The following is a 115,343-nucleotide window of genomic DNA, read 5'->3' as shown; positions in this document are numbered from 1 at the left end:
GCTCCGTCGTCTCCGATTTCTATCTCTCTCATACCTGTTAATGAATCGTGATTCTGGTAGGGATTGTATAACTCAAAGTAGGTACGTTGTATCCAGGTGGATTGGGCGAAAGCCAGTTCATTAATACTTAGTAAAAGAAGAAATGAATAGAAAAATTTCATGTCAGAATCTTGAATTGTATGAACGACCCCTACATCAATGCTTTGAAGAATTGATGGCCTGAATAAAAATCATTTAAACTTATATAAAAATTTCAGACACTATTCCATGAAATGGTGAATATTCTCTAATCATAGGTGAGGCTTCAATTATCAATGATTGGTGTTGAAATCCAACTATATCATACTGGCTCATCTCAATTCTTTCCTTAAATTTGAAGCAATCCAGACTATGAAGGAAAACTCAGAAATTGTATTCGTACAGGACGGAAAGATTCAAAAAATAAGGCTCGGTGAAAAGGGTGTTTCACCCACCACAACTGTGCTGAATTATCTCCGCAATTCACCTGAACACAAAGGCAGTAAGGAAGGTTGCGCGGAAGGCGATTGCGGGGCCTGCACCGTAGTGGTCGCGGAATTGGGAGCGAATGAAAAGTTAAAATATACTGCTATCGACTCCTGTCTTGTTTTCATGCCCATGTTGCATGGAAAGCAACTGCTAACCGTAGAAAACCTGCAGACCGGCGAACAGCTTCATCCGGTTCAGGAAGAAATGGTTCAGAAAAACGGGAGCCAGTGCGGTTATTGTACACCCGGATTTATCATGTCCATGCTGGCGCTCTACAAAGAATCCAAACAGCCCGGACCGGAGGAAATCCGTGATGCACTTACCGGAAACCTTTGCCGTTGTACCGGCTATCGACCAATAGTGGAAGCGGCCGCTTCAGCCTGTGCGCACAATGGTGTGGATCATTTCACTGCCTCTGAAAAGGATGTAATAGCGAAATTATCATCCATACAAAAAGATCAAAGTGCGCTTTACCACATCTCCGGTGAACAAAAATACTTCCAGCCCCAAAAGCTCGCGGATGCTTTGCAATTGTTGTCTGAACACCCGGATGCACTGCTTCTCCAGGGGGCTACGGATATCGCATTGCGTGTGACAAAAAAACACGAACTGCTTTCAAAAATTCTCGATTTATCCCATGTGACTGAATTAAAAAGCTTCTCCGAAAAAGGGAAAGAAGTTACGTTCGGTTCCGGAATGAGTCTGGAAGAAGTAAAAAGGAAAAGCGAATCCATTTTCCCTCCGCTGTACAAAATGCTGGCGGTATTCGGTTCCCGACAAATCCGTTCTCTCGCGACTTTCGGTGGCAATCTGGGAAGCGCTTCTCCCATAGGAGATACACTCCCCGTATTGATGGCGCTCGAAGCCAGAATCGTGCTGCAAAACCTGAAAGGCAAACGCGAAATCCCGATGTCCGAATTTGTGACCGGCTACCGCAAAACACAGAGAATGCCGGATGAAATCATTGCAGCCGTGATCATTCCTAAAATGAATATAAATTCATTAATATCTTCCTATAAAGTATCCAAACGAAAAGACCTTGACATCTCTACAGTAAGCAGTGGATTCAATCTGACTTTTAACGGAGAAAATATTTCCTCAGCCATTCTAGCCTATGGTGGCATGGCTGAAAAAACAAAAAGAGCGGCCGGAGCAGAGGAGTTTCTTTTGGGTAAAAAATGGACCAGAGAAAACGCGGAAAAGGCCGGTGAGTTGGTCTATACTGAATACACTCCCCTTTCGGATGCCCGATCAGGCGCAGAATTCCGGAGACTGGCAGCAAAAAATCTGATGCTCAAATTCTGGGATGAAACCCAAAAACACTGAGGCAAATTAATTCATGAACAACATCCCCCACGATAGCGCCATCAAACACGTCAGCGGAAAATCGATTTACATCGACGATATTCCGGTGAACAGTCAATTGCTGCACGGACATGTACTCTATAGCCCTCATGCTCATGCAAGGATAAAATCCATTGACATTACTGAAGCGAAAGGCCTGAAAGGCGTCCACGCCATCCTTCGCGCTCAGGATATTCCCGGCCAGAATCAAATGGGCCCGGTGATCCATGATGAACCTTGTCTGGCTGATCAGACCGTGAATTGTGTAGGACAAGCCATCCTGCTCATCGCCGCGGATGATGAAGAGACCGCACGAAAAGCTGCACAACTCATCCATATCGAATACGAAGTTCTGGAACCGATTCTCAACCTGGATACAGCCATTGAAAAAGGAACTTTGCTCGCGCCGCCGCGAACCATGCAAAGAGGTGACGCGGATGCCGCGCTCGCGAAAGCTCCGCACACCTTCAAAGGAGAAATCCGTACCGGTGCCCAGGAACACTGGTACCTTGAAACACAGTCCTGTCTGGCCATTCCCGGTGAAGGTTTAGAAATGAATATTTATTCATCCACGCAGCACCCATCCGAAACACAAGCCATTGTAGCGGAAGTTCTTGGTCTGAATAAAAACGAAGTTGTCGTGGAAACACGCCGGATGGGTGGCGCTTTCGGAGGAAAAGAAACACAAGCCAATCATACCGCCGCCTGGACCGCTTTGCTGGCCAATGCAACCAAACGTCCGGTTAAGATTCGGCTTTTCAGAGATGATGATCAGAAAATCACGGGAAAAAGACATCCTTATCTTATCCGTTATGAAGTTGGTTTTGATGCTCAGGGAAGAATTCTCGCTTTGAAATTTGAACAAAACGCTGACGGTGGATGCGCCACAGATCTAAGTATCGCCATCCTCGAACGTGCCATGTTGCATGCTGATAATGCTTACTTCATTCCCAACATGACCGTGGTTGGAAAAGCTTATCGTACAAATCTTCCTTCCAATACCGCATTTCGTGGTTTCGGAGGACCTCAGGGAGTAGCAGGCATTGAAACGGTGATCGATCGTATTGCAAGATTTCTGAAACTTGATGCCGCAGAAGTAAGAAGAATAAATTTTTACGGCACGGATAAAAACAATATTACTCATTATGGTCAGGAAGTTGAACTCAACCGTCTTTTCCTGATCTATGACCAGCTCATTTCCACTTCCGATTATTTTAAAAGAAGAAAAGAAGTGGACGCGTTTAATGCCAACCATGAATTCTATAAAAAAGGATTAGCGCTCACGCCTGTGAAATTCGGGATCTCTTTTACCACGACATTCCTCAATCAGGCCGGGGCTTTGGTGAACATTTACAAAGACGGCACTATCCTCGTGAATCACGGAGGAACCGAAATGGGACAGGGCCTCAACACCAAAATAGCTCAGATCGCGGCGGCGGAATTGGGTGTCAGCCTTGACAGTATCAAGGTGAATGCGACAAACACCTCCAAAGTCCCCAATACCTCCGCTACAGCAGCTTCTGCCGGGACTGACCTGAACGGAATGGCTGTAAAAAATGCCATCGACAAACTTCGATCACGCATTGTGAAACTGATGTCGGCTGAATTCAGTAAAAGCAATCCTCAAAATCCAAGCAGAGAAGAAAATATCATTATTCAAAACAACCTGATTTCTGATTCAAAAAATCCGGAGCGGAAAATGCAATTTGCTGACGCGATGCTGCTGGCGAATTTGCAACAGGTGAGTCTCAGCGCTACAGGATTTTACGCCACACCAAATGTCGGTTGGGACAAACAAAGAGGCTGGGGAAAACCATTTAATTACTACGCTTTTGGAATGGCTGTGAGTGAAGTGATGGTGGATACGCTGACCGGTTATGTAAAAAATATACGTACAGACATTCTGCATGATGTCGGCGATTCGATTAACCCGGGAATAGATATTGGTCAGGTTGAAGGCGGGTTTATTCAGGGCCTTGGCTGGTGTACGACAGAAGAGATCAAATGGGACGCGAAAGGAAATCAGTTGAACCATTCACCTGATACCTATAAAATTCCTTCCATACAGGATATTCCTGAAGATTTCAGAGTGAAGCTGTTGCAGAATGCTCCAAATCCGAATGCAATTCGCAAAAGCAAAGCGGTTGCAGAACCTCCCTTTATGCTTTGTTTCAGCTCCTGGCTTGCCATTAAAGATGCCATTTCAGCCGTTGGCAATCATCAGTTTGAACCGGCTTTCAGTCTGCCCGCTACCAATGAAGTCATTCTTCTTTCCATTGAAGAGATTCGAAATAAAGGGCACCTCTAAAAACCTCTTTCGGGTGCTGTTAATATAATTCATTATTTCAATTAAGAACTTTCAATGCTTGATCTTTTTTTGCAATACTTCGTTGTTCGTCAGTCTGATACTTAGTTCCAGTATCCTCCTTCCTCACGTCTCGTATTGCAAAAAAATCTCTGCGCACATCACCCAAAATAGGTTTTTAGAAGTGCCCTTAATTGAAACAAGCCTAAACTTCTTTTCAAATCTTATATTCGCTTCCCGATTTATCTTATGAATCAATCCGATATTGAAGAAATAAAAGAAAGCATCCAGGAACTTACTCTGATCAGAAAAGTAATTACCTGGGGTATCGTATGCATTTTTCTTGCCTATGGTATTTATCTTCTGGTGGATCATTACGGAATCGGAGCACATGTGATGGACTGGATCCACCTGATTTTCCGATGGGCTCATGTGATTCTGGGAATATCGTGGATCGGAGCTTCATTCTATTTTATTTTTCTGGAGAACAGTTTAAACCGGACGGAAAATCTTCGAGATGAACTGGCAGGGAATTTATGGGCCATTCATGGAGGCGGTTTTTATTATGTAGAAAAATATAAGATTGCTCCGGGAGAGTTGCCAAAGAAATTGCATTGGTTCAAATACGAAGCCTATTTCACCTGGCTCACCGGAATCATTCTGCTGACTTTGGTCTATTATTTTAATGCCAAAACATTCATGATAGATCCTGATGTAGCAAAAATTTCTCCTGCCGCATCGATTCTGATTGGAATTGGCACTCTGATTTTCGGCTGGCTCGTGTATGATTTTCTTTGCCGTACTCCTTTGATTCAGCAAAAGAAAACATTCGCCATCATTGGGTTTTTAATCATTACCCTCATCTCCTTTTTTCTCAGTCATTTTCTGAGCGGACGTGCAGCCTTTATCCATGTTGGAGCTCTCATCGGAACCATTATGGCGGGCAATGTTTTTTTTGTGATCATCCCCGCACAAAAAGCAATGGTGAAAGCCGCGAAACATGGTCAACCACTCGATCCGAATCTTGGAAAATACGCCGGTCTTCGTTCACTGCACAACAATTACATGACACTGCCGGTCATCTTTGTAATGATCAGTAATCACTTCCCTGCTACGTTTGGCAATGCATTTAATTGGGCGGTACTTGCAGGACTCACGCTCGCAAGTGTAGCCGTTAGACATTATATCAATCTGCATGAAAAAGGTCAGCATGCTGCATGGATGATTCCTTTCGCCGTGATCGCATTGATTGCCCTTGTTATAGTAACAGCACCTACACCCTCTTCCCGAAAATCTTCAGCGCCTGTCGCCTTCAGTCAGGTTCAGCCTATTTTTAAGGCACGTTGTCAAAATTGTCATTCCGCTAATCCTACTGATGACGTTCAAAAAGTCGCTCCCGGAGGTGTGATGTTTGACACTCCTGAGCAAATTCAGAAGATGTCGGCAAGGATTCTTGTTCGGGCAGTACAAACGAAAACAATGCCTCAGGCAAATAAAACAGGCATCACTGAAGAAGAACGTGAACTCATCGGACTTTGGATTGACCAGGGTGCGAAAATTGAAAACTGATTATTCCGCTTATAACCTTATCTTGTGAACGGACCGGGGGTTTTCCCGGTTGTATTCTGAATTTTATTTTAAAAAATGTCGATCCCAGATCTTGCCATACACAGTAAACGAGTTCTTCTGGATGGAGAATTGAAAGATGCAACCATTTACATCCACGAGGGAAAAATCCTTGAAATCAAAGAAGGTAAAGGCGATCTCAAATCCGCCAAAATATTTGACGATGTAAAAGATTCGGTTGTCATGCCCGGACTGATTGATTGTCATGTACACATCAATGAACCGGGACGTACCGACTGGGAAGGATTCGAAACAGCAACACGGGCCGCGGCTTCGGGTGGAATTACCACTCTGGTAGACATGCCTTTAAATTCCACTCCGGTTACAACAACAGTAAAAAATCTCAAGGAAAAATTAGCCGCTGCGGAAGGAAAACTGTTTGTGGATTGCGGCTTCTGGGGAGGTATTGTTTCAGGAGATGTATCTGAAATCGAACCCTTGATAAAAGCAGGAGTGCTGGGCTTTAAAGCATTTCTGACACATTCCGGTATTGATGATTTTCCGAATGCGAGCTTGAAAGATCTGGAAAAAGCGGCACCGATTCTTAAAAAATATAATTTGCCTTTACTTGCGCATGCTGAACTGGATTCAAAACACAAAGGACAAAAAGCTTTTGAAGACGATCCGGAATCATATCAGGCTTTTTTAGGCTCGAGACCACGCTCCTGGGAAAACGAAGCGATCAAAGAACTGATTGCCCTATGCAAGAAGACCGGCGCACGAGTACACATTGTGCATTTATCTTCTTCAGATTCAATTGAGCAGATCAGGGAAGCACGTTCAAACAATTTACCACTTACTGTAGAAACCTGTCCGCATTACCTCTTCTTTGATTCTGAAACCATCAAGGATGGAGATACACGTTTCAAATGCACGCCCCCGATCCGTGAAAAAGAAAACAATGAAAAACTCTGGCAAGCACTAAAAGACGGTACACTGGATTTCATTGTATCAGATCACTCCCCTGCTCCACCTGAAATCAAGGAGATTGAAAGCGGAAACCTGAAGGAAGCATGGGGTGGAATTTCATCTTTACAATTTACATTGGCTATCATCTGGACTGTTGCATTGCGTGATAAAACAGGAATTTCGGAAATCTCTAACCTGATGAGCAGAAATGTGGCTGATTTTCTCGGTCTTAAAAACAAAGGCCGTCTCGAACCCGGCGCTGACGCGGATATCGTTGTCTGGAGCCCTGAGAAAAAACTAAAAGTGTCCCGCAGCAATATTCGATTCCGTCATCCGATCACTCCTTATGAAGGACAAATGCTCAGCGGGTTGGTTGAATTAACCTATGTCCGGGGTAACAAGGTTTACGATAAAGGATCCTTAGTATCTTCGCCGACAGGACAAGTGATTTTAAATACGCTATGATAAAAGAAGTTTCTGAGGCTCCTGCATTCACACAGCTGTTGAATCTGGCTGCGGATAAGCTGGGAGCAAAAGCCATTGCCTGTACGGATGATTTCTTTGCTGAAAAAGAAAATCTCATTAAACCCGGACGTGGAATTTTCATTGCCGATAAATATACGGATCGCGGTAAGTGGATGGATGGTTGGGAATCGCGCAGAAAGCGTGTCCCCGGGCATGACTGGTGCATTGTGCAACTTGGAGTTCCCGGCGTCTTGCACGGTTTCGATATCGACACCAATTTTTTCCTGGGTAATCATCCGCCTTTTGCTTCAATAGAAGCTTGTTTATTGCCAGTCGGAAAAAATCCGGAAGATGCCGATATTGAATGGAAAGAAATTCTTCCCAAATCACCTTTGAATCCCGGAAGTCAGAATTTTTACGCTTGTACAGATAGAAATCTATACTCGCATATTAAATTACACATCTATCCTGACGGCGGTGTTGCACGATTGAAAGTCTACGGAGAAGTTCAGAAAGACTGGACAAAAGTAAAGAAGGACGATGTGATTGACCTAGCCTCCGCTTTAAATGGAGCAAAGGCAATTCTTTGCAACGATATGTTTTTTTCCCACATGGATAATTTAATCATGCCAGGAAGAGGTGTGAATATGGGCGATGGATGGGAAACAAAAAGAAACCGCACACCGAATAACCGCGACTGGGTGATCGTACGACTCGCGCATCCGGGAAAAATAAAAAGCCTGCTTGTGGATACTTGTCATTTTAAAGGCAATTATCCTGACACCTGCTCGATTGAAGCCTGTTCCATTTCTAAGGAAGAAGAAAAAAATATTTCTTCCGAAAAAATTTCCTGGAAAGAAATTCTTCCAAAACAAAAATTACAAGCGGATCATGAGCATGAATATGAAAAGGAAATTCTTCCTCATGATTCCATTACCCATATCCGTTTGAATATATTTCCGGATGGTGGCATCAGCAGACTCAGGTGTTTTGGAAACATTATTTGATTATTCAAATGACGCTCACTGAACTCAATAATCTCGGATCCTCACAACTTCGCGAAGAATTCATGAAATGCTGCGGATGTACATCCTGGGCTGAAAAGATGGTTGCGTCCGCGCCATTTCAAAATCGCGAAGAAGTATTTGAAAAATCCGATCTCTTCTGGGATCAAACCAACGCTACTGATTGGCTGGAAGCATTTTTACATCACCCAAAAATTGGTGACCTGAAAAGTTTAGAAAAAAAATTCGCTTCGACCAGTAAACTTGCGGGCAGTGAACAAGCTTCTGTACATTCCGCTTCACAAAAAACACTGGAAGATCTGGCTGCCGGGAATGATGCATATGAAACTAAATTTGGTTTTATTTTCATCGTTTGTGCAACTGGAAAAAGTGCGGGAGAGATGTTGGAATTACTGAACAGCCGGATCCACAACGATAAAGAAACCGAATTGAGAATCGCTGCCACGGAGCAGAACAAAATAACACGTTTACGTTTAGAAAAATTATTGTCATGAGTCAGATTACGACACACATTCTGGACACATCCAAAGGAATTCCAGCGCAAGGTATTCATCTTGCACTGGAAGCATTTTCGGTAGACAACAAATGGCTCCCATTGGCAGAAGGAATTACAAATGCGGATGGTCGTGTAGCTGATTTGCTCAAAGCGGATGTCTTACTTTCTCCCGGAATTTACAGGATCACTTTTGAGACTTCAGAATATTTTACCAAACAGGGAATGAAAAGTTTTTATCCTTACGTACAAATCACTTTTGAAGTAAGCGACCCCAGACATTACCATATTCCACTGTTGTTAAGTCCGTATGGTTTCACGACTTATCGTGGCAGCTGAGCGCTGAAATCTCTCCTGATTAAGCATGAATTCCGCCTACGATTCGAGATTAAGCCGTATTTAATTGAACAACAACCACTTTCGACAGTATTTAAGGCTGCAATTTCTTCCCGGCCTCCGAAACAATGCCCTTTTTTGAACGTATTGCAGGGATATGAATCGTCCTCTGGAGGAAATCCTTCGCAATATTCTGGTAGCAAGGGATCAACCGGCTTTTTGTGTTGCAGGAACACATTATACGTATGCTGAATTCGGAGCATGCGTCGCGAACATTCAACACCAGATTCAAAGCAAAGGTCTTGAAGGAAATTGCAACATCGGTATTTTGACTTACGATGATTTGCAAACTTATGCTTCTGTTTTTGCCATTTTATTCAGCGGCCATGCTTTTGTTCCGATCAATCCTTTGCATCCGAAGACAAGGAATGAATCCATCATCGAACAGGCAGAAATAAGTGTATTGCTCAGTAGCAAGCTGGAAGAAGAAGCGATGGCTTTTTCATCCACATCTACCATGGTACTGAAAACAAATTTGCCTCAAGATATCAGTTCTGTTCCTTCCTTTATAGAACCGGAGCCTGACAGACTCGCTTACATTCTGTTCACATCAGGAAGTACGGGTGTTCCAAAGGGTGTTCCACTTACAATTCAAAATCTGGAATCATTTCTGAGAGCATTTTTTGCCCTCGGCTTTGATATCGATAGCTCCGACAGATTCATTCAAATGTTTGATATGACATTTGATTTATCCATTATGAGCTATATGGCTCCCTTGTGTATTGGAGCCTGTGTGTATACTGTTCCCTTCGATGGAATAAAATACATGCAGGTTTATCGTCTGCTTGAAGAGCACCACATCACATTTGCTTTATTGGTTCCATCCATCATCACACATCTGAGACCATATTTTGAAGAAATATTTTTAGAGAAAATGAAGTACTCGCTTTTCTGTGGTGAGGCTTTGTATGAAGATGTAACGTTGGAATGGGCAAAGTGCATTCCGCATGCGCAATTGTTAAATGTCTATGGGCCAACGGAAGCGACGATCTTCTGTACTACTTATCCGATCCACCGTAAAGGAGGAAATAAATGTCTCAACGGAATATTGTGCATCGGTCAGGCTATGGATTCCATGGAAGCAACTATCTTCACAGAAGATGGAAAGCCTGCAGTAGCAATGGAAAAAGGAGAGCTTTGTCTTCATGGAGCGCAAGTCACTCCGGGATATTGGAAAAATGAACAAAAAAACAAGGAAGCCTTTTTCAATTATAACAACAAACGCTATTACAGAACCGGAGATTTGTGTTTTACGGATTCAGAAGGAGACACTAGCTATAGTGGAAGAATAGATTTCCAGGTAAAGATTCAGGGCTTTCGTGTGGAATTGGGTGAAATTGAAATGCAGGCCCGAGATTTCCTGAAAACACACAATGTCGTTGCCATTGCAAAGCAGAACGAAGAAACAGTCTGGCAAATTTATCTGTTCATTGAAAACTTCACTGAATCCACAGCTTCATTGTTGAAACATCTGAAAGAATCCATCCCTTCATACATGCTTCCCGCTAAAATCATCGGGACAGGATTGTTTCCACTGAATTCAAATGGAAAAACAGATCGAAAAGCATTGATGGCACAGGCAGGATTATAATCGGTAAACAAAAATATTCACACGAATTGTGATCGATAATTGAGAGGGAACAAAATGGAAAAACACGAAATATTAAATCAACTTACGGGGATTTTCAAAAGAATCTTTGAAAACGAAACTGTCATTTTACAGATGGATACGACCGCGAACGATGTGGATGGATGGGATTCATTGACGCATACTTCCATGATTGTTGAAGTTGAAAAGCATTTCATGGTTAAATTCAAACTAAAAGAAGTACTGGGATTTAAAAATGTCGGTGATATGGTAAACATGATCCATTCCAAACTTGCCGCTGCCTAAAGGAAATTGATGGTATTTAATTCGTTCACATTCCTGATTTTCTTTTTCCTTTTTGCCATCCTTTATTTCAGGATGAGAGGAAAGGTGCAATTACTCTGGCTGCTTACCGGCTCGGTAATATTTTGCGCATTCTACAGTTTGAAAGGACTTGGAATCCTGTCAGGACTGATCGTCGTTAATTACTTTTCAGGAATTCTCATTGAAAAATCATCAAGAAAAGAACTGATACTATTTCTCAGTTGCCTCGTGAATTTGGGCGCTTTGTTTTTATTTAAGTATTATAATTTCTTCAATCTTGAACTGACTTCGTTATTGCATTCAATCCATATTGACAACCCATTGCCGGTTGTGAATTTTTTAATTCCGGTCGGGTTATCCTATTTCACTTTGCAGGCTATCGGATACAATGTGGATATTCAACGTGAGATGGAAGTTCCAGAGAAAAACTTTCTCGTATTTGTTACTTACTTCCTCTACTTCCCTAAACTCATCCAGGGACCGGTTGATCGACCCAGGAATCTCCTGCCACAATTGCATCACGAACAAAAATTTGATTACAACAGAGTTGTTGGCGGATTAAAACTTATCGCCTGGGGTTTGATAAAAAAACTGGTCATTGCTGACCGGCTTTCGATTTTCGTGAGTCAGGTGTATGATCATACCGGTAGTTACAGCGGGATTGTGCTTTTGCTTGCCGGATTATTCTACATGGTTCAATTGTATGCGGATTTCTCCGGTTACATGGATATGGCACTCGGTATTTCATCCATACTCGGGTTTGAAATCATGCAAAACTTCAACAGGCCATTTGCCGCTACCTCTGTTACAGATTTCTGGAAACGATGGCACATTTCACTTTCTACATGGCTGTATGAATATGTATATAATCCTATTTCACTTCAATGGAGAAATCTCGGAAACTGGGGAATGGTTTTCGCCATCTTCATTACATTTTTCCTGAGCGGTTTGTGGCATGGAGTCGGCTGGACATTTATGACCTGGGGATTGATTAATGGTCTCGCGATGGGCTATGAATTGCGCACGGCAAAATGGAGAAAAAAAACATTTAAAAAATTATCTCCGGCAACTGCAAAATATCTTTCCGTCTCGATCACATTTATCTTCACCTTACTAAGCTTCACATTTGTGCGTGCCAACACAGTGAGCGAAGGATGGTACGTACTCACTCATCTTTTTGATACTTCAAAAGTGGTTTCACTTTTTTCTCTTGGTCTGGATCCGTTGAATTTCATGCTTGCTTGCTTGGGAGTAATTCTTCTTCTTGTTCTGCAATTTTATCAACCTAAAATAAGTTTCAGCGAAGCACTTTCATCTAAACCCTTGGCTGTACGCTGGTCGGTATATGGTCTTATTGCCCTTGTTATTTTAAACCTCGGAATCCTTGGAGGAAAAGGTTTTATCTACGCTCAATTCTAAACAATGGCAAAGCTGATCCTCAAATTATTTCTTTTTGGTTTGCTTGCCATCGTACTGAGCATTCCGGTGAGAAAATATTTACGTGCTCCGGAACGTGAATTGCCATGGTCCTACAGCTTTGATGCTTTGCATTTAAAAAGAGAATATCTGCGTACGTACCCGAATCGTTTCAACCTCTTATTTATTGGTTCCAGTTCCACACGAAGAGGTTTTGTGCCACAGGTTTTCAATGAATCCGCAGACTCATCCTTGCATATCAATTCCTTTAATTACGGTGTTGACTGGATGGGCTTCCCGGAAGTGTATTATATGCTTGATCATGTCGTAAAAGAAAACAAAGAAGGTACACGTTACTTATTCATCGAGTTATCGAAAATAAAAATCATAGATTACCAGAACATGCATACTGCACGTGCAATTTACTGGTACAACTGGTCTGATTTTACTTTTACACTTCGATCCATTGTCTCTTCCCCTTCTCCCCCATTGGTCAAAGCTGCCGCACTTTCCTCTCATCTGGTTGGCTACATGGATCATTTACTCAATGTAGGATCCATTAGCGACCGGAATGATTATCACAAAAGACAAGCGATGGTGACAGATTCCATCGCTGATATGGGTGAAGTATACAACGGTTATAGCGGCAAAGAAATCCATGAAGATGCGGGTCGGGAACATTTCCTAAAAGATACCAGTGGTTTAGCGGCACGAAAACTAAATTCCGCACAGGCATTTGAAGATCTTGAGAAAAATCCGGCTTTGATTAAAAAATACAATCATGTTTATCTTGACCGGATCAATTCCACCATACAAAAGTTGAAAGACAATGGAATTTACCCTGTCTTCGTGATGAATCCGCGTGCCGACCCTCGACAATACAAGGAAATTCTGACAGTATTTTATAACATTGATCCCCGTTATCGGATAGAAATTGCTGATAGTAGAAAGTATCCTGATTTGTATCTCTCGCAATACGCTTCTGACGAAACACATTTAAATGAAGAAGGTGCTGTCTTGTACACAAAATATCTGGCGAGGGAATTCAATAAATTAGTAACCGTATCAACAGATACATCGCGCATCCAACAATGACGAGAATACTTATCATCGCCGACGATCTGGGGATTGATTCGCTCACCAATCAGCGAATCACCGATTGTTATGAAAAGGGATTGATCTCCTCCACTTCTGTCATGGTTACAATGCCCGGTTTTGAGGAAGCTGTTGAGTGGTATAAAAAACAAACACCGGAACCAAAACTCGGCATTCATCTGGATCTGGATGGAGGAAAACCGGTTTCGGAAGTTTTCAAAAGTGCTTACGGTGAAAAGAAATTATTTTATCCGGGTGGCCGGCTTTCCGCAGATCAAAAATATCTGGACATCCTGGAACAGGAGCTCGACGCGCAGATTCAAAAATTAATCAAAGCCGGAATATCACTTCATCATATCGATTCACATCATCACAAACATACCAATTGGCCTGTTGCAAAAATTGTAGTTCGACTTGCAAAAAAATACGGTGGAGTCCGCATTCGTGTTGCAGGAAATGTACTCTATCCAAGCGCTTTTCATAAACAAATTTATCGATCACTTTTAAACCGTTATTTCAAGAAACACAGCAATCCCCAAAATCACATTCCAAATTTTGCCCGTCTCGAAAAATTTATGGCAGCAAGACCAACAATACAAGGGAACAGCATTGAATTGATGACTCATCCCGGCATGGATCAGGACTACCAGCTGCTGAACAGTCCTGCTTTTTCTGAGTTTCTCAAAAACTATTCCCTGATCCGGTAAAAAGTATTTGCTTAGATTTGGCAAATAAAATAGTACATAAAAATCCTGGTACTTTGTACCTCTGAAAATTACCCTCAATCCCCAATCCACCTCCAATTCAATAAGCACGAATAAGTCTGTATGAAAACATCCATTTCACCTGTTGCTAAAGAGAAAATTCTGAGTGATTTACAGAAAGCGAATTTAGTCTTTCAAAAAGTTTATCCGGGTGATAAGCCCGACAGACAACCGGTACATACAGTGTATGGTGGCGCGAATTTGTTTCGTTCTGATTCCACAAAAAAGATGGGAGAGATTGCTTTACGCAGTCTCACCTCCTATGCACCTGATTTTACTGTGCTGGCAAGGGTTCTCGAACTCAGCGGTCACGAAACACTTCCAACCGAAAAATCAAAGATTGCGGAACTTACTTCCACCCTGGATAAAATGACTGCGGATGAACGAAAAAAACATCCGGCATGGCTATCCTATACCGTTTATAAAAAAATAATCGCGAAGCTTGAAAGAGAAGCAGTAGAAGACTTTCGTATTGATTTTGAAGATGGTTTTGGTAATCGTCCGGATGATGAAGAAGACGCGACTGCTGTGAATGCGGCTAAAGAATTGGCCAAAGGAATGAAAGAAAAAACAATCTCACCATTCATTGGCATTCGAATCAAACCGTTCACAGAAGATTTAAAACAACGTGGTATCCGTACCCTTGATATTTTCCTGACAACGCTGCTTTCTGAAACAGGAGGAAAATTGCCCGACAATTTCGTAGTCATGCTTCCGAAAGTAACAATACCGGAACAAATGCAGGCGCTGGTTCAGTTGTTTGAAATTATTGAAAAAGAAAATAACATTCCTGAAGGCACATTGAAAATGGAAATGATGGTGGAAGCGACGCAAGCCATCATGGATAAAAACGGAGTGAATCCTTTGCGTGGCCTCATCATGGCAGCAGGAGGAAGATGCATTGCTGCTCACTTCGGAACATATGATTATACAGCTTCCTGCAACATCACCGCTAAATATCAAACCATGGATCATCCGGTTTGTGATTTCGCGCATCACATGACGAAAGTGGCTTTAGCAGGAACAGGAATTTTTCTTTCGGATGGAGCAACCAATGTCATGCCGATTGGTCCGCACAAAGGAGACAATCTCACAGATCAACAAAAACAGGAAAACACAATGGTAGTACACCGTGCCTGGAAATTGTGTTATGGTCATTCCATGCATTCTCTTCGCAATGGTTTTTATCAGGGCTGGGACCTTAATCCCGCGCAATTACCCATGCGTTATGCAGCTGTGTATACTTTCTTTCTTGAGAGTTATGAAGACGCCGCGGCTCGCCTGTTTCACTTTGTAAACAAAGCGGCACAGGCAACACTTTCAGGAGATATTTTTGATGATGCTGCAACCGGACAAGGACTTCTGAATTATTTCCTCCGCGCAATGAATTCCGGAGCTATTACTGAAGAAGAAGCGTTGGTAACCGGATTGACCCTGGAAGAAATTCACAGCAGGTCGTTTTATCGGATACTCCGTGGCCGGAGGAAGTAGTTTTTTGAGTTTCGCGTTAGAGGTTAGTGGTTAGTGGTTAGTGGTTAGTGGTTAGTGGTTAGTGGTTAGTGGTTTAAAAAACTAACAACTAATAACTAATAACTAATAACTAACAACTAAACCAAAAGGGTCTACTCCCGAGTTACAGTATTCTTCACAGCAATCATTTTGGCAAGGATGCTGATGGCGATTTCTTCGGGTGATTCGGCGTTGATGTCGATGCCCATGGGCATATCGACTGTTTCAAGTTCATTCAGACTGGCTATTTTCCCCTCTTCAAACATTTTCTTTGTCATCTCTACTTTGCGCTGACTTCCTATCATGCCCAGATACGCATGAGGTTTCTTTAGACAGAATGCAAGAATGTCACGGTCATAAGGGTGACTGTAAGTCATGATTGCAACAAAAGTTTGATCATCGAATGGCAATAAAGGAAGTGCTTGTGCGTAGTGCAGATTCATTTTACTCAAACCTTCGATGTTGATCTGATCAAGATATTCTTTCCTGTCATCGATTATGTAAATTTCAAAATCAAGTCCTACGGCAAGTTTGGCCAATGCATGTCCGGTATGACCGGCACCAAAAATATAGAGTCGTTTCTTTTTCATAATCGGTTCTATATAAACATCCACACTTCCTCCACAACACATGTTGTGCTGATGTAATAAATCATGACGGAAAAAGGCAGGCTTTCCTGATTTTAACACTTTGAGTGCCTGTTCAATCACACTTTTTTCGAGCTCGCCTCCACCAATTGTTCCGGAAATTCGGCCATCCGGGAATACCAACATTTTGGCTCCGGTTTCTCTTGGAGTGGAGCCATGTGTTTTGACAATAATACACAGAGCAAGATCGGTCTGATGTTTACCTGCTTCTGATATGGTTTCAAAAATGTTCGGCAAGTGATAATCTTATCAATCAAAAATACAGATAATATTTATAAGCAACATTCAGCGAGATTCAGCTTCATCCTTGGCAAAAAATATTAATTTTACATCCCGCTCAGCAAAATTGAAATTGTTCGTCCATGAAAAATAATCCAACTGAATTTATAAAAGTCGCCGTTGATCTGTCAAGGGAAGGCTCTCAATCAAACAAGGGAGGACCATTTGGCTGTGTTGTCGTGAAAGATGGAAAAATAATCGGAAAAGGTTCCAACCAGGTTACATCCTCCAACGACCCTACTGCCCATGCTGAAGTCGTCGCCATTCGTGATGCATGTCGCAACCTGAATAGCTTTCAGTTGACTGATTGCGAGATTTATACCTCCTGCGAACCTTGTCCCATGTGTCTGGGTGCCATTTATTGGGCCCGACCTAGCAAAGTGTATTTTGCTAATACCCGTCACGAGGCCGCGGAAGCGGGTTTTGACGACGCTTTTATATATGAAGAAATCAATGTCTCCCCCGACAAACGAAAAATTGAAATGATCCATGTTCCGGATGCTGCTGCGTTACAAATCTTTAAAGACTGGATCAACAAACCGGATAAAATTGATTATTGATCTCAAAAAGCTCTTTACCCATTATTGGGCCTTGATTTTATACACATTTTTCATTTTCATCGTTTTTTTCCTGATTCGGGCAATTACAGGAATTACTTGGTAAATTACACTCTATCAATTTGCTGAACGAAGGAATTCCTGCAAACCTGAGAAAAACAGTTAAAAGAAGCACTTTTTTATTGCGGAATTGTGTAAATAATTTATCTTGCATGAGCATTCATCATGCATTTCTTTGCTGCGTGCAAAGATTATAAGATTTTATCATTTCGTTTATCTATGACTCATTCCGACTCCACGCTAATCACGTGCAGCCTGTTTCACAATCTTGACCAAGTAGTACTCGCGGAAATTCTTTCTCATTCAGAAATGAATGAATATCCGAAAGGTGCTGTTTTGGTAAATAAAGGCTCTGTGCCCAGTGCACTTTATATTGTAAAAAACGGAACAGTAGAAATTTACAATGAAGATGTACTGCTGGCAACACTTGGCTCGCTTTCTATACTGGGAGAAAGTTTCCTTGCTGATGCCGTTGCAACTGCAACGATTGTGGCGGGATCAGACCTCACGATGGTGGAAATTAAAAAAGATGTTTTTTATTCTCTTGCGGTGAAATATCCGCAGTTGATCCTGAACATTTTTAAAATTAATTTTCAACGATTACGAAATTCAAATGACGCGGCTTTAAAAGAAGCACGGGAACGGGAAGAAAGATTAAATCAACTCGTCAATGAACGTACTCACGCTTTGAATGAAACAATGCTCGAGTTGCGTAAGACCAATGATGAATTGTCAATCACCCGTGATAACCTGATCGAAACTCAAAAATTCCGCCAGCAGTTTCTGGCCAATATGAGCCATGAAATCCGCACTCCCATGAATGCTATCGTGGGATTGACAAACCTGCTGATCAAATCGCCGCTCAACGAACAGCAGGAAAAATATTTGAATGTCATCAAGAAAAGCGGGGCCAACCTGCTGGTCATCATTAACGATATTCTGGATCTCGCTAAAATTGAATCCGGCAAAATGGAACTGGAAGCAGTACCATTCCCGTTCATTTCGGCGATTCACAACATTCACACTATTCTCGGTCTCAAGGCTGAAGAAAAGGGAATAAAAATGGAACAGATCATAGGAGAAGGTGTTCCTGAATATGTCGTTGGCGATGAAACAAGAATTACCCAGGTCATTATGAACCTTGCCGGTAATGCCATTAAATTCACTGAAAAGGGTGCTGTTACGATATCCGTTATTCCAGAAAATAAAAATGACAAAGAAGTCGTTGTCAGAGTAGGTATCCGGGATACAGGTATTGGAATTCCTGCTGACAAAATCGACAAGATCTTCGAAAGTTTTGGACAAGCTTCCTCAGATACTACGAGAAAATTTGGTGGTACCGGACTGGGATTAACCATCTCCAAACAATTGGTGGAAATGCATGGCGGAGACCTGAAAGTTCAAAGCGAGCCGGGCAAGGGATCTGAGTTTTATTTTTCCATTAAATACACCATTACTTCAAAACCACAAGAAGATAATATTGACGATCTCGCGACTTCACATGATTTGTCTACCGTAAAAATTCTATTGGTTGAAGACAACGAATTCAATCAAATGGTAGCAGTGGATACATTGAATGATATTTTCCCTGAGGTAAAAGTAGATGTCGCGAATGACGGACAAGAGGCTCTTGATAAACTCAATGCCGATAATTACAGTTTTGTATTTATGGATATCCAAATGCCGGGAATGGATGGTTATGAAACTACCCGTCGTATCCGGAAATTGGAAGACACATTAAAGAAGAATATCAGAATTTGTGCAATGACCGCTAATGTTACCCGGGAAGAAATCGATGAATGCCTTGCATCAGGAATGAATGATTACATGATGAAACCATTCAGCACCGAAACTCTCCGGGAAAAAGTAATCCGTAACGCCTTTCCCAACGAATCGTGAATCAAACAACTTATTCCAAAAGCACGAGGAATTATTCTTCGTCAACACCATCCACGGTCATGAACCGATACGAACAAACAAAGCAATTTATACTCGGAAAGCTGAATACCGGATTACCGGACAACCTCACGTATCATGGCTATCACCATGTTCTCGATGTATTGAACGCGGCAGAAATGTTGTGCGAAAGGGAGAAAATTCCCGCTGAAGATGTCGAGCTTGTGAAAGTAGCAGCTCTGCTTCACGATTCCGGTTTCCTGCTAAACGCTGTAAACCACGAACAAATTGGCAGTGATATGGCCAGAAAATTATTACCTGAATTTGGCTACAGTAAAACTGAAATAGAAACCATCTGTGGAATGATTCTCGCGACAAAATTTCCACAGCAACCAAAAAATCATCTGGAAGAAATTCTCTGTGATGCCGATTTGGACTACCTCGGCCGCCCTGATTTTTTCAGCATCGGAAATACATTGTTTGAAGAACTAAAAAACAGTGGGAATATTTCTACTCTGAGAGAATGGAACCAACTACAGGTTACTTTTCTCCTCACCCATAAATATTTTACCCGTTCTGCTAAAGAACTCCGCGATTTTCAAAAAGAAGTTCATCTTCAGCAGGTGAAAAATTTACTCGCAAAACCCTGAATTGCTCTTTCTACAGTCTCCTGAGACTAGTTAAAATTTTCAGCTTTTAATTTACTCCGGCTTAATTTCTGTCCGGGGAAACCAGATCTTAACAATTTTTTTCTGCTATTTGCGTTTCTTTTTCGGATTCTGCATTAAATCAAGAATAACACGGATTGTTAAAAAATCACATCCGTAAGCCCCGCAAGGAAAAATATTATTGATAGATTTACCAAATCATGAGACTTCTAACTGTTCTCTTATGCGTTTTGGCTCTGGCATCCTGTAAAAAGGAGGCGTTGGTTACAGTTGACAATAATATTCCACCGGAAGATTATACGATTGAACCTGTAGTAGTGGAGAATTATATCAACCGAACATATATTCTCACCCTTGGCAGAGAACCTGATGAAACAGAATTCAGTACCGCACGACAGGCACTCTTGAATAGTGGAGTTGATAGCGCCTCCCGCCAAAACTTCCTCGAGTCCGTTTTTTCAGACCCTTCCTATCTTCCTGCTGTTTACAATCAGAATAAAATTGATTTGCTAAACAATGTTGACACCGCCGAATTTACCAACTGGATCAACATCTTTGAATTTTTACTGCAGGACTCAACAAATATTACTTCATGGCCTGCTCTTCAACAACAACAAGACAGGCTGATCGAATTGCGAAACGCATTCCCTGCATTTATCAATGGGACAATTGGAGTAGATGAATTGCAACGCAGAATGTGTAACAATTACCTCTACGACCAGATCAATATGGGTGCCGCGAATTTTGTAATCTCCACCTTTCAACATTTGATTAACCGAAACCCGACAATTTCAGAACAACAAAACGGGATCAACATGGTAGGAGGAATCAACGCGGTTTTGTTTCTCCAGGCCGGTTCAAATCAAAATGATTACCTGAACATTCTCACACATTCCAGTAATTATTTTGAAAGTCAGGTTGTATTGCTTTATCACAAATTCCTGAATCGTGAACCAATTACAGAAGAAATGCTCAGTGGCACACAAAAATATAGCAGCACCGGGGACTATACCGCTGTACAAAGAGATATTTTAGCTACAAACGAATTCATCGGGATCCAATGAAAAAATTGATTTTTATTTTTTTGTGTTTGACTATTTTATTTTCCTGTAGCCGGGAAAATAAATACGAGTATGAAGTCAATCCTGTTAATGTTTCTCAAAACGGCGGAGTAAAAAACTCTCAGAAGACAACTGCAGAATTTATTTCCATCGCTTATGCAGATCTGTTCGGAATCCAAATTCCTCAGTCCAGACTGGTGAATCTCAGCATTGCTTACAGTTCATTTGGTGATCAAAAAGTAATCGAAGACCGTATCATCCGGAATTTCATCAATGATACACTGGCAATTATTCCTGATTCAGTTGTTGTTAATGGAGATACTTCGGCATTCATTGTAAAAGCCTATAAAAAATTCTTCAACCGCGAACCTTCTGAATTCGAAAAATACACCTGGAAGAATACGATTCATCAGGATGCTTCGATAAATCCTTTAATGGTATATTATACATTGATGACATCTGATGAATACAGGTTTTATTAATCACACAGCATGATGAAACGAAGGGAATTTATAAAAAAATCAGCACTGGCTACTGCCGGAGTGATTGCATCACCCTACCTGCTTCCATCCGGCAGTTTGTTCGCCGCGACGGGTATGCGTCGTGTCAACCATGTTGTATTTTGTTTGTATGCTGGTGGTGTGCGAAATCTGGAATCTGTTCACATGAATGACGGGAACCTCATGCCGAATTTGCTTTCAGGCGGTGGTTCTGTTTCATCCGATATTGCCGGAGCAATGGAAGCCCTGCCTCCTGCTCCTCTTCCATTTCCATTGCAAAACTACGGTACACTTTTCAAAGAATTCCGTTATTACAATGGTCCGACCGGTCATTACAATGGTCATACAGTCGCGCTAACCGGAAATTATGTAGATGTAGATTTGAATTTGCGCGAACATCCGAGAAAACCTACCATTTTTGAATATTACCGCAAACACAATTCTCCTCAGCAAAGTGCATTGAAATGCTGGTGGGTGGCGAATACTCTCGGACCTTATCCGGCACTGAATTATTCTTCCGCTTCGGCTTACGGTGCTTCTTATGGCGCTAATTTCATTTCACCAACTTCGCTCATCAGTCCACAGGGATTTGATGTACTCGGAAATCCGCGTGTATTCAGCAGTCAGGAGGAAGCTGCGGTTAACAATATCCGTGGTTTTGTGAATGGAATGTTTAATCATTCTTATTCCGATGGTTCAGCCGGGGTAGTAAATACAGATACTGACAGAATTCAACTTCAGCAATTCATCACAGATTTATATACCAAAGCGCAAAGTTCAGCATTCCTTAATTCCTGGAACGCAGGTAGCGCGATGAATAATGATATGTACAACATTCTCTTCGCTGAAGAAATCATCCGCACCTTCACACCGGAATTACTGGTGGTGAATATGCAGGATGTGGATGTTTGTCATTTTCAATATACCCAATACGCGAACAACCTTCGCAAAGCGGATTTTGCAGTCGCTCAATTGTGGAAGACCATACAATCAACTCCGGGAATGGCCGATGATACGGTACTCATCATTGCACCTGAACATGGAAGAAATTTTTATCCGAATACTTCTGTGGATGCTTATGGCCGTCGTGCGCTGGATCACACCGCTCCTACCGATCCAAATTTTACAGGTGATCCGAACATGCAAATGGCCAGAGAAATTTTCTGTCTCGTTGTCGGACCTCCAAATGTAGTTGTACAGAACCAGGTGATCTCTACCATTATGGGAGAAAGCACAGAAATTGTTCCGGCTATCGCGAACTTACTCGGATTCGATCAGGACATGCCCGGAACGTATGGAGTTAAACCCTGGTCTACATGCCAGCTTCAAGCCGCCTTTGTATGATCAAACTACAGAAAATAATCCTGCTGATGATTACGGCTATGCTGGTTGCTATGGTCTGGTCTTGTAAAAACGACACAGAGCCGGTGAATCCTTACGACGCGCTGGATCACTCATCGAACACCAACAATCCCACTCCTCCGGATCCGAATTCAATTGCCGGCTTGTACAAAAATATTTTCAGTGTACGCTGTGCAAACCCGGGATGTCATGACGGAACATTCGAACCGGATTTCAGAACCATTGAATCCTCCTATGCAACTCTTGTTTACCAAGCTGTAAACAAACTCACTCTTGATTCGGCAAAATTTTATTCCTACAGAGCAATACCAAATAATGTCAATGATTCCTGGATAATTGAACGACTTACCACTCCGACTACTGAATACATGCCCTCCAACAGTATTCGTTTGTCCACTGAGGATATTGACCATGTAAAAAATTGGATCAATGCCGGTTGTCCTGATATGAACGGAGTTGTTGCCGTGAAGCCTGATCTTCCACCGAATGTTACCGGTTTCGCCGCTTTTGATGTAAACGGAAATCAGATTGATACAAATCGTTTGAACGGTGATCCGATCAGTCCTTTTCTGGTGAACGCAGGAAGTGCATTAACTATAGGCTTTGTAGCGACGGATACAAGCGATGGAACTTCCGCGACAGATCCCGGACAATTCACGGTAAAGGAAATCCATTTCTCTACAGATAAAAATGATTTCAGTAATTCGACTGTACTTGTAGCAAGCACATACATTGCAGGATATTCAGCCTGGCTGGCAACTTTGCCTGCAGTTTCATGGCCTGTTGGAACCACGGTTTATTTCCGAATTTATGTGAATGATGGTCATCATACCAACAACACTGAATTTCCAAGGTTCGATTCGCCTGATTATTATAAAACTTATTTCTCTTTTTATGTACAGTAAAGGGATATTGCTTTGGGCCGCACTCTTTCTTTGTTTCTCCTGCAACAAAGACAAGATTGAATTTGATTCAACTCCTTCGATTGAAGTGACTGCAATTAGTCCGGGTTCGGTTCAGGAATTTACAGAACCGGTAACAATTACTATTAAATACAAGGATGGTGATGGTGATCTGGGTGAAAATAGTAGTGGAGTAAAAAACTGTTTTGTTACTGACAACCGGATTGGAATTATTTCTTCTTTTCGTATTCAGCAACTCGGACCAGAGGGCTCCAACATTCCAATCACTGGATCTCTGAATATTGATCTTGGCGGACAAGGGATCACAGATACTTCTCTCAGCAATCAGAATGTTAGTTTCTCTGTTTACGTCATTGACAGAGCAGGACATATTAGCAATACTGCTACTACTGCTGCAATTTCTATCCGCAAATAATTTTACCCGGCAGGGTCTTTACTAAATTTCATCCGCTTTTGTTTAGCTGGTCAAAAATTCTGGTGACCTCCACGAATGTTCAAATTGTTCCTAATTTTCAATCTGATAACTTTAACTAAAATAAATTCCTCAACTGCCTCTTTACAAAAGCAGTATTAACATAAGCCTCGTATAAGTATTCTTTCGACAATAATATTATTCTGCCATTACATATATATTTGAAGTGCCATACGTAATACTTAGATGGCCTGAAAAGATCTTCACCCGGAAATTAGAATTTACACCCCTTGCTGAATAGTATCAAAGAAAAATTAAAATCCGGGATACTCCGGAATATGCTCATCTATAGTTTAGGGGCACTTTTTCTGAAAGGAATTTCCTTTTTTCTGATTCCGCTTTACACGAGGATGTTACATCCAAGTGATTACGGCAATCTTGAATTACTTAATACGTTTACGTCCATTCTGGAAATTGTCTGTTCACTTGGACTGGTCCAATTCCTCTATATGGATTATTTCCATCATGAAAAAGAAGGACGGGTCAAACTGATGAATACAATCTTGTCAATTTACATTGGCTTGTCTACTTTATTGTACGTGATCACAGCAATATTTATTTACTTCTATCACGAACGTGCGCTTGGATCATTATCACTCTACCTTATTTATTTTGGAATTCTTACCACGTATTTGAACTTCTTTCAGGGGATTTACATTCTTGTTCTCAAATTTTCAGAACGAGCAAAAGCGGTCACAATTCTACAAATAGCCATCGGCCTGTTATCAATGGCAATGAATATTTATTTTGTGTATTACCTGCGAACAGGCATTTCCGGAATTATTTGGGCAAATCTGATCAGCATGATGATTTCGCTAATTATCATTGGGAACTCTCTAGGAAGTAAAATCAAGCTCTTCAATTTTACCTGGGATAAAGAACAAATCAAGGACATTTTAAAACTAAGCCTGCCATTTGTACCGGGAGCATTATCCTATTGGTTTTTGAACAGCGCCAATCGCTGGATCCTGCTGCATTATGGAACTCTTGTTGATGTAGGTCTATTTTCACTGGCGATTAAATTCACATCCATTTTTGACCCTATCTTAATACAACCCTTTCTGAATTCAAACAACCCCAGGACCCTGAGACAATTTTCTGAAGGGAACTATGTCCAAAATTTCCGTTATCTGTATCCCGGACTCATCATCTTTTTTGTCCTTATGGGATTCGTCATCCGACAAATTGCAGAATGGATGATTGATCCATCGTATTTCCCTGCATTGCCATTAATCCCGGTACTGGTATCCGGTATCTCCCTTAGTATACTGGCGCAAGTGACTGCGCTCCTGTTGATGTTCAGAAAGAAAGTCCGGCAAACATTTACAAGTATTGTTGCCGGCAGTTTCATGAGTGTGCTTGCAAGTTTTCTCCTGGTGCCAAGATATGGTTCAATGGGCGCGGCCATTGGAATTGTTATGGGTAATTTTTTCTGGTGCGGTTTCATTTACCTTTTCTATACTCAGGAAAAAAAGAAAGTACTTTCCAACCAAAAATAAGTCAGCATTCTCTTAGCCCACTTTTTTAAAAATGATTGGAGTGAAAAGCACCTTGTTATCCGGGCATTGATAAAAATTTCCGAATCCTTCTTTTTCCCGGATTTCCTGATTAAATACAAGCTTTCAGATCAGAATTCGAAAAATAACCCGAATTGGCTTAAAATAATCCAAACCTTTTAAACACATTATTTAATCATTTGTTTAAATTATTTGTTTAATAATATTACCTGACATACTTTTGTCTCCTTCGAGCACCAGATCATGGCCAAACAGAAAAACAAAGAAGTCGATCCTTCCACAGAAGAAAAGATTAAAATCGCCGCCCGGAAATTATTTACACAAAAAGGATTTTCAGCTGTAAAGACTCGTGATATCGCTGAAGAAGCCGGAATCAATCTGGCACTTCTCAATTACTACTTCCGAAGCAAAGAAAAACTCTTCAACCTTATTATGGAGGAGAGCTTACTTCGTTTTGTAGAAGGGATCGCTGAAAAGTTTAACGATGAAACAACAACCATTGATGTAAAGATTCAACGATTGGTATCGAGTTATATTGATCTTTTCTCTCAATATCCCGATTTGCCTCTATTTATATTAAGCGAAATAAGACAGCATCCCGATAAGTTACCAGCCAAATTAGATATGATTGCCGGAATTGCTCGCTCTTCATTCGTGAAACAAATCCGCGAAGCAATGAAAGACGGGAAATTCCCGGAAATGCATGTGTTCCATTTTATGGCAAACATGATGAGTCTGATCGTGTTTCCATTTGTAGCCTCACCCATGCTCATGAAAATTTCAGGGGTTTCGACAAAACAATACAATGAAATGATGCAGGAGAGAAAAGAAATGATCCCTCTCTGGATAAATTCAATGCTCAAATCAAAAGCGGTAAAAAAGTCACGTTAACCCATGTAAATTTTCAAACATGTTGAAACATTCAATCGTTAACCAAATTTTCCCTCTCACCCGTACCACCGGTTTATGGATTGTTCTCGCATTCCTCCCACTGCAATTATTTTCACAATCTCTGAACCTGGATTCCTGTCAGCATTTGGCAAGCGTCAATTATCCACTTTCAAAACAAGCGGAACTACTTTCCAAAAGCAGGGAGTATTCTCTTGATAATCTTAACAAAGGATATTGGCCGCAACTGAATATCGGCGGACAAGCCACCTATCAATCCGATGTTACAGAAATTCCTGTGCGTTTACCGGGACTCTCTATACCCGCTGTACCAAAAGATCAGTTTAAAATTTACGGTGAGCTCAACCAGCCTATCACTGATCTGATCACCGTAGGAAAGCAGAAGGAAGTTCAGCGCGCTCAGTCAGACGTCCAAACTGCCAATCTTGAAGTTGAATTGTACAAGCTGAGAGATCGTGTGAATCAGCTCTATTTTGGCATTCTGATGATCGATGCACAACTCAAACAAAACGAACTTCTGAAAAATGATATTCAAACCGGTCTCAATAAAATAAATGCAGCACTTGCCAATGGAACGGAATACAAAAGTAATGCCGATAAACTGAAAGCAGAACTCTTACGAGCCAATCAAAAGACTATAGAACTCAATGCTGCACGAAAAGCATATCTTGAAATGCTTTCACAATTCACTCACACTTCAATGCCGGATAACACAGTTCTTGAAACTCCGACACAACAAACCATCGTTGCCGGTATTAACCGTCCGGAAATAAGTTATTTTTCCAGTCGGGACAAAAGTTTCGATGCTCAGAAAAAATTATTAACCGCACGCAATCTGCCTAAGTTCGGTTTGTTTTTCCAGGGTGGATGGGGACAACCATCACCTGTAAATCTTCTCTCCAAAGATCTTTCCTCCTATTATATCGCCGGAATCCGATTGAACTGGTCAGTCAGCGGTTTGTATACACTGCATAAAGAAAAAGCCTTAGTTGAACTCGATCGAAAAATGAATGATTCACAAAAAGAAATTTTTCTCTTTAATACAAACTCAACGAACACCCAGATCAATGCTGAAATCAATAAATTGAAATCACTGCTGAATACTGATGATGAAATCGTTCAATTGAGAACATCAATTAAATCGAGAGCGCAGGTCCAGCTCGAAAACGGTGTCATCACCACAAATGACTATCTGAAAGAAATTTCAGCAGAAGATCAGGCCAGGCAAAATAAAATTCTACATGAAATACAGCTTCTTCTCGCACTCTACACACAACAATATACTACAGGCAATTAATTCACATTATCCTTCCAGCACTATGAAATCCATTTCATTCCTATCCCTCCTGAGTCTTTTGCTTTTCTCCTGTAACCGGAACCAGATTAATTTTGATGCGTCCGGATCCTTTGAAACGGAAGAAACAATTATTTCTTCTGAAGTAACCGGAGCTTTGCTTCAATTCAACATTGAAGAAGGAAAGACTCTAAAAGCCGGAGATGTAGTTGGATACATCGACAGCACACAACTGTATCTGAAAAGAAAACAATTGGAATCACAAATTCGCTCAACCCTCAGTCAGCGTCCTGATATATCCACACAGATCGCTTCCCTGCAAATACAACTTGCCACAGCTGAACGAGAGCAAAAACGCCTGAGTAATCTTGTAAAAGCCGAAGCAGCCACACAAAAACAACTGGACGACGCGACAGCACAGGTTGATGTGATCAAAAAACAACTTGCCGCCCAGCAGTCGGCTCTGACGATTACTTCCGAAAGTATTACACAACAAACGAATCCACTAGAAGTTCAAATCGAACAAATCAATGATCAACTTTCCAAATGCAAACTGGTAAACCCAGTTAATGGAACAGTTCTTACAAAATATGCAGAGGAGAAAGAAATGACCCAGGCAGGAAAAGCATTGTATAAGATCGCTGATCTTTCTGAATTGTATCTGAGAGCCTATGTGAGCGGAGCGCAACTCAGCCAAATCAAACTAAACCAAAATGTAAAAGTGTTTACTGATGATGGTGCGAAAAACCTGAAAGAGTATGCGGGTACCATCGTTTGGATCAGTGATAAAGCGGAATTCACACCCAAAACAATCCAGACAAAGGAAGAAAGATCCAATATGGTGTATGCTCTAAAAGTAAAAGTAAAAAATGACGGTTTGCTCAAGATCGGCATGTATGGTGAGATCAAACTTTGAGGCTCCAAATCTTAAAACAAACCAATGGTTGCTGTTGAGCACATAATCAAAACGTATAATAAAGGTCTCGTCAAAGCGGTAAATGATGTTTCATTTACTGTTGACAAGGGAGAAATTTTCGGATTGATTGGACCTGACGGAGCCGGAAAAACCAGCTTGTTCCGAATGCTCACGACTTTACTCCTGCCCGACGGAGGCAAAGGAACCGTATCCGGATTTGACATTGTGAAAGATTACAAAAAGATCCGTGAGAGTGTCGGCTATATGCCCGGGAAATTTTCATTGTACCAGGATCTGACCGTTGAAGAGAATCTTTCTTTTTTCGCGACGATATTTGACACTACCATCGAGGAAAATTACGATTTGATCAAAGATATATATGTTCAAATAGAACCTTTCAAAAAAAGAAAGGCCGGACAACTTTCCGGAGGAATGAAACAGAAGCTGGCATTGAGTTGTGCATTGATACACAAACCTTCGGTGTTGTTTCTCGATGAGCCTACCACCGGTGTCGATGCTGTTTCCAGAACAGAATTCTGGGAAATGCTGAAACGACTGAAACAACAAGGTATCACCATTCTTGTTTCCACTCCTTACATGGACGAAGCCTCACTGTGTGATCGCATTGCGCTCATCCAGTCGGGGAAAATTCTTTCCATCAATAAGCCGACGAATATTATAGCAGCATACGGTGAAAAAATCTATGGAATTAAATCAGATCGTATGTACGATCTTTTAAAAGATCTGAGAAAATCACCTCTGATCGACAGTTGCAATGCTTTTGGCGAATTCCTGCACATTACGTTCAAATCGAAACAGGATAGAAGAAAAGATTTGCTTGATGAATTAAAAAATCTCGGACACCTGAATATTGAATTCATCGAAACAGAACCAAAGATCGAGGATTGCTTTATCAAATTGATGACACATCCTTCTGATTCAGAAATATTAGCCTCCTGATGTCGCAACCGGTTATTTATACAAATAAACTCACTAAGAAATTCGGAGACTTTGTCGCCGCGAATGAACTGAGTTTTGAAGTTCAGCCAGGGGAAATATTTGGTTTCCTTGGCGCGAATGGAGCAGGCAAAACCACAGCAATGCGAATGTTGTGTGGATTGCTTGTCCCATCTTCCGGAGAAGCCCATGTAGCCGGCTTTGATGTGTACAAACAGAGAGAGAAAATCAAACAGAATATCGGGTACATGAGTCAGAAGTTTTCTCTGTATGAAGATCTCACTGTTTCCGAAAATATTAAATTCTACGCCGGTATTTATGGCCTTAGTAACTCTGAAATTAAAGTAAAGACCGACAAACTACTGAAACAACTGGATCTTGTAAGTGAAGCGAATCAACTGGTAAGTAGTTTGCCACTTGGCTGGAGACAAAAACTCTCGTTCTCTGTTGCCATCATTCACGAACCCCGGATTGTATTTCTTGATGAACCAACAGGCGGAGTTGACCCCGTAACACGCCGACAATTCTGGGATCTCATCTACGATGCTTCAAGCCGTGGCATCACCGCGTTTGTGACTACACATTATATGGACGAAGCCGAATACTGTAATCGTATTTCAATCATGGTAGACGGAGTTATCGAAGCACTGGACAGTCCGGTGAACCTGAAGAAAAAGTTTAATGCAGTTTCAATGGACGATGTCTTCCGCCAGTTAGCACGAAGAGCAAAAAGAAGTGAATAAGGATGAAACATAAATTACTCCACCATTTATCATGAAGCAACTTTTATCTTTTGTAAAAAAAGAATTCTACCACGTTTTCCGAGACAGGAAAACATTGCTCATGCTGTTCGGTCTGCCCATCGCGCAGATTATTCTTTTTGGATTCGCGCTTACAAATGAAATAAAAAACGCGAAAATAATTGTTGTGGATTATGCCAAGGATCTGAAAAGTCGCGAGATCATCGACAAACTGGAAGCCAGCAGGTATTTTGATATTGAAAAATCACTGGCAAGTCAGAGGGACATTGAGGAGTCATTCAAAGAAGGGAAAATCAAAATGGCAGTCATTTTCCCATTGAATTTTTCAGCAGACCTGGCACGGACAAATAAGGCCAGCATCCAGGTGATTGCCGATGCTTCCGATATCAACACTGCCACGACGCTGACGAATTACATCAGCGCTATTGTAACGGATTACCAATCGCAAATAAATAAAGGAAGTAAAATTCCCTATCGCATTCTTCCTGAGATCCGGATGTTATACAATCCGCAACTGAAAGGCGAGCATACTTTTATTCCCGGGATGATGGCCATGATCATGATGCTGATCTGTGTAATGATGACAGCTATTGCAATTGTACGGGAAAAAGAACTGGGGACTATGGAAATTCTATTGGTTTCTCCATTCAAACCAATGATGGTGATTGTTTCAAAATTTGTTCCTTATCTGTTGATATCACTCGTAAACATCACCTCCATCCTCTTACTGAGTACTTTCTTTCTCAATTTACCGGTACAGGGAAGTATCCTGTTATTGTACGCCATCAGTCTGGTGTTCATTATTACTTCACTGTGTCTGGGACTCTTGATTTCCATCAAATCAGAATCCCAGCAGACAGCCATGTTCATTTCATTGATGGCAACCCTGCTGCCTACATTGTTGTTGAGCGGATTTCTTTTCCCTATTGAAAATATGCCGCTTCCCCTTCGAACCATTTCCAATGTGGTTCCTTCAAAATGGTTTTACATCATCGTAAAATCGATCATGATCAAGGGTTCCGGTTTTCAATCTGTATGGAAAGAAACGCTGATTCTCTCAGGAATGGCGGTTGCACTACTGATGATTAGCATACGTAGTTTTAAAATCCGACTGGCATGAGAACTATTCGATTTCTCCTTCAAAAAGAGTTCCGTCAGATCTTCCGTAACAAAACTTTGTTGCGTGCAATTCTTATAGCCCCATTGATGCAGCTGATGGTTTTACCCTGGGCGGCAAATTACGAAGTAAAAAATATATCCTTATCGATTGTCGATAATGACCATTCAATGGAATCGCAACGGTTGATTTCCAAAATCAGGTCTTCCGGTTACTTTATTCTATCTTCCTACAATTCAAGTTTCAAAGAAGCCTATCAACTCATCGAACAAGACAAGGCGGATATTGTACTCGAGATTCCTTCTCATTTTGAAAGAAACCTGATTCGCGAAGGTGAGCAGAAACTCTACATTGCTGCCAATGCTATCAACGGACCAAAGGCATTAGTCGGAAGCGGTTACCTGAGTGGAATTGTCGCAGCTTACAATGCTGAAGTAAGAATGCAATGGATCCAACCGACGAAATTGAACCCGCTCCCTTCATTTGAAATTGTTTCCTCAAACTGGTACAATCCGCTGATGAATTATAAAATATTTATGGTTCCGGGAATTCTTGTACTTCTGGTTACCATGGTTGGTAGTATGATGTGCGCGATGAACATCGTTAAGGAAAAAGAAATAGGAACCATCGAACAAATCAATGTTACACCAATACGCAAACTGCATTTTATCCTGGGCAAACTCATCCCGTTCTGGGTGCTTGGAATTGTCGTTTTCACAATGGGAATGATCATTGCCCGACTGGTCTATGGCATCAATCCCGTAGGTAATATTTTATTGGTGTACGCTTTTCTATCGATTTACCTCGTGGCTATTCTGGGACTCGGTTTATTGATTTCAACCTATTCCTCTACTCAGCAACAGGCCATGTCGGTTTCATTTTTCTTCATCATGATTTTTAACCTGCTGAGTGGTCTATTTACTCCGATCGAAAGTATGCCGGGATGGGCTCAGGTGATTGCCAAACTGAACCCTGTAACCTATTTCATTGAAGTGATGAGAATGGTTGTACTCAAGGGAAGTACCTTTCACAACATCACGCATCACATCCTGGTCATCCTCTTATTCGCTCTTGTCTTCAATGGCTGGGCAATCCTGAACTATAGAAAAACATCCTAAAATTGCCAGTTGGGACAGGGCATCATTACCCGGATCCTGACTCTTTTAACAATCCGATTCTTAGTAAATATCGGAAAGCAGGTTATTTGGCCATAGTGAATTTTCTATTTTTACCTTTAAACACACTTGTCGTCTGTGGCCGGCAAATGACCTTGGTAAGAATGCGAAACTATTACATCAGGAAAATTCTTTATTTCATCCCTTCAGTATTCCTGCTGTTGTTTTGCGCGTTTCTATTGATACACCTGTGCCCGGGAGATCCGGTTGAAAGAATGCTTCAATCCGGAAATAATGAAGATGAGTCTTCTGCTGCTTCTATTGTTCATGAAAAAGAAAAAGCATACTGGACGCATCGTCTTGGATTGGATCAACCCTTGTTTTATTTCAGTTTGCACACCAAAGCAGAACCGGACACACTGTACAAATTAGTATCCGGGAAGGAACGTAAGTCTTTGACTTGTCTCCTGAGAGAAAATGGAAATACCGAAGCCATCATGAACTATTACCAGCTTTGGAAAGAAATGTCTGATGGCAGAGACCTGAGCAATCCTGAATTTACATCTTCTATTCGTTCACTTTTTAACTATGCTTCCTTTGATGAACAAAAGAATTACCTGCAAAATCTTCAGTTGTCAAATAAAAATGATTCATCTGGCCTAGCTACAATCTCTTTCCTTCAAAATACTCTACAGGAAATTCAATCGCACCCTGCTCATTTGCGTACATGGGTCCCATGCATCAGCTTCAATTCGAGAAATCAGTTTCATTCCTATTTGTTTGGTGATAATTCCGGCAACAAAGGAGTGTTGCGTGGGGATTGGGGAATTTCCTATGTAAGCAAACAGCCAGTATTATCTCTCATTGGTGACCGTATAGGCTGGACCTTATTTTTTACACTCACATCAGTGCTACTCAGTTTTCTGATTAGCATACCTGTTGCTCTAAAATCCGCTGCAAAACCGGGAAAAAGATTTGACAAAAACACATCCTTATTGTTTACTATTCTGTATTCTCTACCTGCATTTTGGCTGGCTACTTTACTCATGATGTTTTTTTGCAATCCGGATATGCTTAATCTGCTTCCCGCTTCCGGTATAAAACCGATTACTGGGTATCCTGCCGAAAGCGGCTTCTTCAGTAAAGTACTTATTTCATTGCCCTACTTAATACTTCCTACTATCTGTTATACATACAGCTCCTTTGCATTTGTCACAAGAAGCATTCGTGCGAATGCGATAGATGTATTTAAACAGGATTATATTAAAACTGCAAGAGCGAAAGGGCTTGATGAAAAAACTATTTTGTGGCGACACGTATTCAGGAATAGCCTGCTGCCTATTATTACTATGTTCTCCAATGTATTTCCATACGCTATAAGCGGTTCCATAATTCTGGAAACAGTGTTTACCATTCCGGGAATGGGATTGGCAATGTATCAGAGCGTAGATGCACTGGACTATCCCGTGATACTCGCTATTTTTACATTGACCGGCATCATCACAATTGCCGGATTTTTAATTACCGACATTCTGTATTCTTTCGCCGACCCACGCATTAACCTGGAGAAATAATATGGAACAGAGGAAATTCAGCAAAAATATTTTTAGTAAGCTGCCTCGGCTCCCTTTGATCGTGCTCGCTGCTTTTCTATTTATTGCAGTCACCGGACCAATTCTTTCCAATGAGAAACCTGTTTTGTTGATACAACACGGACATTTTAGCTTTCCCGCCTTCTCAAATGATCCTTATACAACAATCCATTCTCAGGACGGTAGTTCAAAAAATATTCGCACGGATAATATTCGATGGGATACGCTCCGGGAAGGATTTGTTCTTATGCCACTGATTCCCTATTCAGCCGGGAAATCAGATCTCAACAACAGCAATTTTAAGTCTCCCTTTGAAAAACAATTTACAAGTACAACAGAGGGCATCAAAGAACTCTCATTTAGAAATCGACACTTGCTTGGTACAGGAAATCTCGGCAATGATCTTCTGGCAGGACTCATCGAGGGCACACGTATTTCACTCACCATAGGCATCTGCTCTATGATCATAGCACTGCTGATTGGAATTTTGCTAGGTCTTCTCTCCGGATACTATGGGAATTCGCTTTTGAAATTGAAACGAATTTCCGCAATACTAATCTTATTATTATTGCTCCCGGCCTGGTTTTATTTTTTCGAACTTCGCTCCTACTCCATTCAACAGAGTTTTGATAAGTCCATTCTGATTGGAACGGTGAATGTCCTCATCTCTTTATCCGGCCTCTTGATATTCATTATTCTTCCGGTAAATTTAATTTCACGGGTTCGATTTCCAGATTGGTTCAATAAGCAATTATTTGTACCTGTTGATGCAATTATTAACAGAATCATTGAATTGTTTCTTTCCCTTCCAAGAATCGTCGTCCTCATCACTTTTGCTTTGATCTTCAGACCCTCTGTTTTATCTGTCATTCTCATCATCGGACTCACTTCATGGACATCCATTGCACGAATGGTAAGAGCCTTGGTGATGTCACAACGTGACTCCGGTTATATTGACGCAGGAAGATCAATTGGAATGCCCGGCTGGAGATTATTCTTATTTCATTTGCTCCCTTCCACGTTTTCTCAACTGAAAGTATTCTTGATTTATGGTGTGGCCTCCGCGATACTTGCTGAAACAGGACTTTCGTTTTTGGGAATCGGAGTACCACAGGGAATCGTCACCTGGGGACAATTGCTGTATGAAGGAAAAGAAAATGTTAGTGCCTGGTGGCTGATTCTTTTCCCGGGTCTTTGTATTTTTCTTTTGCTTGCTTCTCTGAATACGCTGGCCGACAGACTGGAAAAATCAGAAAACTAAAAACACACTCATTCAATAAACAAGGGGCGCAAAGGATAGAATCCCTTGCGCCCCTGAGCTATTCCCTAAACAAAGGTTTTACATCTTAACAGTTCTGTAAACATGTGTTTCACCGGAGAATCGGATTTCCACAAAATAAATACCCGGTGTGAAGGATTCGATATCAATTTTCTTACGGAAGTTTCCTTTTGAATCCTGAACCGATTGATAAACCTGGTCTCCTACTACATTCACTATTCGAATGACAATATTCGTTTCATGAATAGTATTGAGAACAATGTTGAGTTCATCAAGTGCAGGATTTGGATAAACAAGAGGAGTGATTGCCCGTGAAGAACTTCCATAGAAGCTGCGCTGGCAGGAAATAGTCGACACGATCACATCATCAAAATTCTGACAGCCGTTCACATCTGTTACTAAAACTGAGTATGGACCCGAAGCACCTACAACAATTTGCTGAGTAGTACTTTGATCTGACCAGAAATAATCCATAAAGCCGGCACCTGCATCAAGCGTGATCATATCACCGAGACAAATTGTTGTATCAGGACCAAGATCAACTACCGGAGAAGGGAAATCATAACCGATAATTACTGTGATGAATGCAGGACAATTATTGTAATCAGAAACCTGGACTGTATAATTACCCGGAGCCAGATTTGAAACAGCTGCAGTTGTTGCACCACCCGGCAACCATAGGTAAGAATAAGGAGCCATTCCACCACTACCAGCAACTTCCGCGCTTCCATCTTCGCCATTTTGACAATGTGCATTGGTTGATGAAACCAAAGAAGCAGTTATGCCAGAACTATTACCCACAAGATCCGAAACCAGCTGAGTACAATTTGTCTGATTGTCTGTGATGAGTACAGAATAATATCCGGAAGTAAGTCCGGTTGCATTTGCACCAGTACTTACAGCAGGTGTCCAGTCATAAGTGAAATCACCACTGCCGCCGCTTACGGTTACTGATGCAGTACCATCAGCGGCATTGCATGTTGCAGGTGTTGTGAGCATGGAAGCCGTGAAACCTGAACCGCCTGCAATTGTCACAGTATCTCTCAGTGTACAATTATTATTATCGCGAACCAGTACTGCATAAGTTCCGGCTGCAAGATTACCTACAGAATCCGTTGAAGCAGGAGGAACAGTATTCCACAGATAGGAATAAGGACCGGTTCCACCACTGACATCTATAGCAACCGCTCCGGGTTGCCCGCTGCAGGAAGCATCATAACCATTGATTACAGAAACCAAAGCAGGAGGTTCAGTGATTGTGAAATATTGTGTTGTATGGCAACCGGCTGCATTCGTCACCATGACATTATACTCTCCCGGGAATAAATGTGTTAGTGTTTGAGAAGTATATTCTCCGGGCATCCAGACATATTCGAAAGGTCCGGTACCTGTAGGTGTGACACTTGCGCTACCATTGTGACCACCGGCACAACTTACATTTGTACTTGTACTGTTTACATTCAATTCGGAAACAGTGATACCATATGAAAATGTCTGGGCTCCGTTTGAAGGGCAAGCATTGTCAATTACGGTTACTGTGAAATACCATGGCTGAGGGCGAACATCCGCTGCAGTTGGTGTCCAGCAGAAGTGACCAACCGGGCGACGACCGGGCGCCACGGTAAATGTTCCTGCAGAGATTCCCTGGTTCCAGTTAATGGTTAAGGAATCAGGCTGATCCTGGTCTGCTGAAAACACATCGAAACAAACTGAAGCGCCAAGACAAGTTTGAGTAGTATAAATATTTGTACTGTCGATACCACTCATCAGTGGCAGCTCGTTACTACATACTACAGTATAAATCTGCAAATCACGAATAACTGTTCCGATCAGTACACCATTACGGTATTCATAAATCTGAACCGCCATCACAGCGATTTCTGGAGTTGTCGGATGCATAAAGATGTCACCGCTTTGAGGATTGATTGATACAGCAGGAGAAGAGGTAATCGGATTGGTTACAGAATAACCTCCGAGGTATTGAACAGGAAGATTCGCGTCATTTAAGGGAGCAACAAATGAATAAACCAGTGAATCTCCGTCAGCATCCAGACCACCGTGGTTGTAATAATTATTCTGACCTATACATTCAAATGCAATTGGAATATTTGAAAAGACAGGTGAGTTATTCTGCGAAGTGGAATTATCCAAAGTTGCTTCAACATACATCTGTTCTACCAATGGATCTACAAGTGTTGTGATGGCACCGTTACGACAACATTCTCTTGTACCAAAGATCCAGTCGGGACAATTCGCGATTGTGGCGACTCCGCGATATTCCCATTTCTGGATACCCGGCTCTGTTCCACCGCTGCAGGTAGTTGATGCACCCGGACAGACACGTGTGATTTCCTGTCCGGTTCCCGGTATCGGCATTAGTGTAAGAATACCGGAAGTTCCACAGGTAGCAGAGCTCATGGTAATATCGATAGAAGTCTGAGCTGAAATCCCTACGCAATCACGATAAAAAGTATAATTGATTTCATACTGATTATTTCCAAGGTAGCGGTAAGTCAGATCCGCTCCTGCCATGTGAGTCGCGAATGATTTCTGATTTTGCGAAATCAAAAAGATCGCCGTGATCAGAAGCATTCGACTGAAGGCAAGTAGAAATTGTAAATGATTTTTTCTCATCTGGTTGTTTTTTTTCAATTAGATTTTAGGGGGAAATAATTTGTCATTCCGGCCAGGGAATGATTTATTTAAGGTCAATAAATTTCTTATGGATACAATTCGAAATTTAGAACTCTTTAATCAGAATTCATATCAAAAAGACAAATATAAATTCGGCTTCGATACTTTATGTTCAATGCAAATATTCGCCATCAAAATTGATACGTTCACCAAACTTAATTCAATATTTCAGGATTTTCTCCGATCAGCTTTAAAAAAAACATCTGGTATTACTTGAGGCAAGATATTTTAACACTTCCAGGTCTTATCTCAGCAAACACGCAATTTACTGTTGAAAGGTTTACACTTCCCTAAAATATTTTTTGGCGATTTCAGGATATCAGTTTTTCCTGATTCCTTTCGTAATGAGTTTAGACAAGTATTCGTAGAGTAATTAACGCTACCGTAAAGAAAATAAAAAACAATGCCAGCAGAAATAAATTGTCTGCTATTGCTTCGTACCGTACAGAAAGAACCAGCTTCTTTGTACGAATTGATAAAAAAGATAAGATACTCGAGACCATAAAGAGTAGTGCCGAAATAGCAGTAAATTCATCAATCAGTGTTTTCTCGGAATAATTGGAAACTTTCAGAGAAGTAATAATGACCAGGCAGAATCCAAGCAGGTTTGAAGAAGTACTTAAAATGTGCGAAGATTTATCGTTATCCGGCATACAGTTTTTATTTTCAAAAGTACAGGCTGAGCACAAAATTTAAATGAATACAAGATGACGAAAGGTTATTCGATCATAAATAAAAGCATATTGAATCCAACTTATTTTTAAACCGAAGAGATCGCGGAATTTGATACGTAAAGGACGCAAGAAAAGGCAATTACTTTTGCGCCCTTCGCAGAAAAGTCTCTGCGGTATCAGCGGTTTAATAAATAGCGGTATCACTCTTAGTTTAAACTACAGGATTATTACAAGAGTTGATTGATTGTACAAAGGACCTATGCAGACCACTATACTTTTATTTATATTTGCTTACACACTAAATCAATGAAAAAGCTCCCATTCCTCTCTGTTTTCATTCTGTTCTCAACCATTTTATTTGCACAGGAAAACAAGAACTCCCTTCCACCCTACACCAGGGAGCCCAACTTCTTCAAAGCACGTGAAGCTGCTCAAAAGTATTTTGATAAAAAACTAAAATCGGAAGAGAGCCAAGCACTTTCCGATGTCGACAAAGATGCAGCATTTGAAGAGCAGGAAGAATATGCTCAGTTCAAACGTTGGGAAAATTTTTGGAAAGACCGGGTATTACCGGATGGTTCTTATCCGGCATCATCGTTTTTATATCACGAATTCGAAAAAAAGAACTCTCTTAATACCAGAAACTCTTCTTCAAATTTTGCCGGCAACTGGACATGTATTTCACAAACAACATGCACCGGCGGTTATGACGGCATGGGAAGAACAACTTGCACCGCATTCGATTCAAACAATCCGGATGTGTTTTATGTTGGAGCTCCGAATGGCGGTTTGTGGAAAACCACCGATGGCGGACAAACCTATGCTGCCCTTGGTGATCAGTTGCCTTTTGTGAGCGCAGGTTCCATTGTTGTGGATTTCAATGATCCAAATACTTTGTATGTTTCTACGGGAGATGCTGTTGGTTGGTGGAATTACAGCATGGGTGTTTACAAATCAACAGATGGTGGTGCCAGCTGGAATCCAACACCCTTATCATGGCAACTTGCCGGTCAGATTGCTGTCTACAAATTGCTGATGAATCCGGGAAACTCCAACATGATTTATGCTGCAACAACTGACGGATTGTTTCGCACCATTAATGGAGGCACCAACTGGACAAAAGTTTACAATTCTTCAGTATCCGATATTGAAATAAAACCCGGAGACCCCGGCACAGTATATATGTGTACAGATGATTATTGGGGATCCAGCGAAGTATTTCTTTCCAATGATTCAGGAGCAACATGGAACCAGGCAACAACATTTGGAATCTCGCAAAGATCTATCAAACTTGCCGTCAGTCCTGCTGATCCGAATCTGGTGGCAGTATTCCACAGTGAGAATATGAGTTTGTATGTTTCTACAAACAGCGGAGTAAATTTTACGCTTCGAAACTCAGGCTTACCAGGCATGGCCGCATTTTTTATCTCCTCACAAAATGCGAATGTGATGTATTGTGGCGGTATGATTGTTGAAAAATCTACAGATGGTGGTATGACCTGGAATCAAATCACTGACTGGTATAATTCCGGAGCTTATCCTGAAGTTCATGCTGACTTACACAACATTTGCTGGAATCCATTAAATCCGGATGAAATATATTTCAATAATGATGGTGGAGTGTACAGGTACAATGAAAACACTTTAACATGGACCGAATTATCCAACAACCTGGTGATTACTCAATTTTATAGTCTTGCTACTTCCCAAACAGATCCTTATTTCATGATTGGCGGTACGCAGGATAATGGAGGCAGAAAACGAATCAATCAAAATTTTTGGGCATCAACAAATGGGGGCGACGCGATGGTAACTGCCATTGATGAGAACAATGATAATGTTATTTATACTACTTATGTGACAGGACAACTTTATCGTTCACGTGATCAATGGACAAATGATCAATACCATGAAATTACACCTCGCGACAGTACAGGCAGCACTATCAGTGGAAACTGGGTTACACCTTATCTGCTCAACCCTCAAAACAACAATTCAATTTACGCGGGTTATAACGATGTATACAAATCCACCGATCAGGGTGATTCATGGACAAGACTGAATTTAAATCTGATCAGTGCTTATGCGATAAATTCATTAGCAGTGGCTCCATCCGACACGAATGTGATTTATGTTAGTCAGGAAAATTATTTCTATTATACATACGATCACGGACAGAACTGGGCGAGTACAATTTTGTCAGGAACTGAAACCATTTCTTCGATTACCGTTGATCCTTCAAATCCAATGAATGTGTGGATCACACGTTACGGTTTTGGTAATCATGTTTACAGGAGTACAAATGGCGGACAGAGTTTTCAAAACATTAGTCTGAATCTTCCGAATGTTCCGGCGAATGCAAGTTTCTATGAACCCAACAGTGCACATGGAATCTATGTTGGAACAGATATTGGTGTTTTTTATACCAATGATTCAATGAACTTCTGGATTACATTCAGTGATGGTCTTCCTGCTGTGCAGATCACGGATTTCGCACTCTACCGTGCAACTAACAAATTACGCATTTCCACCTATGGACGCGGGATCTGGGAATCTGATTTATATTCTATTCTGAATGGAGTTTCTGTCGCACCAAAACCATCACAGTTCAGTATTTTCCCAAATCCAAACAATGGATCATTTACATTTGAGTATCCATCAGTTGGCACAAATGACGGACTTCTGGAAATCTTTGACATGATGGGACACCTGGTCAACAGTACTTCTTTGCCTGCAAATCAGAACAGGCTGAACATTCCTTCGGGCACACTCAGTCACGGTATTTATGTTTGCAAAGGAACCATTGGTGATGATGAGAGTTTTATCGGTCGTGTGATTGTGAATTAAGCCGGATGTTGAACAGAAAAACAGTTAGGGAATCCCTTCAGAAAAAATAATTTACAATACCGAATACCAACCCCAAATTTCCAAAACCAAAAGCTAAAAACTAACAAGCACCTAAAACCCTAGCCATCCAATCACCAAAACATTCGCTATAAGTATAAGTGTAAATGAAATCAAAAGTAATCGCTTTGTTTTCTTTTCGGCGAGCCAAAGGGAATAAATAGTTTTTATCAGGTTGTTCGATGCGGATGTTTTGATGATGTAGGCGATCATTACAATATTGCTTATTGCAAATTTTCCCTGAACAAGATTCATTACATAGGAATCTACATCCGCGAAACCCGCGATGAAGGAGAGAAAATTCAGGCCCTTAGTTCCATAATGGCTTTCTGAAAAATTCAGTAAGTACATGAACATGACGTAGAAGATCGCGAACCCGATGGCAACCCGAAATTCCAACGGGTTTTTTTGAAGGAATATCACAGTTGCCGTATCGGATGTTCCTTTATCTTTTTTCCTGTAAACAGCAAAGCCACAAACGAGTGTTACAAGTAGTAATAATGATACATAAGGTAACAATTGCATTGCCAATTCTGAATTAAAAAGAAACACAATTAAAAAGATCCGTATGTACATCACGGAAGTCGCGAATATTATTCCCGCCGCATATTCATTTGGAGAAACGATCTTGTCGTTGCTTTTCCTTGAGAGTATCAGTGAAACCGCAGTACTGCTATACAAACCTCCAAGAATTCCACTCACAACGATTCCCGATTTCGGAAATACAAATTTTTGCAACAGATAGCTGAAATAAGAAATTCCGGAAACCGCGACAATTGCCAACCACATCTTGTAAGGTGAAAGCGGAATAAATGAAAACACCTGTTCATCCGGTAAATTTGGAAGAATGATTCCGGCTATGAGAATAAATTTTGCCAGGGTGATGAACTCATCTTTTCCAAACTTTTTCGACACACTCACGAACTCTTCTTTCATCTCTGTAAAAATGAGTACCGTGACTACTATCAACAAAGCCAGCCATGGAGGTTCTGTCATGACCAGTGGAGCCAGGCAATAGGTAATGAGTGCGGAAAGTATGGAAGTGAGTCCGTACTTTTTTCGAATGGAGATTTTATGATTGTAAAAAATCGCCAGGAAAATTGAGATCACCAAACCTCCACCTAAAAATAAAATCTTCGACTGCTGATCAAGCGTGAACAATATAAAACCAAGAATTCCAATGAATGTAAAAGTGCGATCCGTACCAAACAACTGATCCGCAGGCTCGTCCTGATCAAGATGATGTCTTCTTTGTTCTAAACCAATAATGAATGAAAGCGCCAACACGATCAGGAAATCGAAAAAGAGAAAAGAATGATCGGTTAGAAAATTATTGGACATGTTTTAGTTCGAGGTTCAAGGTTTGAAGTTCGAGGTTTGAGGTTATTTTTTTTGTGCTCATAATGACCTGGTACCATGTGTTATCTACCCATTTCAAATAACGAACAATACCGCTGATTTCATTCCTTAAAGGTCATCTAATTTGAGTGAAATAGTAATGATGAGGATCAAGGACGTTTATCAGGAGTGATCCCCGGAAAGTGACATAAACAGCGTAATGTCACTTATTTCTCTACTTATCAATCAGCCATGACATCAATTTATATAATTGTTTTTCAGCACATTAAATCCATTTTAAAGAAAATTCTTGTTTTTACTTAACAGTGTTAATTATATTTGCACACGAAAACTTGAACCATGGGAATTACTGAAAGAAAAGAGAAACAGAAAGCCGAACTAAAGAACCAGATTCTGGACGCTTCGGTGAAGCTTTTTTCGGAACATGGATATAATGGAGTCACGATACGAAAGATCGCCGACCTGATTGAATACAGTCCGACAACAGTCTATCTGTATTTCAAAGACAAAAATGAAATTCTGTACGAACTCCATCAGATCGGTTTCAAAAAAATGGAAGAGCTCAACAAGGATATTTTTGACATTAAAAATCCATTGTTACGCTTGCACAAATTAGGTGAAAATTACATTCGTTTCGGCCTTGAATACCCCGAGTATTACGACCTGATGTTCATCCTGCCGGCTCCCATCGAATTCATCAACCAGATGAAAGAATGTGATTGGCAAGGTGGTGATAATGCATTGAATATTTTGAAGATGATTCTCCAGGAATGCATGGAGAAAAAATTAATAAAACCGGGCGATATTAACACCATGGCAATGGGGATCTGGGGAATGGTACATGGCCTGGTGTCACTTGCAATTCGTCAGCGTTTTGAAAAATTGCTGGATGCGGCTGAAATTATCCCGACCATGCACAAATCGCTGAATTGGATGATCAACACAATGGATATTTCCAGCTAAAAAATTTTACCCTAATGATTAACACTGTTAATTATGATAACACACGTATTTAAATCTTCGCAAAATTCTCATTTTCACATTTATTACAGCTTCTTTTGGAACTGTGAATGCTCAAACAAGTCTCGATAAATACATCGAAACAGGACTAAAAAACAACCTTGTTCTTCAGCAAAAAAATATCGGATTGGAGAAGGCAATGTATTCACTGAAGTCGGCCAACAGTCTCTTCCTGCCTTCCGTAGGAATAAAGGGAGATTATCAAAGCGGTGAAGGCGGAAGAAGTATCGCGATTCCACTGGGCGACATCATGAATCCGGTTTATGGAACCTTGAACCAGTTAACCATGAGCAATGCGTTTCCGCAGATCAGCAATGTGGAAACAAATTTTCTCCCAAATAATTTTTACGATGCGAAAATCAGAACGACACTTCCAATCATCAACAGCGACCTGATTTATAATCATAAAATTCAGAAGCAACAGGTAAGCTTACAAACTTTCGAAGTTGAAATTTACAAGTCTGAACTGATTCGCTCTATAAAAGTCGCTTATTACAATTTTCTCAGCGCGACTCAGGCTGTATCTATTTATGAAAGCGCGCTGACACTAGCAAAAGAAGGAAAGCGAATCAACGAAAGCCTGGTTAAAAATGGAAAAGGAGTCAGCGCCTATGTGCTTCGCTCCGAAAGCGAAATTCAAAATCTGCAAGCCGCAATCACTTCGGCACAAGAGAAATCCAGGAATGCGCAACTGTATTTCAATTTTCTGATCAATGTAGATGCGAGCCAGTCCATTGATACTTTGAATTCAAATGAAGTAGACGAAACAAAAGTCGCGAACTACTTATTGACAGAAGTTTCAACTGCTAAACGAACCGAATTAAAAGCTCTTGAAACATCAGCATCTGTTTATGAGAATGTTGTAAAAATGAACAAAGCGTTCTGGACGCCAAAGCTGAACAGCTTCCTGGATCTCGGTTCACAGGCAAAGGATTGGAAATACAACCAGGATTCACGTTACTATTTTGTTGGTCTACAATTGGATGTTCCGCTTTTTGCAGCAGGAAAAAACTCTTATAAAACCAAACAATCCAAACTCGATTTACAGAATCATCAATTGAATAGTAATTACATAAGTAAACAAATTCAACTTTCAGCAGAGGTAGCGAAGAACAATTTAAAAACCTCAAACGAAAACTACACTGCCGGTAAAAAACAACTGGAAGCGGCAAAGGCGTATTACAACCTGATTGACAAAGGGTACAAAGAAGGCGTCAATACATTCATCGAAACAGTAGACGCAAGAAATCAACTTGCTTCCGCATCACTTCTTGTGATCATCAATAAATATCAATTACTGGCCGCTGTCGCCAATTACGAAAGAGAAACAACAAAATAATTTTATATCCGATAACCATGAAAAAGGCTTTAATCTTTATCAGCTTTAGTGTCGCAACTGTGCTCCTGCTCGCCGGATGCGGAAAAAAATCATCATCTGCAGGCAGTGAAAAGAATGAAGAAACAATTCCTGTCAAAGTCATTGCATTAACAAAAACAGAAATTATTCCTGTCATTCACGCATCCGGACAATTTACCACAGACGATGAAACCATTCTTTCCTTCAAAACAGGTGGTGTTATAAACAAAATATTTGTCAGAGAAGGTGAGTCTATCAAAAAAGGACAAATACTAGCTACCCTCAATCTGGCAGAAATTTCTGCGCAGGTTAATCAGGCAAAAAGTGCCGCTGAAAAAGCAAGCAGAGATTACCAACGTGTCGAAAATTTATACCATGACAGTGTAACTACACTGGAGCAATTGCAAAATGCAAAAACCGGGATGGAAATTGCACAACAGCAGTTGTCCGCTGCAAACTTTAATCTTTCCTATTCAGAAATCCGTGCGACGAACGACGGAGTTGTTCTGAAAAAAGTTGCCAACGAAGGACAAATTGTTGGTCCGGGAATGCCGGTGATTCAAACAAGTTCGAAAGGTCAGGCCGACTGGATTCTGCGCGTGAACATGAGCGACAGGGAATGGGCTCAGATTAATCTGAACGATAAAGCGTTAGTGAATGTCTCGGCTCTGAACCTGGATCAGGTAGAAGGTTTTGTCTATTCAAAATCAGAAAACGCGGACATGATGACCGGATCATTTTCAGCAGACATCAAACTAAAAAACGCAAAAGCTTTGAACATTGCATCCGGAATGTTTGGCAAAGTGGAAATTTCATGCGCACATCTATCGCAGGTCTGGGCAATTCCTTACGAAGCACTGCTGGATGGAAATGCCAATACAGGTTTTGTGTTTGTGACAAAGGACAATCACACTGCTGTTAAAGTCCCGGTAAAAATTTCAGGCATTGAAAAAAACACTGTGTTGATTTCTGAAGGTTTAGAAAATTACTCTTCACTTATTGTGTCCGGAAGTGCTTACCTGACTGATCAATCACCGATTCAAGTCATAGAAACCAAATAAGAACATAAACATTTATTTGCTTTCAACCTTTTCAAAATTAATTAGGCAATAAAAGCTGAACATTTCATCAAGCAAGAAACCCATGAAAATTTCTGATTACGCCGTAAAAAATTACCAGTTCACTCTGGTCATCTTTATAATGACAGTTGTATTGGGCATTTCCACACTGCTCAACATGCCCAGAGCCGAGGATCCCGAAATCAAAGCACCTCAATTCCCCATTGTGGTAGTGTATCCTGGAACATCGCCGCAGGATATGGAAGATCTGGTTGTGGATCCTATAGAGAAAAAAGTTTCAGAACTGGAAGATATCAAACGTATCAAGACCACCATCAATGATGGAGTCGCTGTGATCATGGTGGAATACAAATACGAAAGCGATGTCAATGAAAAGTACCAGGAAATTGTTCGTGAAGTAAACAGTATGCGCTCGGAACTTCCGCAAGATATTTTAAGTATTGATATTAAAAAAATCTCTCCTACCGATGTGAATGTGTTGCAACTGGCCTTGGTTTCAGAAAATGCTTCTCGTGAACAATTAAAAAAATATGCTGAAAATCTCCAGGATGATTTGGAAAAAATATTGCCACTCCAAAAAGTGGAGATTCACGGATTGCCGGAGGAAATTGTTCGTGTTGATCTGAATCTTGACAAGCTCTCTCAGATGCACATTCCTCTCATGGCAGTGATTGGCAGCATGCAAAGCGAGATTGCGAACATCCCGGGAGGAAGTATTATCGCCGGAAATAAAACATTCAATATCAAAACAAGCGGCAATTATAAATCTATTACGGAAATTGAAAATACCATTGTCTACAGTGCAGGTGGAAAAAATGTGAGCTTGAAAGATGTGGCAAGTGTGCATTATGATTACGAAGAATCCAAACATATTACCCGACTGAACGGACATCGTTGCGTGTTGGTGAACGCGGCTCAGAAACCAGGCTATAATATTTCACAAACACAAAAATTGTATTTGCCTGTCATCGCGAAATTCAAAACCACCCTGCCTGCAAACATAACCCTCGAAGATCATTTCGACCAGGCGGAAAATGTAAACAAACGTCTGGGCGGATTGGGTTTTGATTTCCTCATCGCGATTTTGCTGGTGAGTATAACCTTATTACCATTGGGAGGAAGAGCCGCGACAGTAGTGATGATCTCCATTCCCTTGTCACTTGCAATTGGACTTGTGATGCTGAATGCGATGGGATACAACATGAACCAATTAAGTATTGTCGGACTGGTGGTCGCGCTTGGATTGCTTGTGGATGACAGTATCGTTGTTGTTGAAAACATTGAACGCTGGCTACGGGAAGGTTATTCAAGAATCGATGCCACACTCAAAGCAACGAAACAAATTGGGCTGGCAGTTGTCGGCTGTACCGCGACTCTCGTGATCGCATTTCTTCCTCTTGTTTTTCTTCCGGAAGGATCAGGAGATTTTATCAGAAGTTTGCCAATGGCGGTGATTTCCTGCGTACTGGCTTCGATGCTAGTTTCGCTGACAATAATTCCATTTTTATCGAGCCGGATTTTGAAACAACACGAAGGACACAGTTCCGGAAACCTTTTCCTGAGAGCATTACAAAGTGGTATCCACAAAATTTACGGACCCTTCCTTGACCGTGCTTTGAAACATCCTGTGAAGACCATCTTGATCGCGCTTGTCATTTTCGTCGGATCATTGCAACTGATGCCGGTGATTGGTTTCAGTTTATTTCCCGCATCGGAGAAACCACAATTCATGGTGAACATCATCACTCCGCTACAATCCAATATTTACAAAACGGATAGTGTCGCACGATATGTCGAAGGTGAATTGCAGAAACATTCGGAAATACAATATTACACTACCAATGTAGGCAAAGGAAATCCACGGATTTACTACAATGTGATTCCAGAAAATGAACGCGGCGATTTCGCACAGTTGTTTATACAATTGGATCCGAACACAAGTCCGACGAAGAAACTGGAACTTATCGAAAAGCTCAGAGGTACTTTTAGTGCTTATGCCGGCGCAAAAATTGAAGTCAAGAATTTAGAACAAGGGCCTCCGGTTGTCGCGCCTGTGGAAGTTCGTCTCGAAGGAGAGAACCTGGATTCCCTCCGCTTCATCGCACAACGTATTGAAAGCATGCTCAAGAACACAGCCGGGACCATGTATGTGAACAATCCTGTCATTAATCTAAAGAGTGATATCAAAGTTGATATTGACAAAGAAAAAGCAAATAGTCTCGGCGTTCCGATTGTCAGTATCGATCGTCTGGTCAGGTTGGCAGTAGCCGGGATGAGTGTCGGAAATTTTTCAGATGACAACAGTAACGACTATGACATTGTAATCACCGCCCCAAAGGGAGAAAGAGCAACTCTTGACATATTTAACAATTTGTATGTAAACAATCAGCAGGGTCTGGCTGTTCCTCTTTCACAGGTTGCGAAATTAAAACTTGAGAGTTCACCTTTAACCATTAATCATTACAACAAAATCAGGACGGTATCTGTCAGCGCGTTTGTTCAAAAAGAGTTTCTTGCTGATAATGTAATCAATGATGTGATCAAACAAATGGATCAGACAAAATTACCCGAAGGTTATTCCTACAAGATGGGAGGAGAATACGAAAGCCGACAAGAATCCTTTGGAGGGTTTGGTACCGTCATTATCATTACAGTGTTCTTATTTATTGCAATATTAATTTTAGAATTCAAGACATTTAAGAGCACTTTGATCGTCTTATCAGTAATACCTCTTGGAATGGTTGGAGCTCTGCTGGCTTTGTGGATTACAGGAAACTCGTTGTCCTTCGTAGCGATTATCGGTTTGATCGCGCTTGCAGGAATTGAGGTAAAGAATTCCATTCTGCTTGTTGATTTTACCAATCAATTACGAAAAGAAGGGAAGTCACTTGAAGACGCGATCCGTGAAGCCGGAGAAATCCGTTTCCTCCCGATCATTCTTACTTCGCTGACAGCCATCGGAGGTTTGATGCCGATAGCAGTTTCCACCAATCCTTTGATTTCGCCACTGGCGATTGTCATCATTGGAGGATTGATCAGTTCGACTTTATTGTCGCGTATTGTGACACCTGTCGTTTATAAATTATTGCCTCCTAAAATTGAAACGGAACAAACCACTGTATAAGTATGATCAAAATTTTTGGTAAAAACCCTAACGGAACTTTAAAGAGTAAGATTGAACGGAGTGCCAATTACAGGGAAGGTGAATTTAAAAATCTTTCCGTGACTAGAATGCTTGCGGAAGAAGCTACATTCATGAAAATGGCTTCGGAATTTTTTAATGCCGACAAGCACCGTGTGCCTGCAAAGGAAATACCCACTGTAAAAACGGATTTAAATTCCTTTTCTCCGGATGAAACCAGCATTACCTGGTTTGGGCATTCCTCCTATTTCATATCAATACATGGAAAAAAAATCCTGGTAGATCCGGTGTTTTCAAAATCAGCTTCACCTGTTCCATTTGTCATCCGCGCTTTCCCGGGAACTTCGGTTTATAATGCGGATGATTTCAATGAGATTGATGTTTTGTTACTCACCCACGATCATTACGATCATCTGGACTATCGTACACTTTTGAAATTAAAAGGAAAAGTAAAATCTGTGATTTGTTCACTTGGTGTTGCATCTCATTTGCATTACTGGGGATATGATTCCTCCACGATCACCGAGCTCGACTGGTGGGAAAGCACACAAATTGATACGAGCATGAAAATCACAGCCACTCCGGCCCGACATTTTTCTGGTCGAAGTCTGAAGCGTGCGCAGACGCTGTGGTCCTCCTTTGTACTTGAAAGTCGTGACAAAAGATTATTTCTAGGTGGAGACTCCGGGTATGGAGAGCATTTCAAAGAAATTGGTGAAGCCTTCAAAACCTTTGACATCGCAATTCTGGAATGCGGACAATACAACGTAAAATGGCCATTGATTCACATGATGCCGGAGCAAACAGTTCAGGCACATCTCGATTTGAATGCTGATGTTTTGTTCCCTGTTCACTGGGGAAAATTCGCGCTCGCCTACCACCCCTGGACCGAACCGATCGAACGTCTGAGCGTACACGCAAATAAACTTGGAGTGAATTACACAACGCCGATGATTGGGGAGAGGATTGAGATTGGTGGGAAAGTTCCTCGTACAGAGTGGTGGGTGTGAGAGTGGGTGTGAGTGTGGGTGTGGGTGTGGGTGTGAGTGTGGGTGTGAGTGTGGGTGTGAGTGTGGGTGTGGGTGTGAGTGTGAGTGTGAGTGTGAGTGTGATGTGTACAAAAGAAACTAGGGCTTGAAACATCGTTCTCCCTTATCCCTTTTAACTTCCTTAATATATGCGGTTGTATTGGAATTTTGTTCTTGCCATTTTTGTTTGAAAAATGGCATTTGATTTTGAAAAGCTGGAAGTATATAAGAAAGTTAAAGAATACAATTCCTGCATGAGAAAAGAATTTCTTTTTCAAGATAGCATTGACAAGATTTCTAAGGATCAATTAAGAAGAGCATCCTTGAGTGTTCTTTTAAATATTGCAGAAGGAACCAGTCGGTTCAGCAATGCTTCCAAGAGAAATTTTTTTGTGATTGCAAGAAGCTCTTTATTTGAAACTGTAGCACTTCTCGATTACCTTCATTTGGTCAGTTATGGGAGAAAACCACGGCTCCTGTTCCCAACAATAAAAAAACAACGGTTACCCTTTTCTGACTATTACTTTAAACGGCAAGAGAAAAGGACTGTCTTTGAACAAAATCGTTGATGAGAAATTTCAGGATTAAACTGCTGCTCTTTCGAGAGTATACTTATTCGTTGATCACAAATTTTGCGAGCCGGTAATTGTTGCCATCCAACAACCGCATGAAATAAATACCCGGCCTCAGGGCACTAATTTGAATTTCTCTCCTGCTGCCAGAAATATCCTTTACTTCGAATTGGCCCATTATTTTCCCGGCAAGATCAATAATTTCAGCCCTGGTTTCACTCGCAAAACCGGATTCAACAGAAATGTATAATTTATCCTTTGCCGGGTTCGGGAAGATGGAAAACCCCATTGAATTCTGAAGAGGATAAGAAATGCTCTGAATGACAGAATTCGTATCCAAATAATAAAAATCCGATAAGGTCAGAGGATAATGTCCGTCCGGAACACCTGCTCCACCAACATAGATGGTATCTCTTATACTAAAACACATTCCGTTTAATCTACCCGGAAGTTCCGGCAATGTATCCCATTGGTCAAGTAATGGATTGTACTCATAAAAATCTCTTAAAACGGCAACTACATTGGTTAAGGCAATATCCCCCATTCCAATATATCCTCTGGACAAAGAAGATATTCCAACCGCATTCTCTCTTGATTGCCCTGGAACATTTGCTTTGGGAGTCCAGATGTCAGCCACCGGATCATACTCATAAAATGCATTTGTGGACCATGAGATATTATCGTCCCATCCTGTACCTAGATAACCCTTGTTGCCTATAGAAAAGGAAGCGGTACCATCCAAATCGAATGGCGCAACATTTCGTGAAGACCAGGTATCTGTGAGTGTATTATAGGCCCACACAGTATCCATTCCCGTCCCATAATAATTCATAAAAAAGGCATCCGTACCAATGCAAAATAAAAAGATCCTGTCTTGCGGAAAATTCGCTTTGGGTGTCCAAATCCCAGTCTGTGTGTTGTACTCCTGAAATATGCCGTTATGTAAACCGTAACCACTGGATCCCGTTGAAAAAATCCAACTGGTTTGAGAAGTATCCACCTGCCAACTTTGATTGATCGGATTATAAACCTTCCCACCAACATAAGCTTTGCCCTCCAGTTCTATTCCCTTTCCACTAAGTCCGGCAAACTCCCTGGTATCAAATTTTATTGACCAGGAATCACTCAAAGGATCATACTGTTGAAAAACGATTTTATTCGGTCTGTAATCCCCGAAACGATTAGAGGAGACATACAACAAAAAGCCTTGATTAATACCAGAAAACCCATTTGCAAAATCCGATAATGTGTCCTGAACATTAGATTTTTGATTCCACTGATTCGCAGCAGGGTCGAATTCCCAGAATGAATATTTGTCATGTACATACCCATTTGCTCCAATAGGGAAGGAGATTATTGGATAATCCCAGTTCTGGGGAAAGGAGGATTTTGGTGTCCATGAATCAGAGAGACTATTGTATTCCCAAAAATCAGTCAATACACCTAAAGAACCATTTCCTAAACCAAAATACCCATTGCTTCCAATTGAGAAGGCAACTGCACTAAAACGTGCGCTTCCTGCAAAATTGTTTTTCTGTGTCCAGATATTAGTTAAGGGATTATATTGCCAACATTCTGCAAGTGGATTCACTATTTGATCCAGACCACCCACTATGTAACCCATTCCGGAAATCGAAAATGCAGATGCGGCCGTTCTTGGACCACCGGGGAAATTGGCCTTTTGCGTCCAGACATTATTTAGCGAGTCATAAGCCCAGAGATCGTTGTAGTTAGTGGTAAGGTCATTCCCAAGGCCAACAAATAAATCGCTATTAAGTATAAATCCAACTGCATTCGCTCTTGGAATGGGGAAGTCTGCAATGCGGGACCATGAATCAGAAGTCGCATTGTAAGTGTGAAACGACTTGAAATAGATTTGGCTTGAAGCTGACAATTGATCAGCCCGACAACCTGTCCCAACATAACAGTTGTTTCCACTCGAAACGCTTACTCCTGAAGTGTAAGGGACATGAATCTGGCTGGCTGGTTGCGGAAGTCCAAGTCCGTTTAACTCCCGCCATGTTTGGGCACTTAGGTTGTTTGACAGAAAAAGTAAGCAAACCAAAACTCGAATATGGGTATTTGACAGGAAAGAAAAATACTGTTTCATAGGTGTCAATTTAAAAATAACTGTGTTAATCAATACAGACCATATTCGAAGGTAATAAAAAAAGAAGCGGCTGTAACCAATCTTTGGCCAACCGCTTCTTTGTTATGGGTTTTTATTGAATAACAATTTTTCTAACATCGATTGCTATCCCTTGTGCATTCAGGAGATAGATGAGGTAGACCCCATTGCCGGTCCAGGTATTCAAATCGATGTAAAACGACTGCTGACTGATCGGAGTGCTGTAAACAGTCTGACCAAGCATGTTGTCAATTCGTATTGCATAACCATTCATAGTTCCGAAATTACTTCCGCAATCAATAGTGACATGATCATTCGATGGATTTGGGTAAACCTTAATCGAATTTTGATATGTTACCGGATTGAAGCCTGTGAGGTTGGCATTGATGATAAGGGTATCTGTGACGGTGATCGTTTGGAAGCAGAGACCTGCATTATAGAGCTGGGACACTTCTTGGGGAGAAAGAGCTCGGTTCCACATGCCAATATCATCGAGTTTTCCAAAGAAGTAAAAACTTGGCACACCATTGCTGACCCAATATCCCTTTCCAAATAATAACGAAAGAGAATTAGTCCCAATTTCAGAATTTGGATCAATATAGCTTTGAGATACCTTTATTCCATCTGAATATGCAAAGAGTGAATCATTTTGTTTGTCAACCACAAATACAATGTGTTTCCAGATGTTAAGATTAATTTGAGGCGTGTCAATTGTAGTAAACGCCCATGGAGAAGCGTTTCCGTTCTTGAAACGCTCAGAAAGAATCCCATTCCAATTTTCGTTAAAAATAACCTCAAACCCTTCATTTGAATTACCACTTGGATCACTAGCTAAATTTTGGTTTGTCTTGCTGAATACCGCCATATCGCTACCAATAGGATTAGGTCTACTTGGCAGGTTAATCCAAAATGAAATTGACTGCTGACTGTTCCCGAATTGAAGCGTAGGATCGTCAAGCACTTCAATAAAATTGCTTACACCATCAAATGAATATGCACTGGCTGGTTCATTAAATCTATCGGTAGTTAGCGCTGCGCCATTTACAATTCCATCATTCCCGTTTCCACTCTCGTCATTTGCATTTCCACAGAATGGCCACCATCCAACAAGGCCCTGAGTAAGATTTAATGGAAGCGATGCGCTTGCACATGGTGTAGAGAGGCTTTCATTGAAAAGATTGGAAACTTCTTGCTGTGTTAATGCACGGTTCCAAATGCCGACATCATCCAATACTCCGTTGAATGGATCAGCATTTACATTAACCCAATTTGCTTTACCGAAAAGCATAGGTACTGTGTTGGCTCCGATTGTCGCTGTGCCAGTGCTGCTTATAATTAGGCTTCCGTCAAGATAAGCTGTGCCGGTTCCACTTTCGAAAACCAGAACGACATGATGAAATACATTATAATTGCTCGTGTTTGAAGGCACATTTGCACCGCCAAAATTGCCGGAACCGCTACTCACCAAGAGTCCTAAAACGTTTTGGCCAGATTGAGCGACGTTGAGGCCAGATTGACTTGTACCACTGCCAGATTGTTTACTTATTAGAATATCGCTAAAGCCTCCGGTGGGAAAACTCTCAACTTTAACCCAAAAAGAAAGACTAATTTGATTGGTCGAGAAATCCAGAGATGTACTATGTGGAACTTCAATGTACTGACCATTCCCATCAAAATGGTAAGCGCTGTTTGCATTGCCCAAATGATCTAAAGTTAACGTTGCGCCATTAACACTGCCATTATTATTAGAACCGCTGACATCATTTGCATTGCCATCAAAGGGATAATAGGCAACTAGCCCATTTGTTGGGACATAGGAGGGTAATTGTGCATAGGAACTAAGACTAATAATGAAGCACAATAGTAAGTAGACATTTTTCATGCGATTTAGTTTTAGAGACTGTTTGAAATGAATAATATTATAGTTAAAAATATTTTGAGCTTGAGCATGATATTCAATTATTTAATCTGTTTTTGATGACTAGACCTGCTCTCTTGTATGCAGTCATTCCCAACTAAATGATTCCAACAAGAGGGAATGTTGTGATCCATACAAAAAATTTGAAAAATTAAGAACGATCCGTAAATATGAATTGAGTCATTTCTGGATTTGCTCTCTTTTGTCCATTTATAAAAGTTTCAAGTGGAAAGGTAACCGGTCGGAAAAAATAAATCTTGCGTACCCCGCTACAAATTCTAGCGTATAATTCGAATCGATTTAAAAAAGTTATATATGCTTCAAAAATTGAACAGCACTTTCCCTATAAGGATTGTTAGCCGATGCAGCAATTTCTTTAAAAATATCTTTTGCAGAAGCCTTTTGGCCATTTAGAAAATAAGCTGTAGCGAGCCGATATTCTGAATCGACATGAAAACTTGAACTTGCATTCGACAAACATTCCTGAAAGTATCGAATTGCCTCAGATGGTTTGTTTAAGGATAGTAACAATACTCCGCTATAATACTGAAGTGTATCATTCCCGCTATTTTCCAGATAAAGTTGATTCAGCAACTGAAATGAAGATTCAAAATTCTCCAATTTGTAAAAATTCATCGCCTGGCCAAGTTTCAGACTCCCATCAGCGCCCATGAGTACGGGCAATCCAGGGTCTTGAATATAATTTTCCGAAAAAACTGCCTTTGGATTGAAATATGAATAATATACAGCGATTGAAGAAGCGAGGAGAAAAAGTATGAGACTGGCAGCAATCGCATAACGGTTAGTGAACCATTTAGATTTGGAAATGTGAATAATTCCGGATGAATTACCAGAATCCAATTCCCGATCAATTTCAAGAAGTTTAGTTCTGATGATTGGTTCATTCCTATCTCGGATTCTGGTCACGAAAGCGTTATACATTTCGAATTCTTCCCTGAATGAAGGATCATTTTCCAGCAATTGTTTTACACGCAGATTTTCCTCTTGCGAAAGCAAGCCTTCTACAAAAGCTTCGATCAATTCAATATTTTCGGTTTCTTCTTTCACTTTATAAAATCAATAGAAGTGCAAGTATATCCACTTTATTATACTGACGAGAAAGTGCAATGAGCTTTTTCATCACTTCGTACTTTTTCTTTTTTGCGACATCAGCGTTTTTATACCCAAGTTCAACAGCAATAGTAGCCATGTCTTTCCCTTCCAGGTAGTACAACTCAATTACCCTTCTGCTTTTATCGTCCAGAAATGCTAGACAACGGTTGACAAGTTCCTTGTTCCGTCTTTCCTGTTCAGATTCCTCACCTGAAGAATCAGTCCTATCTATTTCATTAATCAATTCAGGCGATGAGAAAGTAACCGTTTTGTTCTTGTATTTTATTAAGTTAAGAAGTTGATATTTCCCGATAGCCCATAAATAAGTCTTAAGGTCGCTGGTTAGTACTTGCAACTTACCGGAAGCAGAATTTTGATAAAATCTGATAATTGTTTCCTGAAAAACATCTCTTGCCTCTTCCTCTGTACAAGAATAATTGTGAACGGCCCAGTGTATGAATTCATTCCGGTAATTCCGGTAAATGTCATACAAGGGCTGAAAATTGCCGCTTTTATCTCATTAAGAATGTCCAATTGATCAAATTCCTATTTACAAATATAGAATATCCGGTGAACTGCAAGAAAATTAATTCAAAACGGTTACATCTGATTTTTACGGATGATTAAGAGTAGATATTAACCTTATCGTAACAAATTATATAAGAATAGGAATCAACTAGAAGTTGCCCATTAAGATAAATATCCTCGTTCTGCAAATAAACTTTTATTTCATTTAAAATTAACAAAAAAAACTATAGTTTTTCGTCCCATGAACACAAAGGGTGTACATCGCAGGTACACCCTTTTCTATTTCTTCCGATAATAAATAAATAAGAGAAGCAAAAGGAATAGCCCCGTTGATACAATTATTGTCATCCGGTTTTTACCATCAAGATGTATTGGGCTGTGATCGCCAGTTAATATAATTCCACTCCAATAAAATGGACTGGCTTCACGGGAACTTTTACATTTTTGAAGATATCTCAACTGAGCAGTACGTAGCGCTTCATCTTTTTCCAAATCATCGCTTATCCCTGAATAAAAATTGGAAAGAAGCTCTGAAGTTGCTTTGTCGTCAACACTCCAAATCGTGGAAATTGCACTTTTACAACCAGCGGTTAAAAATGCCCGTGCAAAGGAGAGGGTTCCTTCACCGTATTCATAAGTTCCGGAACTGGTATTGCAAGCGGCAAGGATAGACAGATCCGCCTTCATTGGGAGGAAATAAATTGAGTCAAGAGGGAGGCTATTCGAAAGAGCGGTCGCTTCACTGAAGTACAAACGAGGCCTTGCAGTTGTATCCGCATGCGTAGCCAGATGAATGAAAGAGTAATTGCCAGCATTCCTTATGAAATTGGTAATTGTCGCCTCACTTTTTTGAAACAAATCGCATTCATATTTATTTGCAACGTTTGTCAGCAAGTCAGAAGAAAATGGCAACAAGGGTCTATTTTCGAATGATGGTGCAAAACCCAATATTCGACCATTTCCAGAACTTCCATGGTGCGTTTCGTTAATAAAATCAGTACCGGATAATTCATATGAAACAGATACCTCGTTAATTAGATAGGGAAGTGAACGAAAATCCATTGACCGGTTTTTTGAATCTGAGATTAACGCTCCAAAAGGTATATAAGTCAGGTAGCCATCCGGTACAATAATTAGGCGACTGAAATGTTGTGAATATTGAGAGGTAACAGGTTTCAGAAATTTATTATACAGTGTATATGCAGTAGTGCAATAACCGACCGGATCATTGCCGACCATTGATTGCTTCAAATAGCGGAGAAGACTATCACCTCCAATAGAATCAAGATGAGTTGCTACAACTTTATCCTTTGTGATACCAATAGCGGTGTGCTCACCATGAAACTCGATAAATAAAGTATTTTTATCAGGAAGGGCTGATTGAATTTCATCAATCGTGGCAATTTGTAAGTATTGTTTTCCTTTTGCCTGACTCCGGCTTGTAGCAATAATTTTCCTCGTAAGGATTTTTTGGACCATTCAGAAAGCAAAAACAAATCGGAATAATAAGACGAATTCTTTTCAACTATGTAAAGTCTCCAGGCCGTATAGTTAAGCTCTGAAAATAACGGTCCATTATAAATTAACATCAATCGATTCGGGAAAGGAGAGCTGAAATCACGAATAATCTGTTGCCAAAGTAGAATTCGTAGTTTTTCTGTTTCATAAATTTGATGTAGCACTGAAGTAGCACTGTCCTTTACATACTTTGCTTGAAGACAACCTGCCTTTTCATGTAGCAAAGTCATCAGATCATACTTATAAGCGCATTTCCTAATGGTGAATTCATTCAGTTTTTCTGCATTGGTCCCTGAGGGCAATATTATCTCTATTGCAGAATTAATAAAGTTCAGCGCCTGTTTGATACTGTCTGTTTGATAAGCATACTGGTAGAGTAAAGATGTAACAAAGTAAACGGTACTTAGATCAGGATGTGAAGTACCTGCAACATTTCTGATCATAGCCTCGGATTTTACATAATACTCCTTTGCTCTTATGAAGTATAAATCCCTTAATCTTGATTTATTGAAAGGTCTTTGAGTGTAATCCAAGGTTCCTATTTGGTCTGTATAGGTATTCCCGATACTCCGATAGAGTCCAGCTTCTTTTAAGCTTTTAAACCCGTAAGTTTTTCGGACTTTATTGACTGCTATCTGGTAGATCTTACGAGCCTCTACCCTGGCATTGTCGGATTCTTCAAGAGTATGTCCTTTATAAATTTTATATGCATAGGCATATGTAGAAATAACTTTGACCTCATCGATCAGAAAAGTTTGTTCCTGATGTTCCTGGCAGATGGAAAAGGCTTTTTGTGCTAAGAAAAAAGCGGAATCCATTGTGATTTTAAAATTAAAATAACTGGCCATTTGAGTCATAGAATAGGCGGTGCGTACATCGTCGTGTCCGTATAACTTTAAACGTATATGATAAGCTCGTTCGAAATAGTTTCTGGCAGCCTCTGCATCTGAAAAGGACATAAAATAATCTCCAATAAGATCAACACAAACACAATACAGCTCATTCATTTTACCCCAATGGGAAGTAATGAATGCGTCATTATTCTTGAGAATAGTACTGGCTTCATCATTTCTGCTAATCAGGAGAAGAATCTCAGAAGCTCTGTTTTGGGCAACAGCATAGGAGCTATCCTGATGTTCGGAAGAAAAACGTTCTGCTGCATTCTGAAATTCTCTTAATGCTTTGTCATACTCTGAATGAGTTCGGGAAAATTCACCGGATTGGAAGTATTCATTGCCGGATCGGGGTTTCTCTGGCACCAGACCGTAGCTGAAGAGAGGAAGAAGGGTCAAAAAGCAAAACGTTATTCTAAACCTCATTGAATAATTGTAAATATGCTACAAGATCGTAAAGAGATTTTATAATTGGTTGCGAGGTATGGGGACTAGCGATAATAATTGTCAAGAGTCGTACATCCTGGCAATTTCAAATAGTTCTTATCTATCTGTGGAACAATTTCCCTTATTAAAATAATTTCATTGACTTTCAACAGTTTCCAATATTTGTCCAATCGAAGAAAATAAGCAAGAAAAAACGCCTGTAAGCAACTGAAATACAGTTTCAAACAGGCGTTTCCACAGTACCCGGGAAGGGAATACTAGCAACTTCTTTGGCTTGCATCACATTACACTTTTCTACTATGAATGCTGACTTCTAAGAGGGTAAAACAGGATACCCCAAAAGCAACCAAAAGCAAAGAAGTGCAAAAAATGTTTAAGTAAATGTTTAAGTAAAGCCTCCGCCCCTATCTTTGTAGTGCAATTAAAAGCGCTGCCAAATGAATACCACCTTCAATTTCTGGGTAAACAACCGCCCTAATTCCCGGGGTGCTTATGACATTTATATCCGGATTACTCAGGAACGCAAACACAAGCTTATTAAGACCGGAATTTCAGTACCGGAACGATCAGCATTCAACCCAAAAGCGAAACAGGATAACTGGATCAGGGGGCGGGGCGAAAGCACCAAAAAACTGAATGATACACTAGCCTATCAACTGAATACGCTGAAGGGTGAAAATGAAGCCCTAAAAAAACGGATAAAAAACCCAAGTAAAGAAAGCATCATTCAACAGTACCGGGGTGAAGCCTCCCAAGATTTCATTGTTTATCTGAATCGAATCATTCAGCGCTTTGAATTAGCGGGATCAATCAGAACAGCGAAAAGATACCGTTCCCTTAAAAACAAATTGGTAGAGTATGAAAATGATTCAATTCCCTTTGACTCCATTACAGTCACGTTCCTGAAAGATTTTGAAGGCTATCTTTCAGACCTCCACCAAAACAGCCGATATGAACATTTTAAAAATATGAAGGCTGCATTCAATCAAGCCATTTTGGAGGACATCATTCCAAGCATACAGAACCCCTTCTTAAAATTTAAGGTAAAACAAGTACCAACCAATAAACAAAAGCTATCAGTAGAGGAAATTGACCGGATCAATTCATTAGCATTAGAACCGGGTTCATCCTTGAGTCATACCCGCAATTGCTTCATGTTTTCGTTTTATTGCGGAGGCATCCGAGCGGGCGACATCATTACCATGAGATGGAGAAATGTTAGTGAAGGCAGTCTTTCTTATGTTATGGCTAAGAATACAAACAGCAAACTAACTACCCGAACAGTCCCCTTGATTCCGGAAGCTAAAGCAATTTTGCGCCAATACAAAAGCAAAGATTCCAAGCCTGAAGATTTCATTTTCGGAGAACTGAAAAACGAAATTTCAAAACTGATTAGCGATGAAAAGAAACTAAAATCAGGATTTGAGAAAACGATATACAATCAAATTGCCTCCCGGAATACAATCTTCAATAAGAACTTAAAAAAGATTGCAAAACTGGCAGACATCACTAAGCCTCTTACTTTCCATATAGCCCGCCATTCTTTTGCTCAATTCGCAATGAATAAGGATATGTCCCCAAAGATGCTGCAAACTATTTTAGGTCATGAAAAATTTGCTACAACCGAAGCATATATAAGCACTTTACAGGATAAGAAAATTGAAGATGCAATGCTAAATCTGTTCGCATGAAAAAAATATTTCCAATAATAAACAAGGGCTTTTTTGTCAAACACTTAAACGAAATACTAATTTATAAAGAAAATGCCTTTTATAGCCCTTCGTTAACCTTTGAAAAATACCTTACAGCCTATTGCAAAGCACCTGATTTTCCAGAGGAAATAAATAACATGAAGTCTTTTTGTAAACAGTATAACCTCCCGGAAAATACTGTCAATGACTTTGCATTAATGCACATGTTATTTTACGACTCAGCCAATGATAGACACTTCTATGAACCCGAGTTTCTGAATGAAGCAAACGAAATAAAAACTTGGTTTAAATTGGGAACACTATTAAAGAATCATTCAATATCTAAGAGGAAGAATACAAAAAATGAACATTCTTTACAATCAATGACATTCAACTTCCAAAATCTAGATCCAATAATTGTATCAACCAATTCAATCCCGGGTGAAACATTTAAAGAACTAACAGCTTTTTTTTCATCATTTGAATACCAAGCTAATCTTAATATTCCAAAAAACCGCATAACCGCAGACCTAAGAACTTTTTCATGGGCGCTACTTAACTACTTGAATGATTATACTCAATACAAGACTCCAAAAGGAAAACTTGTCACCAGAGAACAATGTAGATTTATATATGATTTTTTAGATATGGCATCTTGTTTACAACATAGGCCAGAGGAAGACATGGATAAGGCCGAATATATTCGTAGACAAATCGAAGAAAGTATAAAGGGCTCAAGGTCAGTGAAAAAATAAGCCTCAAAATTTTCGATTCCTTTTTTTCAATAATAGTTTTCAATACGGTTCACTTTTGTCCTGCATTTAAGAGCAAGATAAAATGAACTCAACATCAATTGAAATAGTTCCAAGTGAGGAACTTCTTACTATCAAGCGAGACATTTCAAGACTAATTGAGTTAGCTGAAAAGCGACCAGAACAGCTATTTCAATTACGTTGGATCGAATCAAAAAAAGTACCTCCGCTTTTAGGAATCAGCAACCGGACATGGCAATCATGGAGGGACAAGCGTATAATTCCCTTCAGTCAATTTGGTGCTAAAATTTATGTGAAGCTTGACGACCTGAACGCCTTACTTGAAGCACACAGGATTGAAAATTCAAAAACGGTTTGAAGATGGAATTGAATACAGAAATGTTCAAAACCCTTGCCGGGAAGAATGGAAAGGAAGAGCCAAAAAAACCAAAGCTTTCAGATTTCGATGATCTACAAATCACTGACAGTACACCTATTCCCGTACCTGTTCCGATTATTACAATTAGCGGGGAAATAATAAGTCCAGAAGGAACTATCACAACTATAAGCGGAGCAAGTAAGAGCGGAAAAAGTGCATTTACAGGAATACTGTTGGCAGGTGCAATAAGTCCGGATGGAAATATTGATGGATTGGAAGGTGTTGTTGTGCAACCTAATGTTGATAGAAAAGCTGTCCTTCATTTTGATACTGAACAGCCACGGTACAAACATCAAAAGAACTTAAAGTCAATTTTAAAACGATGTTCATTGCAAGTTTGCCCGGAGTATTTTCATTCATACAATATTCGTGGGCTTGATTTGGATCAATATTCAACAACTACTTCCGACATCTGCAAAGCTGCATTTCTCGAACATGGAGGTATTCACTTGATTGTGATTGATGGTGGTGCAGATTATATCAGTGATGTAAACGATCCTATGCAGTCGAATCAAATAATTAAATTCTTTGAAGAATTGGCAACATGCTATCATACAGCTGTTGTAATAATTATACACACAAACCCAGGGAGTGACAAAGAACGTGGACATCTCGGAAGCCACTTTCAGAGGAAAAGCGACAGTGTAATTAAAATAAAAACGGAAGGCGACATTTCCTATCTGGATTCTGGTACAGCATTACTACGAAATGCAGGCAGGGGAAATATTAATCAAATCCAATTCATGTATGATAAAGAGAAAGGGTATCATGTTGGTTGTGGGATAAAGTCATTAGATCAGGCGACAAAGGATGCTGAACGTATTGAATTGATAAAAAAAGTTTCTTTAAAAGTCTTTGCCGGGCAAACATCACTAAAGTATGCTGAAGCTATTGAGGCAATCATGAGAGAATCAAAAAAAGGTGAAACCAAAGCAAAGGAGTACTTTAAGGAAATGAGAGTGCAACAAATGATAATAAAAGGCGAAGATGAATATTGGCGAATAAATCTTACAGACCAGAAAAAGGATGAACAGGTATAGCGGGATGAACTGGTATAGTTATACCATCCTGAACCAGTATAGTGGTATAGCCCCTCTATACACAACTATACCACTATACCAGTCATGCCATGAATAACAACAGCATTTTGAACGTGGAGGTATCCTGTTACCGGAACTATCACAGTCCCGAGAATCCCAGACCTGTGAACTTGCTCAATTGGCTACAATCCGATAAGTATGCAGATCAGGTGAAATTGATCAGACAGACAGACGACAAAGCAGACCGGGATCGGTTAAAAGCCAGACTGCCTGCAATTACAAGCGGAGGTACTTTCACTTATAGGGAAACCACCGGACTAACTAAGTTCTCAGGATTTATGCAAGTTGATATAGACCTGAAGGAAAACGAGCAAATCACAAATTTCGATCAACTGAAAACCTTTATTTCATTGCTGCCTTATGTAGCTTATTGCGGGCTTTCTGTTTCTGCCAAAGGTTTTTGGCTACTAATTCCGGTTAAGGATGAAAAAGCGTACAAGGATCATTTCAGGGCTTTACGAAAGGATTGGAAGGACATTGCAGGAATTACAGTAGATAGTTCACGTTCCGACATTGCAGGGCTTAGAGGCTATTCCTACGATCCTGAAGCCTACTTCAATCATGATGCTATATATTATAGAAAGACTTTAAAAGAGCTAGTAAGAAAGTCAGTTTTCAAATGCTTTGCCGGGGGATCAAAAGACCTGTATCAAAAAGCGATGCAGCATACTTTAGAAAAGGGTATTTCATTTGTTGAGGGTACAAGACATGACTTTATTTTTCACCTATGCTGTTCCCTGAATACCTATGGAATCAGTCAGACCGATGCAGAAACATGGATACACCAAAACCTTATACCATTAACGGAGATTCATTCCAATTGTATAACTGATCCGTACAAGCGTTATGCAAGAGATTTTGGGAAAGTTACTCTGAAAGATTCCGGTTTCATGTCCCCTAATCCTCCGCAGAAAATTAAAAGCATCATTTCGCCTAATGTTGAGGCGACAAGATGCAGTGCAGAACTACATGAAGCAATTCCGAAGGACAGAGGCAAAGCGGAGGCAAATGAGATTAATCAAGACCCGGACTTGTCAGAACTGGAAACATTCTTTGCCGGGATCACATTACCCACAACCCCGCTGAAGCTGAACCAATGCAGCGAAATTAAGGATGTCCCCGGCTTTATTAGGAGTCATTTAACAACACTTAAAAGCAATCCGGGCAAACTTACTTATTTACCATACTTCAACAGATTACAGGAATTAAAACAACACCTAAGAAGAAAATGAAAACTGAAGCACCAAAGAAGGGTTTACAAAAGTTGACAGAATTGGAGGTAAAGATAAATTCAATTTTTGCGCTCCAACAAATTACACAGAACGACATAAATGCAATTAAGGATAAGACTGAGATTGACCTTTTTAATAAGCGTTTTACTGAAAGATTAAATTCACTCAAAGACGAAGAGAGGGATAATTTTTTAAAAAAGTTCGATTTAATTTTACCCCAACAGACAAAAAACGAATTATGGGAATACAACCACAGAAGAATCACAAAGGCAATTGCTGACATGATGCAGGAATTCAATCGTATGCCCACAAGAGCAGAAATAGCTGAAAGTTCCCAACTAAGCAGACAGACAATCTATAAGCACCTCAAAGAGTATAAAACCAATCCTATGTATTTAGAGGAGTTGGAACAGTTTCGTTTTATGACATCAAAAGTCCTCGCTAAAGTTTTTAAGTTTGCTGTAAACGGTGATACAAGCGCAGCAAAACTTTACTTCAATGTTATGGGCTGTTTGAATGGGCAAGCACAAGCAGGAACATTCATCCAAAACCAGAACAATTTTATTCAGATCAATGGAACAGTAATAAGTCAGGAAACGGTTAAACAACTTAATCCGGAACAATTGAGTACAATTGAAAATATATTGAAATCAACTTTGACACAACCTGAAAAATTAGTTACTTCATCAATCTAAAATCCCAAATCACAATGAAAAACCTCATACTCCTCCTTTTAGGTTTGAATGCTTTTTTTTCTCAAGCGCAAATTTCTACTATTCAAGTAAACAAATCTTCATCAGATGAGTTGACAAAGATGGAATATGATAGTTTGGAAGGTGAATTTCGGGGTGATAAAAAAAGTGATTTGGGGCAGCTGATTGGACAGGAACTCTATTTAAAACCAAAATCAAGTTCTTTTGATATTCAGATGGGCTACAAGGGCTTTATCAAAGATTATAAAATTAACCAGTATGAAAAAAGTAATGTGTATAGATGCTGTTCAACTTATGATGGATCAAGGGCTGATAAATACGATGGCATTGGAGATAAATACTATACAGTCTTAGCTGTCTACAAAATAATTTCAAGTTCAAATTTGGCAAATTATTTTTTAAAACTGAGCAGGAAGGATAATGGAGAAATTTGTTATTATAGCTATTCTTTCTCACTAACTTCTGATTTTATTGTTGTAGGTTATTATGAAAAACAAAAAGAACTTTTACGAGACAAGGAATTTGTAATGCGAAAACGAAGATTTGGAAAGTTCATTGATATAAACACTGGCAAAGAAGTTGCAATTAACCCCGGAAAAATTTATAAGTGCATCAATTTCGGAATTGATCCTGAAGAAAGTAATCCATCAATGGTATTAGAAGGAGAGAACAAAGAATTAATTCTATTGCCAATTTCATGGCTTAAATATAAAATGTACGCAATTGAAAAATCAGAGGCTTTGAATTATTCTTCCAGATTTGGAATACATATATGGGATCAAATTTTGCAGAATGAAGTTGAAATTGGTATGACCGAAGAAATGGTACTGTTAGCATGGGGAAACCCAAGTAAAATAAATCCAACCGAATTGAAGGATGTTAAATCCGAACAATGGGTATATGAACAAAGGGGTTATATTTATTTTAAGAATGGGATTGTTGACGCTATTCAGGAAAATTAAAAATCCGTTATTTCAATAATTTTAAAGATTTGATGGCTGATTGACTTAAATTGTTTAAGTAGTGTTTAAGTAAATCATTATTCAATAAACAACAAAACCACTGTAATACAATGCGTTACAGTGGTTTTATCGTTTCGATTTCGTACCCGGGAAGGGAATCGAACCCCCACGAGGTTGCCCTCGGCAGATTTTGAGTCTGCTGCGTCTACCAATTCCGCCACCCGGGCATTTAAGAGTTTTTATAAGTTATTTTGTTATTAGGTTCTTGAAAAGGCGTTTAGTGCTCTGCCCTAGATTAACTTAATAACACAATAACCAATAAACAGAATCACCGGTATTGTGACCCAGCCCTCTAAAAGCCAGGCTGCGAAAATAAGGAATTATTCAGTATGCAGACAAAAGATCGAATTTTAGCTAAAAATAAGGTGCTTTTCTGCTGAAAAAGAGGGTATTCGGCTTGCCTGTTACGGCCAATTTTCGTTTCTTTGCAGCCCCTGAAAATACGGGATTCAGACCTATGGAGCGCAACGTGAAACTGTTCTCGGGAACAGCCACCCATTATCTAGCTGAAAAAATTGCTTACGGCTATGGACTTCCCCTTGGTGAAGTGAATGTAGCACGTTTCAGTGACGGCGAATTCTCCCCTTCTTTCGATGAATCAGTGCGGGGTTGTGATGTGTTTATCATCCAGTCGACCTTCGCCCCTTCCGATAACCTGATGGAATTGCTGCTCCTCATCGATGCGGCAAAAAGAGCTTCTGCTCACTACATAACAGCTGTGATCCCGTACTTCGGCTTCGCCCGTTCTGACCGTAAAGACAAACCAAGAGTCGCGATCGCTTCCAAACTGGTTGCGAATCTGCTCAGTGCCGCAGGAGTCACGAGGGTCATTACCATGGATCTTCATGCTCCGCAAATCCAGGGATTCTTTGATATTCCGGTGGATCACCTTGAGCCTTCTTCGCTCTTCGTTCCATATATTGAATCACTTCAGTTGCCAAATCTGACCATCGCTGCTCCGGATATGGGTGGTGTAAACAGAGCCAGAGGTTACGCGAAGTATTTCAATGCGGAAATGGTTATTTGCGATAAGCACCGCAAGAAAGCGAATGAAATCGATACGATGACTGTGATCGGTGATGTGGAAGGTCGTGACATCATTCTTGTTGATGACATCTGCGATACAGCCGGAACACTGACCAAAGCGGCGGATATGCTCTTCGACAAAGGCGCAAGCAGTGTTCGTGCGTTTTGCACGCATCCTGTCCTGAGTGGAAAAGCGTATGAACGAATCAAGAATTCCAGACTCACGGAACTTGTGGTAACAGATACTATTCCTCTGAAAGAAGAATGTGATAAAATAAAAGTCATCTCAACCGCTGAGCTCTTCTCGAGAATTGTACGAAGAGTTTATGTGTATGAGTCGATTAGTCAGTTGTTCCTTGTTTAAGTGACGAGGGACGGGGACGAGGGACGAAAATAAGGCAAAAGGCAAAAGGCAAAAGGCAAAAGGCAAAACAAGGCAAAAGGCAAAAGGCAAAAAAATTAATACTCTATTACCTTAATAACTAAATAACATAATAACTTAATAACCCAATAACTTAATAACAAAAATGAAATCAATCGAAATTATCGGAACAAAGAGAGCAGCCCAGACTAAGCAGGAGACTAAAAACTGCGGGCAGAGGGTATGGTTCCGTGTGTACTGTACGGTGGAAAAGAACAATACCACTTCAGCACACCGGCCATGAACTTAAAAGGCCTGGTGTACACACCGGAAGTTTACACCGTTGATTTGAACATCGATGGAACACATCACAAAGCCATCCTGAAAGAAATTCAGTTTCATTCAGTATCGGACAAGATTCTCCACATCGATTTCATGGAAATGGCGGATGACAAAAAAGTTGTGATCGAGGTACCAGTAAAAGTAACTGGAACAGCTCCCGGCGTTCGTGCGGGTGGACAGCTCATCAACAAACTTCGTCGTCTGAAGATTTCCGCTTTACCGAAACACCTTCCCGATTTTGTGGAAGTGAAAATCGGCGGACTCGAAATCGGAGATTCTGTACGTGTTCGTGACATGAAACTCGATGGCGTTGAATTCCACGACAGTCCGGCTAACGTAATCACTGCCGTTCGTACAACACGTGCCGTGGTTGCTGAAACACCTGCTGCTGCTGCTACAACTGCTACTGCCGCTGCACCTGCCGCTGCCGGCGCTCCTGCAAAAGCTGCTCCGGAAAAGAAAAGTAATTTCTTTTTAGTATGAATTTAAAACCCCTTTCTTTATGGAGAGGGGTTTTTTGTTTAATGAGTGATAGGGGGACGGGGGACGGGGGACGGGGGACGAGGGACGGGGGACGGGGGACGGGGTATCTGGTACTGGATACATTAAAATCCATTCACACAAAATAATTATCTTTGATCATCTTCAATCTTTAAAAATCTCCACATGAAAAAGACTTTGTTAGTGAATTTCCTTTTTCTGATTCTCTCCTTTTCAGCTTATGCGCAACCAACTTTCAACGGCACTTATACCGGTGTAGTGAATGATGTGAATGCAATTATTCAGATTACAGAAAACGGAGATCAGATTTCCGGAATATACCAGGAGGGTGATCAGAAATTAAATTTGCGCGGAATATTTAGCAATAATGAAGCAAGCGGCGAGATGTCGGATCCGGCGAGTGGAACCGCTTTGTCGACATTTATTTCTTATTGAATGGAAATAATTTATCGGCACAATTCGCTGTGCTTGGTTTGGTTCCTGTTGAAGCTGTCTTTAACCGTACGAATTCCACACCCTCAACCACAAGTACAAATCAGAATACACCTGATAATTCAACCGCTTCCAAACCACCCGCAAGCTCCGAACTTGATCCTGCTCTTTTCGGTACCTGGATGATAGAAACCATCACCAATTCCGGCAGTGGATCGGATTACGCAGGTTTTACTTCTGTGCGTTATTATACATTCAATGAGGATGGAACCTATTCCGAAGAAACCGCCTCCGCCGGTGGCGGATCAGGTTGGTCTACTTCCTCAGGCCGAGAATTGCAGTCACAGGGTTGGTGGAAAATTAAAGATGGCCGGATACATTTGAAAAATCAACCCGATGGCTCTTTCAATCCAATGCTCAAACATTTTTTTCACGACGGGAATCTTGTTTTTAAAAAGGATGATGGGAAGTATTTAATTTATCATAAGTAGCGAGGGGTTGTGAGTGTAGATGGAGGTTTTGATTGTAGATTGGGATGTGAAGGGGTTAAAAATATTGGGACGGAGGGCGAGGGCAATATGATTATTTAAGCAAATTGGGTCTGCTTATTCACGAGAGAGAATATTACCAATTAACTAAAGATCTCTGCGAGATGACAACAGCTTGTTCTCTGTGAATGTCGTCCTTTTTCCGCCGAAAACATTTGGTAAAACGAAACAAAGCGTGTTCGGCGGGAAAGGACGACACAATGGTATACCCGGCTATCGTCATCTCGCAGAGATCCTTTAGGTTAATGTAACTAAATTGGTTTCTTAAATAACAATATTGGGACGAGGGACCACAATTCATATTTGGTACCTGGTACAATGTATCAGGCACTCATCCCCAATCAACAATCAGCAATCAACAATCAACAATCCAAAATCAGCAATCAAAAATCAACAATCCAAAATCCAAAATCCTATCTTTGCAGCATGAGTAAATTCCTGATTGCCGGACTGGGAAATATTGGTGAGGAGTATGCATTCACGCGGCACAACATTGGTTTTGAGGTTGCGGATGCATTGGCACTTGAGCTAAACAAAGTGGAAGGTTCCTCTGCTGCTAAACTTTTTCATACCGAAAGACTCGCCTCAGTTTATGAAGGTCGTTTTAAAGGGAAAACCCTTATGATGATCAAGCCAACAACCTATATGAATCTCAGCGGGAAGGCGGTAAATTACTGGATGCAGGCAGAGAAGATTCCTGTTTCAAATATTCTGGTGGTTACCGACGACCTCGCACTTCCTTTTGGTACACTTCGTTTAAAGAAAAAAGGCAGTGACGGAGGGCACAATGGTTTGAGTGACATCATTGAAACTTTAGGAACCAATGAATTTGCCCGTTTACGTTTCGGAATCGGAAGTGATTTCCCGAAAGGGAAACAAGTTGATTATGTATTACAACGCTGGAGTAAACAGGAAGAAGCACTTTTGAGTGAACGCATAGAAAAAGCAGTTCAAATTGTTAAAAGTTTTGTCAGCATTGGTATCGACCGGACTATGTCTGATTTTAACAATAAGTAAACAATCAATTCTTTCTTTGCACTCTAAAACGAGCAATTTAGCCTCGTGGGGAATTTGTTTTTTGCTGAAATTTGTTACCTTTACGCTGTATATTAAAAGAAAATTATATGAAAAGAATCTTTACACTCTGATTTTATCAGTTTTACACTCTTCGTTTTCACAAATCCTTGTGCAAACAGATTTTGCATCCTATAACGGCTTGTCTACAAGCGTTCCTCCGGGATGGTTTATCTATTGGAACGATACTGCCGCTACACATAAATCTTATTATACGGGCTCAACAACTTGTGGTATTGCTTGTCCTGCATACAAGTTCGGCTGAGGATTCTATTTATGATCACCCTGCTTTTGCGCATGCTGACGGCGTTCGTTTCTACATGAAAGGCAATGAACATTCCAGGCCAATCGATTCCAGGTTTATGGTGGTCCTGACACGACCAACATGACATTGATCCAGGAATTCAATAACGTTTCCGCTACATCAACAATCATGACTCTTCCATTGGACGATTCTTATACCAATGTGAAATTCTATTATTACAAAGATTCACTCGACTGTTACAACGTAGGCTTCGATGATGTGTATGTTTTCGCCGGAAGCTTTAGCGGAATCGCGGAACACTCTGTTCTTGATGCTTCCATTTATCCGAATCCTTCTAGGGAAAGATCAATGTTGACATGGCACATTACAGCAAGAGTTGGAGTGTGACTGTATCCAACATCTCGAAAAGTTGTAAGCAAGTGAAGGGAACACAGTTGCAGCTAACTACGAAGTAGATCTTAGTGATCTCGAAGATGGTGTGTACATGGTAAATGTTCGCAACGAATTTGGAGAGAAGACACAAAGAGTTGTGCTCAAGAAATAATATTATTTTTCCACAAAGACGCAAAGGGCGCAAAGATTAAGTTCTTTGCGCCTTTGCGTTTCGGTGAAATACCGGGACAGGTTTTACGTGAAACCAAAACTATTGATCAATTTTCACAAGGACCGTTCGTCCATCCGTCACCGCCGGGAAAGAAGTCAGCGCCTCCCCTGCCGGACTCTGAATCACCTTTCCATCGAAATCAAAAATACTTCCATGAGCCGGGCAGACCAGTTGATCTCCGATTTTTTCAAGCCCGACTCCTTTGTGCGTACAACGCATCAATAACGCTTTTACTTCACCTTCTTTTTTACGAATCAGGATTAAAGGCTCTTTGAAATTATAGGTTTGCACCAGCATAGTTTGCTGATCATTAAACGCTTTCATTGGAACAGACATTACACCTTTACGAATTTTCGCGGAGTAAATTCCTTTTGATGGTTTGCAGGCAAATTCAGATGCTACAATTCCTGTTGCCATTACTGCAAGACAAGCCTGACATGATGTTTTTAGAAAGTCACGACGGTCGTATTGCATAATTGTGATCGTTAAGCAATGAAAAAAAATCGCAGCTGGAAGCAACGACTTTTACAAGGATCGAAGATAAATATTTCGTGACTGATTTATAATTTTTTTGATTGAATTATTTTTGATAAAACCTCAAGTATTCAATATCAATTTCTAAAATTAGATAGCTATATTATAACTGTTTTATTCGAAACCAAAATTTTGTTTTACTATAGGTGACACGAACAGATTTCTATCATCACTACATTTCAAAACATAGTAGCCATTTGGCAATTCTTCTAAATGCAAAATAATATCATCAGTTTGCACCACCGTTTGCTTTAGAAACAATGATCCGATTGAATTGTAAATCTCAATATTCAATGGCGTTGCCCTTTTGTCTTCATGTATTTGATGGTTCAAGTGTAAATCATTCATAAATGGATTTGGCCAGATATTCATGTCCATTTTGATTTCATTAAGCAATGGTACCTGTACCAAATTACAAAGATTAGTCACGAAAGTAGCCGGACCCAAACCTGCAGGAAGAGAGTCAGGAGTAAGTGAAACAGAAATGTGGGGAAGCTGGACTATTGAATCCGATAAATCGGGAGTAGCATTTGATGACACATTGTAGGATATATCCGGCTTAAAACATGATAATACAAGCCCGGTGTCTAATACCATAATAGCCGATTCATTTTGAGTACCGTAGTGTGCATAACAATAGAGGTTGCCATTTTATAATGCATCTGATTAAGACCGTGCTCTGCGAATCGCAGAGCACCTAAAGTTGGGCTTTCGTAAAACCACTTTTTACAAAAAGTATATTACCTGCAGAATCCATTTTAATAATACTCGGGCAAAGTGAATCAGTAATACCAAGCATATAAATTTCGTTGGAACTATCAATTGCAGCTAAATAAACCTGAACAAATGAACTCATTCCCGGGCCGGATGTTAATTCCCGATTCCAAATTAAGTTTCCTGTATCGTCCATTTTTGAACATACGACTTTGGCAAAAAAACTTCCGGGAGTGCCGCTTGCATTATTAATAACGAGATACGTAGAGTCCGGAAAAGTTAAAATCCCATCTATCATATTGTAAGAACTATTCATGTACTCATGATCCTGAAATTGAGAATCATGATTCCCATTGCTATCAAGCTTGGTTACTATTGACTGATCATAGATTCCTGAAGTTTTATTCCAAACAAGAAAAGCACCCTGTGTAAGGATGGAACTCCATGTCCAATATTATAAATCCAATAGGTTCCTCTATCATCGCACCACGCATCTAAAACAACACCAGCAGTATCAAGAGTAATTAAACTTAGTTTGCAATGATCAGACGAAGTGAAAGGGGGCATTGCATTGTAGACAAATACATTCGATCATGATCTACAATTACATCCCAAACAAAACTTGTATCGCTCCACATTGGACATACCAGGAATGGAATTTCTTTCACCCATATATTATTTCCAGCGGTATCTAATTTTACAATAGACCTTGAATTCAATAAATAGATGGCATTATCTTGTACTATAAATCTGCTTCCGCAATATTGTTTCAGCCAAACAACATTTCCGGAATAATCGGTTTTCACAAGACCGGAATAGCCATTAAAATAGATATTGTCTTCTGTAAACTGAACCATATCGGACGAGTACCCTCTTAAAACAAACGAAGGAGGAGTTTGTGCCTTCAAAGCACCAATCAGGAAAAGAAATAAAAATGTGGTGAAAAAATATTTCATTCCAGAATATTTATGTGAAGTTTAGAAAAATATGAATCTACGGAATGTATTTGTGACTAGCCATGACTTAACATAGGTAAACAGGATACAAACTGTGGTGAATTGTAAAATATCCTAACGAATATCTGAAATTACACTACCCAAAAACACAGATAATGAAAAAGGACCCGAATATGGGTCCTATAAATTGTTTATTAGATTTTAAAATTGAATGATGGGCTCATCGTTTCAATTCAGTTTCCTCAAAGCCGCCCTCAGATCCACCTTCTCGTTGAGAATTTTTTCGACCTGTTCAATCGGAATGCGTTCCTGTTGCATGGTGTCGCGATAACGAATGGTGACGGCATTGTCGACCAGGGTTTCGTGATCGACAGTAATACAGAATGGTGTACCAATTGCATCCTGGCGACGGTAACGTTTACCGATATTGTCTTTCTCCTCGTAGAAACAATTGTGATCGTATTTGATGCGATCCATGATCTCACGGGCTTTTTCAGGCAATCCATCTTTTTTCACCAATGGCATCACCGCGCATTTTACAGGAGCCAGGAAAGGCGGGATGCGCAATACAACACGTTCAGAGCCGTCTTCCAGTTTTTCTTCCGCGTAACTTTGTGAAAGAATAGCGAGAAACATCCTGTCGAGTCCGATAGATGTTTCAACGACATAAGGAACATAACTTTGATTGAGCTCCGGATCAAAATACTGAAGTTTCTTTCCGGAGAATTTCTCATGATTGCCCAAATCGAAATCCGTTCTGGAATGAATTCCTTCCAGTTCTTTGAATCCAAAAGGAAATTCAAATTCGATATCACAGGCAGCATTCGCGTAGTGTGCCAATTTCAGATGATCATGGAAACGTTGTTTGCCTTCCGGAAATCCGAGTGAACGATGCCATTTCATTCGTGTTTCTTTCCAGTAGTTATACCATTCCATTTCCGTTCCCGGTTTGATGAAAAACTGCATTTCCATCTGTTCAAATTCCCGCATGCGGAAAATAAACTGGCGTGCGACAATTTCATTACGGAATGCTTTACCGGTTTGCGCGATGCCGAATGGAATCTTCATTCTACCGGTTTTCTGAACATTCAGAAAATTGACAAATATTCCTAGTGCTGTTTCCGGGCGGAGGTAAATTGTAGACGCTTCTTCGCTCACTGAACCAATCTGTGTAGAGAACATCAGGTTGAACTGACGAACTTCCGTCCAGTTACGGGTTCCGGAAATCGGGCAAACTATTTCAAGGTCGATGATAATTTGTCTTACTTCTTCGAGATCATTTGCTTCCAGAGCCGCTTTGAAACGCGTATTGATCGCGTCAATCTTTGCTGGTTCTCCAGCACCCTCTCATTGGTGGCACGGAATTGAGCTTCATCGAAAGCATCTCCGAAACGGGTACGCGCCTTTTCCACTTCCTTGATGATCTTTCCGTCAATCTTTGCAACATGATCTTCAATCAGAACATCCGCACGATAGCGTTTCTTGGAGTCTTTGTTATCGACCAGAGGATCGTTGAAAGCGTCGACGTGTCCGGATGCTTTCCAGGTAGTTGGATGCATGAATATCGCGGCATCGATGCCGACAATATTCTCATTCATCTGAACCATGGCCTTCCACCAGAATTCACGGATGTTTTTCTTCAACTCCGCTCCGTTCTGGCCATAATCATAAACGGCGCTCAGTCCGTCGTAAATTTCGCTTGATTGAAAAATAAACCCATACTCTTTCGCATGGGAAATGATGTTTTTAAATAAGTCTTCGCTGGTAGTGCTTGCCATGGGGGCGAAAATAGTAATTTCTTGGTTATGGGGCGAGGGACGGGGGCGAGGGACGAGGGCGAGGACGGGGGACGATTGGGCTTCGAAGTTCGAGGTTCAATGTTCAGAGATCAAGCTTTGCCCAACTCATAATTCATAATTCACAATTCATAATTCATAACACATTTTCCTCCCTTGTCCCCCGCCCCACGTCCCTACTAATTACTTACTTTAGCACGCTCAAATTTCCTAGACACATGCTCGCAATCGGCAATACCTTAATTTCTGAAGAACTACTTGAAAAGCACTTTGTTTGTGACCTGAATGCCTGTAAGGGAGCGTGTTGCGTAAAAGGTGATTATGGTGCACCATTGGAAGATGATGAACTGGAAGAACTTGACAAAGTCTATGATATAGTAAAGCCCTACTTGCCGGAGACCGGAATCGCGGCCATTGAGAAGCAAGGCAGATATCTTTTGTATGATAAAAAAGAGTGGGTGACACCTCTGGTGAAAGGTAAAGAATGTGCTTATACCGTCTTTGAAGATGGAATTGCAAAATGCGGAATTGAGAAAGCATTTTATGATGGAAAGATCAAATGGAAAAAGCCCATCTCCTGTCATCTCTACCCTATTCGTATCACAAAGAATAAAAAGACGGGTATTGAAGCATTGAATTATGATCGCTGGAGTATTTGCAAAGCAGCGTGTAAACTGGGCGATAACCTGAAAGTTCCTGTCTTCAAATTTTTAAAAGAATCACTGACACGCAGGTATGGAAAGAAATGGTATGCGGAGCTGGAGTTTGCGGCGAAGGAGTGGGAAGCGAGCAGGAAGTAGTGGTTGGTGCTTGGTGGTTAGTGATTGGTGGTTAGTGATTGGTGGTTAGTGCTTAGTGGTTAGTGCTTAGTGGTTACTGGATAGCTTTTTGTTGGAGAATTTTATTGAATGTTTCAACGGTTTTTTGGGGATATGCATACCGTTTGGGAAATGGACGATTTTCGGTTGGGTGTTAATTTTCTTGTTTTTTTTATAAATATCTATTTTTCAGGCTATTATAACAATGTTCTGATTCGCAGTTGATTAGGGGCTTATCAACAATTTCAGAGGGTTTTCAGCATGTGTTTTCATACATTTTGATTGCAAGGCGAACAAGAAACAGACATGAATCGGCGTTAAATTCTTGGAGTCGGTATGCATGTATTCCATCATCACTTGATTTTCAAGTCAAAAAAAATTTCAAGTCAAAATATGTTCATGCCGAATATCGCGCCACATCGATTTTGCAAGTTCTAGTTTTAAACAAAATTTGTTCAAAACCTCTGCAGCCCTTGACTGGCAAGGCTTTCGACGTGCAAGTGTGTTTTTTAAACAAAGTCCGGTGTATAATTGTCGAAAAAAAAACAACTTGTCTATTGCACATCAATTAAGAAAAAAGAATTTTTGTTCAGCACTAAGGAAGAGTACGAACCTTAGAATTCAGCAAGCATTTAAGGAATCAGAGCAATGATTCTCTTCAATCCGGTCAATTCACATTTTGGCTTTTTGGAGAGACAGGGAATCGTCACCTCTATCCAAAACGAAAAAATTTTAAAATAAGTCCTTTTTAGCACGAAATGAAGAAAGAAATCCTTTTAGAAGAGAACAAAGACAGGTTCGTCCTGTTTCCTATCAAATACCCAAAGATTTGGGAGATGTACAAAAAAGCGGAACAAAGCTTTTGGACAGCGGAAGAGATCGATCTTCATGCTGATCAGAAAGACTGGGACCGTTTGAATGACGGAGAGCGTCATTTTATCAAACACGTGCTTGCTTTCTTTGCTGCCAGCGATGGCATCGTGAATGAAAACCTGGCGGTTAACTTCATGAAAGAAGTACAGCTTCCGGAAGCCCGTTGTTTCTATGGTTTTCAGATCATGATGGAAAACATCCACAGTGAGATGTATTCATTGCTGATCGATACCTATATCAAAGACAACGTTGAAAAGAACCGTCTCCTGCAGGCGATTGATACTATTCCTTGCGTAACCAAGAAAGCCGAATGGGCTTTGCGTTGGATCGGCAACGGTTCCTTCGCGGAACGTCTTATCGCTTTCGCGGCGGTGGAAGGTATTTTCTTCTCCGGTTCTTTCTGCTCGATCTTCTGGTTGAAGAAACGCGGACTGATGCCAGGACTAAGCACCAGCAATGAATTTATTTCACGTGATGAAGGCATGCATTGCGATTTCGCCTGCCTGCTTTACGATATGCTCGAAAATAAACTGAGCAAAGAACACGTTACAAGTATCATTACCGACGCAGTAGCTCTGGAACATGAATTCGTGACAGACGCATTACCGGTTTCTTTGATCGGGATGAACGCGAAGATGATGTGTCAGTACATTGAGTTTGTCGCTGATCGTTTGCTCGTTTCTCTCGGTTGCAGCAAAGTATACAACAGCACAAATCCTTTCGACTTCATGGAAATGATTTCGCTGCAAGGCAAAACCAATTTCTTTGAAAAACGCGTGAGCGAGTATAAGAAGGCTTCTGTAGGTACGCAGAAAGAAGAAAATGTATTCAAATTAGACGAAGACTTTTAGAATTGATGATTTTGGATTTCTGATTGTAGATTGATTTAATAATTGATGATTATGGATTTCTGATTGTAGATTGATTTAATAATTGAGGGATTATTAAAGAGTCTTATTTACAAAAAAGAAAACCAGTGATCAAATAAAATGTAGGAAGGAAGAAATGGTAAACCATGAATCCTTCGGAATTAAAAATCAGAATTAAAAAGTTCACCCTCGAATGTGTTGCGATTGTTGAAAGCTTGCCCCCAAGTAAATTCAACAATGTAATCAGTAACCAGATAATTCGTTCTGCTTGTTCTGTAGGTGCAAATTATCGCGCAGCTTGTCGCTCAAGATCAAAAGCTGAGTTTATTGCCAAAATAGGAATTGTAATCGAGGAAGCAGACGAATCAGAATACTGGCTTGAAATGATCGAAGAGTCACTTAAAAAGTCTACGGATCAAACCACGAAATTAAAGAATGAAGCTTCTCAGTTAGTTGCAATCTTCACCGCTTCAGTTAAAACGGCAAAAGCATCATTACAAAGTAAAAATCAAAAATCTACAATCTAGAATCTACAATATTTTCAAGAACAATAAATAAAACCACCCACCACACATGTTCGTAATGAAACGCGACGGCCGGAAGGAAGCCGTTAAATTTGACAAAGTAACAGCACGTATCCAGAAACTGGCTTATGGCTTATCAGAACACGTAGACACGTTTTCTGTGGCTCAGAAAGTCATCGAAGGAATCTATGACGGAGTAACAACGACACAGCTGGACAACCTGGCTGCGGAAATTGCGGCTTCGATGACTGTTCGTCATCCCGACTACGCATTGCTTGCCGCACGTATCGCGGTAAGTAACCTGCACAAGAATACCAAGAAATCCTTCAGCGAAACCATGAAGGATCTCTATGAATATATCGACCCGCATACAGGAAAAAAAGCTCCTTTGGTAGCTGATGATGTTTTTGAAATCATCTGGAACAACCGCGATCTGCTGGATTCTACCATTATTTACGACCGTGATTTCGGTTACGATTACTTTGGTTTCAAAACACTGGAGAAATCTTACCTCCTGAAACTTTATGGTAAAGTGGCGGAACGTCCGCAACACATGATCATGCGTGTGGCTGTAGGTATTCATAAAAATGACCTGGAGTCTGTAGTGGAAACATACAACCTGATGAGTGAACGCTGGTTCACCCATGCCACTCCTACCCTTTTCAATGCCGGAACACCAAAACCACAGTTGAGCTCCTGCTTCCTTTTACAAATGGAAGACGACAGTATCGACGGTATCTACAATACCCTTAAAAACTGCGCGAAAATTTCTCAGTCTGCCGGTGGTATCGGTCTGAGCATGCACAACATCCGCGCAACCGGTTCCTATATCCGTGGTACCAACGGTACATCCAACGGTATCGTCCCTATGCTGCGTGTATTCAACGATACAGCACGTTACGTTGACCAGGGTGGTGGTAAACGCAAAGGTTCTTTCGCCATTTATCTCGAACCGTGGCATGCCGATATTTTTGATTTTCTTGAATTGAAGAAAAATCACGGTAAAGAAGAACTCCGCGCACGCGATCTGTTCTACGCGCTTTGGATTTCCGACCTCTTCATGGAGCGTGTGGAAGCGAACGGCGAATGGAGTTTGTTCTGTCCGAATGAAGCTCCGGGACTCGACGAATGTTATGGAGAAAAATTCCGTGAACTCTACACCCGTTACGAAAACGAAGGACGTGCACGCAGAACCGTTCCTGCACAGGAACTCTGGTTTGCCATCCTTGAATCGCAAATCGAAACAGGAACACCATACATGCTTTACAAAGACGCATGTAATGAAAAGAGCAACCAGAAAAACCTGGGAACGATCAAGAGTTCCAATTTGTGTACTGAAATTCTTGAATACACTTCACCTGACGAAATCGCGGTTTGCAACCTTGCTTCTATCGCTCTGCCTCGTTTTGTGATCAATGGAAAATTTGACCATCAGCGTTTATTCGAGATCACGTATGTGATCACCAAAAACCTGAACAAGGTTATTGATATCAATTATTATCCTGTTGAAGCTGCCCGTCGCAGCAACATGCGTCATCGTCCGATCGGTATCGGTGTGCAGGGACTCGCGGATGCGTTCATCCTTTTGCGTATGCCATTCGACAGCGACGGCGCGCGTGAACTCAACAAAGAGATCCACGAAACCATTTACTACGCGGCCATGACTGCTTCGAAAGATCTTTCGAAAAAAGATGGTCCGTATGAGACGTACGAAGGTTCTCCTGTTTCCCAGGGAATTTTCCAGTACGACATGTGGAACGTTACACCTTCTCCACGTTGGGAATGGGATGTATTGAAAGAGGAAGTGAAAAAATACGGCGTACGCAATTCACTGTTGCTTGCTCCGATGCCAACAGCAAGTACATCACAGATTCTTGGCAACAATGAATGTTTCGAACCATATACATCAAACATTTATTCACGACGTGTACTGAGCGGAGAATTCCCGATCGTCAACAAACATTTGCTGAAAGACCTTGTGAAGCTGAATCTCTGGAACGAGAACATGAAAAACAAGATCATCGCCGCGAATGGTTCCATTCAGAACATCCCGGAAATTCCGGAAGAGTTGAAAGAGATTTACCGTACAGTTTGGGAAATCAAACAACGTTCTCTCATTGATATGGCTGCTGATCGCGGTGCTTACATCTGTCAGAGTCAGTCATTGAACCTGTTCATCCAGGATGCAAATTTCGCGAAGCTCACATCCATGCATTTCTATGCCTGGAAAAAAGGACTGAAAACAGGAATGTATTATCTCCGTTCCAAGTCTGCAGCTGATGCGATTAAATTTACTGTAGACCAAAGCTTCCTGAAACAAAATCAGGACGCTGTGGATGCTGCGAATGTATTAAACGTAAGTAAAGAAGAAGCCTTCGAACAAATGGCCTGCAGTCTGGATAATCCGGAAGCCTGCGAAGCCTGCGGTAGCTGATAAAATTAACGCTTGCTATAGTATAGCCCTTCCGGATGATGACTGCCGGGAGGGTTTTTTTATGTTTCAAACTTTGCACCCTTTGCCCCGATGGAAAGAAAATATTTCGCGCAAATTTTTTGGAACGAACTGCTCTCTCTTCTTACTCCCGCCCTGCCCGTGCTCCGCTCGTTCCTCGCTTTGGGGTTAGGTTGCTGAGTGATTTACATATCAAATAAGAAGGTATTAGGTATCAAGTATAATGTCTAAGGCAAAATTCATAAGGCAAAAAGTAAAAAAGAATACATTGTTTGGTCCTTGGGAGTTTATAAGTAAATCAGGTTTTTGATTAATTATTAGGAAGTCTGGTAAACTTTTCAAAATCCATTTTTCAAAAATCCCGGAGGGATGAAATTATTATAGAAAAGATCAAACTCCTTGAATCCCTAAGCCTGAAGGGCTGACATAATCCCAGTGAATGTTGCTTCACAATTAATTTGTATTATTTAAAGATTTTGAAAACTATTTTTTCAAATTAATTGAAATAATGAATTATTTTCATGATTTCAATTTAACATAAGCACCAAAAAATCTTTTATAATCATGATTTTGGCCAATGCTTTATTTTCAGTTGTGAATTCCGGAATTATTTTGTATACATTTGATAGTAGTTTATTTTTTCAATTTAAATTTTCTAAAAAATTAATTACCATGAAAAATAACTCCTACCTCACTATTTCATTTTTCACATCTTTTCTTTTCATTTTCATCTCTAATTTCTCTTTCGGAACTGATCTGGATGTGGTCCTCACAGTTGCTAAATTTCCCAGTGGAACCGACATCTCATGTCACGGAGCCCATGACGGATCAATGGAAGCTGTAATCGTGGGAGGAACTGCTCCTTATTCCTATCAGTGGACAAGTGGATCGTATACCGCATTCACAAAGACAATTTCAAATCTCGGTCCCGGAGAATATTTCTTTACTGTGATTGATGGGAATAATGATACTGTTACTAAAAGCGGCAAAATTTACAATGTTGATGCATTAACCACAAATCCTGAACTATCAGTTTATCAGGGTGGATACAATATTTCTTATCAGGGAGGAGATGATGGATCAATTCATACAAATACTTCCGGAGGTACACCGCCATATTCATTTCTTTGGAACAACAATCTTCAGGAGGAAAATATAGAGCAACTAACTGCGGGAACATATTCTGTTACTATTACTGACGATAATCAATGTGTGCTTACCATGTCAGTTACCCTTACACAGCCTACTCCTTTACATGTAGTAAGTATAACCAGTCCTTTGTACCATGGTTATAATATTAAATGCAATGGCGGGGAGACTGGAAGCATCAATTTAACGGTAAATGGAGGAGTTCCGCCGTATACGTATTACTGGAACTCAGGTGATACAACAAAGGATCTGGATACATTGAAGGTAGGAACTTTTACCGTTCAGATAACAGATGCCAATAACGCTCACATTAGCCGTTCAATTACTTTGACCCAACCACCTTCTCTCGAATATGATTTGGCGGCTACGGTTTACAGCAATGGAAAAAACACAAGTTGTTTCAATTGCTCGGATGGATATATTACCAGCAATGCCAATGGCGGGGTGAGCCCATATACTTATGTGTGGAATACCGGACAAACAACTGCCAACCTTTCCGGTGTCATAGCACGAAATTATTCTCTTGTTGTTACGGATGTCAATGGTTGTTCAAAAACAAAGGAAATTAGTCTGTCACAACCTGACAGAGAAGACTGGACGGTCCAGGGAAATAGTTTGACAAATGCCGACTCTAACTATATCGGGACAAATGACAATAAGGATTTTAGAATCCGTACCAACAATACAGAGCGTATCCGGATTCACAATTCCGGTACAATTGAATTTAAAAGTGCGCTGAAAATAGACACAATTTCAACGGATAGCCTGAGATCGGTGTTTGTGGATGGACAGGGATTTTTAAAGATTGGCTCTCACGGAACTAACCAACAACCCTGTATTACCCCCACCAACAGATGGGTTACTGATCATTGCAATCACTCCAACGACATTTACAACCTTCCTCCTTCCGGAAATGTCGGAATTGGAACATCACAAATTCCTGCCGGATTCAAACTTGCGGTGAACGGAAAAATCATCTGCGAAGAAGTAAAAGTAAAACTCTATTCAACCTGGCCCGACTTTGTTTTTAAACCCGACTACAAGCTGATGCCTTTGCATGAACTGAAGAAATTTATAAACCAAAACAAACATTTACCGGAAATTCCTTCCGCAGCTGAAGTTGAGGAATCCGGTAACAATCTGGGTGCGATGGTAACAATACTGCTTCAGAAAGTAGAAGAACAGACCCTTTACACAATTCAGCAAAACGAAAGAATTGAAAAACTGGAAGCAGAAAACGCTAAACTGAACAATCGGTTAAATGCTCTTTCAGTTAAAGTGAAAAAGTAAAATTTTCTCCCAATAAACTTATTTCGTCATGAAAAGATCTCTTTGTTTTCTGGCAGTAATTTATTACCTTGGATTTTGTTTGTGCCTAAATCAGGCAATTGCTCAAATGCCAGGAGCTCCGGTAATTGACACTCCTTTAACGACGTCAAAAACTTATTTTTACAATGGGGAAATTATAGTTCCGTATTCAAATGGTCATGTAAGTGTATCAAATAATGCAGCGGTGAATATATTTTCGACAACGGAAGTTTCCCTACTTCCGGGATTTACAGCATCGGTTGATTCCGGGTGCACTGAATTTGTTGCAGGGATTCAACCATGTCCTGAAATAGTTTTAGGTAAAATAGTAAATAATGTTACCTGCAATATGGGACATGATGGGGAAATTTCTGTATTTCCTACGGGTGGAATTTCACCTTACAATTTTAATTGGGGAATAAATCATTATGGGACTTCAATAATTACTTCTTTAGAAGAAGGAACATATCCCCTATTGGTGACAGATGGTTCGGGTTGTTCAGTTCGTGATACTTTTAGGATATTTGAACCTACTGCTTTGGAAGTAACTGTTCACGTCACAGAATCAGACTGTCATTATTCAAACGGAACCGCGAAATTGATTCCAACCGGTGGAAATGGAATGTATACCTATTTATGGCAAAGAAACAATGAAGTTGTGGACTCACTTTCAGATCTTAGATCTGGTGTATATACTGTATTCGTAAAAGATTCACTTGGCTGCTCAAAAGTTGTTACAGTTTCAATATCAGATTCTGATGGACCTGCGGCAACCTATTCTGTTACAAAAAATATTAGGTGCAATGGACAGGCAAATGGACAAGTTCAAATTCTAACTCCTGACTTAGATTATGATCCTGTTCCTTACTGGCCCTGCGGAGGAATTCCTGACAGGTTGGGTGCAGGTAATTATCCCGTCATGGTTCAGGATTCAAATGATTGTGCCACCATCGTTGACGTCGAAATCACAGAACCGCTACCAATTGAGTTGGAAGAGATTTACACATTACCTTCTTGTGACTCAGGTAATGGGTCTATACTTGTTAATGCCTCTGGAGGTAGTGGTCGAATCATTTATTCGTGGTTAACCGGGGATAATGATTCTTTGTTAAATGATGTTGCTTCCGGACAGTATACTGTTATGGTGATGGATACTGACAGTTGCACACTTTCCAAAACATTCTTTTTAAATAATTTGGATGGTCCTGAAATTTCTGCCACAATTACGAATGCAACTTGCTCTGGTGAAAAAGATGGTTCAGTTTTATTAAGTACCACAGATTCAAGAGCTCCAATAACATATTCATGGACTGATGATGTTGGTCTGAATTCAACGGCAAATAATTTAGGAATGGGTCATTATTCGGTGATTGTGACTAATTCAGATAATTGTAAATTATTCTATGAATTTGAAATTACAGAACCTGATCCAATATTAATTTTTGCACGCAAAACACCGGTCGATTCTTCAAACAAAGGATCACTTAAAGCAATAGTAGAAGGTGGAATACCACCCTATAATTTCTATTGGTCTAATGGAATGCTTGGAGAAGAGATTAAGGATATAGATGCAGGTAATTATAACTTACGAGTGACGGATGCCATTGGTTGTTCAGCAACTCAGGATATAGACCTTGAACTGTTTAACCCAATGCCGTCAACTTGTAGTGATAATACACCTTTTGATTATTCAAATATCCAACAGACATGTTCGTGTACAACAATTGTTCAAGGAACAGACTATCTCGACTTACATGCTCACTTTGGTGCAATTGCCAATGATAGAATTTCAGACGAACAATCATTTGAATGGGCAAATGACTACATTCAAACTCATTATGGCGGCACTTCAAACCCTGTTACATTATTTATTCCAAGAGGAACTTATTTAGTAGGAAGACAAAATCCTACAATTGGGAGATTTTTAAAGGGTCACAATGTTTTATGTTTTGAAGGATGTTCCAATTTGTCAATTGAAGGAGAAATGAATCCTGATGGCTCTCCTGCGACTATTATTCAATTCGATGATTGCATGAAATATGGAGCGTTTGATCCAACCCCGGGAAGTACATATGGATATCGGTATATTCATAGTTCATATTGCTGCTTATATGGAGTAGATCCAAACTGTGTTGTCGTTCCAGACCCTACTCATCCCGGTACCAACCTTCAAGATTGCTCTCACAATCCGGATCCAGATTGTGGGTGCTACACAGCATTTGGTAATGTTAACGATTATAATCACATGGCAAGTATTGGCATTTGTGTTACATTCACAAATTGCAGATCTTCTACAATTAAAAATCTGGAAATAAATGGAAATGTAGATAACTACGCCGTTGGTGGATATTTTGCTGCTGATATGGCTGGAATAAATGCGGAAAGTACGGGAATACTAATTGATGGTGGATCCAATAATGTCGTGGAGAATTGTAATGTGCATCATTTCGGCCAGGATGGAATTGCTATAATCCAAAGAGCCACTAATAATACTTCATTAAATTTATCTGTTAGAGATTCAAAATTCGAATGGAACTGTAGAAATGGAGCGTCCTGGGATGGAGGAAGAGGATTGACTATGATTAATTGCGATTTTAATTACAATGGATTTGGTCCTTGGGGAGGAACTGCTCCAAGAAGTGGAATGGATGCGGAATATGAATCGGCGAATAGTATTGGAAGCATTTTGGGATATGGCCAATTTTCAAACTGCAGATTTATTGAAAATAGAGCAGACGGATTTGTTGCAGATAAAGGAGGAACTTCTGATGAACCATTTGAACATGATTTGGAATTCTACAATTGCACATTTGTGAGTGGGGCCTTTGTCGATGGAAATGGAAATTACATTTCCGGACAATCCGTTCGTCCGGATTCCAGATCAATGTTATTTAAATGTTGTGACTTTTATGGCTGGATAAATGAGATATATAATGATAGAAGTGTAAAGGCTTACAATAACAAAGGACCTGGAACCAAATTTTTTCAATGCACTTTTAATGAATCTTATACAGAGCCCAATGGTATAACCTATTCACATTCTAAGAACGGCGGAATTTGTGGCGGTTATGAACCAATGAATCCATTAATTGATATTTTGGAAAGAAAAAGAATTCTCTGGGATGGATGTACTTTTAATTCTAACCATTTTAGTAAGTGGATTCGAACAGAATTTTTAGTGGATGCAACAAATACTTCCTCGATAGCAAGAAGATATAATCGATTTAACATTATTCGAAACTGCCAATTTTATAAATATGGACCAGAAGTCTATGGAGGCAATTCTGATTATAATTGGTTGGGGCTACTTGATGGAGCAAATGTGATTAATATGCAGACCTTTTTACCTAGTCGATTAACTTCTTGTAACTGCAATCAAAGTTATTTAGTGAATTGCTATTATTTATTAATAAGAGATTATTGCTATGATCAAACAAGATTGAACATTATTGGCTATCCTGCATTCCCCTATACCATTCCAATGTTATATCAAAGAGTGGGTGGTGGAAGTTTGTGTCCGCCAACACCTCTTTCTTGTGCAAACTCTGGAGTACTTCCTCTTGAAACCGCACCTTTAGGTGACGGAAATGACCTTACATTATTTCCTTGTTACGATCAATTTCCTGGAATTAATTCTCCAATAATTTGGAATATTTATGGACCATGCGACCCCCCTAATTGCACTATAACAACTGCTCAGAGCAACTGCCCTCAACCGCCAATACCTTTAAGAACTTACATTGCAAGTAGCAGCAAAAATAATGATTTTAAAATAACCCCTAATCCTGTGACTTCTATGATGACTATACAAAATGTGCAAGCAGGAGATATCATTTCAATTTATGATCTCTATAGCAATTGTTTAATGCGATATGCGGCTACTTCTGAGCAAAATATTATTGATTTATCCAAATTGCCAACCGGTATTTATTTCATTCAATTAAATTTTGAAACAGTTCAGAAATTTGCAAAGCTATAACTGAATGCTGGAAAGCAAGATAAATTCTGTAATCTATTAGACTTAACCATACCGCTATAAAATGAAATACAAACTTTTAATTTTAACTTATTTTATTTTTTATAGTGTAAATGGGTTGTTTGGCCAGGTTCCAACATGGACATACGGTATTTCCTTTGGTGGAACAGACCTTGATTTATTACAGGATATGTGCATTGATCGGAGCAACAATATAATCATGGTTGGTCCATTTTACAGTACAGATCTTCAAATAGGCCCATTTACTTTGAGTTCAAATGGAATTGATGATATTTTTGTTTCTAAATTTGACAATTCCGGAAATGTAATTTGGGCAAAAAGTTTTGGTGGCAATGGTTATGATGCTGTGATGGCTGTTGCCAGTGACGACAGTGATAATATTTATATCACCGGGTCATTCGATAGTGATTCGATTCAATTTGATGGATCAGAATTATTTAAGACCGGAATAACAAATATGTTTATTGTTAAACTTGATGAAAATGGAAACGTTTTATGGGCAAAACAATCTTATAATTCTATAACATGCGGAGCCATATGTTTAACTATTAATCACTCAGGGGATTTGTTCTTAACAGCCGAAGCTGGTGATTCATTGGTCCTTTTTGATCAGGATTCTATTCATATTACACAGGTTCCGGGAGGTGTAGTTTCACTTCTTTTTAAATTAAATAGAAATGGTAATATTATTTGGAGAAAGGTAATTAAAGGTCCGGGTCGAAATGATTGGCCTTTGATTTCAAGTGATGGGTTTGGCAATTCTTATTTATTTTTCCACTCTGGAACTCATTCCGTTACAATTGATACAACCCAGTTGATGAGTAATTCATATAGTAATGTTTATATCGTAAAATTTGATTCGATTGGAAATTTTGTTTTTGCTTCTTTAATTGCCGGATTTGGAGGACTTGGAGGGGTACAAAACAGGGAGATTATATCCGATTCGATCGGAAATTTTTATGTTGTTGGAAATTCGGAAGCTGATAGTTTAGATTTTGGACAATTTCTATTAACCAACGTTCATTCAAATGAAGATGCATTTGTGGCTAAATTCAATAACGTAGGTACTCCAATTTGGGCTAAGTATTTTGGTGGCAATAGTTCAGATTTTGGTTTGAATGTTGCAATTAATCCTGATGGAGGTCCTACAATGGTTGGAGCTTATTATAGTCACAGTATTGTGATTGATTCTGTATTATTAATCAATCATGGTAGCAGTTATACGGATATTTTTATGGCAAGATTTGATAGTACCGGTAACATTGTATATGCAATTGACTACGGCGGAGCCTTGCAAGATTACTCAAGTAGCTTAATAATTGATAATGACGGAATATATTATTTGGGTGCGCAAACTCACAGTGATACGATTGTTTTCAATAATTTGAGTTTGTTAAATAATACGGGCAGTTTTGATATATTACTCTTAAAGTCTGATTTTCCTTCTGGTATTGAATCAATAGAAGGGGAATTAAATGGAAAAATAACTTTATTTCCAAACCCAAGTAATGGTCAGTTTCAGTTAAATTGTAATCAATCTATTGAAAAAATAACTATATCAGATGTATTTGGCAGGATTGTTTTTACCAGTGAAGAAAAAGATAGCAGCCTTCACGGATATAGATTTGATTTGAAGAACCGAGGAATGTATATCATGACCGTTCAAATAAAGAATGAACAACTTTCTGGTAAAATAATCATTGAGTGATTTATAAGATTTGCTTTAACTCCCACCCGGAGATTTCTACTAGAAGGTTAAGTCTTTTTTTATGCAATTTTTTGGATCCCTGTTAAGCAAGACTTGTAGTAAAGAAATTGAACAATTTCCAGCTAGGCCAAGGTGTGCCCTGAATAATCTTTCCCGTAAGAAAGATAAGTGTTTTAACAAAGATGAAAGGGAGCAAGGGAATCTAATCTTGCTAGTTCCTTCATCATCGGCTTACAGGAGCAGGTAGCAAACCACCAGTAGGTGCATGAAGGGCAACCTTCCTGTATTGAGCGTACTGGAAAAAGTCTTCAAAAAAATCAGGTAAGTAATAGCATAGATGAATGCAAATGAACCACTGTTGACTCATACTGGGCCAAATCGTTAACGAAGGCCGGTGCGCCGTCGGACTTAATCCTTTACGATGCAAATAGTATTAGAAATATAACATTTATTAGATCCTTTTACAAGATAAAAAAAATGAAAACACCAATCCACCTCACAGTGGCAAATTAGCGATCGTGGAATGACCAACCATCAGCAATCTAACCCTGGGCAAAGCGAGGAACGAGCGGAGCACAGGAAGGGCGGGATTGAGGAGAACAAAAGGATCGTTCCAAAATTTCTCCTCATTAAGATTAAGTGGACCAAAGATTTTATATCTTTCTGATACCTAAGCTCCTTCAACATGAAAAATGGTATCCTTACTTTTCTTTCCTGTATACTTTTATTAATTAGTCAGCAGTCTCGCGCAAGTCATGCGATGGGCGCGGAAATAAATTATGAGTGTATTGGGAATAACCAGTACCGTATCACCATGTATTTTTACAGGGACTGTTTTGGAATTCCTGCTCCTGCTCAGATGTTGATTGATGTTACATCTTCTTGTTTTGCAGCAGACACTCTGATGCTTAATCCTGTCAGTCCGTTTCCCAATCAGATTTCTACTGTTTGTCCTACTGAATTAACAACCTGTAATGGCGGAGCCTACACAGGTATTGAGAGGTGGGAATATCAGGGAATTGTTACGCTCCCCGGAGAGTGTGCTGATTTCACTTTCGCTCATGCGGAGATTGCCAGAAACGCGGCGATCACCACGATAACGGGCTCCGGCAGCGACAATCAATATGTCTATTCATTGCTCAACAACACCAATGGCCTTTGCAACAACTCTCCATTTTTTGGAAGTCCTCCTGTGCCGTTTGCCTGTGTTGGTCAATCCTTTTGTTATACCAATTCAGCTTATGATGTTGAAGGTGATTCGCTGGTGTATTCACTCATCACACCTCTGACCGGACCCGGACAAACGGTGACTTATCTGTCGGGTTATACTGCTACTCAACCTTTATTATCAAGTCCTCCGGTGACCTTCAATTCCAGTACCGGAGTTATATGTATGTTTCCTACACAATCGGATGTAACGGTTTTTGCAATTCTTGTAAGCGAATACAGAAACGGGGTGCTGATTGGAGAAACAGAAAGAGATGTACAGTTAACCATCAACAATTGTAACAATTCGGTACCTCTGATTACCGGTGTCAACGGAACACCTGGATCAAATATAATCGCTTGTCCTAACATTACAGTTGGTTTTTATATGTACACGATGGATAACGATGCTGCTGATTTAACCGTATTGTCATGGGATGGCGGCATCCCTTCAGCGAATTTTAATGTGTTCGGTAATCATCGCGATTCCGCACAATTCATCTGGACTCCATCTTCACTTGATGTGGGAACAGTTCCGCATTGTTTCAGTGCAAGTGTAATTGACGATCATTGTCCATACTTTGGTACAAGTTCCAGAACTTTCTGCATCACTGTTCTGCCTTCTACTGATCCGTTTTGTCTTTCCCTGGGAATGAATTCCATTGAAAACCTGCAACAGTTGGTCATTTATCCAAATCCTGCAAGCGATAATATTCAAATCAAAGCTACTCATCCCGGTGAGTTAAAAATAATTGATGAAGCAGGGAGAATTGTTTTTCTAAAAAATGTGACTTCAATACAAGAAACGAAAGTTGATATTTCTCAGTATGCAAAAGGAATTTACCAGGTGCTTGTAAATTCTCCTTTTCTCCGGAGTAAAGGAAGATTTATTGTCCAATAAACCTTTAATGTTGAACAACAAACCTTTTCACCAGAGCATTATTCCTGGTAAAGATTCTCATGAAATAAATTCCATTTCGTAAACTTTTCGTGCTCACCATCTGAAAGTCATGATAGATTGATAGTTCCAATTCTCCCATAGCATTAAAAATTTCAAGACGTTCAATACCATCCGGATAGGAAATATTTATCACCTGTTCGCATGGGTTCGGGAAGAGTTCGAAATTATTTTCCTGTATTGAGGCATTCGGGATATCTGTTGTGATACTATCACAAATGGAAAAATCAACCGGACCAAGATTGTAATTAGGATTGTTGGGTAATCCCCAGTAGCATCGATTTCCTCCCAGATAAAAATCGAAAGGATGAAAATCACATGCCAATCCCAGGCTATCCGGCTGCCTGATCACACTTAAGTTTTCATTGTAAATGTTGCGAATACTATCAGGATATGGAAAACCCGATGTATACAATGTTGCCCAATAAATTTTATCATCCGGACCAAGTTTCAATAATCCACCACTTGCGGGTACCTGCTGACAATAAATGATTTGCTCACTTGTACGTATATTAGATGCAGTCAGATCGTATTGATACAAGCGCAAGGAATCTCCAAAGATGTTATCGGTGCTTGAAACGTACAATACATTACCATTGGGAGAAAACTCACATCCGGAAAAAGGTGGATGTGTAACACTTTCTGGTAAAATATTAATGGGATTCGATATCAAACCAGTACATCTATCAAAAGATAAAACTTCTAGGAGCCCGCCATAATTAGAAACCGCCAACTTATCACCTTTCTTTGATGGATTCAAACAAAATGTATCGTATGTAGAATTAGAACCAATGGAAGTTACAAATGGTCCGCTAATTCCGGAAGGTGTAATTAGAAGTATATAAAAAGCATTTCCACCATGCCAATTATGGACGAAATACCACCAGTCTCGACCATTCGCATGTCGAATTGCACAAGATGCATCAGCAATATCATTATCCGGAAGATTTATCCGAATGTTCTTTGCCAAAACCCGACCTGTCCCATTTAAATAATTAGGTTCGATTATTGAATAAAATAAACCATCTCCTAAGGTTACGCTTACTTGGAATAAAAAATACAAACTATCATTTCCCGGCATAGGAAGAATTACCATTTCTCTAAACCACGAATTTCCTATGAGTGAATCACCATTGATCATTACTTGGTTATATTTATTCCAAACAACTCCATACTTTGGACCTTGCACTGATGAATATGCTGTATTTGCATAAAACAATAAATTTCCAACAGTATCGCTAATGGAACAACAAGATCCTCGTGAAACAGTAGATGTGGTATAAGTTTGAGGTGAGGCTAAATTAATAAAGGAAATGCCAGCACTGTCCCCAAAACACCAATTCACTCCTTGTTTTTGAGCATGTGAAAGTTCACAAAATAAGAGAAACAATATCCAAAGATTCTTTTTCATTTTTAACAAAGGTAGATTCAAAGGTGATGTATAATTCAACCTAAAATTAGTATAATGTTGAATTAGACACCTTAATTTACCAAATATATTTTTATTAAAAAAGGAATAACCGGAGAGCATGCTTTGAAGTTGTGCAAACTTTCTGCTAATAAATTGCATTAATTGGTGAAACAATTTGTCCAATTGCATTAGAGAACACATTGGAGTTTATGATTTTTGTCAGATACCTCAATAATTTTAGAGCATTCAATTCTCAATACGGTTTTCAGGAATTAGTTTTGTGCTAAATATCTTCCACAATGAAATACGTCCTTGGACTCCTATTCGCCCTCACACTTACCTCTGCTCATTCTCAATCTGTCCGTGATCAGTACGACACAGTTTATACCGCGGGAATCAGTGCACGCACATTGCCGGGATATTCATGGTACCAGACGTTTACAGCAGGATTGAGTGGTAACCTCGACAGAGTTGACCTTGGGTTTTTCAATTTTATTTCCGGATTGGGAACTCTTGAAATTATTGAAGGTGCCGGAATAGGCGGAAATGTTTTGTATTCAAGTCCGGTTAACGTCTCTTGCCCTTCCGGAAATTGTCTGCTGCCATTTGTAGTGAATTGTAATGTGACAAGCGGATCTGTTTATACCATCTTTTTTGTTCCGGGAAATGGAATTCCTGATCCTTACGGAGTACAGGCTGATGCCGGTAATACATATATGGGCGGCGATATGTATCTGATCGATCCAAGCGGAACGTACCCATTCAATATGGATTTGATTTTCGCGACTTATGTGAAAGCGAAAGAAACAGGTTTGGAAGAAGCATTGGTTCGCCCGGGCGACTATTACACCATTGTGAATTCATCCGTGATTCTGGCTGAAAATTGTAAGGGAAAGTTGTATTCTATGGAAGGCAAAAAGATGAATCCCGAAAACTTATCTTCCGGCCTGTATTTTCTCCGGGTTTCGAGCTCCGACAAGTACTATTCCTTTAAGATTTTCATTCAACGATAATGGAAAGGACGAAAAACATTCGTTTTCTTTGAAATTTCCCAATTGAGAATCAGGCAGGACATTAATGAGCATACATGAAAACCCTTCTTTTCTACAAATTAAATACAGATTTCAGGTCTATACTTGCAACGATTCAAGACCGGGGAAATCCATGCTTTTATTGCTTACATATTTGCTCATGAAAAAGATAAAGAAGGCTTTTGTGCTTGTCTTGTTTTTCTGCCTGGCAATTCCCGTTAACCGCGCTCAGAATATTTATATTAATTTTAAAGATGGGAGTCATGTTCAATATGCTCTGACGGATATCCGAAGTATCCTTGTTTCAGGCGATACAATGAGGTTGAACAAAACAGATGGTACCACACTTGCCTGGCCGGAATCGAATATTGGAAATTACAATTACAAAGGGATTTTGTATGGAATTTCTGAATTGGAAATATTGAAGGATGCCACCGTTTATCCCAATCCCGGCAAAGGGCCTTTTACTATTCAATATCAATTGCTGAAAAATAGTAAAGTGATTGTTGACATTATGGACATACACGGGAAGAAGGTTCGTCAATTGAAAGCGGAAAATCAATCAGTCGGAATCAACAATCTTGTATGGGACGGTTTGGACGCGAACAGGAATTTGGTGAGTGCCGGAATTTATCTTTGTAAAATCAGTACCGGAAATAATTTTATTTCGAAAAGGATTCTCGTCAATTAAATCAATATTATCAATCATCTTCAGATGAAAAATTTCATCCTGCCTTTTCTGCTTGCTTTTGTTGTGCAGGTATTCGGGCAATCCACGATGAACATCCACAAAACTGACGGTTCGGTTTTACAAATTCCAATTTCCGAAATTGACAGTGTTACGTACACAGTTGCGCCCGGGAGTCTGTTTACTCAAGGTGCCGGTGTCAGTGATCTTGAAGGACATTTTTACGCAAGCATTATCGTTGGCAACCAGGAGTGGATGGCAGAAAACCTGAATACTTCTCTTTATTCCAATGGCGATACCATTCCAAATATCAGCAACAACAACCAGTGGAGTGTGCTTACTACCGGAGCATGGTCTTATTACAACAACGATCCGCAATTTGAAAACCCTTATGGGAAACTTTACAACTGGTTCACAGTTGTGGATGCAAGAAATGTTTGTCCATCGGGATGGCACACACCCAGCGATAATGAATGGAATGTTCTGCTGAGCAATTTAGGCGGAGCAAGTGCAGCCGGTGGAAAAATGAAAGAGGCCGGTATCCTACACTGGACCGATCCCAATGTAAATGCCGATAACACCGGAGGCTTCACCGGTTTGCCGGGAGGTTATCGTCTGAACACAGGAACTTCAATGAACATGTTTGACTATGGTTACTGGTGGAGTTCGGTAGAATACAATCCGGGGACAGCCGCATATTATTGTTCGCTCTGGAATAACAATGGTCTGGCTCGGGTTGCTTTTAATTATGAAGCGTATGGGTTGTCGGTGAGGTGTGTGAAGGACTGATTTTTTTTTCGCGCTAAGGCGCAGCACAAAACCTCTGTGCGATACTCCGTGTTCCTCGGTGGTTAAAAAGAATCCCTTTTAATTGCTTACTGTCTTTTATCCAATGTAGAAATTTTAATCGTATGAGTTTTTTTTAACGCGGAGAGACTCAGAGTTCCGCACAGATTAGCAAGAGGATTAGCGAAAAAAAAATCTCGGCTTGGCAATTTATTTTCTAAAGTCAATTTTCTTGCGAATATATTTAGGACACCTCTATCAAATTGAATGGTTAGTTTTAGAAATTTTGACTTTAAATTCCAATTATTAAAAACAAATCATCGTCAAACAAACCCCGAAGCGAAGCGAGGGTAATGTTATTATACTGAGTAAAAGGGTGTCGACATATTTACCTGAAATGATATTACCAAATTAACTAAAAGATCTCTGCGAGATGACGATCGTAGGTTTAACGATTGTGTCGTCCTTTCCCGCCGAACATATTTGGTAAAACGAAACAAGGTTTGTTCGGCGGGAAAGGACGACACTCATCAGAACGAGCAGCTGTCATCTCGAAGAGATCCTTTAGGTCAATTGAAAATAAATTGGTTTATTATCCTAATGACATTAGCGGTGAGGTGCGAGCGTAAAACGGGTCGTGTGGAAATAAGAAGTTAAATACTATCATTCCAAATTTTTAAATTATTATTATAAAATATACCCAACAGGTGACGGTTAATTTTTTCTTCCCTCCCGGGAAACAGGCGCAATGATTTGGTTTCATTTTTTTTTATCTTGTGTAGACCATTGAACAACTTTACTCTTCATAACAATGAAAAAAATCTATCTTTTTCTTTTTACATTTTTCCCGCTGCTGACTTTTTCACAAATCCCCGACTGGCGGTTCGGATTTGAATACAATGAAACTGATCCGGGGCTGTGGGGGATCACTGAGCAGACACATGACAGCATACAACACAATCTTGGTGAGGTAACGAGAAATCAGTCTGTAAGAGGGGGAATAAATATTAATTCCATCGGTGGCGGCTGGGACGGGATGCAAAGCGGATCGGGAGCACCGATTAATTTTTCGAACACCGACAGCTGGGTACAGCGTCTTCAGCGAAATGGTTTTGAACTTGTCTGGAATCTGGAACCAAACGCGACATGGTCTTTCGTGAACAATCCGGATTGCATCATTCCTCCCGGTTTGCAGATTCCGGAATGCGCGCCTGATTCCAATCACTGGAACGACTGGTATCATTATGTTCGCAGTGTGGTTGAACGTTATGACGGTGATGGAGACAGTGATATGGTGGGACTCGTGAAACCTGTTCGCTATTACATCATGGAGCAGGAAATTTATTACAGCGGCGCGGCGAACGGCATCGCCGGAGATTCAGGAGAAGCGGCAGGTTATGGATATTGGGAAGACAATATTCAAAATCTCATTCGCCTCCACGAAGTGGCCTACCAGGCCATTCACGACGCGGATCCGAGCGGAAATACAAAACTCGTCGGCAGCGGCGCACTCTTATTTGATCTCTACGGAGATTTCCCGGATTACCCGAACACCAACGGTACAATTACTCAATCCCGGATTAACGGGAACAATCTGATGTCGGCATCCTATGCGCATGGATGGGACAGTCTGGCCCGCATGCTGACATTACTTGGTGTAGACACGCCACTGAAGAAATGCGACTACATCGGATGGCATCCTCACATCAACTGGAAATCTACGGATCAATGCATGAAGCTGATTAAACAGTATGCTCCCGGAAAACCGATTTTCATTGACGACATGTGGTCCAACATTCTCACGTCTATCTTTCCACACAATGGCTTTACGCAATTCATCGGAGGTGATTCACTGGAAGGAGATTTTCCAAACAGCACTGTCGCGAGTTACAATGCATTGTACAATGGACTGGAAAATCACGATAGTACCGTGATCAATTGGTACAATGCCAAAGGAGCCCGTGACGCGGTGAAATGTTTTGCTGTCGTTTTTGGAGAAGGCGCAGAACGCGCGGAGTTTTCGCTGAGCAACGATCCGAATCCACACAATCCTATCCTCTATCCATTCACTTATCCATACCGTTATACAGGCATGATGGGAAAAGTAAATGAAGGCTTTGCGCCCAAACCTGTTTTGTACACGATGCAACTGTTGGTAGACAAGATTCACGATTTCACGACGGTCAGTCGGGTGAATATCAGTGGCAATCCGTACACCAGAGTTTACAAATTTGATCGTCAGCGTGGGACATCCTGTTTCATTGCCTGGAGCGAAAGCAATCGGCATCCGATCGATCCTCATGTACCGAATGGAGAAACGGTAGCTATTCCTGTGATTTCCGATTCGCTGTTGAAAACAACGATTATCACCGGTGCAGGTATTACACATCCGGATAGTTCATTTGTATTTTCAGGTTCAGGATTTTATTCTGTTCAGCTGGGTTTCGAACCGATTATTTTGGAAGAGACAGAGAGCACAGTTGGCATTGCTGAAACAAAAACATCCGCATTAAAAATTTATCCTAACCCCGCGCAGAAGGAAATTCACATTGAGCTGAACAGCAACAAAATATTTGAAAACGCAAAGCTTAAAGTGTATGACTCCAATGCACGGTTAATTTATTCCATAGAAAAACAAAGTGGAAAAACAATCACCCTCCACATCGGAACCTGGGCTCGTGGTCAGTACAAGGTTGTGCTCGAAACGGAGAGCGGGGTAGTTTGTGAGGGAGTGGTGGTGCAGTGAATTCGTTGTTGGTTGTTGGTTGTTGGGACGGGGTGGCGCTTGAAAATTTATGTTCAATTTTCTTGGTATTAAGTATAAGGTATAAAGTATTAGGTATCGGGAACAAAGCACTAACCACTAACCACTAAGCACTAACCACTAAGCACTAAGCACTAAGCACTAAGCACTAAATTCAATCAACTCAAATCAAAAGCCGGAAGCGGGAACTCACTAAACGTGTCCCCAATTCTCCCCTGACTTTATTCTGTAAAGCTGCATTTCGCTGATGCCGAACTGGGAGGCGATGTCGCGCATGAGGGAGCGGCGGTTTTTGTCGAAGATCTTTTGTTTGATCAGCTTTACTTTGGTCGCGGTGAGTTTGTGGCCTTTCAGTCGGGTCTTGGCACGGTATGATTTCACCCTTGGACTGCCTTGCTGATGTGTTTCCATTTCCACTTTGCTAGCCCAACGAAGGTTGCTGACTTTATTGTTCAACTTATTGTAATCCAGGTGAATAACATAAGTCCGGGAGCTGCTTCCCTTTTTACTAAAGTACTCAGCGACAAGCTTATGGATATAAAACTGGTAGTCTTTCTGATTGATTTTCAGCTTGAGTGCTGCATAACCATTCACCACGGCACCTTTTAGTATCTTCTTGTCTGCCAGTGTTTCACGAAAGCTGCAGACCCTTCCGAGGTTAGAAATGCCGTAATGAGTCCTTTGTTTTTTTGCGCCGAGGTGGATTTCTTTCCAGACCTCCTGTTTTTTTGCTGTCATAGATAAGGTTCAGTTTATTACAGATGATTAAAAATTCCCTGATTTTAATCTTTTGAAATGCGGTTAGGGGCATATACATTTGCCAAAATTAAAACCAACAAGACCCTGAATTGTTTAATTCAAGGTTACATTTTTGAAATTGGACATCGGCTGGTGTCCTTACAACGTTCCGGACTATGATTGCAGCTCTAAAAATGTTTTACACGACAGTTGGTCGTAAACTTGTAATGGCCCTCACCGGCTTGTTTCTGTGTGTGTTCCTGTTGGAACACCTCTACGGAAATTTACAATTGTACAAATTGGACGGTGGCCATGCTTTCAACAGTTACGGTGAATTCCTGGTACGGAACATTGTCATCAGGGCTGTGGAATACGTCCTGTTCGCTGGATTCATCATCCATGCCATTGACGCTCTTTACCTGACTCTCCACAACCGCAAAGCGCGTCCTGTACGCTATGCCGTTAGTCATCAGTCGGGCAATAGCAGCTGGTTTTCCCGCAACATGGGACTGACCGGATCTGTTATCCTTGTGTTCCTTGTCATTCACCTGAAGACTTTCTTTGTCTCTCACCGTTTTCTTGGGGCAGACACAAGTATGGCTCACGATGTAGCAGCGGCTTTTCAGTCGAACTGGTATGCCGCCCTTTACCTCTTCGCGATGGTATTGCTGGGAGCGCATTTGAACCACGGCTTTCAATCCGCGTTTCAGACGCTTGGCTGGAACAATCACAAATACATGAAACCGTTTAAGATTGTTGGAACCTTGTTTGCCTTACTCATCATGATTGGTTTTGGTTCCTTCCCGATCATGTTCTACTTCGATTTATGTGGTGTGGCTACTAATATTCTCGGACAATAAATTTTCCAAAAAGAAGAAAGCCCGGCCAACCTCAATCATTACCTGCTTATTCTGCGCAAACCGCGTGAACTATGAACAAACTAGATTCTAAGATTCCAGAAGGTCCTCTTGAAACCAAGTGGACAAAGTACAAATCCACTGTACGCCTTGTAAATCCTGCCAATAAAAGACGGATTGAAGTTCTTGTTATCGGTTCCGGTTTGGCCGGGGCCTCCGCGGCTGCCGCTCTTGCCGAACTCGGATACACTGTAAAATGTTTCTGCTTCCAGGACAGTCCGCGCAGAGCGCACTCCATCGCCGCGCAGGGTGGAATCAATGCCGCGAAGAATTACGCGAACGACGGTGACAGTGTGTACCGTTTGTTTTATGATACAGTGAAAGGTGGCGACTATCGTGCACGAGAAGCGAATGTGTATCGTCTTGCCGAAATTTCTAACGAAATCATTGATCAATGCGTGGCCCAAGGTGTTCCTTTCGCGCGTGAATACGGTGGCTTGCTCGACAACCGTTCTTTCGGTGGTGTACAGGTTTCCCGTACTTTTTATGCTCGCGGACAAACAGGACAACAGTTGTTGCTTGGCGCTTACAGTGCATTGTCAAGACAAATTGACAAAGGCGGTGTTAAAATGTACAACCGTCATGAGATGGTGGAGATGGTGATGATCGACGGAAAAGCCCGTGGTATTATTGCCCGCGATCTGGTGACAGGAGAACTGGAGCGTCATTTCGGTCATGCTGTTGTTCTTGCAACCGGCGGTTATGGCAATGTATTTTATCTGAGTACAAACGCGATGGGCAGTAATACTACTGCTATCTGGAAAGCATATAAAAAAGGAGCCTATTTTGGCAATCCTTGTTTCACACAAATTCACCCGACCTGTATTCCGGTTTCCGGAGAATATCAGAGCAAGCTTACGCTGATGAGTGAAAGTTTGCGTAACGATGGTCGTGTGTGGGTTCCGAAAGCAAAAGGTGATAAACGTAAAGCGGAAGAAATTCCTGATGAAGAGCGGGATTATTATCTCGAGCGCCGTTATCCGGCATTCGGAAATCTTGTTCCTCGTGACGTGGCTTCACGCGCGGCGAAACAAGTTTGTGATGAAGGCCGTGGTGTGGGTCCGTCAGGACTTGCTGTATTCCTGGATTTCCGCGATTCGATCAAACGTCTTGGACGTCCGGTGATTGAAGAGCGTTACGGAAACCTTTTTGAGATGTATGAAAAAATTACCGGTGACGATCCGTATCATACTCCGATGCGTATTTATCCGGCAGTTCACTATACGATGGGTGGTCTTTGGGTAGATTACAACCTGATGACAACTATTCCGGGCTTGTATGCACTGGGTGAATGTAATTTCTCCGATCACGGAGCGAATCGTCTCGGAGCTTCCGCTTTGATGCAGGGACTTGCTGACGGTTATTTCGTGATTCCATATACCATTGGTGATTATCTCGCTGATGAAATCCGTACCGGCTCCACTCCTACTTCGCATCCTGCGTTTGAAGAAGCAGAGAAAGCGGTGAAAGAAAGAATCGACAAGCTGATGTCTGTGAAAGGCAAGCAAACAGTTGAGGATCTTCACAAAAAACTCGGCAAGATCATGTGGGATTATTGTGGTATGGGAAGAAATGCGGAAGGACTTACCAAAGCTTTGGGAATGGTTCGTGAATTGAGAAAAGAATTCTGGAGTGATGTTCGTATTCCTGGCGGTCCGATGGAATTCAATACCGAGCTCGACAAAGCCGGACGTGTGGCGGATTTCATTGAACTCGGCGAATTGATGATCCTTGATGCGCTCAATAGAAAAGAATCCTGCGGTGGTCACTTCCGTGAAGAATCACAAACCGAAGAAGGTGAAGCGAAACGCGATGATGTCAACTTCAGCTTTGTTTCTGCCTGGGAGTTTAAAGGAGAAGGACAGGAACCTGTAATGAACAAAGAAGATCTGAAATTTGAAGTTGTGCACCCAACGCAGAGATCCTATAAGTGAGTTATGAATTATGAGTTATGAATTATGAATTATGAATTTGGCATAGTAAATTGAGAGTACAAGGCTCTTAGCATATGGTCTTTGTACTTAATACTTAATACTTAATACCTTATACCCAAAATATGGGAGACACTATCAACCTCAAACTCAAAATCTGGCGTCAGAAGAATGCAAAAGAAAACGGACGCTTTGAAATATATGACATGCCGGGAGTGAATACGCACATGTCATTCCTTGAAATGCTGGACGTACTCAACGACCGTTTGGTTCGTGAAGGAAAAGATCCTGTCGCATTTGACCACGATTGCCGCGAGGGAATCTGCGGAATGTGTTCGATGTACATCAATGGTCGCGCGCATGGTATGTTGAAAGGAACAACTACCTGTCAGCTCCACATGCGTCATTTCCACGATGGCGAAACCGTTACGATTGAGCCCTGGAGAGCGACTGCTTTCCCTGTGATTCGTGACCTCGTGGTGGACCGCACAGGTTTTGAAAAAATCATGCAGGCCGGTGGATATATTTCTGTCAGTACAGGAAATGCACCTGACGCGAACGGATTGCCAATCGAAAAAGCAAAAGCTGACGAAGCCTTTGACGCGGCAGCCTGTATCGGTTGCGGCGCATGCGTTGCGTCCTGTAAAAATGCTTCCGCGATGCTTTTCCTTTCCGCGAAAGTTTCACAATTTGCTTTGCTTCCGCAAGGTCAGCCGGAGCGTCGTGAACGAGTATTGAGAATGGTTGCCGCGCATGACGAAGCCGGATTTGGCAGCTGCACCAACACGGGAGCCTGTGAATCTGAATGTCCGAAAGGAATTTCGATTTCGCACATTGCACGTTTGAACAGGGAATATTTGTTTGCAAGTTTGACTAAAGAGTAATTTGCGTATTGCATCAGTTTATTCCTGAATAAATATTTTTTTTCCGATCCTGCCGACTTGTTCCGCAGGATCGTTTTTTTTCAGACCTCCTTCAATTTTTTTTATACCTTTCTGAATAAATTCTTTAACCATGATATTCTCTATTCCCCTCATCCTTCTGATCATTGCAGTACTACTTGTGTTCATGGGCTTCGTTACTGTTCAACAGGGAACGATTGCCGTGATTACAATGTTTGGAAAATACCGGCGCATCATGTTGCCGGGACTGAACATCAAAATACCTCTGATTGAACAGGTACATCGTCGTGTTTCCATCCAGAACCGTTCTGTGGAACTGGAATTCCAGGCCATTACCATTGACCAGGCAAATGTTTATTTCAAAGCCATGTTGCTTTATTCTGTAATCGATAATGATGAAAAAAACATCATCAATGTAGCTTTCAAATTTTTTGATGATAAAAATTTCATGCAGGCATTGATACGTACGATTGAAGGATCCATTCGTGGTTATGTCGCGACGAAAAAGCAGGCTGAAATTCTCGGTTTGCGTAAGGATATCACCGATCACGTGAAAGAGCAAATTGACATTACTCTTGAAGACTGGGGTTATCACCTGAAAGATCTTCAGTTGAATGATATCACTTTCGACGATGTAATCATGAAATCCATGAGCCAGGTTGTGGCATCCAACAACCTGAAAGCTGCCGCGGAAAACGAAGGTCAGGCTTTGCTGATCACAAAAACAAAAGCTGCAGAGGCGGAAGGTAACGCGATTAAAATCTCCGCTGCCGCAGAACGTGAAGCTGCACAGATGCGCGGACAAGGTGTGGCATTGTTCCGTCAGGAAGTCGCGAAAGGTATGACTGAAGCCGCGAAAGAATTACAACAGGCGAATCTTGACACATCAGTTATACTTTTCAGCATGTGGACAGAAGCTGTTAAAAATTTCGGAGAATCCGGAAAAGGAAATGTCATATTCCTGGATGGTTCGCCTGATGGCATGCAAAAGACCATGAAGCAAATGATGGCGATGAATACTTTGCAGGACGGAAAAGGATAATCACAGAATTTTTTTAAAACACCGGGTATCACAGATAAAATTTTGCTGTGATTCCCGGTGTTTTATTTATGGGTAATTCAGTTAACCACTATAATTTTTTTCACCAATTGCAATTCATTTCCCAAAGCAGTACAGGTGTATATACCTGGAGGTAAATTTGAGATATCCAAAGTGAAATCGCTGGTGTTTGCTTTGAAAGATTTTTCCATTATCAAATGCCCGAGATTATTTCTCAAGGTCAAGGTTACATTTTCATTTAGCACATTTGAAAATTCAAAATGCATCAATGAATTGGAGGGATTCGGGTATGCCCTGAGATTATCACTTGTCTTTGATTTTATACTTTCTATTTCTGCAAATACGGTTGCCTGCACAACTACAAGATCACTGGAAGATAAATTATTGTTTACCTGATCACAGGTTCCCGGTTCGGCGAAAGATGTTCCAGGCGCGATGTCACGCTGATAAACGACAGTTGGATTTTGTACGGCTGAGACACGAGCCATAGATGGAAATACAGCTTCCTGAAATTCACCATAACCACCTGCATTCATATCAGGCACAAGATCTACGGCAGAACCCCATGTTTGTCCATTGTCCGCCGAAGAGAAGCTGAAAATATGACGGTGGGCCTGCTTCCAATCAGCTGTATCAGCGAGTTCTGCGATGGACTGGTAAGCAACGTACAAAACATTTGAAGCATCTACACTTGCTGTTGGATACTGAGTGAGTCCGCCATCATAATTACCAAAAGGCAAAGAACATGTAGGATCAAAAGGATAATCAATTCTTTGATTTCCGTTCAAATCCTGAGCAGCGGCAATTTGGACCGGGGAATTCGGAAACCAGGTGTCTTTCCAATAACACAATCCATCTGAATAATGATCCACCAATAATCCTTCTCCGGGCTGTGTTCCGGGTTGGGAACAAACTACTTTGAGTCGTGAATACCAGACATGACAAACACCGGAATTATCAATCAATACAAAGGGATCTCCACCGTTGGAATCCAGAGTATCCGCGATTGCATCTGAATTGGTATCCGTGATCATTGTAGTCTGATCATAAAACGGAATAGGAAATGAATGAACAATGGTGGAGGTCCATGTATTTCCGCCGTCAGTTGATTTCAGCAATCCAACATCCGTTTTAGGATCACCATAAGCAATCGCGACAATGTTGTCTTTGCAATCAATGGAATATGAACCCGGATTAAATCCCAGGTAATGAGAAGCATCGAGTGCAGGCAGCACCAAACGGGAAACGAGCCATGTTAGCCCTCCATCCGTTGACCGGGAATACACAATCGGATAAGTTTGCCCTGCAAAAGGGGCTGGATTATTTCCTCCTCCACTCCAGATAGCATGAACCGTTTGCTGATTCGATCCGCCGGTTGCCACTCGTGGTTGCGCATCGTAGGTAGGAAAAACACCAAAAGAATTTGTATCCAAAGACCACGGTCCGATACCTTTCACCGGGCGGTGTTTCATCACAATACCCGAATCTGTTTCTAGAAAAATCATTTCCTGGTACAATGGTGTCACTGCAAGGGCAGGATAAAGTGCAGGACCAGCACTGACACTCGTATCGAATACCCAGGAGAATCCATCATAATAAGTATACCATACGTGACGATCAGGATAATTCGCATTCGCGTTTGGACTGAAAGTGCAACAAGCTGAAATAGTTCCATCGAAATTATTTACCACCCGTGTCGGACTCGAACCAATCCATTGCAAATCATAATAAGTAAAGCCAATCACTTCTTCCTGTACGCTATTCGTACGATCCGAACTAACTGGAACCTTGTCTTTTTCATTCGATCGAACAACATCCTGATTTGACTGAGCGCCGGAGAATAATGGTAAAAACAGTAGCAGCTGGTAGAGTTTTGTTTTCATATCTTATAAAATAAGTACCATAAATAAAAATGAACTCTATTTAAAAAATGAATCAATTGAAAACTTTCGAAAGCAATTTTTCAAAATCGAAATTATCCTTAGCAAATTGAGTGATTGTCATTCAATAATCAAATTTAGCAATAATTAAATTAGAGTCAGTTTGAATTAAAATTGCCTTAGAAAGAGCAAAAGGTCATTATTGGAATTCGGCAGAGATCCTTTCAAATTATTAATACCCTCGCAAATTCTTCTATTTCTACAGTTTTGCTACATTTGATCTATCTGATTCCATTCAATGACCCGATCCTTCAGAACTCTGAATCTGCTGCTGATAATAGTGTTAGCAGCATGTCAAAATAATCCTTCCAATACCATGCAAACTGAAACAACACCCGCAGCAGTGATTGTAAAAGATCCGCACACTTTCGCCCATCCGGATGAAGCAGTGATCAAACATCTTGATCTTGATCTCCAGGTTGATTTTGAGAAAAAAATTCTAACCGGTACTGCACGCATAGAATTCGAAAGAAAAAAGGAAATAAGTCAGTTGATTCTCGATACCCGCGATCTCACAATTCAAAAGGTATTGATGAATGACGCCGAAAAACCGCTTGCCTTTCAGCTTGGAGATACGGTTCCATATCTGGGCAGAGCCCTGGTCGTGAATCTTACTCCCGAAACAAAATTTATTACTATTTACTATTCAACCTCCCCTTCCGCCGCGGCATTGCAATGGCTCACACCGGAACAAACTGCCGGAAAAAAATCACCATTCCTTTTCACACAGTCGCAAGCAATTCTCGCCCGTACCTGGGCACCGGTGCAGGATAGTCCGGGGATACGATTCACCTATTCCGCAACAGTACATGTGCCGTCCGGTTTAATGGCGGTGATGAGCGCGGAAAATCCACAACAGAAATCTGCTGATGGTGTCTACCATTTCAAAATGCCACAACCGATTCCGGCTTATTTGCTGGCACTGGCTGTGGGTGATTTTGTTTTCAAACCGCTGGATAAAAGAACCGGTGTTTATGCCGAACCTGTGACCGTTGACAAAGCCGCTTGGGAATTTGTTGATCTTCCAAAAATGGTGGATGCCGCTGAAAAATTATACGGGCCTTATGCCTGGGGACAATACGATGTGATTGTACTTCCTCCCAGTTTTCCATTTGGTGGTATGGAGAATCCACGTGTTACTTTCGCGACACCGACAATACTCGCAGGAGACCGTTCGCTTACAACACTGATTGCTCATGAACTTGCACATTCCTGGAGCGGAAATCTTGTCACCAATGCGACATGGAATGATTTCTGGATGAATGAAGGTTTCACCGTCTATTTTGAAAACCGCATCATGGAATCGCTTTACGGTAAAGACGTTTCCGATATGCAAAGTCTGCTTGGTTTTGAAGACCTGAAAGAAACAATAGCCGAATTTGGTGACACAAGCGCTGATACGCATCTGAAATTAAATCTCGAAGGACGTGATCCGGATGACGGAATGAATGATGTAGCGTATGAAAAAGGTCATTTCCTACTCCTGTTGATGGAGCAAACTGTCGGCCGCGAAAAATTTGACGCATTCCTGAACAAACATTTCAGTAGTCATGCTTTTCAAACGATCAGCACCGAACAATTTATTGAGGAATACAATCGTGATCTGATCGGGAACGATACAGCCAGCGCGAAAAAAATAGACATCGACAGATGGGTGTACGGTCCGGGTATTCCGGATAATTGTCCGAAAATTCATTCCGTACTTTTTGAAGAAGTGTCAAAACAGGTGGACGCCTGGAAAAAAGGAGCTTCGGCATCTTCGCTGCAGACAAAAAAATATACTACCAACGAATGGATTCGTTTCCTTCGCTATCTCCCTTCTACTCTGAGTGAAAACCAAATGAAAGAGCTGGACGAGACATTTCATTTCAGCAAAACAGGTAATTCAGAAATACTTTTCTGCTGGCTCGAGCTGGTAATCGCGAATAAATACACAAAGAATTATCCTGCTTTAAAGGAGTTTTTATTTCAGGTTGGAAGACGCAAATTTGTCAAACCGTTATATGCAGCGCTGGCTAAAAGTCCGGAAGGAAAAATTCTCGCGAAAGAAATTTATTCCACAGCCCGACCGAACTACCATCCGATTACGCAGGCAACGATTGATGAATTGTTAAACTAAACTTTGCAACCTTCGCAAAAAGGAAGCGAAGGAAAAAATGCAAAGCAGATGAATCATGATGATGTTTTCCCTGAGGACTTTCTGAACGATGAAGATGAGCCCGGTATTCATTTTCACTTGGTGAATTTCTCAGGTGACAAAGCTGAGCCCGATTTCGATGAGCTATTAGGCCTTAAAGATTTTGAGGCCTCTCAGAAGGAATTCATACGAACGCCTTTGTTTAAAAAGGCAATTTCCATTTTAACAATATCGGAAGCGATTTCTGATAATCTTGTGGAAGAAGCAAAGCAATTTTGTTTTCACGATCACCTCTTCCAGGCTGCCAATGTACTTTTCGGGAAGCTCATGAGCATTCAGGTGGAGAAATTTTATTCCGATAAAATGGAAAAAGCCACGGTGGTCAAGAATGCTGCTAAAGAGCTTGCTGTGATCGGATTGATTTGCTCACATCAGAAGTTTGGTGATGCACATCATCTGGCTTTGCTTGCTGAAGAAATGGATGAATTCCGGAATTTGTTTAATGAATGGGTAAAAAACTTTGACTCATCTGTTGATACAAATGATGAATGGGCAATTGGATTTCATTATAAAAAGCCACAGATTCCAGATTAAACATTCTTGTGCTCTCTTCAGTTAATTCTTTATTCATCGGAGTAAAGAGCGAAAAGATTTATTTGGATGACTTTTTAAGTTCCACCCAGGAGCGCACATTTTCCGTTAAAAGTGATAAAGGCAAAGAACCATTGGTGAGAATAACATCATGAAATTCCCTGATATCATATTTTTCACCTAAGCTCTTGCGCGCATATTCCCTCAGTTCAAGAATTTTCATCATGCCGATTTTGTATCCTGTAGCCTGAGAGGGCCAAACGATATAACGATCAATTTCTTTTTTACAATCTCCTTCAGGGTTCGGTGTGTTTTTAATAAAATATTCAAAAGCCTGCTGGCGGGTCCATTTTTTATAATGGATACCTACATCAACTACAAGTCGGGCAGCCCGAAATACTTCGTTGGCAAGACGGCCAAAGTCTGAATAAGGATTTTTATAGAAGCCATATTCTTTTGGTAACAATTCCGCATACAGCGCCCAGCCTTCGACATAAGCGACATTTCCCCCATGTGTACGAAACTTGGGCAAATCCTGTAATTCCTGGGCTATGGCAATTTGCATGTGATGACCAGGAATGCCTTCATGGTAAGCTAATGCTTCAGCCTGGTAGATCGGCTGATCACTCATGTTGTATAAATTAATGTAATAAGTTCCGGGCCTTTTTCCATCCTGCGAAGGATCTTCGTAGAATGCACCGCCAACAGATTGTTCACGGAACGGTTCAACCGCCTTCACTACAATTGCGGCTTTCGGTTTGGTTTTGAAAATCAGATCTAGTTTTTCACGCATGGTATCGATGATACCTGTAGCGAGGTCTTTGTACTTCTGACGACCTTCTTTGGTATTTGCAAAATAGAACTGCGGGTCTTTCCTCATGAAAGCGAAGAACTCATGCAGGTTATCCTTCCTCCAACCGAGATCCTTCATGATTTTACGCATCTCTGTATGAATCCGTGTTACCTCTGATTCACCTATCAGGAACACTTCTTCCGGTTTTAGATCAGTTGTAGTTGTGCTGTGTAATGCATAAGCATAAAACCTATCTCCTTCCGGCCATTTCCATGCTCCATCAATAGTGGTCGCTTTTTTCTCAAGTTCCCTGGTGTAGGCAAGTAATTTCTCGTAAGCAGGTTTTACAACATTTTTCAATGCGGCCCTGCATTTATTAGTCAGCTCATATTTCTGGCCGGATGGAATTTTCGCTGTTTTAATTTTGGAAATAAAGTCTTCAAACAAAGGATTTAGTGATGAAGAGTTCTCCATCGGCTGTCCTTTGGTCATCCTTACCATGTCCGCTTCAATTAGCGGGAAAACGAATTGAGGAGGAATGATGTGCAGACTATCGCGAATTTTCAATCCATCGATATACTGATTAAAAAGTGTGTCCATTACATTCAGCCTGCTGATGTAAGCTTCGGCATCCGAAAGCGATTCAATCGAATGCATGTTGATCAGAAAAGCAGGAACGGATGAATGGAATCCGTCCATTTGGTTCAAAGGATAATTATGAAATCTCCACTTATAATTATCGATTTCTTCCTGAAGTTCGTATTGAAAATATTTGTAACTAATCCTTGTTTGATCATCGAGTTTATCAAAATCAATACTTTTCCTCAGGCTATCCAACTCCAACTTTGCAATTTCCAATTCTTTCTGATCGTATGCATCGCTATGGTCTCTCCATTTACTATAATCTGTCTTTATTCCAAGGTAAGTTTGGTGTTCCGGATTTCTGCTGAGTTCCGCGTCAAAGCAACGGTCAAAAAACTGATTCGCTTTTAAACTTTCCGCACTGATTTCTTCCTTTGGAAAAGGATTTTATTTTTTCTGAATGATTTGAGTTGCAGGATTGCAAAACCAAAACCCAAATACCGAAGCCAATGAGAGTAGTGAGATTAGTTAATTTCATAAAATCAATTCAGCATTGAACGAAGAGGAAGTACAAAAATTCAATGTAAATTTAGCAAAGAATAGTTGAAATAAAGATTTATTCATTATTTTTCTTCCATTCTGGATTGATTAAATCATCCAAAGCAATTATTTAAGACCAAGGATTAATACTACACTATGCTACAAATTCGTCCGGCATCTGAACAGGATCAGTCCGAAATTCTAGCCATCTATAACGAGGCGGTATTGCATACAACGGCGACTTTTGATACTGAACCAAGGTCCATGGAGACTCAAATGGAATGGTTTCGGAAACACAAAGCAAATCATCCGGTTTTAGTAGCCGAGAAAGACGGAAAAATTATTGGCTGGGCTTCTCTTAGTCCATGGAGCGACCGCTGTGCTTACGACACAACCGTTGAAGTTTCGGTTTACCTTGAGCCTGCTTCAAGAGGCATGGGGATAGGAGCGGAATTGCTCAATACGGTGACTTTAGAAGGAGGCAAGTCGAATAATCACACAGTATTATCACGAATAACTTCTGACAACCTTGCCAGTATCCGGATTCATGAAAAGTCCGGTTATAAAACGATAGGTATCATGAAGGAGGTCGGGTTCAAATTTGGAAAATTTTTGGATGTAACCATGATGCAATATATTTATTCCAATAATTTGTAATCGCCTCTATTCTGTAATCAGGTTGAATATGCTTCCTTTATTAAAGGATTAAACTATATTTGGTGAGTTCTCTTGTCTCTTTATACACTAATATTTAATAAATCCATATCTATGAACACTTTCAAAAAAATGATTTTCAGTAGCAATTTGAAGAACCTTGCAGGTAAATTATCCATCCTTATTACGTTAACGATTTTTGCATTCCATGTTGATGCCCAACCGGCAATGAAGAAAGTTTCCAAACCAGACGGGGAACAATTAATGTCAAATTTTAAAGAAAAAAATGCTGAAGCAACTTTACTTGGACAAGCATTTACTAAAGCTCAATTGGAACAATTGATCCAGCAATTTCCCGATTGTAACGCGTTTAATGTTTATTTCGCAATAGATAAAAGCGGAACTTATACCGGCGAAAATCAATACATGCTGCTGCTTGCTCCTGCTGTATTTGATGCAGGAAAAGGCACTTTGAAATACGTGAATGATCCGGGGCATGACAGCTCACTTTATGTTCCATCCATACTTTGTCCAGATCAATGTGGTTTGATGCAGAACAAATAATCACTCAATAACAGACCATATCTTGATGATGAACCGGAAGCTTTACATTCTTTAGAGAATTTAGAGTCATTTTCTAAGGTGCCTTGGTAGTTAAGAGCGAATAAGATTATAAGCTACACTTTCATTAAAAACACGGGTTTCCATCCGGATCACACTGGAAACCCGTGTTTTTTAGTATAAATAATTGTTTTATATTTGTTTAGCATCAAAGTCTGGACGATGCTCCTCTTATTTAAATTTTAAGGCTTAAACATTTTAAACGCTATTGCCATGTCAAAAAACCTTATTATCGTAATTCTCGGCACTGCCTTGTTCTTATTAGTTCTGGATGAAACCTGTATCTGGGATTTCATACCGGACAAATGTACAGAAGGAGTTAAAGTTGACGATTCCACCATTGTATCTCTTGCCTCAAATCTTGGTTATGATATTTGTGCATGTGACAACAGGAAACGCTATGCTGAAGGCACAATTGAACCCAATGGCGGCAGCACAATTTCTTTTGATGACGCTAAACAATATTTGAGAAATTTTAAAGAAGGATATAGTACTCCCATGTATGGTGCTTTTATCAGCAAGTTAGCGATTGACAGGATTTTCTGTGCGGATCCAAAAGCGAATGGCATTTATTGTTATACAGGATTAGCTCAAAAACTTGATCCTAATACTCCTACGGACGCTTGTATTATTATTGAAGGAGCCACCAGGGCAGATTATGAAATTGAAACGAATACAGCAGGACTTATTTTCAGAACATCAGCTAAAACCCTTTGTCCTGATCAATGCGGACTTGTGGGTGCCGCGGCCTCAGGACAAGTAGTTGACACAATGCCGGTAGTTACAGGACATTAAATTCTCTCTCCTTATATTGTAAAAAATTCAGGGTCACACCCTTTATGTTTCATTGCTCGTCCATTTATTCATATATCAGGAACATTTCGATCATTTTCCTGATTATCGCTCTTCCGCATTCACGGGCTTTATCACAGCATGTTCCTCCACTGCGTTTTGACCGTGTTCATTCTGAAAATAGTCTTTCTGAAAATACAATCCGTAAAATTTTCCAGGATAGCAGGGGTTATATATGGATAGCCACACAGGATGGACTGAATCGTTACGACGGGTTTGCTTTCACAGTATTCAATCACGAAACCAATAATCCAAAAAGCATCTCTGATAATTTTATTAATGAGATTTCCGAAGACCGTAATGGAAATATCTGGGTCGGTACACGTAATGGATTAAATGTATATCGCTATCTGACGAATGATTTTCAGCGGTTCATGCCTGTACCTTTGGGACAAAGCGGTTTACATGGATCCTATGTATTGTGTATAAAAGAAGATCCCGATGGTGGTTTATGGATTGGTACAGATGGTGGCGGATTGAATCATATCCGTTTTGATACTTTAAGCAACAACGGAACCCCGGGAAATGTTTCCATGAGTTTTGAGCAATTCACGTCGGTGAAACATGATTCATCTTCTCTGGTGAGTAATACTGTTTTCAATATTACATTCGACAAATTCGAGCAGATGTGGATTGGAACAGAAAAAGGTCTCAGCCTGATGAGAGGACCGGAGTGGAGAAAAAAAACCGGTCAGCGGTTTTTTGAAACTGTAAAATATCCCGCTTCTGCTCAGACCAATTTTCCTGATCCGAATATTTATGCTCTCATCACTGACGACAATGGAAATATCTGGCTGGGAAATGGAAATGGACAAATCCGGAAAATTGAAATCCATACAACTGAAAAATATACAGTGAGCGAAGTGCTGATCCAGCTGACACAGTCACCGGCAAAATCTTCCATCGCGATGAATGATATCCTCCCCAACCAGGACGGGAGCATATGGATTGGCAGTTCTATCGGATTGGTTGAGTTTTTCCCGGATCAGACTTCCAAGCCAAATTATATTTTGCGTCATAAGGAATACATGCAGGGTGTAAGCCTCAGCGATAACTACATTACTACCTTGTGCAGAGATGCCAGCGGATTGCTATGGATCGGAACAACTGGTGGAATCACAATTTACAATCCATGGAAAAACCGTTTTCACTTTCATGATATGAATGTGTTCGGAAGGGACACCATTGACTATTCTGTGAATTCCATATTTGTCGACAATAAAAACCGGCATTGGTTTTCTACAGATTTTTACGGACTTCGTATCGCGGATCCTTCCACAGGTGAATCCACAGTCATAGAGGCAATTTCCAATCTATCGATCAACGGATTATTATTTGACAAAAAGAATGATGCCTGGATGGCTACATCCGGACATGGAGTTGCACATATAAAAGCTTCAGATCTTTTCCGCGAATCCGGTAACTTCATCAATTCAAAAGCGAAGCCCGATTTCATTCTCTATACCAAAGGTGATAGCAACGGGCTTCCAAGCAATATGGTTTTAACCATGGCATTGGACAATCAGGATGGATTGTGGATTGGAACTGGCAAAGGACTCAGTTACCTTAATCCTGAAAGGACCAAATTAAAAAGCATCTCACTGAACAGTACCGATAAAAGTTTGTATACGGATAAAATAATCCGAAATATTCATTGTGATAAACAGGATCAACTCTGGATATGCACGGATGGAGGATTGTTTCGCTACAGCATTCCTACCGGAGAAATTGTTCATTATGCATCTGAAATTGGAAATCATCAGAGTCTGAGTCAGTCACGACTGAATTGTGTCTATGAAGATCGTTCCGGAAGACTATGGATTGGAACAAATGGCGGTGGACTGGATCTATTCAATAAAGAAACAGGAAAAGTAGAGGCTGTTTATTCTACCGGTCAGGGTCTTCCGAATACTGTCATCTACAGCATACAGGAGGATGCACTTCAGAATCTCTGGCTCAGTACCAACAAAGGAATTTGCAAACTCAATCCCAAAACCGGAGAGTGTTCCAATTATGACACACGTGACGGATTGCTTTCAGATGAATTTATAGTCAACTCATCTTACCATTCTTCTGACGGGACTTTGTACTTCGGCAGCAACAATGGTTATAATTCCTTCCGTCCCGACAGCATCCGCAAGAATAATTTTATTCCGAAAGTGGTGCTCACCGATGTAAAAATATTCGATCAGTCCATTTTCACGGGAGATTCAAATGACTTTCGTGTAGCGCTTCTGGGGGATAAAAAAATCTGTCTGCCATTTAAGAAAAACAGTATCGCTTTTGAATTTGCTGCATTGAGTTTTATCGCTCCAGAAAAAAACAAATACGCTTATCAGCTGGAGGGTTTTGATAAAGAACTGGTGCAGGCAGGTACACGACGCTTTGTTTCCTACACCAATCTCGATCCGGGAGAATA

The 115,343-nt window shown here is 40.6% G+C and carries 93 protein-coding genes, 1 tRNA gene and 3 pseudogenes (2 of these 97 cut by a window edge); 76 read left to right on the top strand and 21 right to left on the bottom strand.

All coding sequences use genetic code 11. The features are described 5' to 3' along the window. Positions 1-161: the 5' end (the start) of a T9SS type A sorting domain-containing protein gene (locus IPP86_03240; GenBank protein ID MBL0137530.1), read on the bottom strand. Its footprint begins 2,041 nt before the window's first position; 161 of the gene's 2,202 nt are visible here — the first part of the coding sequence; its start codon is at positions 159-161; its stop codon lies beyond the left edge, outside the window. Positions 162-390: 229 nt separating this feature from the next. Between IPP86_03240 and xdhA the strand changes: the two genes are divergently transcribed. From xdhA to IPP86_03175, 13 genes are all read left to right on the top strand, one after another. Continuing rightward, entirely contained in the window at positions 391-1,833 is a 1,443-nt protein-coding gene (gene xdhA, locus IPP86_03235; GenBank protein MBL0137529.1) for a xanthine dehydrogenase small subunit, read from the top strand. Between the two features lie 13 nt (positions 1,834-1,846). Next, positions 1,847-4,159, top strand: a complete 2,313-nt coding sequence (gene xdhB / locus IPP86_03230) for a xanthine dehydrogenase molybdopterin binding subunit (GenBank protein MBL0137528.1) — start codon at positions 1,847-1,849, stop codon at positions 4,157-4,159. A gap of 378 nt (positions 4,160-4,537) precedes the next feature. Then, entirely contained in the window at positions 4,538-5,725 is a 1,188-nt protein-coding gene (locus tag IPP86_03225; protein MBL0137527.1) for a urate hydroxylase PuuD, read from the top strand. A gap of 75 nt (positions 5,726-5,800) precedes the next feature. After that, positions 5,801-7,156, top strand: coding sequence for an allantoinase AllB (allB, locus tag IPP86_03220; GenBank protein ID MBL0137526.1), 1,356 nt, complete (start codon positions 5,801-5,803; stop codon positions 7,154-7,156). Further along, positions 7,153-8,163, top strand: a complete 1,011-nt coding sequence (alc, locus tag IPP86_03215; GenBank protein MBL0137525.1) for an allantoicase — start codon at positions 7,153-7,155, stop codon at positions 8,161-8,163. Before allB ends, alc begins: the two co-directional genes overlap by 4 nt. An 8-nt stretch (positions 8,164-8,171) precedes the next feature. After that, positions 8,172-8,675 carry a 2-oxo-4-hydroxy-4-carboxy-5-ureidoimidazoline decarboxylase gene (gene uraD / locus IPP86_03210; GenBank protein ID MBL0137524.1) on the top strand — a complete coding sequence of 168 codons (504 nt, stop codon included), beginning with the start codon at positions 8,172-8,174 and terminating at the stop codon, positions 8,673-8,675. After that, positions 8,672-9,013 (top strand): hydroxyisourate hydrolase, encoded by a 342-nt coding sequence (gene uraH / locus IPP86_03205; GenBank protein MBL0137523.1) that lies wholly within the window; start codon positions 8,672-8,674, stop codon positions 9,011-9,013. The genes uraD and uraH overlap by 4 nt, the downstream gene beginning before the upstream one ends. A gap of 154 nt (positions 9,014-9,167) precedes the next feature. Beyond that, a complete protein-coding gene (locus IPP86_03200; protein MBL0137522.1) occupies positions 9,168-10,661 on the top strand; it encodes an AMP-binding protein in 1,494 nt (497 codons plus the stop codon). Between the two features lie 54 nt (positions 10,662-10,715). Next, on the top strand, positions 10,716-10,964 hold the full coding sequence (locus IPP86_03195) for an acyl carrier protein (protein ID MBL0137521.1): 249 nt from the start codon (positions 10,716-10,718) through the stop codon (positions 10,962-10,964). Between the two features lie 9 nt (positions 10,965-10,973). After that, positions 10,974-12,401, top strand: coding sequence for an MBOAT family protein (locus IPP86_03190; protein ID MBL0137520.1), 1,428 nt, complete (start codon positions 10,974-10,976; stop codon positions 12,399-12,401). A 3-nt stretch (positions 12,402-12,404) separates the two neighbouring features. Next, positions 12,405-13,493 carry a hypothetical protein gene (locus IPP86_03185; GenBank protein MBL0137519.1) on the top strand — a complete coding sequence of 363 codons (1,089 nt, stop codon included), beginning with the start codon at positions 12,405-12,407 and terminating at the stop codon, positions 13,491-13,493. Next, positions 13,490-14,200: a ChbG/HpnK family deacetylase gene (locus IPP86_03180; GenBank protein MBL0137518.1), complete on the top strand. Its 711-nt coding sequence runs from the start codon at positions 13,490-13,492 to the stop codon at positions 14,198-14,200. The genes IPP86_03185 and IPP86_03180 overlap by 4 nt, the downstream gene beginning before the upstream one ends. Before the next feature lie 120 nt (positions 14,201-14,320). Next, positions 14,321-15,748 carry a phosphoenolpyruvate kinase gene (locus tag IPP86_03175; protein ID MBL0137517.1) on the top strand — a complete coding sequence of 476 codons (1,428 nt, stop codon included), beginning with the start codon at positions 14,321-14,323 and terminating at the stop codon, positions 15,746-15,748. A gap of 131 nt (positions 15,749-15,879) precedes the next feature. Here the strand turns inward: IPP86_03175 and IPP86_03170 are convergent, their stop codons facing one another. Then, entirely contained in the window at positions 15,880-16,650 is a 771-nt protein-coding gene (locus IPP86_03170) for an XdhC family protein (GenBank protein ID MBL0137516.1), read from the bottom strand. Between the two features lie 125 nt (positions 16,651-16,775). Here IPP86_03170 and IPP86_03165 point away from each other — a divergent pair, with 125 nt between their 5' ends. The 18 genes from IPP86_03165 (at position 16,776) to IPP86_03080 (ending at position 35,630) form a co-directional block, all read left to right on the top strand. Next, complete coding sequence (locus IPP86_03165) at positions 16,776-17,252, top strand: nucleoside deaminase (GenBank protein MBL0137515.1); 477 nt, start codon at positions 16,776-16,778, stop codon at positions 17,250-17,252. 276 nt (positions 17,253-17,528) lie between these two features. Continuing rightward, positions 17,529-19,208: a response regulator gene (locus IPP86_03160; GenBank protein ID MBL0137514.1), complete on the top strand. Its 1,680-nt coding sequence runs from the start codon at positions 17,529-17,531 to the stop codon at positions 19,206-19,208. Positions 19,209-19,267: 59 nt separating this feature from the next. Next, positions 19,268-19,855 (top strand): HD domain-containing protein, encoded by a 588-nt coding sequence (locus IPP86_03155; GenBank protein MBL0137513.1) that lies wholly within the window; start codon positions 19,268-19,270, stop codon positions 19,853-19,855. Positions 19,856-20,073: 218 nt separating this feature from the next. Beyond that, entirely contained in the window at positions 20,074-20,937 is an 864-nt protein-coding gene (locus tag IPP86_03150; protein MBL0137512.1) for a hypothetical protein, read from the top strand. Then, the gene (locus IPP86_03145) at positions 20,934-21,416 is read left to right on the top strand and encodes a hypothetical protein (GenBank protein MBL0137511.1); all 483 of its coding nucleotides are present in this window, start codon (positions 20,934-20,936) and stop codon (positions 21,414-21,416) included. Before IPP86_03150 ends, IPP86_03145 begins: the two co-directional genes overlap by 4 nt. A gap of 9 nt (positions 21,417-21,425) precedes the next feature. Then, entirely contained in the window at positions 21,426-22,778 is a 1,353-nt protein-coding gene (locus IPP86_03140; GenBank protein ID MBL0137510.1) for a hypothetical protein, read from the top strand. Then, on the top strand, positions 22,775-23,701 hold the full coding sequence (locus IPP86_03135; protein ID MBL0137509.1) for a hypothetical protein: 927 nt from the start codon (positions 22,775-22,777) through the stop codon (positions 23,699-23,701). The genes IPP86_03140 and IPP86_03135 overlap by 4 nt, the downstream gene beginning before the upstream one ends. Beyond that, a complete protein-coding gene (locus tag IPP86_03130; GenBank protein ID MBL0137508.1) occupies positions 23,691-24,134 on the top strand; it encodes a hypothetical protein in 444 nt (147 codons plus the stop codon). Before IPP86_03135 ends, IPP86_03130 begins: the two co-directional genes overlap by 11 nt. Positions 24,135-24,421: 287 nt before the next feature. Beyond that, on the top strand, positions 24,422-25,690 hold the full coding sequence (locus IPP86_03125) for an oligosaccharide flippase family protein (GenBank protein MBL0137507.1): 1,269 nt from the start codon (positions 24,422-24,424) through the stop codon (positions 25,688-25,690). Between the two features lie 261 nt (positions 25,691-25,951). Continuing rightward, complete coding sequence (locus tag IPP86_03120; protein MBL0137506.1) at positions 25,952-26,599, top strand: TetR/AcrR family transcriptional regulator; 648 nt, start codon at positions 25,952-25,954, stop codon at positions 26,597-26,599. A 19-nt stretch (positions 26,600-26,618) separates the two neighbouring features. Further along, positions 26,619-27,914: a TolC family protein gene (locus tag IPP86_03115; GenBank protein MBL0137505.1), complete on the top strand. Its 1,296-nt coding sequence runs from the start codon at positions 26,619-26,621 to the stop codon at positions 27,912-27,914. Between the two features lie 22 nt (positions 27,915-27,936). After that, complete coding sequence (locus IPP86_03110) at positions 27,937-28,827, top strand: HlyD family efflux transporter periplasmic adaptor subunit (GenBank protein MBL0137504.1); 891 nt, start codon at positions 27,937-27,939, stop codon at positions 28,825-28,827. Between the two features lie 24 nt (positions 28,828-28,851). Continuing rightward, on the top strand, positions 28,852-29,787 hold the full coding sequence (locus IPP86_03105; protein ID MBL0137503.1) for an ABC transporter ATP-binding protein: 936 nt from the start codon (positions 28,852-28,854) through the stop codon (positions 29,785-29,787). After that, complete coding sequence (locus IPP86_03100) at positions 29,787-30,527, top strand: ABC transporter ATP-binding protein (GenBank protein MBL0137502.1); 741 nt, start codon at positions 29,787-29,789, stop codon at positions 30,525-30,527. Before IPP86_03105 ends, IPP86_03100 begins: the two co-directional genes overlap by 1 nt. A gap of 31 nt (positions 30,528-30,558) precedes the next feature. Next, positions 30,559-31,665: an ABC transporter permease gene (locus tag IPP86_03095; GenBank protein MBL0137501.1), complete on the top strand. Its 1,107-nt coding sequence runs from the start codon at positions 30,559-30,561 to the stop codon at positions 31,663-31,665. Further along, positions 31,662-32,780: an ABC transporter permease gene (locus tag IPP86_03090; GenBank protein ID MBL0137500.1), complete on the top strand. Its 1,119-nt coding sequence runs from the start codon at positions 31,662-31,664 to the stop codon at positions 32,778-32,780. The genes IPP86_03095 and IPP86_03090 overlap by 4 nt, the downstream gene beginning before the upstream one ends. Positions 32,781-32,941: 161 nt before the next feature. Further along, complete coding sequence (locus tag IPP86_03085) at positions 32,942-34,351, top strand: ABC transporter permease (GenBank protein MBL0137499.1); 1,410 nt, start codon at positions 32,942-32,944, stop codon at positions 34,349-34,351. A gap of 1 nt (position 34,352) precedes the next feature. Continuing rightward, positions 34,353-35,630 (top strand): ABC transporter permease, encoded by a 1,278-nt coding sequence (locus tag IPP86_03080; GenBank protein ID MBL0137498.1) that lies wholly within the window; start codon positions 34,353-34,355, stop codon positions 35,628-35,630. A gap of 78 nt (positions 35,631-35,708) precedes the next feature. Here the strand turns inward: IPP86_03080 and IPP86_03075 are convergent, their stop codons facing one another. Together IPP86_03075 and IPP86_03070 are read right to left on the bottom strand one after the other, a co-directional pair. Next, the gene (locus tag IPP86_03075; GenBank protein MBL0137497.1) at positions 35,709-38,282 is read right to left on the bottom strand and encodes a T9SS type A sorting domain-containing protein; all 2,574 of its coding nucleotides are present in this window, start codon (positions 38,280-38,282) and stop codon (positions 35,709-35,711) included. Between the two features lie 410 nt (positions 38,283-38,692). Continuing rightward, positions 38,693-38,995, bottom strand: coding sequence for a hypothetical protein (locus IPP86_03070; GenBank protein MBL0137496.1), 303 nt, complete (start codon positions 38,993-38,995; stop codon positions 38,693-38,695). A gap of 327 nt (positions 38,996-39,322) precedes the next feature. Between IPP86_03070 and IPP86_03065 the strand changes: the two genes are divergently transcribed. After that, positions 39,323-41,863, top strand: a complete 2,541-nt coding sequence (locus tag IPP86_03065; GenBank protein ID MBL0137495.1) for a T9SS type A sorting domain-containing protein — start codon at positions 39,323-39,325, stop codon at positions 41,861-41,863. Between the two features lie 111 nt (positions 41,864-41,974). Here IPP86_03065 and IPP86_03060 read toward each other — a convergent pair whose 3' ends face one another. After that, complete coding sequence (locus IPP86_03060) at positions 41,975-43,261, bottom strand: MgtC/SapB family protein (GenBank protein MBL0137494.1); 1,287 nt, start codon at positions 43,259-43,261, stop codon at positions 41,975-41,977. Positions 43,262-43,618: 357 nt separating this feature from the next. On the opposite strand from IPP86_03060, the gene IPP86_03055 reads away from it, so the two are divergent. From IPP86_03055 to IPP86_03025, 7 genes are all read left to right on the top strand, one after another. Beyond that, entirely contained in the window at positions 43,619-44,242 is a 624-nt protein-coding gene (locus IPP86_03055) for a TetR/AcrR family transcriptional regulator (GenBank protein ID MBL0137493.1), read from the top strand. A 64-nt stretch (positions 44,243-44,306) separates the two neighbouring features. Then, a complete protein-coding gene (locus tag IPP86_03050) occupies positions 44,307-45,638 on the top strand; it encodes a TolC family protein (protein ID MBL0137492.1) in 1,332 nt (443 codons plus the stop codon). A gap of 17 nt (positions 45,639-45,655) precedes the next feature. Then, on the top strand, positions 45,656-46,717 hold the full coding sequence (locus tag IPP86_03045; protein ID MBL0137491.1) for an efflux RND transporter periplasmic adaptor subunit: 1,062 nt from the start codon (positions 45,656-45,658) through the stop codon (positions 46,715-46,717). 82 nt (positions 46,718-46,799) lie between these two features. Then, positions 46,800-49,859, top strand: coding sequence for an efflux RND transporter permease subunit (locus IPP86_03040; protein ID MBL0137490.1), 3,060 nt, complete (start codon positions 46,800-46,802; stop codon positions 49,857-49,859). A gap of 2 nt (positions 49,860-49,861) precedes the next feature. Continuing rightward, positions 49,862-50,887 carry an MBL fold metallo-hydrolase gene (locus tag IPP86_03035; protein MBL0137489.1) on the top strand — a complete coding sequence of 342 codons (1,026 nt, stop codon included), beginning with the start codon at positions 49,862-49,864 and terminating at the stop codon, positions 50,885-50,887. Beyond that, positions 50,878-51,015: a hypothetical protein gene (locus IPP86_03030; GenBank protein MBL0137488.1), complete on the top strand. Its 138-nt coding sequence runs from the start codon at positions 50,878-50,880 to the stop codon at positions 51,013-51,015. The genes IPP86_03035 and IPP86_03030 overlap by 10 nt, the downstream gene beginning before the upstream one ends. 84 nt (positions 51,016-51,099) lie before the next feature. Further along, on the top strand, positions 51,100-51,474 hold the full coding sequence (locus IPP86_03025) for a four helix bundle protein (GenBank protein ID MBL0137487.1): 375 nt from the start codon (positions 51,100-51,102) through the stop codon (positions 51,472-51,474). Positions 51,475-51,517: 43 nt separating this feature from the next. Here IPP86_03025 and IPP86_03020 read toward each other — a convergent pair whose 3' ends face one another. The 6 genes from IPP86_03020 to IPP86_02995 all read right to left on the bottom strand — a co-directional run bounded on the left by IPP86_03020 (position 51,518) and on the right by IPP86_02995 (position 59,941). Further along, positions 51,518-53,587 (bottom strand): T9SS type A sorting domain-containing protein, encoded by a 2,070-nt coding sequence (locus tag IPP86_03020; GenBank protein ID MBL0137486.1) that lies wholly within the window; start codon positions 53,585-53,587, stop codon positions 51,518-51,520. Between the two features lie 112 nt (positions 53,588-53,699). Continuing rightward, a complete protein-coding gene (locus IPP86_03015; GenBank protein ID MBL0137485.1) occupies positions 53,700-55,487 on the bottom strand; it encodes a T9SS type A sorting domain-containing protein in 1,788 nt (595 codons plus the stop codon). Positions 55,488-55,832: 345 nt separating this feature from the next. Continuing rightward, complete coding sequence (locus IPP86_03010) at positions 55,833-56,591, bottom strand: tetratricopeptide repeat protein (protein ID MBL0137484.1); 759 nt, start codon at positions 56,589-56,591, stop codon at positions 55,833-55,835. Between the two features lies 1 nt (position 56,592). Next, the gene (locus tag IPP86_03005) at positions 56,593-57,129 is read right to left on the bottom strand and encodes a sigma-70 family RNA polymerase sigma factor (GenBank protein ID MBL0137483.1); all 537 of its coding nucleotides are present in this window, start codon (positions 57,127-57,129) and stop codon (positions 56,593-56,595) included. Positions 57,130-57,443: 314 nt separating this feature from the next. Further along, entirely contained in the window at positions 57,444-58,403 is a 960-nt protein-coding gene (locus IPP86_03000; protein ID MBL0137482.1) for a CHAT domain-containing protein, read from the bottom strand. Between the two features lie 56 nt (positions 58,404-58,459). Further along, the gene (locus IPP86_02995) at positions 58,460-59,941 is read right to left on the bottom strand and encodes a hypothetical protein (protein ID MBL0137481.1); all 1,482 of its coding nucleotides are present in this window, start codon (positions 59,939-59,941) and stop codon (positions 58,460-58,462) included. A gap of 518 nt (positions 59,942-60,459) precedes the next feature. On the opposite strand from IPP86_02995, the gene IPP86_02990 reads away from it, so the two are divergent. The 7 genes from IPP86_02990 to IPP86_02960 all read left to right on the top strand — a co-directional run bounded on the left by IPP86_02990 (position 60,460) and on the right by IPP86_02960 (position 66,911). Next, positions 60,460-61,713 carry a site-specific integrase gene (locus tag IPP86_02990; protein ID MBL0137480.1) on the top strand — a complete coding sequence of 418 codons (1,254 nt, stop codon included), beginning with the start codon at positions 60,460-60,462 and terminating at the stop codon, positions 61,711-61,713. Then, positions 61,710-62,468 carry a hypothetical protein gene (locus tag IPP86_02985; GenBank protein MBL0137479.1) on the top strand — a complete coding sequence of 253 codons (759 nt, stop codon included), beginning with the start codon at positions 61,710-61,712 and terminating at the stop codon, positions 62,466-62,468. Before IPP86_02990 ends, IPP86_02985 begins: the two co-directional genes overlap by 4 nt. Before the next feature lie 82 nt (positions 62,469-62,550). Next, positions 62,551-62,844 (top strand): helix-turn-helix domain-containing protein, encoded by a 294-nt coding sequence (locus IPP86_02980; protein ID MBL0137478.1) that lies wholly within the window; start codon positions 62,551-62,553, stop codon positions 62,842-62,844. Positions 62,845-62,846: 2 nt separating this feature from the next. Next, positions 62,847-63,944: an AAA family ATPase gene (locus IPP86_02975; protein ID MBL0137477.1), complete on the top strand. Its 1,098-nt coding sequence runs from the start codon at positions 62,847-62,849 to the stop codon at positions 63,942-63,944. Between the two features lie 164 nt (positions 63,945-64,108). Then, complete coding sequence (locus IPP86_02970; protein MBL0137476.1) at positions 64,109-65,236, top strand: hypothetical protein; 1,128 nt, start codon at positions 64,109-64,111, stop codon at positions 65,234-65,236. Next, complete coding sequence (locus IPP86_02965; GenBank protein ID MBL0137475.1) at positions 65,233-65,931, top strand: hypothetical protein; 699 nt, start codon at positions 65,233-65,235, stop codon at positions 65,929-65,931. The genes IPP86_02970 and IPP86_02965 overlap by 4 nt, the downstream gene beginning before the upstream one ends. Positions 65,932-65,945: 14 nt before the next feature. After that, the gene (locus IPP86_02960) at positions 65,946-66,911 is read left to right on the top strand and encodes a hypothetical protein (GenBank protein ID MBL0137474.1); all 966 of its coding nucleotides are present in this window, start codon (positions 65,946-65,948) and stop codon (positions 66,909-66,911) included. Between the two features lie 143 nt (positions 66,912-67,054). Here the strand turns inward: IPP86_02960 and IPP86_02955 are convergent. After that, positions 67,055-67,138, bottom strand: a tRNA-Leu gene (locus IPP86_02955). Positions 67,139-67,428: 290 nt separating this feature from the next. Here IPP86_02955 and IPP86_02950 point away from each other — a divergent pair. The 8 genes and pseudogenes from IPP86_02950 to IPP86_02915 all read left to right on the top strand — a co-directional run bounded on the left by IPP86_02950 (position 67,429) and on the right by IPP86_02915 (position 72,064). Then, on the top strand, positions 67,429-68,361 hold the full coding sequence (locus tag IPP86_02950) for a ribose-phosphate pyrophosphokinase (protein ID MBL0137473.1): 933 nt from the start codon (positions 67,429-67,431) through the stop codon (positions 68,359-68,361). A 163-nt stretch (positions 68,362-68,524) separates the two neighbouring features. Continuing rightward, positions 68,525-69,183, top strand: a pseudogene (locus IPP86_02945) (50S ribosomal protein L25/general stress protein Ctc). Between the two features lie 183 nt (positions 69,184-69,366). After that, positions 69,367-69,636, top strand: a complete 270-nt coding sequence (locus IPP86_02940; protein MBL0137472.1) for a hypothetical protein — start codon at positions 69,367-69,369, stop codon at positions 69,634-69,636. Beyond that, positions 69,633-70,124 carry a lipocalin family protein gene (locus tag IPP86_02935; protein MBL0137471.1) on the top strand — a complete coding sequence of 164 codons (492 nt, stop codon included), beginning with the start codon at positions 69,633-69,635 and terminating at the stop codon, positions 70,122-70,124. Before IPP86_02940 ends, IPP86_02935 begins: the two co-directional genes overlap by 4 nt. Before the next feature lie 483 nt (positions 70,125-70,607). Next, positions 70,608-71,198: an aminoacyl-tRNA hydrolase gene (locus tag IPP86_02930; GenBank protein ID MBL0137470.1), complete on the top strand. Its 591-nt coding sequence runs from the start codon at positions 70,608-70,610 to the stop codon at positions 71,196-71,198. A gap of 169 nt (positions 71,199-71,367) precedes the next feature. Further along, complete coding sequence (locus IPP86_02925) at positions 71,368-71,520, top strand: hypothetical protein (protein MBL0137469.1); 153 nt, start codon at positions 71,368-71,370, stop codon at positions 71,518-71,520. A 120-nt stretch (positions 71,521-71,640) separates the two neighbouring features. After that, positions 71,641-71,907 (top strand): hypothetical protein, encoded by a 267-nt coding sequence (locus tag IPP86_02920; GenBank protein ID MBL0137468.1) that lies wholly within the window; start codon positions 71,641-71,643, stop codon positions 71,905-71,907. Positions 71,908-71,950: 43 nt separating this feature from the next. Beyond that, positions 71,951-72,064: pseudogene (locus IPP86_02915) on the top strand (T9SS type A sorting domain-containing protein). 99 nt (positions 72,065-72,163) lie between these two features. Here IPP86_02915 and IPP86_02910 read toward each other — a convergent pair. The 5 genes and pseudogenes from IPP86_02910 to IPP86_02890 form a co-directional block, all read right to left on the bottom strand. Further along, complete coding sequence (locus IPP86_02910) at positions 72,164-72,598, bottom strand: Rieske (2Fe-2S) protein (protein MBL0137467.1); 435 nt, start codon at positions 72,596-72,598, stop codon at positions 72,164-72,166. Between the two features lie 174 nt (positions 72,599-72,772). Continuing rightward, positions 72,773-73,255 (bottom strand): T9SS type A sorting domain-containing protein, encoded by a 483-nt coding sequence (locus IPP86_02905; GenBank protein MBL0137466.1) that lies wholly within the window; start codon positions 73,253-73,255, stop codon positions 72,773-72,775. Positions 73,256-73,355: 100 nt separating this feature from the next. Then, positions 73,356-73,688: a hypothetical protein gene (locus IPP86_02900; protein ID MBL0137465.1), complete on the bottom strand. Its 333-nt coding sequence runs from the start codon at positions 73,686-73,688 to the stop codon at positions 73,356-73,358. 214 nt (positions 73,689-73,902) lie between these two features. Beyond that, on the bottom strand, positions 73,903-74,328 hold the full coding sequence (locus tag IPP86_02895; GenBank protein ID MBL0137464.1) for a hypothetical protein: 426 nt from the start codon (positions 74,326-74,328) through the stop codon (positions 73,903-73,905). Positions 74,329-74,556: 228 nt separating this feature from the next. Then, a pseudogene (locus tag IPP86_02890) lies at positions 74,557-76,106 on the bottom strand (glycine--tRNA ligase). A 236-nt stretch (positions 76,107-76,342) separates the two neighbouring features. On the opposite strand from IPP86_02890, the gene IPP86_02885 reads away from it, so the two are divergent. The 8 genes from IPP86_02885 (at position 76,343) to IPP86_02850 (ending at position 91,929) form a co-directional block, all read left to right on the top strand. Continuing rightward, the gene (locus IPP86_02885) at positions 76,343-76,924 is read left to right on the top strand and encodes a DUF3109 family protein (GenBank protein MBL0137463.1); all 582 of its coding nucleotides are present in this window, start codon (positions 76,343-76,345) and stop codon (positions 76,922-76,924) included. A 776-nt stretch (positions 76,925-77,700) separates the two neighbouring features. Then, a complete protein-coding gene (locus IPP86_02880) occupies positions 77,701-78,666 on the top strand; it encodes a ribonucleotide-diphosphate reductase subunit beta (GenBank protein MBL0137462.1) in 966 nt (321 codons plus the stop codon). Positions 78,667-78,830: 164 nt separating this feature from the next. Beyond that, on the top strand, positions 78,831-79,211 hold the full coding sequence (locus IPP86_02875; protein ID MBL0137461.1) for a four helix bundle protein: 381 nt from the start codon (positions 78,831-78,833) through the stop codon (positions 79,209-79,211). Between the two features lie 46 nt (positions 79,212-79,257). Continuing rightward, positions 79,258-81,642, top strand: coding sequence for a ribonucleoside-diphosphate reductase subunit alpha (locus tag IPP86_02870; GenBank protein MBL0137460.1), 2,385 nt, complete (start codon positions 79,258-79,260; stop codon positions 81,640-81,642). A 690-nt stretch (positions 81,643-82,332) separates the two neighbouring features. After that, positions 82,333-84,099, top strand: a complete 1,767-nt coding sequence (locus IPP86_02865; protein MBL0137459.1) for a SprB repeat-containing protein — start codon at positions 82,333-82,335, stop codon at positions 84,097-84,099. A gap of 28 nt (positions 84,100-84,127) precedes the next feature. Further along, on the top strand, positions 84,128-88,096 hold the full coding sequence (locus tag IPP86_02860; protein MBL0137458.1) for a right-handed parallel beta-helix repeat-containing protein: 3,969 nt from the start codon (positions 84,128-84,130) through the stop codon (positions 88,094-88,096). A 61-nt stretch (positions 88,097-88,157) separates the two neighbouring features. Then, positions 88,158-89,822 carry a T9SS type A sorting domain-containing protein gene (locus IPP86_02855; GenBank protein MBL0137457.1) on the top strand — a complete coding sequence of 555 codons (1,665 nt, stop codon included), beginning with the start codon at positions 88,158-88,160 and terminating at the stop codon, positions 89,820-89,822. 685 nt (positions 89,823-90,507) lie between these two features. Beyond that, positions 90,508-91,929, top strand: a complete 1,422-nt coding sequence (locus IPP86_02850; protein ID MBL0137456.1) for a T9SS type A sorting domain-containing protein — start codon at positions 90,508-90,510, stop codon at positions 91,927-91,929. Positions 91,930-91,933: 4 nt separating this feature from the next. On the opposite strand, the gene IPP86_02845 is transcribed toward IPP86_02850, so the two are convergent. Continuing rightward, positions 91,934-93,397 carry a T9SS type A sorting domain-containing protein gene (locus IPP86_02845; GenBank protein MBL0137455.1) on the bottom strand — a complete coding sequence of 488 codons (1,464 nt, stop codon included), beginning with the start codon at positions 93,395-93,397 and terminating at the stop codon, positions 91,934-91,936. Positions 93,398-93,696: 299 nt separating this feature from the next. Here IPP86_02845 and IPP86_02840 point away from each other — a divergent pair, with 299 nt between their 5' ends. The 4 genes from IPP86_02840 (at position 93,697) to IPP86_02825 (ending at position 98,648) form a co-directional block, all read left to right on the top strand. After that, positions 93,697-94,410: a T9SS type A sorting domain-containing protein gene (locus tag IPP86_02840; protein MBL0137454.1), complete on the top strand. Its 714-nt coding sequence runs from the start codon at positions 93,697-93,699 to the stop codon at positions 94,408-94,410. Positions 94,411-94,588: 178 nt separating this feature from the next. Beyond that, entirely contained in the window at positions 94,589-95,119 is a 531-nt protein-coding gene (locus IPP86_02835; protein ID MBL0137453.1) for a T9SS type A sorting domain-containing protein, read from the top strand. Between the two features lie 24 nt (positions 95,120-95,143). Further along, positions 95,144-95,905 (top strand): fibrobacter succinogenes major paralogous domain-containing protein, encoded by a 762-nt coding sequence (locus tag IPP86_02830; protein ID MBL0137452.1) that lies wholly within the window; start codon positions 95,144-95,146, stop codon positions 95,903-95,905. Between the two features lie 808 nt (positions 95,906-96,713). Next, the gene (locus IPP86_02825; GenBank protein ID MBL0137451.1) at positions 96,714-98,648 is read left to right on the top strand and encodes a T9SS type A sorting domain-containing protein; all 1,935 of its coding nucleotides are present in this window, start codon (positions 96,714-96,716) and stop codon (positions 98,646-98,648) included. 210 nt (positions 98,649-98,858) lie between these two features. Here IPP86_02825 and IPP86_02820 read toward each other — a convergent pair whose 3' ends face one another. Beyond that, a complete protein-coding gene (locus IPP86_02820; GenBank protein MBL0137450.1) occupies positions 98,859-99,404 on the bottom strand; it encodes a hypothetical protein in 546 nt (181 codons plus the stop codon). A 176-nt stretch (positions 99,405-99,580) separates the two neighbouring features. Between IPP86_02820 and IPP86_02815 the strand changes: the two genes are divergently transcribed. The 4 genes from IPP86_02815 (at position 99,581) to IPP86_02800 (ending at position 104,196) form a co-directional block, all read left to right on the top strand. Further along, positions 99,581-100,264 carry a succinate dehydrogenase cytochrome b subunit gene (locus IPP86_02815; protein MBL0137449.1) on the top strand — a complete coding sequence of 228 codons (684 nt, stop codon included), beginning with the start codon at positions 99,581-99,583 and terminating at the stop codon, positions 100,262-100,264. A gap of 71 nt (positions 100,265-100,335) precedes the next feature. Then, complete coding sequence (locus IPP86_02810; protein MBL0137448.1) at positions 100,336-102,255, top strand: fumarate reductase/succinate dehydrogenase flavoprotein subunit; 1,920 nt, start codon at positions 100,336-100,338, stop codon at positions 102,253-102,255. 122 nt (positions 102,256-102,377) lie between these two features. Next, entirely contained in the window at positions 102,378-103,136 is a 759-nt protein-coding gene (locus tag IPP86_02805; GenBank protein MBL0137447.1) for a succinate dehydrogenase/fumarate reductase iron-sulfur subunit, read from the top strand. 130 nt (positions 103,137-103,266) lie between these two features. Next, a complete protein-coding gene (locus IPP86_02800; GenBank protein ID MBL0137446.1) occupies positions 103,267-104,196 on the top strand; it encodes an SPFH domain-containing protein in 930 nt (309 codons plus the stop codon). Between the two features lie 77 nt (positions 104,197-104,273). Here IPP86_02800 and IPP86_02795 read toward each other — a convergent pair whose 3' ends face one another. Next, complete coding sequence (locus IPP86_02795) at positions 104,274-106,097, bottom strand: T9SS type A sorting domain-containing protein (GenBank protein ID MBL0137445.1); 1,824 nt, start codon at positions 106,095-106,097, stop codon at positions 104,274-104,276. Positions 106,098-106,392: 295 nt separating this feature from the next. Between IPP86_02795 and IPP86_02790 the strand changes: the two genes are divergently transcribed. Together IPP86_02790 and IPP86_02785 are read left to right on the top strand one after the other, a co-directional pair. Then, on the top strand, positions 106,393-108,273 hold the full coding sequence (locus IPP86_02790; GenBank protein ID MBL0137444.1) for a M1 family metallopeptidase: 1,881 nt from the start codon (positions 106,393-106,395) through the stop codon (positions 108,271-108,273). A gap of 3 nt (positions 108,274-108,276) precedes the next feature. After that, the gene (locus IPP86_02785; protein ID MBL0137443.1) at positions 108,277-108,885 is read left to right on the top strand and encodes a hypothetical protein; all 609 of its coding nucleotides are present in this window, start codon (positions 108,277-108,279) and stop codon (positions 108,883-108,885) included. Positions 108,886-108,943: 58 nt separating this feature from the next. Here IPP86_02785 and IPP86_02780 read toward each other — a convergent pair whose 3' ends face one another. Beyond that, positions 108,944-110,683: a DUF885 domain-containing protein gene (locus IPP86_02780; GenBank protein ID MBL0137442.1), complete on the bottom strand. Its 1,740-nt coding sequence runs from the start codon at positions 110,681-110,683 to the stop codon at positions 108,944-108,946. Between the two features lie 270 nt (positions 110,684-110,953). Between IPP86_02780 and IPP86_02775 the strand changes: the two genes are divergently transcribed. From IPP86_02775 to IPP86_02760, 4 genes are all read left to right on the top strand, one after another. Beyond that, positions 110,954-111,454, top strand: a complete 501-nt coding sequence (locus tag IPP86_02775; GenBank protein ID MBL0137441.1) for an N-acetyltransferase — start codon at positions 110,954-110,956, stop codon at positions 111,452-111,454. A gap of 111 nt (positions 111,455-111,565) precedes the next feature. Beyond that, complete coding sequence (locus IPP86_02770) at positions 111,566-112,015, top strand: hypothetical protein (GenBank protein ID MBL0137440.1); 450 nt, start codon at positions 111,566-111,568, stop codon at positions 112,013-112,015. Between the two features lie 270 nt (positions 112,016-112,285). After that, the gene (locus IPP86_02765) at positions 112,286-112,867 is read left to right on the top strand and encodes a hypothetical protein (GenBank protein MBL0137439.1); all 582 of its coding nucleotides are present in this window, start codon (positions 112,286-112,288) and stop codon (positions 112,865-112,867) included. Between the two features lie 44 nt (positions 112,868-112,911). Next, positions 112,912-115,343, top strand: the 5' portion of a protein-coding gene (locus IPP86_02760) for a response regulator (GenBank protein ID MBL0137438.1). 1,357 nt of this gene lie beyond the right edge of the window; 2,432 of the gene's 3,789 nt are visible here — the first part of the coding sequence; the start codon lies at positions 112,912-112,914; its stop codon lies beyond the right edge, outside the window.

Source organism: Bacteroidota bacterium (genome assembly GCA_016720935.1).
Lineage (GTDB): Bacteria > Bacteroidota > Bacteroidia > AKYH767-A > 2013-40CM-41-45 > JADKJP01.
This window is presented reverse-complemented; position numbering and strand designations above follow the sequence as displayed.

Bases quoted from the DNA above. Each gene is read 5' to 3' on its own strand.
- xdhA (MBL0137529.1), top strand. From the start codon at position 391: ATGAAGGAAAACTCAGAAATTGTATTCGTACAGGACGGAAAGATTCAA.
- xdhB (MBL0137528.1), top strand. From the start codon at position 1,847: ATGAACAACATCCCCCACGATAGCGCCATCAAACACGTCAGCGGAAAA.
- allB (MBL0137526.1), top strand. From the start codon at position 5,801: ATGTCGATCCCAGATCTTGCCATACACAGTAAACGAGTTCTTCTGGAT.
- alc (MBL0137525.1), top strand. From the start codon at position 7,153: ATGATAAAAGAAGTTTCTGAGGCTCCTGCATTCACACAGCTGTTGAAT.
- uraD (MBL0137524.1), top strand. From the start codon at position 8,172: ATGACGCTCACTGAACTCAATAATCTCGGATCCTCACAACTTCGCGAA.
- uraH (MBL0137523.1), top strand. From the start codon at position 8,672: ATGAGTCAGATTACGACACACATTCTGGACACATCCAAAGGAATTCCA.
- IPP86_03200 (MBL0137522.1), top strand. From the start codon at position 9,168: ATGAATCGTCCTCTGGAGGAAATCCTTCGCAATATTCTGGTAGCAAGG.
- IPP86_03195 (MBL0137521.1), top strand. From the start codon at position 10,716: ATGGAAAAACACGAAATATTAAATCAACTTACGGGGATTTTCAAAAGA.
- IPP86_03190 (MBL0137520.1), top strand. From the start codon at position 10,974: ATGGTATTTAATTCGTTCACATTCCTGATTTTCTTTTTCCTTTTTGCC.
- IPP86_03185 (MBL0137519.1), top strand. From the start codon at position 12,405: ATGGCAAAGCTGATCCTCAAATTATTTCTTTTTGGTTTGCTTGCCATC.
- IPP86_03180 (MBL0137518.1), top strand. From the start codon at position 13,490: ATGACGAGAATACTTATCATCGCCGACGATCTGGGGATTGATTCGCTC.
- IPP86_03175 (MBL0137517.1), top strand. From the start codon at position 14,321: ATGAAAACATCCATTTCACCTGTTGCTAAAGAGAAAATTCTGAGTGAT.
- IPP86_03165 (MBL0137515.1), top strand. From the start codon at position 16,776: ATGAAAAATAATCCAACTGAATTTATAAAAGTCGCCGTTGATCTGTCA.
- IPP86_03160 (MBL0137514.1), top strand. From the start codon at position 17,529: ATGACTCATTCCGACTCCACGCTAATCACGTGCAGCCTGTTTCACAAT.
- IPP86_03155 (MBL0137513.1), top strand. From the start codon at position 19,268: ATGAACCGATACGAACAAACAAAGCAATTTATACTCGGAAAGCTGAAT.
- IPP86_03150 (MBL0137512.1), top strand. From the start codon at position 20,074: ATGAGACTTCTAACTGTTCTCTTATGCGTTTTGGCTCTGGCATCCTGT.
- IPP86_03145 (MBL0137511.1), top strand. From the start codon at position 20,934: ATGAAAAAATTGATTTTTATTTTTTTGTGTTTGACTATTTTATTTTCC.
- IPP86_03140 (MBL0137510.1), top strand. From the start codon at position 21,426: ATGATGAAACGAAGGGAATTTATAAAAAAATCAGCACTGGCTACTGCC.
- IPP86_03135 (MBL0137509.1), top strand. From the start codon at position 22,775: ATGATCAAACTACAGAAAATAATCCTGCTGATGATTACGGCTATGCTG.
- IPP86_03130 (MBL0137508.1), top strand. From the start codon at position 23,691: ATGTACAGTAAAGGGATATTGCTTTGGGCCGCACTCTTTCTTTGTTTC.
- IPP86_03120 (MBL0137506.1), top strand. From the start codon at position 25,952: ATGGCCAAACAGAAAAACAAAGAAGTCGATCCTTCCACAGAAGAAAAG.
- IPP86_03115 (MBL0137505.1), top strand. From the start codon at position 26,619: ATGTTGAAACATTCAATCGTTAACCAAATTTTCCCTCTCACCCGTACC.
- IPP86_03110 (MBL0137504.1), top strand. From the start codon at position 27,937: ATGAAATCCATTTCATTCCTATCCCTCCTGAGTCTTTTGCTTTTCTCC.
- IPP86_03105 (MBL0137503.1), top strand. From the start codon at position 28,852: ATGGTTGCTGTTGAGCACATAATCAAAACGTATAATAAAGGTCTCGTC.
- IPP86_03100 (MBL0137502.1), top strand. From the start codon at position 29,787: ATGTCGCAACCGGTTATTTATACAAATAAACTCACTAAGAAATTCGGA.
- IPP86_03095 (MBL0137501.1), top strand. From the start codon at position 30,559: ATGAAGCAACTTTTATCTTTTGTAAAAAAAGAATTCTACCACGTTTTC.
- IPP86_03090 (MBL0137500.1), top strand. From the start codon at position 31,662: ATGAGAACTATTCGATTTCTCCTTCAAAAAGAGTTCCGTCAGATCTTC.
- IPP86_03085 (MBL0137499.1), top strand. From the start codon at position 32,942: ATGCGAAACTATTACATCAGGAAAATTCTTTATTTCATCCCTTCAGTA.
- IPP86_03080 (MBL0137498.1), top strand. From the start codon at position 34,353: ATGGAACAGAGGAAATTCAGCAAAAATATTTTTAGTAAGCTGCCTCGG.
- IPP86_03075 (MBL0137497.1), bottom strand. From the start codon at position 38,282: ATGAGAAAAAATCATTTACAATTTCTACTTGCCTTCAGTCGAATGCTT.
- IPP86_03070 (MBL0137496.1), bottom strand. From the start codon at position 38,995: ATGCCGGATAACGATAAATCTTCGCACATTTTAAGTACTTCTTCAAAC.
- IPP86_03065 (MBL0137495.1), top strand. From the start codon at position 39,323: ATGAAAAAGCTCCCATTCCTCTCTGTTTTCATTCTGTTCTCAACCATT.
- IPP86_03060 (MBL0137494.1), bottom strand. From the start codon at position 43,261: ATGTCCAATAATTTTCTAACCGATCATTCTTTTCTCTTTTTCGATTTC.
- IPP86_03055 (MBL0137493.1), top strand. From the start codon at position 43,619: ATGGGAATTACTGAAAGAAAAGAGAAACAGAAAGCCGAACTAAAGAAC.
- IPP86_03045 (MBL0137491.1), top strand. From the start codon at position 45,656: ATGAAAAAGGCTTTAATCTTTATCAGCTTTAGTGTCGCAACTGTGCTC.
- IPP86_03040 (MBL0137490.1), top strand. From the start codon at position 46,800: ATGAAAATTTCTGATTACGCCGTAAAAAATTACCAGTTCACTCTGGTC.
- IPP86_03035 (MBL0137489.1), top strand. From the start codon at position 49,862: ATGATCAAAATTTTTGGTAAAAACCCTAACGGAACTTTAAAGAGTAAG.
- IPP86_03025 (MBL0137487.1), top strand. From the start codon at position 51,100: ATGGCATTTGATTTTGAAAAGCTGGAAGTATATAAGAAAGTTAAAGAA.
- IPP86_03020 (MBL0137486.1), bottom strand. From the start codon at position 53,587: ATGAAACAGTATTTTTCTTTCCTGTCAAATACCCATATTCGAGTTTTG.
- IPP86_03015 (MBL0137485.1), bottom strand. From the start codon at position 55,487: ATGAAAAATGTCTACTTACTATTGTGCTTCATTATTAGTCTTAGTTCC.
- IPP86_03000 (MBL0137482.1), bottom strand. From the start codon at position 58,403: ATGGTCGGCAATGATCCGGTCGGTTATTGCACTACTGCATATACACTG.
- IPP86_02990 (MBL0137480.1), top strand. From the start codon at position 60,460: ATGAATACCACCTTCAATTTCTGGGTAAACAACCGCCCTAATTCCCGG.
- IPP86_02985 (MBL0137479.1), top strand. From the start codon at position 61,710: ATGAAAAAAATATTTCCAATAATAAACAAGGGCTTTTTTGTCAAACAC.
- IPP86_02980 (MBL0137478.1), top strand. From the start codon at position 62,551: ATGAACTCAACATCAATTGAAATAGTTCCAAGTGAGGAACTTCTTACT.
- IPP86_02975 (MBL0137477.1), top strand. From the start codon at position 62,847: ATGGAATTGAATACAGAAATGTTCAAAACCCTTGCCGGGAAGAATGGA.
- IPP86_02965 (MBL0137475.1), top strand. From the start codon at position 65,233: ATGAAAACTGAAGCACCAAAGAAGGGTTTACAAAAGTTGACAGAATTG.
- IPP86_02960 (MBL0137474.1), top strand. From the start codon at position 65,946: ATGAAAAACCTCATACTCCTCCTTTTAGGTTTGAATGCTTTTTTTTCT.
- IPP86_02950 (MBL0137473.1), top strand. From the start codon at position 67,429: ATGGAGCGCAACGTGAAACTGTTCTCGGGAACAGCCACCCATTATCTA.
- IPP86_02940 (MBL0137472.1), top strand. From the start codon at position 69,367: ATGAAAAAGACTTTGTTAGTGAATTTCCTTTTTCTGATTCTCTCCTTT.
- IPP86_02930 (MBL0137470.1), top strand. From the start codon at position 70,608: ATGAGTAAATTCCTGATTGCCGGACTGGGAAATATTGGTGAGGAGTAT.
- IPP86_02920 (MBL0137468.1), top strand. From the start codon at position 71,641: ATGACATTGATCCAGGAATTCAATAACGTTTCCGCTACATCAACAATC.
- IPP86_02910 (MBL0137467.1), bottom strand. From the start codon at position 72,598: ATGCAATACGACCGTCGTGACTTTCTAAAAACATCATGTCAGGCTTGT.
- IPP86_02905 (MBL0137466.1), bottom strand. From the start codon at position 73,255: ATGGTATTAGACACCGGGCTTGTATTATCATGTTTTAAGCCGGATATA.
- IPP86_02900 (MBL0137465.1), bottom strand. From the start codon at position 73,688: ATGAATAGTTCTTACAATATGATAGATGGGATTTTAACTTTTCCGGAC.
- IPP86_02895 (MBL0137464.1), bottom strand. From the start codon at position 74,328: ATGAAATATTTTTTCACCACATTTTTATTTCTTTTCCTGATTGGTGCT.
- IPP86_02885 (MBL0137463.1), top strand. From the start codon at position 76,343: ATGCTCGCAATCGGCAATACCTTAATTTCTGAAGAACTACTTGAAAAG.
- IPP86_02880 (MBL0137462.1), top strand. From the start codon at position 77,701: ATGAAGAAAGAAATCCTTTTAGAAGAGAACAAAGACAGGTTCGTCCTG.
- IPP86_02875 (MBL0137461.1), top strand. From the start codon at position 78,831: ATGAATCCTTCGGAATTAAAAATCAGAATTAAAAAGTTCACCCTCGAA.
- IPP86_02870 (MBL0137460.1), top strand. From the start codon at position 79,258: ATGTTCGTAATGAAACGCGACGGCCGGAAGGAAGCCGTTAAATTTGAC.
- IPP86_02865 (MBL0137459.1), top strand. From the start codon at position 82,333: ATGAAAAATAACTCCTACCTCACTATTTCATTTTTCACATCTTTTCTT.
- IPP86_02860 (MBL0137458.1), top strand. From the start codon at position 84,128: ATGAAAAGATCTCTTTGTTTTCTGGCAGTAATTTATTACCTTGGATTT.
- IPP86_02855 (MBL0137457.1), top strand. From the start codon at position 88,158: ATGAAATACAAACTTTTAATTTTAACTTATTTTATTTTTTATAGTGTA.
- IPP86_02850 (MBL0137456.1), top strand. From the start codon at position 90,508: ATGAAAAATGGTATCCTTACTTTTCTTTCCTGTATACTTTTATTAATT.
- IPP86_02845 (MBL0137455.1), bottom strand. From the start codon at position 93,397: ATGAAAAAGAATCTTTGGATATTGTTTCTCTTATTTTGTGAACTTTCA.
- IPP86_02840 (MBL0137454.1), top strand. From the start codon at position 93,697: ATGAAATACGTCCTTGGACTCCTATTCGCCCTCACACTTACCTCTGCT.
- IPP86_02835 (MBL0137453.1), top strand. From the start codon at position 94,589: ATGAAAAAGATAAAGAAGGCTTTTGTGCTTGTCTTGTTTTTCTGCCTG.
- IPP86_02830 (MBL0137452.1), top strand. From the start codon at position 95,144: ATGAAAAATTTCATCCTGCCTTTTCTGCTTGCTTTTGTTGTGCAGGTA.
- IPP86_02825 (MBL0137451.1), top strand. From the start codon at position 96,714: ATGAAAAAAATCTATCTTTTTCTTTTTACATTTTTCCCGCTGCTGACT.
- IPP86_02820 (MBL0137450.1), bottom strand. From the start codon at position 99,404: ATGACAGCAAAAAAACAGGAGGTCTGGAAAGAAATCCACCTCGGCGCA.
- IPP86_02815 (MBL0137449.1), top strand. From the start codon at position 99,581: ATGATTGCAGCTCTAAAAATGTTTTACACGACAGTTGGTCGTAAACTT.
- IPP86_02810 (MBL0137448.1), top strand. From the start codon at position 100,336: ATGAACAAACTAGATTCTAAGATTCCAGAAGGTCCTCTTGAAACCAAG.
- IPP86_02805 (MBL0137447.1), top strand. From the start codon at position 102,378: ATGGGAGACACTATCAACCTCAAACTCAAAATCTGGCGTCAGAAGAAT.
- IPP86_02800 (MBL0137446.1), top strand. From the start codon at position 103,267: ATGATATTCTCTATTCCCCTCATCCTTCTGATCATTGCAGTACTACTT.
- IPP86_02795 (MBL0137445.1), bottom strand. From the start codon at position 106,097: ATGAAAACAAAACTCTACCAGCTGCTACTGTTTTTACCATTATTCTCC.
- IPP86_02790 (MBL0137444.1), top strand. From the start codon at position 106,393: ATGACCCGATCCTTCAGAACTCTGAATCTGCTGCTGATAATAGTGTTA.
- IPP86_02775 (MBL0137441.1), top strand. From the start codon at position 110,954: ATGCTACAAATTCGTCCGGCATCTGAACAGGATCAGTCCGAAATTCTA.
- IPP86_02770 (MBL0137440.1), top strand. From the start codon at position 111,566: ATGAACACTTTCAAAAAAATGATTTTCAGTAGCAATTTGAAGAACCTT.
- IPP86_02765 (MBL0137439.1), top strand. From the start codon at position 112,286: ATGTCAAAAAACCTTATTATCGTAATTCTCGGCACTGCCTTGTTCTTA.